This is a genomic window from Gemmatirosa kalamazoonensis (genome assembly GCF_000522985.1).
Lineage (GTDB): Bacteria > Gemmatimonadota > Gemmatimonadetes > Gemmatimonadales > Gemmatimonadaceae > Gemmatirosa > Gemmatirosa kalamazoonensis.
This window is the reverse complement of record NZ_CP007128.1, coordinates 4,132,228-4,246,889: the sequence shown is the minus strand read 5'-3', so window position 1 is coordinate 4,246,889 and position 114,662 is coordinate 4,132,228. Positions and strand designations below refer to the sequence as shown.

The window sequence follows — 114,662 nt, the reverse complement described above, 5'->3', positions numbered from 1 at the left end:
GCCGGCGCCGACGGCCGCCGTGGGCGTGAGCGCGGCATTCAGCGGCTTCACGGCATTCGACGCGGCGGCCCACAGGTCGGCCGGGAGCGTGATGCTCACGAGCAGCGTGCCGGTGGGCGCGGCCCCCGGCCCCGGCGGCGCGCCGGTGCGAATCTCCAGCGTGCCGCCGTTGAAGGCCGCGTCGATGCTGTCGAGCATCGTGTTCTTCGTGATCGTGTTGAATACCGTGGCCATGTCGGGAGCCTCGAAGCGGAAGGCGACAGCGAGGGGAGGCGTCGGCGCCGGATTCGCTCGGTGCGCGCTCGGTGCGCGCCGCGAGCCACGCCGCGTTGCAGAGCGGGAGCTTTTCAGCGACGGCTCGTCGACGTACCCGCGGCGCACGGCGTCGAAGATGCCCGGGGCGGTCGTCCAATGGTGCTCGGGCAGCCCTTTCGGCAGCGCCCACCACGCCTTCGTGCCCGTGTTCGGTATCGCATAGCCACGGAGGTAGCTTTCCTCGTCGGCCGCCGCAATGTCCCACCACGACGGATCGGCGGTACGCGCGGTCGGTCGGCAGCGCGGCCGGCACGTGCGCCGGCGCCGTCGTCCTGGACCGCCACGTCAACGGATGAGAGCGTCTCGTCGCAACAGGGCATCGGCCCCGTCGTCTGCCCCCGCCACGAGCCCACCGGATTGCCGTTAGGCACCCGGACGTTGTCGTGGGATTTGTCGTGGGAGTACCTTGGACAGAGACGGAGATGCGACGGGAGAGATACGGCAGTCGCCCCCAGGGACTGCACGCCGGGTGTCGGTGGGGTCTACCTTTCCCGTAGGACCGAACGAGGAGAGACGATGGACCGCATGACGATGCAGATCGACGGCATGAGCTGCGCGCACTGCGTGAAGGCGGTGCGCGACGCGCTCGCCGAGCTGCCGGGCGTCGAGGTGGAGCGCGTGGACGTGGGCTCGGCCACCGTCGCGTACGATCCGGCGCGGACGCCGAAGCGCGAGCTGCTCGACGCCGTGCGCGACGCGGGCTACGAGCCCGCCGGGGCCTAACGGGGATGACGGCACCCGCCGCCGCGCCCCAGCGCCCCGCCGCGCCCGCCGCCGCCGCCGAGCCGACGTACGTCGCTCCGGCGCTCACGCTCGAGGGTTGGTACTCGCATCACCAGCTCTTCACCGTCGATCGCGCCGCGCTGCGCGCGCTCTCGGTGGACTATCGCCGCGCCGCCGGCGAGGCGATGCGCGGAGCGATCGCGCGGCTCGTCTCGCCGGCCGACGGCGGATGGACGGCCGCGGTGCAGCTCGTCGGCGCTCCGGCCGACCTGATGCTGATCCACATGCGCCCCTCGCTCGACGGCCTCGGCGCCGCCGGCCGCGCCGTGCTGACGGAGCCGCTCGGCGACGTACTGCGCCGCACCTACGACTTCCTCAGCGTCACCGAGGCCGGGATGTACTCCGTCGCCGTGAAGGCCGCGAAGGAGACCGCGGCCCGTGGCGGCACCGTGGGCGACGCCGAGTACAACGCGCGGCTCGCCGAGCTGCTGGAGAGCGAGCGCGCATCGGCGCACGTGCAGAAGCGGCTCTTCCCGCCCGCGCCCGGCGAGGCGATGCCGTACGTCTGCTTCTACCCGATGTCCAAGAAGCGCGAGGCGGAGCAGAACTGGTACGCGCTGTCGCTCGAGGAGCGGAGCCGCCTGATGTGGGACCACGGCAAGACCGGTCGCCGGTACGCCGGGAAGGTGTTCCAGATCGTCACCGGGTCGGTGGGCTTCGCCGCGTGGGAGTGGGGCGTGACGCTGTTCGCGGCGGATCCGCTGGAGTTCAAGCGGATCGTGACGGAGATGCGGTTCGACGAGGTGAGCGCGAAGTACGCGTCGTTCGGCGATTTCTACGTCGGTCGCGTCGTGTCGCCGTCGGAGTGGGTCGCCTCGGTGCTCGGCCAGTAGCCGGCGAGGAGCCGAGGCGGGCTCGGCTCGGTTGTATCGGCCCCTGCCGACGGTTAGGTTGGGGAGTCCGCAGCGGCGCCGGGCTGTACCCGGTGAACGCGGGGACGGGACGTAGCGCAGCCCGGTAGCGCACCTGAATGGGGTTCAGGGGGTCGCGGGTTCGAATCCCGCCGTCCCGATGGGAAACGAGAAGCACCACGAGGCTCGATGCCCGTGGTGCTTCTCGTTTTTCGACGATCGCGCTTGCCGGCGCCTAACCGCGCCGTGCCCGGCGACGCCCGCCCACGCCGAGCATCACGAGCCCGACGCCGACGAGCGTCACCGTCGCCGGCTCGGGCACCACGGAACCCAGCGCGTACCGACCGAGGATCGCCTGCGCCCGCGTCGTCGGATGCAGCCCGTCCGCGAACAGCGAGACGTTGCAGCTGATCGGCGGGACCGACGTGGCGAAGCCCGGCAGGCAGGGATCCGTGAGGTTCGTGATCCCGAATCGCGTGCCGCCCGTGAGCGCGTCCGCCGCGATCGCCGCGTACAGCGTGTTCGGGTCGAACGTGCCGAGGTGCACCAGCGGGAACATCGACTGGAGGTTGCCCAGCGCGCCGAGCAGCAGGTTGTTGAAGACGTCGGTCAGGTTGCTGCGAATGCCGGCGAACGGCGTGCCGGCCACCTCCGGCGCCAGCCCGGAGTTGGCCGCGAGCGGCACGAGCAGCGTGTTCGCGCCGGCCGTGGCGAGCGCGTTCGTGATGAACGCGATATTCGTCACCGCGTTCTGGACCGCCGGCAGCTGCTGCGCGGCGGGAAGCGTCGCGGCATCGCGGATGTCGTTCACGCCGCCCCACACGACGTACAGGCCGGTCGGGTCGATCACGCGGGGGGCGAGCGGCGGCAGGCCCGGGATCGCCGCCACGCCGTCGAAGAGGCCGAGCTGCGAGAGCATGCCGATCGGGAAGCCGCCGGTGCCGAGCAACCCGGTGCGCGCGCCGCCGATCGCGAAGTTGTTCCCACCGGCGAGCGCCGGCGCCGCGTCCGCCGGGTGGCCGAGCAGCTGCGCGAAGTACCCGGCCCACGTCGGCCCGTTTGTGAACGTGCCGGGCGCGTAGGGCGGTGTCGGACTGGGGTCGGCGATGCCGCCGAGCGCCGCGAGGAGGTCCGCCATCCCCATGTCGGTGAAGCTGTCGCCGAAGAACGTGAGCGACGAGTACCGCTGTGCAGACGCGGTGGGGGGCGTGACTGCGAGGAGGGCGACGGCGCTGGCGATGGCCAGCGACCAGCGGCGGAGTGCGGCGCGGCTGGGCATGTGAGCCTCGGTCGGTGCGAGTCACGGCGCGACGGTGTCGTCGCCAGTTCTCGCGAACCTATGGCACCTGCCGCGCGTCGCAAGATCGTCGCGCGCTGAAAGACGTTCATCGGTCCCGAAATGAATGAGGCCCCGCCGGGCGGGGCCTCATTCACACCCTTAGGCGGTTCGCGTCACCAGCCCGGGTTCTGCTTCAGCGCCGGGTTCGTGAGCAGGTCCGACTCCGGGATCGGATACAGATACAGCTTCTGGTCCCACTTCCGCGGGATGTCGTTGCGCCACACGATCTCCCCCGACGTGCCGTTCGCGAGCTTGAAGTCGCTCCCCGTCACCGAGATGTACGTCACGCCGTTGACGCGGTTCGTGGGGTTCACCGTGAAGAAGTTGACGTCCGGCGTGCCGTTCTCGTCGAGGTCGAGGTTCGTGTTCGCCGCCGGCACGTAGATGCCGCGCCACTCCATCTCCATGAGCGGCCCGCGCGCCCACCGCACGATGTCGTAGAAGCGCAGCCCCTCCATCGCCAGCTCGATCCCGCGCTCGCGGCGGATCTCGAGGATCACCGGGTTCGAGATGTCCGGGAAGTACACGGACTTCAGGTACGGATCCACCGTCGTCGGCAGCGACGTCAGGCCGCCGGTGATGCCGGCGCGCGCGCGCGTCGCGCCCACCGTCGCCGCCCAGTCCGCGGCGGTGAGCTGCCCGAGCTCCGCCTTCGCCTCGGCGTAGTTCAGCAGCACCTCGGCGTAGCGGAAGATGTGCACGGCGTTCGTGTTGAGCTGGCCGCCGTCCTGCGACGCATCGTCGGTGCTGAACTTGATCGGGTGGTAGCCGGTGTACGTGTACGTGAACGCCGGCGGTGCGGCGACCTGCGTGCCCGACTGCACCCGCTTGTACCCGGGCGTGCGGATCGTCTGGCTCAGCCGCGCGTCGCGTCCCTTCGTCTCCTGCTGGAACGTCATCGTCTGGTAGCCCGCCCGGTCGGTGAAGGGCGTGCCGTCCGCGTTCAGGTAGGTGTTGATGAACTGCCGGATGAAGCTGAATCGCACGCCGGTCGTCGCGCTCGTGTAGATCCAGTTCGCCTGATGCCGGACGCCTAACGACGTGCTCTGCAGGTTCGTGAGGATGACTTCCTGCGCGATCGGCACGTCGCGGGTGAAGACCTGCCGGTACGAGTCGGTCACGCCGGAGCCGGTGTACAGGCTGTAGCGCTTGCCGTCGATCAGCACCTTCGCCGCGTTCGCCGACTCGTTCAGGAACTTGTCCGCGCTGCTCTGGAGGTTGAACTCCGGGTGGTACTTCCGGAACGTCCCCTCGAACAGCGCGACGCGCGACTTCAGCGCGAGCGCGACGTCCTTCGTGATGAGCGTGCGCGACGCCTCGTTCTGCGCGGTGATGTTCGCGATCGCGAAGTCGAGGTCCTCGAGCACGTGATCCATCACGACGGTGCGCGAGTCGCGCGGGCCGTACAGCGCCGGGTCGGAGACGTCGAGCGGCTTGTCGATCCACGGCACGTCGCCGTAGCGCTTCACCTTCTCGAAGTAGAACCATGCGCGGAAGAAGCGGGCGATCCCGTTGTAGTTGTTCCGCACCCGCTCCGGCACGCTCGCGTCGACGTTGTTCGCGAGGAAGTAGTTGATGCTGCGCAGCGTGTTCCAGCGCCAGTTCACGTCGCCGCCGAGCGCCACCACCTCGTACTGGCCGGAGCTCGTGAGGTCGGTGACGCGCGGGTTGTACACGCCCGGCCGCACGAACTGCGGCACGTCGCGGCGCGCCGCGTAGTCCGACATCGATTCGGCCTGGATGATGTTGTTCGCGTCCGGCATCCAGTTGTCCAGCGAGTTCGTATACAGCGCGAGCCCGTTCTCGGAGCCGAACACCGCGTCCTTGCTCGACGTCGCGACCGGGTTCTGCTCGAGCGAGTCGCAGCCGGTGGTCCCGACGGCCAGCGCGCTCGCGAGCAGGAGAGAGAGGAATCGTCTGGTCATGGTCCGCTCGAATCAGAAGGTGACGGTCGCGCCGATGCTGAAGCTGCGCAGCATGGGGTAGTTGTAGCCGTCACCCGAGTTGCCGCCCGGGCTCGCGAACTGGTCCGACGGTGCCGTCGCGTTCTCCACGTCGATGTTGTCCGAGTACTTGTACAGCGGCGAGTACGTCCAGAGGTTCTCGCCGGTGAGATAGACGCGGGTCGAGCGCGCGCCGATGCGCGACGCGAGCGACCGCGGGAGATCGTAGCCGAGCTGGATGTTCTTCAGCCGCACGTACGCCGCGTTCATCACGTACTTCGACTGCGGCGCGCGCAGGATGCCGGCGGCGTTGTTCGACAGACGCGACGCGTAGCGCGGGAGGAACGCGTCGGGGTTGTCCGGCGTCCAGATCATCCCGGGCTTCAGTTGCCACTTCGGCACGAAGCCGTACGGGCGATTGTACTGTCCCCAGAACGCGTTCGACTCGGGGCTCGGATACCAGTCCTGCTTCGCGACGCCCTGGAAGAAGCCGTTGAGGAAGACGTTGCGGTAGTTCGCGCCGAGGTTGATGCCGAAGCGGTAGCGCGGCGTGGTGTTGCCGATGATGATCCGGTCCCCCGCGTCGTCGGCCGTGTTCTTTCCCGGGGTGATCTTCCCATCGCCGTTCAGGTCCTTCAGCATGATGTCGCCGACCTGCCACTTCCCGGACGAGTGCGACCGGAACAGGCTCTGATCCGCGTGCGACGCGATCTGCTCGGCCGAGCTGAAGAAGCCCTCGTTCACGTAGCCCCAGATCTCACCGACCTGCTGACCGACGTAGTAGTCGGTGAGGAACTTGTCCGGATTGTTGTACTTCAGGATCCGCGAGCTGTAGTCGGAGAGCGACACGCGGACGTTGTAGCCGAACGGGCGCGACGCGAGGTCGAAGCGGTCCTGCCAGGAGAGCTGCGCCTCCCAGCCGTTCGTCTTCATGTCGGCGTAGTTCCCCTTCGGCGACGTGGCGCCGAACGTCGCGGGGAGCGTCATGCCGATCGTGTACATGTCCGTCGTCAGACGGGAGTACACGTCGCCGGTGAACTGCAGCCGGCCGGCGAGCATGTCGAGATCGAGGCCGGCGTTCTTCGTCGTCACCGTCTCCCACGTCAGCCCGTCCGGCAGCACCGCGGGCGCGCCGGTGTACTGCGGCTGGATGCCGTTCAGGATGCGCCCCGACTTCGTGATGTTGAACAGCTCGTTGAACGTGTACGCGGCGATGTTGCCGTTGCCCATCGAGCCGTAGGAGCCGCGGAACTTGAGGTCGGAGACGAGGTTCTTCGACACCTTCCAGAACGGCTCGCTCGACAGGTGCCAGCCGGCCGACACCGATGGGAAGAACGCGTAGCGCTGGTTGGACGGGAACTTCGACGAGCCGTCGTAGCGGCCGTCGAACTCGAGGAGGTAGCGCTCGTCGTAGTTGTAGTTCACGCGATAGAACCCGCCGAGGATCGCCCACTTCTCGTAGTTGCCGCCGGTGGTGATCGCCTGGCCGAGCGCGAGGTTGATGTTCTCGGCGTCCGGGAAGATCAATCCATTGCGCGTCACGTCCAGCCGCTCGGCCGTCGACTGCTCGTAGTTCGTGCCGAGCACCACGTTCACGTTGTGCTTGTCGCGGAACGTGCCGCGGTAGTCGCCATAGAGGTTGCTGGCGAGGTAGAGCCCGTTGTCGTTCAGGTTGCGGAGGTCGTTCGTCGACGTGCCGAGGTACTCGATGACGCCGGGCGAGCGCGAGTAGGGGATCTCCACGCGGCGACGCCGCTCGGCGTCGTCGGTGTTCTGGAACGAGAAGTCGCCGTTGATCCGGAACTTGCTGTCGAAGAGCGTCGCCGTTAGGCCCGTGGTGTTGCGCACCAGGTTCCGGTTGAAGTCGCTCCCGTTCTTGCCGTAGTAGTAGTCGCCGACGGTGTACGCGCCCGACCACGTCAGCGTGCCGTCCGGGTTCAGCATCGGCTCGCTCGGATGTCCCTCGTCCGCGAGGTTGCGCCAGATGCCGCCGCCCTCGCCGATGTTCAGCGGGTTGAAGTACTTCCGGTTCGACGCCATCAGGTTGTTGTTCATCTGCAGCCACGAGTAGAGCTGCAGCGTGCCGGTCGCGCGGATGTTCAGCAGCCGATAGTCGTCGGAGCTGTATCGGAAGAGACCCGGCTGGTTCAGGTAGCGCCCGGAGATCAGGAAGCTCGCCTTGTCCGTGCTGCGCGAGACCGAGAGGCTCTGCTCCGACGTCGGCGTCTGGTCCTTGTAGAGCAGGCCGTACCAGTCGGTGCTCGCGTAGTACACGTACTGTCCGTCGGGGCCCACCTCGACGGTCTTCGCGTTCGGGTCCTTCGAGCGCTTCTCGAACTCCGCGAGGTACTGCTGCGAGAAGCTCTGCGTCTTGTTGACGTTCTGCGGGTTCGTTCCCTCGAAGTTGAAGAACGACTCGTTGAACATCTTCGCGTACGTGTAGCCGTCGGTGACGTAGCCCGCGGGCACCGTCGGCTTGCGCATGCCGTAGTTCGTCTCGTAGGTGATCGCGAACCCGTCGCGCGCCGGCTTCTTCGTCGTGATGAGCAGCACGCCGAACGCGCCGCGCGCGCCGTACACCGCCGCGGCCGCGGCATCCTTCAGCACCGAGATCGACTCGACGTCGTTCGGGTTCAGCATGCTCGGGTCGCCCTCGACGCCGTCGATCAGCACGAGCGCGTTGCCGCCCTGGCCGATGGACGTGGTGCCGCGGACGTTGATGCGTGGCGCCTGCGTCGGGCGGCCGTCGAGCAGGCGAATGTTCACGTTCGGGATGACGCCCTGCAGTCCCTGCGTGAGGTTCGCCATCGGACGGTTCTCGAGCGCCTCGCTCCCGACCTGGTCCACCGCGCCGGTGACGTTCGCGCGCCGCTGCGTGCCGTAGCCGACGGTCACGATCTCGTGCAGCACCACCGCCGTGCGCGAGATCTGGAAGTTCACCGTCGCCACCTGGCCGTCGGCGACCGTGACGGTGCGCTCCAGCACCCCGAAGCCGATCATCCTCACCTGCACCGTGTGGGTCCCGACGGGCACGTTCGCGATGGTGAACCGCCCGGTCGTGCCGGTGGTGGTGCCGAGCGCGGTGCCGGTGATGCCGACCTGCGCGCCGCTCACCGGCGCGCCGGTCGCGGAGTCGGTGACGACCCCGCTCACTGTGCCCGTCTCGACCTGTCGTTTCAGCTCTGTGTGACGACCGCCGGTCGTGCGGTACGCGGCGGCGATCGTCGGCTCGCGTTGCTGCGCCTCACCGGGTGCGGCCGTGCACAGGATGAGGGCGGGCGAGAGCACGGACAGGGACGACCAGCGCATGGGGATGCTCCGGGTGGGGGGTGACGTCGGAGGCGGGACGAGAAGGGGGGTCCCCCCTTTCTTGATACGACGTTCGTACGAACGCGAGACGCGCCAAAATCCATGCGTGTGCGGCGTCGCGCCAGCCCGGGCGCGTGCGACTCGTGTCACGCCGGGTTGCCTAACGGCGAGCGTCCGCTAGAGCGAGCGCTTTGCTCACCCCGACGTGCCGCCGCGGTAGCAGGCGGATGCGGGGGTCACGCGAACGTCGCGCGCGAGCGATATTCGCCCGAGCCGCCCGGCTCCCGCACCCCGCCACGATGCCCGAGCCCGACCGAACCTCCACGATCCTCACCGCGGCGTGGCGCGAGGCCGCGCGGCACGAGCCGCTCGCCGTCACGCTCCCGCGCATCGCCGAGCTGCTCGCGTCGACCGTGAGGGCCGAGCAGCTCGTCGTCCGCCATCTCGATCGCGACCGCGGACGCCTCACGACCGTCGCCGCGGCCGCGCTGCGCCCTGCCGCCGCGCCGTGGCCGCTGGTCACGAGCGAGCTGTCGCCGGACGATCTCGTGACGCTCGGCGCGTGGGCGCGGCAGCCGACGCCCGCGGTGCTCGACGGAACGGCGGATCGTCGTGCGCGGCTGCTGGGTCCCGTCGGCGACGCGGCCGAGTGCCTCGCCGCCCCGTTGGGCGACGGCGACGGGCCGACCGGTGTGTTCGCGCTCGCGTCGCGCGCCCGCGGCCGGTTCGACGACGCCGCCGCGGCGCTCGCCGCCGCGATGGCGGCACCGTTAGGCACCGCGCTCGCCGGCGACCTGCGGCTGCAGGAGTTCGCGCGCCTGCGCGAGGCGCTCGAGGCCGACCGCGCGGCGCTGCTGCAGCGGCTCGACCGCGTCGCCGTCGTCGACAGCATCGTCGGCGCCGACTCGGGGCTGCGGCACGTCATCGCGCGCGTCGACCAGGTGGCGCCGACCGATGCGCCGGTGCTGCTGTTCGGCGAGACCGGGTCGGGCAAGGAAGTGGTCGCGCGCGCGATCCACCAGCGCTCGCGCCGCGCGAGCGGACCGATCGTGCGCGTGAACTGCGGCGCGCTGCCGGCGGGGCTGCTCGACTCGGAGCTGTTCGGCCACGAGCGCGGCTCGTTCACCGGCGCGGTGAGCGCGCGCAAGGGGTGGTTCGAGCGCGCCGACGGCGGCACGCTGTTCCTCGACGAGGTGGCCGAGCTGCCGCTCGATGCGCAGGTGCGGCTGCTGCGCATCCTGCAGGACGGCACGTTCGAGCGGGTCGGCGGCCAGCGCTCGCTGAACGTCGACGTGCGCATCGTCGCCGCGACGCACCGCGACCTCGCCGACATGGTCCGCCGCGGCTCGTTCCGCGAGGATCTCTGGTACCGCATCAGCGTCTTCCCGATCGACATCCCCCCGCTGCGCGCGCGCCCGCAGGACGTCGCGGCGCTCGCGTCGCACTTCGCGGCCCGCGCCGGCGTGCGACTCGGCGGAGCGCCGCTCGCGCTCGCGCCGGAGGACGTCGCGCTGCTCGCCCGCTACGACTGGCCGGGGAACGTGCGCGAGCTCGCGGCGGTCGTCGAGCGGGCCGCGATCCTCGGCGACGGCCGTCGTCTGCGCATCGATCTCGCGCTCGGCCGCGCGGACGGCACGGGCACGCGCGAGCGCGGGGCCGCCCTGCCGGTGCCTGAGGACATCGCGCCGCTCGACGAGGCGATCCGCCGCCACGTCGTCTCGGCGCTGCGCGCGACGGGCGGCCGCATCGAGGGGAAGGACGGTGCGGCGATGCTGCTCGGCATCAACCCGCATACGCTCCGCGCGCGGATGCGAAAGCTCGGCATCGACTGGTCGCGGTTCCGTGACGCCAGCACATATCACGGGGAGCGCCCGTGAAATTTGACGGATCGTCGCGGATGCGGCTCGGTGCTACTGGCGCAAGTCGAGCGCTCGCAGCGGCTTAGCACGACGAGCGCGTCCGGTACGCGGCGTGCCTTGGGGGTGGGTCGGCGCTGCACCCCATCCCCTCCGTCCCCGCCATGTCCCCTCGCCGCGTCCATCTCGCCGTCGCGTCCGTCGCCGTCGTCGTCCTCGCGGCTCCCGCCATGGCAGGCGCCCAGACGCCCGGCATGCTCGCCGGCACCGTGCGCGATGGCGCGGGGTCGCCCATCGGCGGCGCGACGATCTCGCTCCCCACGCTCGACCGCGACGTCGCGACCGATCGCGACGGCAGCTTCATGCTCCGCAACCTGCCGGCGTCGACGCTCGCCGTGCACGTGCGCGCGCTCGGCTACCGCTCGGTGACGCGGCGGATCGTCGTGCACGGCGGCGTGCCGGTGCGGCTCGACCTCACGCTCGCGCCGGCGACCGTGCAGCTGGCGTCGATGGTCGTCTCCGGCACGGCGACCACCGCCGATCGCGCCACGCCGCTCGACGTCGCCGCGCTCGCGCCGGAGAAGCTGAAGACGTTCGCCACGGCGTCGTTAGGCCGAACGCTGGAGCGCATCCCCGGCGTGTCGAGCATCTCCACGGGCGCGATGGCCGGGAACCCCGTGCTGCGCGGTATGTCGCAGGGACAGATCCGCCTCGTGCGCGACGGCGTCGGCGTCGAGTCGTTCGCGGGCACGAGTCGGTGGACGCCGCCCATCTCGCTCGGATCCGCCGACCGCGTCGAGGTCATCCGCGGGCCGGCGAGCGTGCTGTATGGCTCGAGCGCGATGGGCGGCGCCGTGAACATCCTCCCGAAGTCGCTGCCGCGCGCCGAGCGTGATGGCGCGACGGTGAGCGCGCTCGTCGAGACGCAGTACGGCTCGAACAACCACGAGCGCTACGCGAACGGCGAGCTCGCGAGCGCGCTGCGCAGCGGCGTGGGTCTGCGCGTCGGTGTCAACCGCCGTACCGCCGGCGACATGGCCACGCCCGATGCGACGCCGTTCGGCGTGAGCCGCCTGCCGCACGCGCCGGTGTTCGCTGGGCGCCTCGCCCACACGAACTACGACCAGGTCGCGTCCTACGGGCAGCTCGGCACCGCCGGCGCGTGGGGACAGGTGCAGGCGATGTACGACGGCTTCGTCGGCTACAACAACTTCCTGAACGCGAACGGCCGGCCGACCGGCGTGCGGAACCAGAACCACGAGCTGCGGATGCGGGGCACGCTCGTGCGCGGTCCATGGGTGCTGAAGCCGAACGTCACCTACCAGAGCTTACGCATTCAGCGCGCGGCCACCGCCGCGCTGCGCTACGAGGACGCGCGCGCGACCGACGGCTGGGACCAGGACCTCGGCAAGCAGGTCTACACGTCGCGCGTGGAGCTGGAGCACGCGCCGCTGCGCGCGTTCACCGGGAAGCTCGGCATCGAGTACCAGTATCAGCTCGGCACGACGCGCCGTTCTGCCATCGAGCCATCGTCCGACGTTCGCGACGCCGCGGCGTTCGTGCTCGAGGAGTACCGGCGCGGCCGGTTCACGCTCTCCGGCGGCGCGCGGTACGACCAGCGCGACCAGCGCGCCGACCTCGGCTCGCTCGTCGGCGAGCTCCCGGCGGATCAACGGGCGGCGGCGCTGCATCGCACGTTCGACGTCGCCACGGGCTCGTTCGGCCTCGGCGTGCGGCTCTCCGAGGCGCTCACGTGGACGAGCAGCGTCGGCAGCGGGTTCCGCGCGCCGTCGATCCAGGATCTCTACACCGACGAGAACCGCCCGGCGTTCGGCTGGCTGGAGGGGAACCCGATGCTGCGCCCGGAGCGCTCGCTCAGCACCGAGACGGCGCTGCGCTTCGACGCGCCGCGCGTGAGCGGCAGCGTTGCCGCGTACCGCAACCGCGTGCGCGATTACGTCTTCATGCTGAACACCGGACGCACGCGGCAGGTCGCCACGCAGACGCGCTCCGTGTTCGCGCTGTCGCAGACCGACGCCACGCTCCGCGGCGTGGAGATCGCCGCCGAGTCCGAGGTCGCGACGCATCTGTTCGTGGAGGGGAGCTACTCCGCTATCCGCACGCGCAACGAGACCACCGGCGAGCAGCTGCCGCTCATGCCCGCCGACAACCTGCGCGGCTCGGTGCGCTGGGCTCCGACGCGCCTCGGCCGGCTGCAGGCGCCGTACGTGAGGCTCGGCACCCGGTACGTGCGCCACAAGCGGGTCGCGGGCAGGACCGAGCCCTTCTCCGACGCCGACTTCGCGCCGACTGGCCCGGGGCTCGGCTCGACGCCGTCGTACGAGACGTTCGACGCCGGGCTGGGCGGCCGGCTCACGCTGCGCGCGCAGCCGCTCGATGTCTCCGTCGAGGCGCAGAACCTCACCGACCTTCCGTATCGCGACTTCCTCGACACGCAGAAGGGGTTCACGCTCGGCATGGGCCGCAACGTGAGCGTGCGCGTCGCGGCCCCGTTCGCGCTGCTCCGTTAGGCGGCGTGCGTCACGGCGAGCAGGCGATGAAGCCGTAGAAGTTCGTGCAGAACTTGCTCACCGGCAGACTGACCTGTTGCGTGCCGCCCCAGGTGTAGACGGTGAGGTCCACGTTGCCCTTCGTGATGCTCACCGGCGACTCGAGCACCACCCAGTGGTCGGGGAACGTGGAGCCGTTGTCGGGGTGCTGCAGCAGGTTCGCGTTGATGAACAGGCAGACGGTCTGGCTCAGGCTGAACTTCGAGCCCGCGGTCTTCAGATCCGACTCGTCCTTCGTCCACACGAGGTTGGTGACGTTCGAGTCCTTGCTGAACCCTGCGTATTTGAACCAGTCCAGCAGATCTCCCGGCATCGTGATGCCGCCGACCTCCGCGCTCGGGCTGTCGTACTTGAAGGTGTCGTTCTCCGAGTCGCGCAGGCTGGCCAGGGCCACCCAGTCCGCTGGGTGAATCCCGCTCGTCGTGGTCGCCGCGTACCGCTTGCAGTCGGGGCCCGGCTTCACGGAGTGCGTGCCGAGCTTGGCCTCCCCCGTCGTGTAGAGCTCCGTCACGTATTGCGCGTAGACCTCCGGCTTCAGCCGCGCCAACGTGTACATCAGCGACGCCGCGCCGCAGAGGCTCGTGTTGGACTGGTTGATCAGGCTCGGCTTCGCGAGGCGGTCGTTCAAGCCGTTCACGACGTCGGCGCGCTTGATGTTCGGGAACGCCTGGGCCTTGCTCGTGCCCAGGTCCGCCACCCACTGTTGTGCGGTCTTCATGCGGTCGCTCCGGAGCAGAGGACGTGGGCCTAACGATTCGCGAGGGCCGGGAGGCGGTCGATCGCCCACGCGACGAGCCCGGTGACGAGGATCGCGACGAGCCAGAAGCGCCGCGCCGGCGCGTCGCGCGCGGCCGGCTTCAGCGCGACGAAATACGTGAGCGCGAACAGCGCGAGCCCCACCGCCGCGCCGAGCAGCAGCGGCCCCACGGGCATGGCGCGGTGAGCCGTGGGAAAGAGCCAGCCGTCGGCGGCGGCCGCCAGCGTGGAGGCCGCGAACAGGTAGCCGCCCAGCGCGACGGCGGAGGTGGTGAGCACGAACGCCACGCGACGCGCGTCGCCGTCCGCCAGCCGGTCGATCGCCAGCGCGACGAGCGGCAGGACGAGCAGCACGCCCTGCGGCACGACCTTGAGCGCGGTGAGGCTCCACCCGAAGGCGAGGAGCGCCAGCCCGATGAGGGCGGGTCGACCGATCTTGACGGCGGCCATGGGCGCGCGGTGCGCGGGACGGTGACGTCCTCTCGTTGGACCGCGCCGTCCGGGGCGACGCGACGGAGATGCTGCACGTCCATATTTCGATCGCCGCGCGATCCTGGCAAGACCGGTCGACGCTTCACCGACCGCCGACCGTCCGCCCCGGGGATGCCGCGGGTCGCCGCCGCCTAACGCGCCGCGCGCCGCGCCGCCGCGCGCGACGGCACCGTGCGCCGGCGCGTGCGCCCGGCCCGCGCGCCGCGTCCCGTGCCCCAGTCGCGCAGGTACGCGAGCAGGTCGTCGAGCGAGTACACGCGTCGGCTCCCGTCGCCGCGCCGGCGGAAGACGACCTGCGTCCAGCCGCGCACGCCCGTCGGCTCCGCCCAGTCGTCGTCCACCCACAACGGCTGCCGCTGCACCGCGTACAGCAGCACCTGCTCGTACTCCGAGCGCGGCAGCATGTGCTCGGGGAACAGGTCGCCCCACGTGCACAGCCGCCCGACGTCGCAGTACGCGGCGGGGCGCTCCGCGAGCTCCAGCAGCGACGGCGCGCGGCCGCGCATCACGGATCCGATCAGTCGCAGCGACACGGGGTCCGCGAACTGCCGGATGCTGCGGGAGAAGTAGCGCGTCGTGCGTCCCGCGATCTCGCGCAGCGACAGTCGCTCGCCGCGGCGCGTGTCCCACAGCGGTACGTCGACGTCCGACTGGAACGGGTTCGCCGGGAAGCACGTGTACTTCGCCACCCAGCCTTTCCGTGAGCTGTGCGGGATCGGCGCGAACTGGCCCGGCACCGGAACGTCCCGCGCATCGAGCTCGCGCAGCTCGTAGCTCGGCCACGTCATCACCTCGCGCACCACGCCCACGATCAGCGTCGCGGCGGCGATCATGAGGGCGGGGTCGGGCGTGAAGTCGGCGGTGATCTCGATGCGGTTGCCGCGCGGTCGCACGCCGATGCCCGTGCTCTCGCGATTCGCCGCGAGCAGCATCACGGGGAAGGGAAGCAGGTACGTCAGCAGCACCGCGAGGTCGTGCACGGTGCGGCCCGCGCGCTGCTCCTCCGCGGGCACGTCGAACGACACGTTGTAGTGCGCGCTGAACCCGGCGAGCTGCACCGACCGGCCGTCGCGCCGCTCCCAGTCGTCGAGCTCCTCGCGCAGGAAGCGGATGCTCTCCCACAGCGAGCGGCCGGCGCGCGCGGCGCATCCCGGCGCGAGCTCGATCATCGGCGTCGCGATCTCCACCACGCCGGTGTCGAAGTACACGGCGCCACCCGTGGGCAGGTGATACGAGCGCCCGACGCGGTGCATCAACGGGCCGCGCACGATCGCGCGCGGGCTGCCGAACACGTCTTCCGGCTTGACCTGCTCGCCGTCCAGCATCACCGCGAACTCGGCCTCCAGTCCGATCGCGGCGCGCTGGCCGAGCTGCCGGCGCGCGGTGGCGCGCTCGCGGCGCTGCTGCTTCTTGGCTACGGCATCCATGGGCCTGCGGGGCTACAGAGGATCGTCGTCGAGCTTCGGGTTGTACGTATCGCCCGGCACGTCGCGCGGCACCGACACGACGTAGCCGAGGTCGAGATGCAGATGGTCGTCCGTCTCCTCCGTGCCGTGGCCGTAGGGGCGCGTGTACACGCCGGGAATGGTGTCGCGCGCCACGCTCGCGTACCGCTCGATCGCCTCGCGCGTGTCGAGCCACGTGTCGCCGATGCGATAGATGTTGACCGCCGTGCCCCACGCGTGCGTCGACGCGTTGCACGTCAGCCCGTGGCGCGGCGAGCGATAGCCGCCGTTCGCGGAGATGTGCACGTACGTGCCCACCGCGTCGCGGAACTGCTCGAGCGCCGCGGCGAGCAGCGGCAGCGCGCACGGCACGTAGCGCGGGAACGCGAGCAGTGCCGGCGCCTCGCGCACGTCGGTGTGAATGAACTCCCAGAGATAGAAGTGCGGCGACAGCGGCGTCTCGCGCGCCTCCGCCCACGACGTCACTTCATAGAAGTAGCGCGGCAGCCTCCGCGCGCGCCCCTCGCGGTCGCACAACAGTCCGCCGGGATGCAGCGCCTCGCGCATCGGCGCTTCCAGCCGCCGCCCGTCGACGACGCGCAGCGCGAACCGCGTCGACGTGTCAGGCACGCGCGGCCCCCCCGTCGGCGTGGAGGAACTCGTAGATCGCGCGCGAGACCTCGGCGATCGTCGCCGAGCGCCCCGTGCCGTCCGGCTCCCACTCCGTGAGCACGACGAGCACGTACGGCGGACAGTCGGGCGGATAGACGATCCCGGCGTCGTGCGCGACCGTCGAGATCTCTCCCGTCTTGTGGGCGACGCGCACGGCCTTCGGCAGCCGCGCCGGAATGCCGCTCTTGAACTCCTGCGCGTGCAGCACGTCCACCATCTGCCGCGAGATCTCCGGCGAGAATGCGCGCTCCTCCGCGATCGCGCGCAGCAGCGCGGCGAGGCCGTCGGCCGTGACGCGGTTGTTGACGTGATGCTCGAACGCGCGCTCGTCCTCCACGCCGCGCCGCACGTCGACGCCGTGGATGTGCAGCGACTCCAGGCAGCGCTGCACCGTGTCGAGCCCCACGAGGTCGAGCAGCAGGTTGGTCGCGAGATTGCTGCTCGTCGCGATCATGTGCAGCGCGAGCTCGCTCACGCGCATCGTCGACCCGATGTGCTGATGCACCTCCGAGTTCGCGTCGCGCTCGCTCGCCACGCGAAACGGGCTCCCGTCCCACGCGCTGCTGAAGCGATTGCGCACGTGTACGCGCGACTGCGCGACGAGCCGCCCCTCGTGGATCGCGCCGTACACGCCGAGCAGGATGCCGACCTTGATGGTGCTCGCGGCGTGGAACCACCGGTCCGCGTGGTGGTCGAACGTCAGCCCCGTGCCGAGGTCGCGCATCGCGACGGCGAGCGCCTTCGGCCGCGAGCGCGCCTCGATCGCCTCGATCTTCTGGCGCAGCGGCTCGGTGGAGCGCACGGCCTGAACGGACGCGGGGGGGAGCACGTGGGAGCCCATCGGGTCGATCGTCTCGCAAAGGTTGCGCCCGGCAGCGGGCGCGGCCGTGCCCGCCGTCGGACCGGGGCGACGGCGGGCGGGGTGGGGGAGGCGGAGCAAGAATGAGGCGCGCGCCACTACCTTGAGAGTCGCTCGCTCCAGGTCGCCGCCCGCAGCTCGTCGTCCCACGATCGCCCCACGGCCATGACCACGCCCCCGGACCTTCCCGGCGTCTCCCGCCGCGACTTCGTGCTGCGCGCCGGCCAGCTCGGTGCCGCGCTCTCGCTCCTCGGGCCGCGGGTCACCCGCGCGCTCGGCTCGCACTCGGCGCCCGACGCGCCCCCGACCGCGGCGGAGCTCGCGCGGCTCTACGGCGGGCTCCGGTGGCGGATGCTCGGGCCGTTCCGCGGCGGCCGCGTCGACGCCGTGAGCGGAGTGCCGGGGCGACCGCACGAGTTCTACTTCGGGCACGTCAACGGCGGCGTCTGGAAGACCGTCGACGGCGGCCGCACGTGGGACCCCGTGTTCGACGATCAGCCCGTCCCGTCGATCGGCGCGCTCGCCGTCGCGCCGTCGGCGCCCGACGTCGTCTACGTCGGCACCGGCGAGTCCACGCTCCGCGACTCGGCCGGCTACGGCAACGGCGTCTACAAGTCGACCGACGCGGGCCGCACGTGGACGCACCTCGGCCTCGACGACACGCAGCACATCGGCAAGATCGCGATCGACCCGCGCGACCCGAACGTCGCGTTCGTCGCCGCCATCGGGCACCTCTACGCGGCGAATCCCACGCGCGGTGTCTTCCGCACGCGCGACGGCGGCCGCACGTGGGAGAAGGTGCTCTACAAGGGCCCCGACGTCGGCGCGGTGGAGGTGGTGATCGACCCCACCGACTCCCGGGTCGTCTACGCGGGGCTGTGGAATACGCGCCGCCCGCCCTGGTACACGTACGCGCCGACGAACGGCCCGGGCGGCGGCATCTTCAAGTCGACCGATGGCGGCAGCACGTGGACGCAGCTCACGAACGGGCTGCCGGCGCAGGGCATCGGCCGCACCGGCATCGCCGTGTCGCCGACGAACCCGCGCCGCGTCTACGCGGTCGTCGACTGCCTCGTGCCCGACCCGAACGCGTCGGCGCCCGCCGCGCCTAACGCGCCGGGCGCCGCGCCGCAGCCGCCGGGCCAGGGCGGATTCTTCCGCTCCGACGACGCCGGCGCGACGTGGACGAAGCTCTCCGGCGACACCGCGCTGTGGGGACGCGGCTGGTACTTCGAGAAGGTGACGGTCGACCCGAAAGATCCGGACACCGTCTACGTGCCTAACGTCGCCGTCAACCGGTCGATGGACGGTGGGCACACGTGGCAGGTGCTCCGCGGCTCGCCGGGCGGCGACGACTATCACCAGTTCTGGGTGTCGCCGGACGATCCGAACACCGCGATCGTGGCGAGCGACCAGGGCGCCGTCATCACGCGTCAGGCGCGCGCCGCCGATCCGCGCGAGGTGACGTGGACGTCGTGGCTGAACCAGCCCACCGCGCAGCTCTACCACCTGTCGGTCGACTACCGCTTCCCGTACTGGGTCACCGGCGCGCAGCAGGACAGCGGCGCGGTCGCCGTGCGGTCGCGCGGCAAGTTCGCCGAGATCTCCACGCGCGACTGGGAGCCGATCGGCGCCGGCGGCGAGAGCGGCTACACCGCCGGCGACCCGCTGCACCCCGGCATCATCTTCGGCGGCATGGGCGGTCGCTACGATCTCGCGCAGAACGTGCCGATCAACGGCACCGTGCCGCCGCGCGCCGACGAGACCATGCGCGCCGACTGGACGCAGCCGCTCGTGTTCTCGAAGGCGGACCCGCACGCGCTGTACTACGGAAGCCAGTTCGTGTTCAAGACCACCGACGGCGCGAAGTCGTGGACGCGCATCAGCCCCGATCTCACCCGTCCCGAGGGTCCGCCGCCGCCGAACCTCGACGAGACCGCGGCGAAGCACGTGGACCGCAACGGCAAGCGCGGCGTCGTGTACACCATCGCGCCGTCCCCGCTGCGCGCGCCGCTCGTCTGGGCCGGCACCGACGACGGGCGGATCCACGTCACCTCCGACGACGGTGCGACGTGGCAGGACGTGACGCCGAAGGCCGTCAGCGCGTGGAGTCGCGTGACGATGATCGACGCGTCGCACTTCGACGCCGGCACCGCGTACGCGAGCGTCGACCGTCACCAGCTGCAGGACTTCGCGCCGTACGTCTACCGCACGCGCGACGGCGGCAAGACGTGGCAGCGCATCACGAACGGCCTCCCCGCCGAGGGCTGGGTGCACACCGTGAAGGAGGACCGGGTACGTCGCGGGCTGCTGTTCTGCGGCACCGAGCGCGCGCTGTTCGTGTCGTTCGACGACGGCGAGCAGTGGCTCCCGCTGCAGCTCAACCTTCCCACGACGTCGATGCGCGACCTCGAGATCTACGAGGACGACCTGATCGTCGCGACGCACGGGCGCGGCTTCTGGGTGATCGACGACATCGCGCCGCTGCGGCAGTTCGATCCGGCGCTGCTCTCCGCCGATGCGTTCCTGTTCAAGCCGAGCGACGCGATCAACTACGTCGCGACGAGCGACAACGGCACGCCGCTGCAGAAGGACGAGCCGCAGGCCGCGAACCCGCCTAACGGCGTCGCGATCGACTACTGGCTCCGCGCAGCGGCCGCCGCTCCGGTGACGCTCGAGATCGTGGACTCCACCGGATCCGTCGTGCGCGCGTACGGCACGAACGTGCCGCCGACGCCCGGCGCGGGCGGCCGCGGGGGCGCGGGCGGCATCCCGAACACGTCGCCGCTCTGGCGGCCGGCGCCGGAGCCGTTCGCCACGTCCGCGGGCATGCATCGCGTGGTGTGGAACCCCGTCGCCGCCGCGGTGGGCCGTGGCGGTGGTGGCGGTGGGGGCGGCGGCGGCTTCGGGCGGGGCGGCGCACCGCTGTTCGGCGCGTTCACGGCGCGGCTCACGGTCGGCGGGCGCTCGTACACCCAGACGTTCACGGTGAAGCCCGACCCGCGCTCCGTCGACGCGAAGTAGTGACCGGAGGCCCGGCGCCCGGGTACGGCGGCAGGTGCGAGCCATACCCGGGTCAGTGAGACGGATCGTTCTCCTCGCCGCGGTCGGCGCGGCCGCGTGCCGCGCCGCCGCGTCGGAGTTCGCGGCCGCGCCCGCGGACCTGCCGCTCGGCACGTGGGGTGGCGACAGCGCGGGGTTCATCGTGAGCGACACGGCGGCGCACCTGCACATCGCCTGTACGTTCGGCGACCTGTCGGGGCGCGTGCCGCTCGACGCGTCGGGGCGCTTCGACGTCGGTGGGAGCTACGTGCTCCGGGCCTATCCGATCGCGGTGGGCCCATCGCTGCCGGCGCGGTTCGCCGGGCGGCTCGAGGGTGCCGTGCTCACCGTCACGGTGACGGTCGACGACACCGTGCAGCACCAGCGGGTGGTGCGTGGCCCGGTGGTCGTCCGCCTCGGCGACGCGCCCCGACTGGGGCCGTGCCCGATCTGCCGACGTCCGATCTTCACGACGCGGCGCTAGCCCCCCGCACGGCTGCCGAACGTGGCACGGCCGCGACGGGGTGGGCTCACCCCGACGCGGCCGTGGGGGCCGCGGAGTGCCCCGGGGCATCCGCAGCCTCGAGTTCGGCTGCTGCTTCTACCGCTACATCTCACGGGAGAGGATCGGTCGATCCGCCCCGCGACTTGAGCCGTACCGCCGGAGGATACCCACACGCTCGGGCTCGTCGGCGTGACTCATCGCACACGGAATTGTCGAATGCTCCTGCGCACGCGCTCGCATGGCACGGGCGCTGCCTTTGGTCGGAGTGCCACAAACACACGACACAGGAGACGACCTGATGCATAGACTCGGTAGAACGGCTCTTCTCGCGGCAGCGCTCGCCTCGGCGGCGTGCAGTCGTGGCAACGATCGCTCGGCGCTCGTGGACAGCTCGCTGAGCCGCGATCTCACCACCGCGTCGCAGCTTCCGCCCGCCCCGTACGCAGACACGGTTTCCGCGCTCGAGCGCATGGGCTCGGCGACGGCACCGGCGGCGGCCGCTCCGGCCGCGGTCGCTGCGGCTCCGGCGCGCTCGACGTCCTCCTCCAGCACGCGCCGCAGCACCGTGCGACACCGCTCGTCGAGCGGCGGCGAGGTCGCGCGCTCGAGCAGCTCGTCGGGGAGCTCGTCGGGCAGCTCGTCCAGCGGCTCGTCCGAGTCGGCGCCGGTGTACAGCGCGCCGGCCCCGCATACCGAGACGGTGAAGCATACGAAGCGTGACGCGGCGATCGGCGCCGCGGCGGGCGCGATCATCGGCGCGACGACCAGTCGGGACAAGATCAAGGGTGGAGTCATCGGCGGCGCGGCGGGCGCGATCCTCGGCGGCATCATCGGGAACAACGTCGACAAGAAGAAGAAGACGGTGCCCTGACGGCCCGTCATGCACGGCACGGGGCGGGGGCGGTCGATCAGCCGCCCCCGCCCGTGTTCCCACATACGGTCGAGCGACCATTGTTTGCGATCCCAAGCAATTGGTCCCGAGCTTGCAAGGCTCATCGGGTGCCCTCCGGGGCGCTTCCAGTTTCGGGTGTGGGTGCACGTCGCGGGCGGTGGCCTGGCCACCGCTCACGACGGCCCGTGCCCATGCGCCCCCGCCGCCGCTGCCGACCGTCCGATCCGAATCCCGCGATGCGCGCTTCCTCCGCTGCCGCCGAGCTCTTGCCGACCGTGTCCACCGCCCGCCCGCTGTCGCGCGCCTATCACCCGAAGTACGACGTCGAGCATCGGCGCGACGTGCTGGAGTTCCTGCGCGCGAAGGGGTGCGAGCTGCGCCCGGCGTACGCCGCGCTCGGCATCGCGTACTTCCTGCAGCAGCGACTGCGGCGCGACGCGATCTGCGGCGCCGACATCCGCGCCCTGTTCCCGCGGCGCGAGGAGCGACTCGCCGGTACGCTGCGCAACGCGCACGACATCCTGCGGCGCGCCGCGGCGCGCGGCCTCGTGGAGTCGCTCGGGAGCGGCTGGTACACGATCACGCCGCTCGGCGTCGCGGTCGTCGAGGCGCTGCCGGACGACCAGCGCGTGGCGGAGCTTCGCGGCTGCCGCACCGTCTCGTGCGGCATGGGCCGGCGTCGCGTCGCGCACGCGGACGACCTCTGACGACGTCGCGCGCGGAGCTCGTCGAGGCCGTCGGTTTCGGCGGATCTTCTCCGTTGACGGTGAACGACTCGCATTGAATAATCGCGTCGGGCAACGGAGTCGCGGTCACTGCTTCGATGCCCGGCCGATCGACGGGACGCCGTCGCTAGGCGTCCTGGTGAGCGTTCGAACTCACCGGGGGGGCTGCGAGGTCGCTGGCCGCAGTCGCAGGGGCCGGAGCAATCCGGTACACTCGGTCGCCGTAACCGCACGGCGGACGGGAAGTCGGACGAACGGGTCGCAGCGGTCATGAGCGAGATCGCCTCGTACGTGAGGCGCGCACCTCCGGTGCAGCGCGGCAAAGAGCGGCGATGTCGAACGTGAGCGCGGCGGGTTCGAACCACCGCCGGACGTCAGACGCCAGCGCGAAGAAGCCCCCGACGCGAGCGATCGCGCCGGGGGCTTCCGTTTCGGGGATCGGTTAGGCCGATTGGGCTTCGTCCCGCGCTATCTTACCCCCATGAACCTACCCGATTCTCCGGCGGCGTTCGCCGATGCGACCTGGAGCGACATCGCGCCGTACTTCGAGGCCCTCGCCGCGGCCCCACTCGACGAGACGACGGTCGCCGAATGGCTCGCGACGTGGTCGCGTCTCGAGGAGCTGTTGAGCGAGGCGGGCACCGTCGCGATGATCGCGTACACCGGCGACACGGCCGATCCCGCGAAGGAAGCGGCGCACCTCCGCTTCTCGATGCAGATCTTCCCGCTCGTCGATGAGCAGCAGGTGCGGCTCGCGAAGCGGCTGCTGGACGTCGGCTACGCGCCGCCCGACCTCGCGACGACCGTGCGTCGCTTCCGCACCGACGCCGAGATCTTCCGCGAGGCGAACGTGCCGCTGTTCTCGGAGCTGGAGGAGCTGTCCGCCGCGTACCAGAAGATCACCGGCGGGCTCTCGGCCGAGTGGGACGGGCAGCGCAAGACCATCCCCCAGCTGCAGCCGTTCCTGAAGAGCCCCGACCGCGCGGTGCGCGAGCGCGCGTTCCGGCTGGGTGCCGGCGCGTACCTCGAGAAGCGCGACGAGCTGGCCGACCTGTTCGACCGCATGTACGCGCTGCGCACGCGCGTCGCGGAGAATGCCGGCTTCGGGAACTACGAGGATTTCTGCTTCGCGGCGAAGCACCGCTTCGACTACACGCCCGCCGACTGTCGGCGCTTCCACGACGCGGTCGAGCGGACGGTCGTGCCCGCGCTCGAGCGCCTGTCCGCGTACCGCAAGTCGCGGCTCGGCGTGGACGTGCTGCGTCCGTGGGATCTCCAGGTGGACGTCGAGCGTGGCGGCGCGCCGCTGAAGCCGTTCGACACCGTCGACGACTTCGTGGGCGGCGCGCGGCGCGTGTTCCATCAGGTCGATCCCGAGCTGGGCGCGCAGTTCGACATCCTCGCCGACGAGCGGCTGCTCGACCTCGAGAGCCGGCCGGGGAAGGCGCCGGGCGGCTACTGCACGAACCTGCACGTGCGCGGCCGGCCGTTCATCTTCATGAACGCCGTCGGCGTGCCGGACGACGTCTCGACGCTCGTGCACGAAGCCGGGCACTGCTTCCACGACTTCGCGATGACGCGGCTGCCGCTCGTGTGGCAGCGCACCACGGGGCACGAGGCGGCGGAGCTGGCCTCGATGTCGATGGAGCTGCTGGCCGCGCCGTCGCTCGCGCGCCCGGTGGGCTTCTACGACGACGACGACGCGCGCGCCGCGCGGATCGAGCACCTCGTCGACGTGCTGGAGAGCCTCGCCCACATCGCGAGCGTGGACGCGTTCCAGAGCTGGATCTACACGAGCGGCCGCGGGGGCGATGCCGCGGCGCGCGACGCGGCATGGCTCGAGATCCGGCAGCGGTTCGACCGCGAGGCCGACTGGACGGGGCTGGAGCCGGAGCGCATCGCGCGGTGGTACCGCCAGCTCCACATCTTCGAGATCCCGTTCTACTACATCGAGTACGGCATCGCGCAGCTCGGCGCGCTGCAGGTGTGGCGCCGCAGCCTAACGGACCACGCCGAGGCGGTGCGGCGCTACCGCGGGGCGCTGGCGCTCGGCGGCACGCGCTCGCTGCCAGAGATCTACGAGGCCGCCGGGGCGCGGCTCGTGTTCGACGCCGAGGGCATGGGCGAGCTGGTGGCGCTCGTGGAGGAGGAGATCGACCGGATGCGCGAGGCCGCGATCGCGCGCTGAACGAGGGTCGTCGGGGCCGGGTCTGCGCCGCTTGCCACGGACGCCCGGCCCCGCTTGTGTTCCCATGCGCCCCCGAGGATCGGGGCGCGCTTTCACATGGGATCACAGGAACACGCCAGATGGCAGAGATCGAATTCGAACGCCGGGGCACGCCCCTCTGGAAGGTGGTGCTCGCCCTGCTCGTCGTGGCCGCGATCGTGTGGGCGATTCTCGCTCGGCGCGGCGGCGGGACGCCCGCCCTCGCCGACTCGACGGCCGCCACGCCGGCCACCGACTCCGCGGCGGCCGCCGCGGCCAAGAACGTACCGCCCGCGCCCGTGACGGCACCGGCGGCCGCCGCCGGCCCGTCCGCGCAGTTCGCGACGTGGGCCGACACGTCGAAGATGCCGAGCGGCGGCGATCAGCAGGCGGCCTACGTCGGTGACGGACTGCAGTTGCTCGCCGGGGCTCTCCAGGAGCGCGTGCCGCTCGCCGGCGTGCAGGTGAACATGATCCGCGCGATGGCCGACACGCTGCGGATGCCGAACCTGAAGGCGAGCCAGTACACGAACGCCACGCAGGCTGCGTTCTTCGCCGTGGGCTACGCGCTCCGGCAGACGACCGCCGCGCAGCCGCTGAACGACAAGGCGACGGTCATCTCGCTCACGAAGCCGCTCGCGCAGCAGGGCCAGGAGGTGCGGAGCTTCTTCACGACCGCCGCCAAGGTGCTGCGCGCGCCGATCGCGAAGGACTCCGCGCCGCCGAAGCCGGTAGCGCCGGCGAACTCCGCGGTCGTCCACCCGCAGAAGACGACGACGCCCCCACCGGTGCCGGCGGCGAAGACGCCGTAGTCGCCACGCGGGCGGGCGGGACTCAGGGAAGGGCGGGCGAGCGGACGACGCGCCCGCCCTTCATCACGAACCGCACCTGCCGCACCGCGGCGATGTCGCGCGTGGGATCGCCGGCGACCGCCACGAGATCGGCGAGCAGTCCGGGCGCGACCCGGCCGATTCGGTCGTCCAGGCGCAGCACCTTCGCGTCGACGGACGTGGCGGCGCGTAGTGCCTGGATCGGCGTCATGCCGTAGTCGACCAGCATCTCGAGCTCGCGCGCGTTGTCGCCGTGGGAGAACACGCCCACGTCGCTGCCGCTCGCGATCGTGACGCCGGCGTCGAGGGCGGCCTTGAACGACGCCTTCTTCGCGCGGATGGACGGCGGGTCGGGATCGACGCCCTTCTTCCACCCGCGGTACTGCAGGATGGCGTCGCCCGCGGCGAGCGTGGGGCAGAGCGCGACGCCCTTCTGCGCCATGAGCCGGAAGACCTCCGGCGTGCCGCCGTCGCCGTGCTCGATGGTCTCCACACCGGCCACCACGGCGCGGCGCATCCCCTCCGGCGTGCTCGAATGCACGACGACCGCGCGCCCCGACGAGCGTGCCGTCTCGACCGCCGCGCGCAGCTCGTCCTCCGAGAACGTCGGGCGCGTCTCACCGTTAGGCCCCCAGCGGTAGTCGGCGTAGAGCTTGATCCACTCCGCGCCATGGCCGATCTGCTCGCGCACGACGTGCGTGACACCCTCGACGCCGTCCGCTTCCTGCGCGCCCTGCGGCACGTCCCAGCGCGGATCGAACCCCTTCGGCCCGTAGCTGCCCGTGGCGACGATCGCGCGCGTCGACGGAATGAGGCGCGGGCCAAGGATGATGCCGCGGTCGATCGCCTGCTTGAGCCCCACGTCGGCGTCGCCGGCGCCTTCGGTGCCGAGGTCGCGCAGCGTGGTGAAGCCGGCCATGAGCGTCGCTCGCAGATGGTTCGTGGCGCGCGCCACGCGGAGCGCGAGCGGCTCGTGCAGCACCTGGTCGTCCCACGGCGTCTCGTTGTACGGGTGCAGCAGCACGTGCGAGTGCGCGTCGATGAGCCCCGGCATGAGCGTGGTGCCCGCGAGATCCACCGTGCGCGCGCCCGCCGGCGCCGCGACCGACGACGCGGGGCCGGCGGCAACGATGCGATCGCCGCGCACGAGCACGACCCATCCGGCGTGCGCGGCGGCGTCGGTGCCGTCGTACACGCGGTCGGGGCGGAGCAGGACGGCGACGCTCGTGTCGGGTGCCGACGGCGCCGGCTGCGCGGGCGCGCGAGATGCGCCGACGATCGTGCACGGCATGCCGAGCGTGACCAGCGCGACGCGGCGAGAACGAGGAGAGAGCATGCGAATGACGGCGGGTGCGCGATGACGGATTGGCGCGCGATGCCGACGAGCGGCGCGGCGCTCGGCGGCGGCACGGACGGCTGGGTGAAGGGCGACGGCGTGCGGCTGCACTACGTGGTGCGCGGCAGCGGACCGCTCGTGGTGCTGCTGCACGGCTTTCCGGAGTTCTGGTTCGGCTGGCGACACCAGCTCGCCGTGCTCGCGGCAGCGGGCTACCGCGCCGTCGCGCTCGACCTCCGAGGATACAACTTGTCGGGGCGACCGCCGCGCGTCGAGGACTACACGCGCGCGCGCGTCGCCGCCGACGTCGCCGCAGCCATCGCGCGACTCGGCGGACCGGCGCGCGCCGTGGTCGGACACGACTGGGGCGGCGTGATCGCGTGGCGACTCTCCGTGCGCCACGCGGACGCGCTCGAGCGGCTCGTCGTGATGAACGCGCCGCATCCGGCACGCTATCGCGAGCTGGCGCGACACCCGGCGCAGCTCGCGCGGTCGTGGTACGTGGGCGCGGTGCAGATCCCGTGGCTGCCGGAGCTCCTGCTGCGGCGCGACGACTTCGCCGCGCTCGCGCGCGTGCTGCGCGTCGAGCACGGTCGAGATCGCGCGCCGAGCGACGCGGCGCTCGATGCGTACCGCGCGTCGTGGCGCATCCCGGGCGCCCTCAAGGCGGCGCTGTCGTACTATCGCGCGTTGAAGCGATCGCTCGTGCAGAGCGCGGCCGTCGAGCACGCGCCCACGACCCAGCCGACGCTCGTCGTGTGGGGGATGCGCGACGGCGCGCTCGTGCCGGCGAACGCCGAGGGGCTCGAGCGGTGGGTGCGCGATCTGCGCGTGGTGCGACTCGCCGACGCGCACCACTTCGTGCAGTCCGATGCGCCCGACGCCGTGAACGCAGCGCTGGTCGACTTCCTCAGGCGTTAGGCGGCTCGCCGGTCGGCTTCACGCCGATGTCGACGTCGGGCGGGAACTCGACGGTGAGCGTGAGGTCGGGGCCGAGCGACACCGTGAGGCGATTGCCTGTCGCGTCGCGCACCAGCGAGAGCGTCGGACGCGTGCCGAGGCGCTGCGAGATGTCCAGCGCGTGGTGAAGGCGGCGCCACGCGATCTCCTCGCGGTCGCGGTCGACGCTCTTCGCCGGCGACGGCGGTGCCGCAGGAGGAGGCTCGAGCGGCGGCGGCAGGGGCGGCAGCTGGATCGGCTGGGTGCCGGCGCCGACGAGTCGCAGCGTCTCCTGACGCGCGGCGGCGAGCGAGAGGCCGGCGTCGACGAGCACCTGCGCGCCGATGCCGCGCTCCTCGCGCAGGAGCCCGAGCAGCAGGTGCTCGCTGCCGACGTACGTGTGGTGCATCTCGCGCGCCTCGGTCATCGCGAGCTCGAGCACCTTCTTCGCCCGCGACGTGTAAGGCAGGTCCGGCCCCGGGCGTCCCTCCGGCTGACCCGCCTTCACGGTGGCGTCGATCGTCCGTCTGATGCGGTCGACGTCGATGCCGAGGTTGTGGAGCACGGTCACGGCGACGCCCTCGCGCAGTCGCACGAGGCCGAGCACGATGTGCTCCGTGCCGACGTACTCGTGATGCAGACGGATCGCCTCCTCGCGAGCCATCGCGAGCAGGCGGCGGACATGCTCGGTGAAGTTGTATCCCTGCATCTGTCGCGACCGTCCGAGCTGAACGAGGAATGCCATGGCGGTGCCTAACGGTCCGGGGTGGTCGACGCACTCGGAGAATCCAACTCGCGCGGCGGCGCGCCCGTCACTCGCGCGACCGCCCGATCAGAACGCGTAGCCGACCGTGAGGTTGAAGTGCTGGTTGGCCTTGGAGTAGATCGGCGGCGCGTACGTCGTCCACGTGCGGCGCGTCGTGAAGCCGAGCACGATCGGTCCGTCGGGGCGCGCGACGACGTGCCCCTCGCACACCGCGTTGCGCAGGCGCGTCGCGGCGACCGCTGCGGGGGTCGGCGTCGGGAGATCGGCGCGGTTCGGCGTGTCGGCGCCGCAGCCGCCGCCGAGCGTGACGAGCGACGCGACGCGGAGATTGATCTGCGCCCACGCGCCCTTCGTGCGCACCGGCTCGCCCCGCGCGTTCACGCTCTGCGCGATGCCGCCACCGCCGAGGCCGCGCAGCGCCTTGCCGGTGAACGCCTCGCCGCGCAGCTCGATGAAGTGGAACGGCAGGATCGCGCTCGCGACGAGCGCGTCGGTGCCGATGAGCGTGTCGTTGTTCGCCGCCGCGAGCCATCCGCGGTGCACGCCGAAGCCGATCTCGCCACCCGTGTCCTCCGGGCCCCAGCGCACGCGCGCCCTCGCCTCGAGATACGGTCGCCGCGAGCGCTCGGCCTGGTCGACACCGGTGTCGAAGAGGCCCGCCGCGTCGCCGTTCGTCGGCGCGAGCACCGCGAGCTGCAACCCGGCGCGGAGCCCGCTGTCGGCGTGCTCGATCGTCAGGCGCAGCTGCGGGAGCCACAGCCAGAGGTTGCCCGCGGTGCCGAACTCCGGCACGCCGACGGCCGCGACGCTCACCGGCTCGACCGGCGCGACGAGCGGATTGTCCTGGCCGATCATGACCTCGGCCCACGGCCAGCGCAGCGCGCCGCGCGCGGTGCGAATGCGCAGCAGCGGGAAGTTGCGTCCGCCTGGGCTCGCTTGCTGACCGCCGTAGAAGTCGACCTCGATATCTCCGTTGAAGTCGGCGCCGACTACTTGCGGCACGAACGCCGTGCCGCGCAGCGTAGACTGCCGCAGTCCCGCGCCGAGTCCGCCGTGCAACAACCGGCCGGCGACATTCGTGTCGGGGCGGGCGAACTGCGGGACGTCGGCGTTGTTCACGCGCCACGTGTTGTAGAACGTGTTCATCAGCACTCGACCGCCGATGTCGAACCTCGAGCGCGATTCCGTCTGCGTGGCGCTCGCCGCCTGCGCGGCGAGCTGCTGCTGCAGCAGCGCGATGGCCTCTTCGGCTCGTCGGAGTCGCACGAGCAGCGAATCGGTCGCCGTATCGGCGAGCGTTCGCGGAATGGTGGATTGTGGGGATTGATCGGGTGTCTGCGCGACGACGGGCGCGGCGCACAGGCACGTGAGCACGGCCGCCAGCATCACCGGCGGGCTCTGGCGTACGGCGACGAGTCGGATCATGGACCTCTTCCCGGACATGTGAGCCACCAATGGTCAAGCTCAGGGCAGTCGCCGCTCTCGGAGTGGGTGCGGGCGCGTCTATCATCTCGGCGAATGGCGCCGCACGCCAGCGCGAACCCGCACGACTCGTGGCGCCGACCACGGTGAGCGGCCACGTGACGCTGCTCGGCCCCGACGCGCGCCCGTCGCGCGAGGTGGGTGACGCGATCGTGTACCTCGAGCTGGTCGCGCCACCGCCGCGTCCCGTGGCCGTCGCGCCGGCACCGACGCCCGCGCCGACGCCGCCACCCCTCGCGGCGGCCGCGCCGCGCGACACCGTGTCCGCGCTGTGGGAGATGATGCGCGAGCTGCGACAGACGGTAGCCGAGCTGCGCGACGCGGTGCGGCAGCTGCGCGTGCAGCTCGCGGGCGGCCCGGCGGCGACGCTCCCGGCCGGCGTGCTGGTGGACAGCGCGCCCGCGGTGTCGGTGCCCGCCACGACGCCGCGACCGGCACCGATCGAGAGCGTCGCACCGGCAGCCCTGCCCGCGCCGCGCGCCATCCGCTCCACGGTGATGGCGATGCGGCAGAAGACGTTCGAGCCGCACGTGCGCGTCGTGGAGGTGGGCGGGCTCGTCGAGTTCCCGAACCGCGATCCGTTCAGCCACAACGTGTTCTCGACGACGTCGGGCGGCGCGTTCGACCTCGGGCTCTACTCGCGAGGTGAGAGCCGCGGCGTGACGTTCCGCCGCGCGGGGACGTACGCGATCTACTGCAACATCCACTCGAAGATGAGCGCGTTCGTCGTCGCGGTGCCGTCGGCGCTTCACGCGCAGGTGCGCCCGGACGGGGCGTTCTCCATCGACGGGGTGCCCGCGGGGCGGTATCGCGTGCACGCATGGCACGAGCGCGCGCCGGAGCAGGTGACGACCATCACCGTCGGCGAGCGTCCGTTGCCCGACGTTCAGGTCACGCTCGACGCCCGCAGCTTCCGGCCCACCGCGCACCTGAACAAGTTCGGGCAGCCGTACTCCATGGTCACGCGTGACGCCTACTGACGCCTCGCCGCGCGCGCGAGTGCGCTTCCCGCTCGCGTGGCGGATCTTCCTCGGCACCGCCCTGGTCGTCGCCGCCGTGTTAGGCGGGAGCCTGTACCTCACGGCGCGCGCCGCGCAGCGCGCGGCGGCGGCGGCGGCGGAGCGGGGCATCGCGGCGATCCGCGCCCAGGTGGCGACGCAGCTCGACGCGCGCGCACGCGTGCTGCTCGACGCGGCGCGGGTGTTCGTGCAGATCCCGGCGTTCCGCTCGCTGCTCGCCAACGGCTCGCCCGACGACGCGCTGGACCAGGCGCGCGAGGCTGCGGACCGACTCGGCGCCGAGTGGGTGCAGCTCACCGACGCGCGCGGCGTGCGGCTCGCGAAGAGCGACGAGCCGCACGCGCCGCCGGTGGCGCTCGGCTCGATGTCGCTGATCCAGCGCGCGCTCGCCGGCGAGGCAGTGGCGGCGTACGGGCGCGCGGGCGACTCGTCGCTGTTCCACGCCGTGGCGGTGCCGGTCGAGGGGCCCACGCCGGGACAGCTCGCCGGCGCGCTCATGGCGGCGCTGCCGCTCGACGCCGCGGCGGCGCGCGCGTTAGGCACCGCGGCCGGCGGCGACGTGGTGGTGTACCTGCAGCCCGACGGCTCCGAGGGCGCAACGCCGCGAGTCGTGGCGTCGACGCTGCCGGACGCGCCGACGCTGCAGCGCGCCGTGCAGGCCCTCGCCGCGCGTCCGGCCGATGCGCGCGCGTCGGAGGTGCGGCTCGGCGGCGAGGAGTTCTACGGGCTGGCGACGCCGCTGCGCGCGGCGGACGGGCGCGTGCTGGGCGGCCTCGCGGTGCTGCACTCGCAGGCGGCGGAGCTGCGGCCGTTCCGCGAGCTGGAGCGCACGATCCTGCTCGCCGGGATCGCGGGACTCGGGCTGGCGCTCGTCGTGAGCTTCGCGGTGGCGCGACAGACCACGCGGCCGCTCGCGCGGCTCGTGACGGCGGCGCGGCAGGCGGCCGCGGGCGACTACTCGGCCGATCCGCGCGCGCGCACGGGCGACGAGGTGGGCGTGCTGGCGGAGGCGTTCCGCAGCATGCTGGTCGACCTGCGCGAGAAGCAGGTGCTGGTGGAGTTCGCGCGCCTGACACCGGTGCGCCCGCCGCAGACCACGCCGTCGGGGGATCTGCGGCCGATCGGCGAGCCGGGGTCGGCGCGCGCGCACGACACCACCGTGCGCACGCCGAGCGGCCAGGTGGCGGTGTCGGCGGATCCCGCGGCCGCGCCGCCGAGCGCGGCGCCTAACGCGGCGCCTCACGCGGCGCCTCACGCGGCGCCTCACGCGGCTCCCGCCGCGGCGAAGGCCCCGGCGGCGCCGCTCGACGCGTTCGCCGCCGCCGCGGCGCTGCGCAGCGGCCAGCGATTCGCGGGGCGCTACCGAGTGCGTCGCATGATCGGCGCCGGCGGCGTCGGCGTCGTGTTCCTCACGACCGACGAATCGAACGGTCAGCCGGTCGCGCTGAAGGTGCTGCGCCCCGACGTGCTGCAGTCGGACCCCGTGTCGCAGAGCCGGCTCGAGCGCGAGGTGCACGTCGCGCAGCGGCTGTCGCACCCGAACATCGTGCAGACGTACGAGCTGGGCGAGGCCGACGGGCTGCACTTCCTCACGATGGAGTACGTCGAGGGACCGACGCTGCGTCAGATCCTGCTCGAGCGCGGGCGGCTGCCGGTGCCGGTGGTGCTTGGACTCGGCAAGCAGCTCTGTCGCGCGCTCGACCACGCGCACGCGCGCGGCGTGGTGCACCGCGACATCAAGCCGCACAACCTCGTCGTCACGCCGGCGGGCGTGCTGAAGGTGATGGACCTCGGCACGGCGCGGCTGCTGGAGTCGACGCGCGGCCTAACGGAATCGGGCGCCCTGTTCGGGACGCCGGCGTACATGGCGCCGGAGCTGCTGCGCGGCGGTCCGGTGGACCCGCGCGTCGACATCTACGCGGTGGGCGTCGTGCTGTACGAGACGCTCGTCGGGCGGCCGCCGTTCTCCGGCGGAGAGTCGCCGCTCACCGTGCTCACGCAAGCGCTGGAGTCGGCGCCCGTCGATCCCGTGGCGCTCAACCCGCAGGTGCCGCGCGCGCTCGCCGACATCGTGCTGCGCGCGCTGGCGAAGGATCCCGCCGACCGACCGCAGAGCGCCGCGGCGCTCTGCGAGCAGCTGTCCGCGCTGTGACGCGCTGAAGCGCGCGGTCAGACGCTCGTCGGTCCGGGCGCGGCGGGCGCCGCGATGCGCGTGACGCCGCCGGAGACGATGAACGCCATCACCTCGGCGCTGTCGGCGCGCAGCGGCTCCACGCGCGTGGCGGGAAACAGCACCATGTGCCCCGCGACGCTGTACGACAGCGGGAAGTACACCGCGACCTGACCCTCGAGGCCGAGGTGCTCGAGCGCGTCCTGGGTGACGAAGCCGATCGCGCGGCCGCCCGCCTCCGGGAGGATCGTGACCAGGACGGGCTTGTCGAAGCGCCGCTGCTCGCCGACGAACGCGTTCAGCAGATCCTTCGTCGACGTGTAGAGCAGTCGCACGAACGGGAGCCGCGTGAGCACCGACTCGACGATCGCGAACAGGCCGCGCGCGAGGAACGTGGAGGCGAGGAAGCCGACGAGCGTGAACAGCCCGATCGCGACGACGAAGCCCACGCCCGGCACGGCGAACGGCAGCCAGCTGTCGATCGCGACGAACAGCCGCCAGCATACGTAGGCGGTGAACGCGAGCGGCGCGACGACGACGAGGCCGCGCAGGAAGTAGTTGATCAGGGCACGCATGCCGGGAAGTTACTCGTTATCGTCCGCGCATGGACCCGACGCCCGAACGCACCCGCACGCTCGTGAGCTGGAGCGGGGGGAAGGACAGCTCGCTCGCGCTCCACCGCGTGCTCGCCGACCCGTCGGCACACGTGGACGGGCTGCTCACGACGGTCACCGACGAGTACGAGCGGATCAGCATGCATGGCGTGCGCGTGGCGCTGCTCGAGGCGCAGGCGCGCGCGCTCGCGCTGCCGCTCCGGGTGGCGCGCATCCCGCGCGGGTGCACGAACGACGTGTACGAGTCGGTGTCGCGCGACGCGCTCGCCGCGTACGCGGCCGAGGGCGGACGCCGCGTGGTGTTCGGCGACCTGTTCCTGGAGGACGTGCGCGCCTACCGCGAGCGGCTGCTCGCGCCGCTGCCGCTCGCGCCGGAGTTCCCGCTCTGGGGCGAGGACACGCATGCGCTCGCGCACCGCTTCGTGGCACTCGGCTTCCGCGCCGTGCTGGTGTGCGTCGATCCGCGCCAGATCGATGCGTCGCTCTGCGGGCGCGAGTACGACGAGACGCTGCTCGCCGATCTGCCGCCGAGCACCGACCCGTGCGGCGAGAACGGCGAGTTCCACACGTTCGTCCACGACGGCCCGATCTTCCGCGCGCCCGTGGAGGTCACGCGCGGCGAGGTGGTGGAGCGCGACGGCTTCGTGTTCTGCGACCTGCTGCCGACGACGTGAGCGGTGACGGCGGGACGCGTGGCGGGGTATGCTCGCGTATGATGCACACATGCCGCTCCATGCTCCTCGCCGTCGGATCGCTCGCGGTCGCCGCGTCGTGTGCCGACGATGCGCTCGCGCCGACCCGGATCGCCGGACAGGTCTACGTGCTCGAGCGCAGCGGCGAGCTGACGCCGCCGATCCTCCTCTCGGGCACCGTGGGCGACACGACGCAGCTCGTGCTCGAGTCGCTCGAGTTCGGCCCGCCGCCGCGCGTGACGCGCAGCGCGACGTACCGCTACCGGTTCGGGAGCGAGACGCCGCGCATCGAGACGTACCGCAGCGACATGGAGTACCGCGTGAGCGGCTCGCAGGTGGAGATCGGCTCGTTCACGCCGTGCCCGCCGAACGCGCTCATGAGCTGCGCACCGAACCTCGTGGGGACGATCACGGCCGACGCGCTCATTCTCGCACCCAAGTCCGTTCAAGGCGCCGCGCCGTCGGTCTATCGCCGGGCGTTCCTGGTCGACTGATCGGGGCGGCTCATCGCGACGGCAGCGTACACCACGCGGCGACGAGGTCCGGGGAGCGCGCGCTCGCGTCGGCCGCGGTCATCGCGGCGCGCAGCCGGGCAGCGAGGGTGTCGACGTCGATCTCGGCCGCGGTGCCGAGTCCCGCGCGCTCGATCGCGGGGAGCAGCGATCGCGTCACGTCGGCGATCATGTCGTACATCGTCGAGTCGGGTCCGCCCTGGATGTACGCCGACGCGGTGACGAGCGGCTCGGGAAGGCCGGCGCTCTCGAAGTAGCGGCGGAGCTTGCAGCCGATCGTCGTGTCGGCGCCGGACGCGTCGAGCGCGTGCACCATGCGGTCGAGCGCCGCGATGAACGACGGCACCGGCGGCCATACGGCGTCGGCGGCGATCGCGGCGGTGAAGTCGTACTCCTGAAACGCGACGACACCGCCCGGCCTCGCGAGCGACGCGATCTCGCGCAGCGCCGCCACCGGGTCGGCGATCCGATCGAGCACGAAGCGGCCGATGACCGCGTCGAACGCGCCAAGGTCGGGACGGAGCGTGTCGGCGAACGCCAGGAGGTCGGCCAGGCGGAGCTCGACGTGCGGCAGCCCCGCGCCGTCGACACGCCGGCGCGCGACGGCGAGCGCCGTAGGATCCCGGTCGATGCCGACGACGTACCCGGTGGGCCCGACGAGGCGCGCCGCGAGGATCGCCAGGTCGCCGACGCCGGTGCCGACGTCGAGGACGCGCATGCCGCGCCGGAGACCCGCGTGGCGGAGGAAGCGATCGGACAGATCCGACCAGAACGCGTTCGGCCGCGCGGGCGGCGCGGGCGCGGTGGTCGGCGGCGAGACCGCCTGGGTGGCCATCCGATCCTCCGGTGGGTCGTGAGCCACGGACACTGCCGCGCCGGGGGCCGACGAACAATGCCGCCGATGGTTGGGCGGCCGGCGCCGCTCAGCGGCCACTCCGGCGTCCGCGTATGCTAGGTGCGGCGCCGCCGAGCCTTGCGCGGCCGCGCAACCTCCCTTCCACGCAGGACATGCGAACGCTTCACCGAACCGTCTGCCGCGGCGCGCTCCTGGCGCTCGGCGCCGCGCTGAGCGCGGCCCAGTCCCATGCCCAGGGCGCGGGCCGGGTCATCACCCAGGCCGACTACGACATCTGGCGGTCGATCCAGGGGACCACCCTGTCGCGCGACGGCCGCTGGCTCGCCTACTCGCTCGTGCCCGCCGTCGGCGACGGCGACCTCGTCGTCCGCTCGACGAAGGGGAGCACCGAGTGGCGGGTGCCTCGCGGCTACGTCGGCCGGCCGCAGCTGCAGCCGAACGCCGACTCCGGCTTCACCGCGCCGCCGCCGCAGTTCTCGTACGACGGACGCGTCGTGGCCGCGCTGACGTACGCGTCGCGCGCGGAGTTCGAGCGCGCGCGCCGCGGCCGACGTGCGGCCGACCAGCCGGCGACGTCGCTGGCGATCGTGTCGCTGGCCGACGGGAAGGTGACGACGGTGCCGCGCGTGCGCTCGTTCGCGATGCCACGCGAGGCGGGCGGCTGGATCGCGTACCTGCTCGCGGGCGGCGACAGCGCGGGCGGCCGCGGAGCCGACTCCGCGCGAACGCCCGGCGTTGCGGCGGCGACGCCCGGCGGCACGCCGCGCCCGATCAGTGGCGACTCCACGGCGCGCCGCGGCGGCCGCCGCCAGGAGACCGGCGCCACGCTGGTGGTGCGCGAGCTCGCGAGCGGCAACGAGACGCGCATCGAGGACGTCACGACGTACGCGTTCGCCGACAGCGGCCGCTGGCTCGCGTACACGACGGCGTCGCGTGCCGAGTCGCACAACGGCGCGTTCGTGCGCGCGTTAGGCGCGTCCGGCATCGGCGCCGAGGTCGCGCTGCTGAGCGGGAAGGGAAGCTATCGCGCGCTCACGTTCGATCGCGCGCAGAAGCAGGTCGCGTTCGTGTCGGACCACGCCGACTCCGCCGCGGCGCGGCCACGCATGTCGCTGTACCAGGCGCGACTCGCCGCGACCCCGACGACGCGCGCGCTGGTGACGCCGGCCGGGCTCGCGGCGGACCGACTGCTGAGCGACCGCGGCGTGAGCTTCACCCGCGACGGCTCGGCCGTCGTGTTCTCGGTGACGCCTCCGCGGCTCGACTCGATCCCGGCCGACTCGCTCGCCGACAAGGCGGTGTTCGACCTGTGGAACTACAAGGACACGCGGCTCCAGCCGCAGCAGCGGCTCGAGGCGGCGCGCGACCGCGGCCGCAGCTACACCGCGGTGTACCAGTTAGGCACCGGCAAGTGGCTGCAGCTCACGAACGACTCCATCCCGCAGGTGTCGCTGAGCGAGGATGGGCGCGAGGCGCTCGCCGTGACGAACGTGCCGTACGCGCTCGAGGCGCTGTGGGGCGAGGGGGCGAACGACGTCTACCTGCTCGACACGCGCACCGGCGCGCGGAAGCCCGTGGCGAGGAACGTGCGCTTCCGCGCCGAGCTGTCGCCGGCCGGCCGCTACGTGGTGTGGTTCGCCGACCACGGCTGGCACGCGTACGACGCGCAGAGCGGCAAGACGACCGACCTCACGGCGAAGCTGACCGGCGTGCGGTTCGATCAGGAGACGTGGGACACGCCGAGCGACCCGCAGCCGTGGGGCGTCGCCGCGTGGACCGCCGACGACCGGTCGGTGCTCGTGTACTCGCACTACGACGTGTGGGAGCTCGACCCGTCGGGCGCTCGTCCGGCGAAGGTCGTCACCGACTCGGTGGGCACGAAGACCCACGTGCAGTTCCGCCTCGTGAGCACGGGCGGCGCGCGCGGACGCTTCCGCGGCGGCGACGCGACGGTCGTCGACCCGTCGCAGCCGCTGCTCCTCAGCGCGTTCGACGACAGGAGCAAGGAGTCCGGCTTCTACCGCGAGCGCCTCGACGCGGCGACGCCGCCCGAGCGCATCGTCATGGCGGCGTACAAGTTCGGCGCGCCGATCAAGGCGGCGGACGCGGACGTCTACGCGGTCACGCGTCAGAGCTTCACCGAGTTCCCCGACGTGTGGGTGGGCGAGCGGCTGGACCGGCTGACGAAGGTCACGGACGCGAACCCGCAGCAGAAGCAGTACGCGTGGGGCTCGGCCGAGCTGTTCGAGTGGGCGAACGGCGACGGCGTGCCGCTGCAGGGCGTGGTGTACAAGCCGGCGAACTTCGACCCGAGCAAGAAGTACCCGATGCTCGTCACGTACTACGAGCAGATGTCCGACAACCTGTACGCGTACGACGCGCCGGCGGGCCGCAACCGCATCAACCCAACCGTGTACGCGTCGAACGGCTACGTCGTGTTCACGCCGGACATCGCGTACACCACGGGCTATCCGGGCCAGAGCGCGCTGAAGTCGGTGGTGCCCGGCGTGCAGGCCATCGTCGCGCGCGGCTTCGTCGATCCGAAGCGCGTCGGCATCGGCGGGCAGAGCTGGGGCGGCTACCAGAGCGCGTACATCGTGACGCAGACGCCGATGTTCGCGGCGGCGTTCCTCGGCGCGCCGGTGGCGAACATGACGAGCGCGTACGGCGGCATCCGCTGGGAGTCGGGCAACTCGCGCGTGCAGCAGTACGAGCGCGGGCAGAGCCGCATCGGCGCCACGCTGTGGGACGCGCCGATGCGCTACATCGAGAACTCGCCGCTGTTCTACGTGCCGCGCATCACGACGCCGGTGCTCATCATGTCGAACGACGCGGACGGCGCGGTGCCGTGGTACCAGGGGATCGAGCTGTTCATCGCGCTGAAGCGCTTCGGCAAGGAAGCGTACCTGGTGGAGTACAACGGCGAGGGGCACAATCCCCGCAAGCGCGCGAACCAGCTCGACATCGACCGCCGCATGCAGCAGTTCTTCGCCGCGAAGCTGAAGGGGGAGCCGGCGCCGGAGTGGATGGAGAAGGGAATCCCGTTCGTGAACAAGGGGCGCGATCAGCTGGCACCCGTCAACGCGCAATCGACCGCGACGAGCGCCGGACAGGCCACGCTGCCGCGCTGAATGAGCGGGGAGCGTGGAGCGGGGAGCGTGGAGCGCCGTTCGCTGCCACGCTCCCCGCTCCACGCTCGACGCTCGGGTGGCGCTCGCAGGTGCACGCCTAACGGAGAGAACTGCTCATGGCCGACGAGATCGATTTCAGGATCCTGGGCGACGACCTGCAGGCGGTCGTCGTGACGCTCGACCCCGGCGAGGCCGTGGTGGCCGAAGCGGGCGCAATGCTGTACATGCGCGAGGGGATCCAGATGGCGACGACGCTGGATCCGAACAACCAGGGGGGCGGCCTGTTCTCCAAGCTGCTCTCCGGCGGCAAGCGGCTGCTCTCCGGCGACTCGTTCTTCGTCACGCTGTTCGCGAACGCGGGCTCGCGCCGCACGGACGTCGCGTTCGCGTCGCCGACGCCGGGGAAGATCCTCCCGGTCAACCTGCGCGAGTGGGGCGGCACGCTGATCTGTCAGAAGGACTCGTTCCTGTGCGCGGCGCGCGGCGTGAACGTGACGGTGGCGTTCACGCGGAAGTTCGGCGCGGGCTTCTTCGGCGGTGAAGGGTTCATCCTGCAGAAGATCGAGGGCGACGGCCTGGCGTTCGTGCACGCGTCGGGGACGCTGGTGTCGATGGATCTCGCGCCGGGCGAGGAGCTGCGCGTCGACACGGGCTGCCTCGTGGCGATGCAGCCGAGCGTGACGTACGACATCCGCACCGTGCCGGGGATCAAGACGGCGCTGTTCGGCGGCGAGGGGCTGTTCTTCGTGAGCCTCACGGGCCCCGGGCGCGTGGTGCTCCAGACGATGCCGTTCTCGCGCCTGGCGGACCGTATCATCGCGGCGTCGCCGCGGGCGGGCGGCAGCCGGCGGGAGGAGGGGTCGGTGCTCGGCGGGCTCGGCTCGCTGCTGGACGGAGATCGGTAGCTCCGCCGAGCGGCCCTCCGAGGCGGGGCGGGCTCCGGTGTGGTCGGAACGCGGATCACGCGGATCGCGCGGATTCGTTCGATCCGCGTGATCCGCGCGATCCGCGCGATCCGCGTCCAATACTCGCGGGGTTCCGGTCGTCCACGGAGGCAGCGCGGGGCACGCTGCAGCCGGCGCGCACGGCGAATCTTGCGCGATATATCGTACGTTATATCTTAGCGAAAGATATATCGCACGTTATATCGTGACCCGCGCCCGGAGGGATCGATGTTCACTGGATTCTCGCGCACGGCCGACGGCTGGCAGTGGTGCAACGCCCGGGAGGGCGACCCCGACTTCGGCAACTTCATCGGCATCTTTGCCGGCAAGCGGCCCGGCGGCGGCGGACGACGCGGCGGCTGGGGCCGGATGTTCGAGCAGGGGGATCTCAAGCTCGTCGTCCTCAAGCTGCTCGAGGAGAAGCCGCGCCACGGCTACGAGATCATCAAGGCGCTCGAGGAGAAGACGAGCGGCATGTACTCGCCGAGCCCCGGCGCCGTCTACCCGACGCTGACGCTGCTCGAGGAGCTCGGCTACGCGCGCGCCGTGGACGAGGGGGCGGGCCGCAAGATCTACGAGATCACCGACGAGGGGCGGAAGCATCTCGCCGAGCACCGCACGGCGGCGGACGACGTGTTCGAGCGCGTGAGCCACGTCGCCGGCGCGGGCGTGGAGCTGTTCGGCGAGCTGGCGAGCGCGTTCGGTGCGCTCGGCCGCGCCGCGTTCAAGACGGCGAGCAAATCGCGCGGCGACCGCGATCTGCTGAAGAAGGTGCGCGACATCATCGAGCGCGCGGAGCACGACATCGAGACGCTCGGCTGAGGGCGCGCGCGTGTCGGTCGCGATCGAGACTCGCGCGCTGCGCAAGGTGTACCGGGCGCCCGCGCGGAAAGCGCCGCGGGGGCCGACCACGTTCGCGCCGCCGGGCGCCGCCATGGGTCCGCCGCCCGCGGGCGACGTGGTGGCGCTCGACGCGCTCGACCTGACGATCGGTGCCGGAGAGTTCTTCGGGCTCCTCGGGCCTAACGGCGCGGGCAAGACGACGACGATCGGCATCCTCACCACGCGCGTGCTGCCGACGTCGGGCGAGGCGCGCGTGGGCAGTGCCGACGTCGCGCGTGATCCCGTCGGCGTGCGGCGGCGCATCGGCGTGGTGCCGCAGCGCCCGAACGCGGATCGCAGCCTGACCGTCGTCGAGAACCTGCTGTTCCACGCCGCGTACTACGGCGTGCCGCGCGCGGCCGCCGCGCAGCGCGCCGACGCGCTGCTCGCGCAGTTCGAGATCGCCGAGAAGCGCGACCGGAAGGTGGACGAGCTGTCGGGCGGTCAGCAGCAGCGCCTCATGATCGCGCGCGCGCTGATCCACGAGCCCGAGGTCGTGTTCCTCGACGAGCCGACGGTGGGACTCGATCCGCAGGCGCGTCACGCGTTGTGGGACGTGCTCCGCCGCCTGCACGCCGAAGGACGCACCATCGTCATGACGACCCATTACATGGAGGAGGCGGACCAGCTCTGCGGCCGCGTGGCGATCGTCGATCAGGGCAAGCTCCTCGCGCTCGACACGCCGGCGGCGCTGAAGGCGCGTGCGCCGGGCGGCACGCTCGTGGAGCTGACGCTCGACGACGACGCGGCGCCGGTGGTCGCGCAGGCGGAGTGCGTCGCGGGCGTCAGCCGCGCGGAGGCGCGGGGGCGCGTGCTGCGCGTGTACGCGGAGCGCGGCGGCGCGGCGATCCCGCCGCTGCTCCTCGCCGCCGAAGCGGCCGGCCGGCAGGTGCACGACATCCACCTCGTGCCGCCGAGCCTCGAGACGCTGTTCATCTCGCTCACCGGGAGGAAGCTCACGTGACCGGCGGCACTCTCTCGGCCGCGGTGCCCGCGGCGGCGGCGACGCGCGCGGCGCCGTCCGCGGCGTCGGCGTTCGCGGCGCTCATGCGGCGCGACTTACGCGTGGCGGTGCGCGAGCTGCCGTTCACGCTCGTGCGCACGCTGATGCAGCCGCTCCTGTTCGTGATCGTGTTCGGCTACCTGCTGCCGAAGATGGGCTTCGTGCAGGGCAGCTACGGCGCGGCGATGCTGCCGGGGATCCTCGCGGTGAGCCTCACGATGTCGTCGGTGCAGTCGGTGGCGCTGCCGATGGTGGCCGACTTCGGGTGGACGCGCGAGATCGAGGACCGGCTTCTGGCGCCGATCCCGAGCGGGCTGCTCGTCGCGCAGAAGATCGTCGCGGGCGCGCTGCAGGGCGTGCTCGGGGCGGCGGTGGTGCTGCCGATCGCGCGGCTGCTCATGGGCCCGATCCCCGGGCTCACGCTCTCGCACCTCGGCGCGGCGCTCGTGGTCACGGTGCTCGGCGCGCTCGCGTTCTCCGCGTTAGGCCTGTGGATGGGCACCGCGATCAGCCCGCAGCACGTGGGGCTGATGTTCAGCGCGATCATCGCGCCGATGATCTTCTTCGGCTGCGCGTACTACCCGTGGCGCGGGCTGGACGCGGTGCCGGTGATGAAGTACGCCGTGCTCGCGAACCCGCTCGTGTACGTCGCGGAGGGAATGCGCGGCACGCTCACGCCGAGCATGCCGCACATGCCGCTGGCCGTGGTGTCGCTGGCGCTGCTGGGTCTTCTCGCGCTGTTCTCGTGGCTCGGCACGCGCTCCTTCATGCGGCGTGCCTTTCAGTGATTGAACCGCGGAGGACGCAGGGGACGCAGAGGACAACCAAACCAACAAGGATTGGTTGTCCTCTGCGTCCTCTGCGTCCTCTGCGGTTCAATCGGTCCAGCCGTGCTGCCGCGCGTGGAGCGCCGCCGCCGCGGTGTCCGGCGTGAGCACGAGCGTGCCGCCCTCGGCGGCGAGCTCCGTCGCGAGGCGCGTGATGGCGTCGCGGCGTGAGGCCTCCGGATGGACGTCGCGGATGTACGCGGCGAGCACGCGGCGCGGATGGTCGCGCATGAGCGACGCGTAGATCTCGGGGTCCTCCTGGCCGCTGTCGCCGACGAGGATGAACGGCAGGGCGGGGAACGTCTCGAAGATGCGCGCGATGGCGGCGCGCTTGTGTCCCGCGTGCCGCGTCGGGAGCCCACCGCCCTCGGCGTCGAAGCCCCAGTCGCGCAGCAGCACCGGCCCGGGCGGGATGTCGCGCAGCGCGAACAGCTCGTCGAGCACGTCGTACAGGTTCCACGGGGAGCTGGAGACGTAGAACAGCGGGTTGTCGCACGCGCCGCCGGGACCGGCGCGCAGCGCGCGGTACAGCTCCGCGACGCCGGGGAACGGGAGCCGCGTGTGCGCGTTGCCGAGCAGCACGGCGCGGATCATCCGCACGATGTCGGTCGCGTCGGTGCGGATGACGGTGTCGTCGATGTCGCTCACGATGCCGAAGCGCGCCGTCGCCGCGGGGATGTGGACGCGGGCGATCGTCGTCACCGGCGCGTCGCCGCGCGGCTCGAGCAGTGTGACGCGCGCCTCGTGCACGCCCGGCGCGACCGGGTTAGGCAGGTCGATGTCGCGCTCGAAGTAGCCCTCGCGGTCGGCGCTCGCCTCCACGCGCACGCCGCCCACGTCGACGGCGACGCGCGCGCCGGGCACCTCGTCGGTCTCGAAGCGGCGGTACGTGTCGACGAGGTTGCGCCAGGAGCTCGCGCCCTCCACCGACGGCGCCACCGCCTCGTCGCGCAGCACGCGGCCCACGACGCGCACGCGACGCGGCGTGCCGTAGCTGCGGTAGGCGACGACGCGCAGCGAGCGCTTGCCGCCGAGTCGGTCGCGGATCTCGTGGCGCACGAGGTCCACGCCGTCCTCGACGGACTCCGCGATGCGGAGCAGCCGGTCGACCCACCGGCGCTGGTCGCTCACGCGACCTCCGCGGCGCGGAGCCTGCGCGACGGAGCCGCGGAGCCCGCCCCGGCCGAATCGGTACCGAAGGCGACCGTCACCGTCTAAGTTCTCCGCGCATGGCGACCACGACCGACCCCATCACGACGCCCGCTCCGGCGGAGCCGTGGACGATCGACTCCGCGCGCGCCCTCTACAACATCGAGGGATGGGGCGCGGGCTTCTTCGACATCAGCGAGCGCGGCACCGTCGTCGTGCGCCCCGACCGGGCTCACCCCGAGCGCGAGCTCGACCTGCTGGACCTCGCGCGCGACCTCGAGGAGCAGGGCGTCGCACTGCCGGTGCTGCTGCGCTTCTCGGACATCCTGCGCTCGCGCATCGAGCAGCTGAGCCAGCGCTTCCGCGCGGCGATCAAGGAGTTCGAGTACGGGGGCGGGTACACGACCGTGTATCCGATCAAGGTGAACCAGCAGCGGCACGTCGTCGAGGAGATCGTTGAATATGGCCAACCCTACGGGGTTGGCCTGGAGTGCGGCTCGAAGCCGGAGCTGCAGGCGGTGCTCGCGCTGTCCGAGAGCACGGAGCACATCATCGTGTGCAACGGCTACAAGGACCACGAGTTCATGCGCCTCGCGCTCATGGGGCAGAAGGTCGGCCACACGGTGTTCATCGTGATCGAGCAGCTGAGCGAGGTGGACGTGCTGCTGGAGGTGGCCGACGAGCTGGGGGTGACGCCGACGTGCGGCGTGCGCATCAAGCTCGCCACCGAGAGCGCGGGCCGGTGGGCGCAGAGCGCCGGTGAGAAGTCCAAGTTCGGGCTGAACGCCGTGCAGATCGTGAAGCTCATCGACCGGCTCCGCGACGCGGGCCGACTCGACATCATCAAGCTGCTGCACTTCCACCTCGGGAGCCAGATCCCCGACATCCGCTTCATCAAGGCGGGGCTCCAGGAGATCGCGCGCTTCTACGTCGAGATGCGGCACATCGGGGTGGACGTCACGCACGTCGACGTCGGCGGCGGTCTGGGCGTGGACTACGACGGCACCGCATCGTCGTCGTCGAACGCGAGCGTGAACTACACGCTGCAGGAGTACGCGAACGACATCGTGTACACGATGGCCGAGGCGTGCCGCGAGAACGAGGTGCCGATGCCGCACCTCATCTCGGAGAGCGGACGCGCGCTCACGGCGCACCACGCGCTGCTGCTCCTGCGCGTCATCGACGTCGAGAGCCAGGCGGAGCCGCCGCTCCCCACCATCACCGACGACGACCACGCGCTGCTGCACGAGATGGTGGAGGATTACGAGCTGCTGAAGCGCGGCCGCCTCACGCCGCGCAAGGTGCTCGAGGTCTACCACGACGCGAGCTTCGACAAGGACCGCGCGCGGCAGCTGTTCAACAGCGGCGTGCTGGACCTGCGCGGGCTCGCCGCCGCGGAGCAGATCTACTTCGCGCAGATGAACATGATCTCGCGCGTCGTGAACGGCGACCGCGACGAGTACGAGGAGATCCTGAAGGAGCTCGACGCCACGCTCGTCGACCGGTACTTCTGCAACTTCTCGCTGTTCCAGTCGCTCCCCGACAACTGGGCGATCGACCAGCTCTTCCCGATCATGCCCGTCCACCGGCTCGACGAGGAGCCGACGCGGCGCGGCACGCTGCAGGACGTGACGTGCGACTCGGACGGCAAGATCGATCGCTTCGTCGGCGACAAGACCGGCCGGCCGAGCCTCGAGCTGCACGAGTTCCGCGACGGCGAGGACTACGTGCTCGGCATCTTCCTGACCGGCGCGTACCAGGAGATCCTCGGCGACCTGCACAACCTGTTCGGCGACACGAACGCGGTGCACGTGAAGTTCACGGAGCGCGGCTACGACATCACGGACCTCGTGCACGGCGACACGGTGACCGAGGTGCTGAACTACGTGCAGTTCCACGCCGCGACGCTGCTCACGACGTGGCGCCGCAAGGTCGGTTCGGCGAAGGGGCTCTCGCGGCAGGAGGCGAACGCGTTCGTCGCCGACTACGTCGCGGGGCTCGAGGGCTACACGTACCTCGAGGGCGAGGCGGCGCGCTGACGCGTCGGCGCGCCGCGTTAGCATTTCGTAAGACGGCTTGCTCGGAGCGCGCGGAGGTCCGCATACTGAGCGGACCTCCGTAGTTTTCCCCCCCGTCGTCTCCCCGCCCTCATGACCGCTCCCGCCGCCACCGCGACCAAGAGCCCCTCGGTGCTCGAGGACATCGTCGACGTCTTCTACCAGCCGGCCGCGGTGTTCGAGCGCCGCCGGAACGCGGGCTTCGGGCTGGCGCTGCTCCTCTACGCGATCCTCAGCGCCGTGATGCTCTATGCGGCGCGTCCGGTGATGCGTCCCGTATTCGAGCGGCAGATGGACCAGGCGATCGAGAAGATCAACGCGAACCCGAACATCTCCGCCGACCAGAAGGAGAGCATCGGCAACCGGATGCGCGGCGCGATCGACTCGCCGTTCGCGCTCATCGTGCCGATCATCCTCATCCCGCTGACGCTGTTCATCACGGCGCTGGTGCTGTGGCTCGTCGGCAAGGCGTTCGGCAGCAGCGCCTCGTACTCCCAGGCGGCGATGGTGACGACGTTCGCGTCGTTCCCGCGGCTGCTGCTCGGCGCGATCGTCACCGGCTTCTCGCTCGCCACCGGACGCGAGGTCGGCACGCAGTTCGGCCTCACGCTGAGCCCCGCCGCCATGCTGGGCGCGGACGCGTCGCCCGTATATGCCGCGCTCCTCAGCCGCCTCGACGTCGGCACGCTGTGGACGACGGCGCTGCTCGGGATCGGCATCGCGATCGTCGGCCGCGTGTCGCGCACGCAGGGCTACATGACGGCCGCGGTGGTGTGGCTGCTCGGCGGCGCCTTCATCGTGCTCAGCGCGCTGCGGCAGATGGCGGGGTGACGCCTGCGTGGCTGCGTGGCTGCGTGGCTGCGTGAAATGCTCTCACACAGCCCCACGCAGCAGCCACGCAGCCACGCAGCCACGCAGCCACGCAGCCACGCAGCTACGCCGCTACGCCGCGTCTCAGAACTTGACCTGCGACCAGTTGACCACGTTCCACCACGCGTCGATGTAGTCCGGCCGGCGGTTCTGGTACTTCAGGTAGTACGCGTGCTCCCAGACGTCGAGGCCGAGCAGGACGTCCTCGGGACGCACGCCGTCCATGAGCGGGTTGTCCTGGTTCGGCGTGCTCGTGATCGCGAGGCCACCGCCCTTGCGGACGAGCCACGCCCACCCCGAGCCGAAGCGGCCCGTCGCGGCGGCCTTGAACTGGTCGCGGAACTTCGCGAAGTCGCCGAACGACGACGTGATCGCCTGACCGAGCGCGCCGCCGGGCTCACCGCCCGCGTTGGGGCCCATCCACCGCCAGAACTGCGAGTGGTTCCAGTGGCCGCCGCCGTTGTTGCGCACCGCGGTGCGCACGGCCTCCGGCACCGCGTTCAGGTCGGCGAGCAGCTGCTCCAGCGGACGGTCCGCGACGTCGGGCGCCTTCTCCAGCGCGGCGTTCAGGTTCGTGACGTACGCCTGATGATGCTTGTCGTGGTGGATCTGCATCGTCTGCGCGTCGATGTGCGGCTCGAGCGCGTCGGGGGCGTACGGCAGGGGCGGCAGCGAATGAGGCATGGCGTGCACTCCGTGTGCGAGGGTCGTTGACGGCCGCGAATCTAGCGGGGCCGGCCGCCGCTTCCAACGTCGCCGGCGCCCGCTCCCGCCGTCGCAGCGGCGCGCCGCGTGCGCAGCCAGCTCACGATGCCCGGGGAGATCGAGAGCAGCACGACGACGATGATCACGAGCTCGAGATGCTCGCTCACGCCGGGGAAGCGACTGCCGAGAAAGTAGCCGATCGCCAGCATGCTCCAGATCCACGCCAGCCCGCCGATGACGCTGAACGTGAGGAAGGTGCGGTACGGCATGCGCGCGGCACCCGCGACGAGCGGCGCGAACGTGCGGACGATCGGCATGAATCGCGCAAGCACCACGGTCTTGGCGCCGTGCTTCGCGTAGAAGTCGGCGGCGCGCTGCAGGTGCTTCGGCTTGAACAGCAGCGACTCCTCGCGCGTGAAGATGCGCTCTCCGGAGATGCGGCCGATCCAGTAGTTCGTGTTGTCGCCGAGGATCGCGGCGCCGGAGAGCAGGAAGCCGAGGGTGCGCACGTCGAGCGGCAGCCCCTGCGACGCGAGCAGCCCCGCCGTCACGAGCAGCGAGTCGCCGGGGAGGAAGAACCCGAAGAACAGTCCCGTTTCCGTGAAGACGATCGCGAACAGGCCCACGTAGCCGGCCCATTGCACGAGCGCGGGCAGGTCGCGCAGGCGATGCAGCAGCTCGCTGAAGAAGTTCATGACGTTGGGTAGAGGGAACGGACGAAGCGCGAAAGCTAGCGAGAGCGAACCGGAGAGGAGGCATGACTGAGCACGAGACGACACGGGGAGGAGAGCACGTCACGCGGCGTGGTGCGGCCGATCCGCTCATGCAGGTGCGCGCCTCCGACGTCGAGCCGTACACGGGACTCGGCTACCTGTCGAAGCTGTTCCGCCTGATCGCGATCTTCCTCGTCCTGCTGCTCGTGCTCGAGGTCGTCACGGGGCTGTATCAGCAGGGCCGCGACGCGCTCGCGACGCTGCTGACCGAGGCCAGTCGCCTCGTCGTCCTCGCCGGACTGCTGTGGGGGGTCGGCGACCTCGCGAACCTGCTCATCGACGTGGGACACGACGTCCGCGCCGCCCGCATCCTCCTCGGCCGCCTGGCGGCGCAGTCGAGCATGGAGCGCGAGTTCGTGCGCGGCGGGGAGCAGGAGGTCGCCGAGCGACCCGAGGAGCCGCGCGGGCACGCGTGATGCCCAACACACCTTCCGGCGCCCAACCGGAGCTCCGCCGAGTACGGCGGTATGGGGGTTGCCTTAGAGCACAGCGCTGGCCCACCGTCACACGAGGTCATCTATGATCTGGACACTTGCGGTAGTGCTGTTCGTCCTGTGGCTCCTCGGCTTCGGCGTGTTCCACGTCGCGGGCGGGTTGATCCACCTCCTGCTGGTGCTCGCGGTGATCGTCGTCCTGTACCGCCTCATCACGGGCCGTCGTCCCGTAGCGTAGGGCGCCGGAACGGACGTGAGCGTCGGGGAGCGCCGCCACCGCGGTCGCTCCCCGCGCTGCGTTCCGGGGGGTAGCTTGCGGCCGTGAGCGCCGCCGACCCCTCGACCACGCTCGACCGCCCGCTCGACGTCCTCGTTGTCCCGCACACCCACTGGGACCGCGAGTGGTACCACCCCGTCGGCCGCCTCCGACAGCGCCTCGTCGCGCTCGTCGACGAGCTGCTCGACGACCCGGTGCCGCCGCCGGGAAGCTTCCTCCTGGACGGCCAGGGCGCGGTGCTCGACGACTACCTCGCCGTGCGCCCCGAGCGGCGCGACGCCCTCGCCGCGGCGGTGCGCGACGGATGGCTGGAGGCGGGGCCGTGGTACGTGCTCGCCGACGAGCTGATCCCGTCGGGCGAGGCGCTCGTCCGCAACCTGCTCGCCGGACGACGCACGCTCGCCGCGCTCGGCGGGTCGCCGCCGCCGGTGCTGTACTCGCCCGACGCGTTCGGGCACGCCGCCGCGCTTCCGGTGCTCGCTCGGGGCTTCGGCTGCGGCGTCACGATCGCGTGGCGCGGCTACGGCGGCGCACGGTGGCCGGACGGCGATGCCGCCTGGTGGCGCGCCCCCGACGGCGAGGCGACGCTGCTGTTCCATCTGCCGCCCGACGGCTACGAGTACGGCTCATCGCTCCCCGCCGACCCGCGGCGCGCGGCCGATCGGTGGCGGGAGATGCGCGCCGTGCTCGCCCCGCGCGCGCGGCTCGGCCTCGTGCTCGTGCAGAACGGTGCCGACCATCACGCGCGGCAGCGACGGTGGCGCGAGGCGCTCGATGCGCTCCGCGAAGCCGCGGCGCCCGACCGCGTGTCGCACGCGTCGCTCCCCGCGTTCGCCGACGAGGCGGGCCGCCGCGCGCGCGAGACCGAGCTGCCGACGGTGCAGGGGGAGCTGCGCGACAGCTACGGCTATGCGTGGACGCTCCAGGGGACGTTCGCGACGCGCGCGGCGCAGAAGCGGCGCAACGCCCACGCGCAGCGATTGCTCGAGCGGGACGTCGAGCCGTGGCTGGCGCTGCTCGCGCTGCGCGACGGCGTCGTCGGCGACGGTGCCGACGACGGCCGGCGCGCGCTCCTGCAGGCGGCGTGGCGCACGCTGCTGCTCTGCCATCCGCACGACACGCTGTGCGGCTGCTCCACCGACGAGGTGGCGCGCGCCGCCGATGCGCGGTTCGACGACGCGATCGCGCAGGGACGCGGCCTCCGCTCCGACGCGCTCGCGTTGCTGCTCGGCCACGACGCGGACGCGGCGCGCGAGCAGCGCAGCGCGTGGCGGCCCACGCTCGTCGTGCGCAACCGCGCCGCGCGCGCTCGCGGCGGCGCAACCGAGGTCGAGCTGGCGACGTTCGTGCGCGACGTCGCGGTGGGGCCGGGGTCGGCGGGGACGTGGCGGCCGGTGAAACCGTTAGGCGCCACGCCGCACGTGCGCGCCGGCGACGACGACCTGCCGCTCCAGATCCTCGGCCGCGCGCTGCGCCACGACCGCGTCGAGGCGCCGCGGCACTATCCCGACGACGACATCGTCGAGGCGGCGCGGGCGGTGGTGTGGGTGCCACGGCTCGACGGCCACGAGGTGCGCGCGTTCGCCATCGCCGCGACGGCAGCGGAGTCCGGCGCTGCGGGGCCGTCGCATCCGGTGCGCGTCGGCGACGGCACGCTCGACAACGGGTTGCTCGGCGTGGCGGTCGACGCCCGCGGGCGGGTGTCGCTGCGCGCGCTCGGCGGCGCGGTGCACGTCGAGTCGCTCGTCGGCTTCGAGGATGTCGGCGACGCCGGCGACACGTACACCCACTCGCCGGTCGGCGCGCCGCTGCGGTCGGCGTGGTTCGCCGGGGCGAAGACGGTGGACCGCGGTCCGCTGCGCGGCACGCTGGAGCTCCGCTACCGGCTGCGGGTGCCGGCGGCGCTCCGCGTCGAGCCCGATGCCGACACGTTCTCGCGTCCCACCAAGCGCGCCGGCCGTCACGTGGAGATCCCGCTCACCGTCCGGCTCTCGCTCGATGCCGACGCGTCGTTCGTGCGCGTGCACGTGCGCGGCGACAACGTGGCGCGCGACCACCGGCTGCGGGTCGTGTTCGCGTCGGGCGTGCGCAGCGAGTCGGTGCTCGCCGACGCCGCGCTCGGCCCCGTGGTGCGGACGCCGATCGCCGTGCCCGCAGGCGATGCGGTGGCCGAGCGTCCGCCGGACACGGCCCCGCTACACCGTTGGGTCGCGCGCACCGACGGCCAGCGCACTTCCGCGCTGGTCTCCGACGGGTTGGGCGAGTACGAGGCGCGCCCCGATGGCGCGATCGCCGTCACGCTCGTACGCGCGGTGGGGGAGCTGTCGCGCCCCGATCTCCCCGAGCGCCCGGGCCACGCCGGCTGGCCGGTGGCGACGCCGGAGGCCCAGTGTCCTGGCCCGTTCGAGGCGCGCTTCGCCGTCGCGCTGCTCGACGGTCCGCTCGACCCGGCCGCGGTGGAACGACTCGCCGACGACGTGTTGCTCCCGCTGTGCGGCGAGACGCTGCGTCCGGCGCTCGTGCTCCCGCCGCCCGCCGGCGGCCTGACGCTCGACGGCGACGGGCTCGCGTTCTCCTGCGCGAAGCCGAGCGACGACGGCGAGTGGGTGGTGCTGCGGTGCGTGAACGCGACCGACCGCGAGGTGCGCGGCGTATGGCGGCTGCGCGTGCCGGTGCGCGACGCGGTGGCCGCGCGGCTCGACGAGACGCCCGGTGCGTCGCTCGCCGTGGAGGGCGCGGGCGACGAGAGTCGGTTGCCGATCGTCGTGCCCCCCCGGGGCGTGTCGACGGTACTCGTCCGGTGACCCGTCGTTAGGCACCGCCCGGCGTTCATGCAATCGTAACGAACGCCTCATCGCATCGTCATTCGGGGCTCACCGTCGCGCAACGCGCCGCGCGAGGCGCCGTGCTACGCTCCTGGCGCACCCTCACACAGGAGAGATCCGCGATGCTTCGCAGCGTCATGCTGGTTCCACTCGCCATCGCCGCGGCGACCGTGCCGACGACGGCCACGCCACCGCGCGCGACGCGCTGGGTCGTGGAGCGCCCCACCGAGCTGGCGGGGCTCTACCGCATCGACGTCCCCGAGCGGCTGCGGCCGAGCGCGCGGCTGCGCATGCCGGTGACCGAGGTGACGCTGCTCCGCCTGAGCGCGGACGGGGCCTCGCGACTCGAGAACGTGACGGTGCGCGACACCGCGGGCGTGGCGCGGGCGCGCGTGGAGGTCGGCCGCGCCCACCGCACGCCGTGGGAGGTGCGCACACCCGCCGTCGCCGGCGCGGCGGGGCGGCTCGGGCAGCTCTGCGTGGAGTGGGCCGGACGCGTCGACTGCAAGCGCTACGAGCGCGACGCCGAGACGGGCGACGTGAGGCTGTTCGCCGACGCGACCGCGGCGAGCGCCGTGCTGACGCTGGACCGCGTGCGTTAGGCGGACGTCTAGATCTCCGTCTCGCCGGCGAGCCGGTCGCGCAGCGCGTCGCCGAGCAGCGTACACGCGAGCACGGTGAGCACGAGGGCGAGGCCCGGCGTGACGGCGATCCACGGCGCCGTCACGATGAGGTCTCGCCCGCCCGCGATCATGTTCCCCCAGCTCGGCGCCGGCGGCTGGATGCCGAGGCCGAGGAACGACAGCCCGCTCTCGAGCAGGATCGCGTTGCCGACGCCGAGCGTGGTGGCGACGATCGCCGGTCCCACGGCGTTCGGCACGACGTGCCGCCACAGGATGCGCCCCGGCGGCGCGCCGACCGCGCGCGCCGCGTCCACCCAGTCGCGACGGCGCGCGCCGAGCACCTCCGCGCGCACGAGCCGCGCGACGCCCATCCATCCCGTGGCGACGAGCACGACGACCGTCGTCAGCGTGCCGGGGCCCCACAGCGCGGCGATCACGAGCAGCAGCACGAGCCGCGGCACGGAGAGCAGCGTGTCGGCGGCCGCCGTGACGAGCAGGTCGATCGTGCCGCCGCGCCAGCCCGCCCACGCGCCGAGCGCGGTCCCGAGCGCGCCGGCGAGCACCGACCCGACGACGCCGACGCCTAACGACAGCCGTCCGGCCACCAGCGCGCGCAGCAGCACGTCGCGCCCGAACCGGTCGGTGCCGAACGGGTGGAACGCGCCGAGGCGGTCGGTGGTGCCGGGCGGCATGAGCCGCGTCGCGAGCACGTCGCCGATGCCGAGCGGGTCACCGCGCGAGAGCAGGGGACCGAGCAGCACGATCAGGGCGAGCGCGCCGAGCATGACGGCGGGGACGACCAACGCGGTGCGTCGCCCCTTCATCGCCGTCGCGGGTCGAGCGCCGGCAGCAGCAGATCGGCCGCGAGGTTCGCGGCGATGACGAGCGCCGCGTAGAGCAGCGTCGCGCCGAGCACCACGGGGTAGTCGCGCTGGGCGATCGCCTGCACCATGGCGCGCCCCATCCCCGGCCACGCGAACACCGACTCCACGAACACCGATCCCGCCACGACGCCGGGGAACGCGAGCGCGAGCAGCACCACGAGCGGCGGCAGCGCGTTCGCCAGCGCGTGGCGCCCGTACACGCGCGCCGGCGGCGCGCCCTTCGCGCGTGCGGTGCGCACGAAGTCGCCCCCCAGCACGTCGAGCATCGCTGCGCGCGCGTACCGCGCGATGCCGGCCGCGCCGACGCCGCTCAGCACGAGCACCGGGAGCACCGCGTGCCGCACGAGATCCACCGTGGCCGCGACGCCCGTGAGCTGCCCGCTCGGATCGCGCACGCCGAACGCGGGGAGGCGCAGCGCCGGCGGGAAGTGCCACCGCGCGGCGCCGTACGTGAACAGCGCGATGGCGACGAGCGACAGCCAGTAGCTCGGCGCCGCATACACCGTCGTCGCAGCGACGGTGAGCGCGAGGTCGTCGCGGTGTCCCCGCCGCACCGCCTGCCAGGTGCCGACCGCGACGCCCACCACGAACGTGAGCGCGAGCGATGTCGCGCCCAGTCCGAGCGTGATCGGCAGCGCGTCGCCCAACACGCGCGACACGGGACGGTCGAGCGCCACGCTCGTGCCGAGGTCACCGCGCGCCACGCCGCCGATCCACCGTACATATTGCACGCCGAGCGGCGCGTCGAGGCCGAGCCGTGTCCGTAGCCGCGCGGCGTCGGCGGCGCTCGCCGACGGTGGCAGCAGCAACGCCGCGGGATCCCCGGGTGCGAGGTGCACGAGGAGGAACGTGAGCGAGACGACGAGCCAGAGCAGCACGACGCCGGTGAGCAGCCTGCGGGCGAGCACGGCGAGAGGCATCCGACGATGATGACGCGGGAACGCGGCGGCGCAAGCGCAGCGCTCGCGTGCGCGTTCGTGGTGCTCGCGAGCTGCGCGCCGCCGCCGCGTCCCGCCGATACCGTCGTGATCGCGTCGGGCGCGGACCTCGAGTCGGCGAACCCGTTGGTCACCGTGCACCCGCTGTCGCGGCAGGTGCAGCGATACCTGCTCTTCGTCACGCTCGCGCGCTACGACTCGGCGCTGCAGCCGCAGCCGTACTTCGCGCGGCGCTGGGAGTGGTCGGGCGACCGCACGACGCTCACGCTGCACCTCGATCCCGCGCTGCGCTGGCACGACGGCGCGCCGACCACGGCGCGCGACGTCGCGTTCACGCTGGCCCTCGCCCGCGATCCCGCGGTCGGCTACCCGCGCGCGTCGGACGCCGCGGCGATCGCGGGCGATTCCGTGGTCGACGACACGACGCTCGTACTGCGCTTCCGCAGCGCGCAGCCGGACCTTCCGGCGCTGCTGTGCGAGCTGCCGATCGTGCCGCGCCACCGCCTCGCGACGGTCGACCGCGCGGACCTGCGCCGCGCGCCGTTCTCCACCGCGCCGCTCGGCAACGGGCCGTTCCGGTTCGTCCATCGCGACGCGGGCGCGCGGTGGGTCTTCGAGCGGAACACGAGCTTCCCCGCATCGTTAGGCGGGCCGCCGCGGCTGCGACGTGTCGTCGTCGCCGTGGTCGACGAGGCGACGACGAAGTTCGCGGGGCTCGTGAGCGGGGAGCTCGACGCGGCCGGCATCGCGCCGACCATGGCGTCGCTCGCCGCCCGCGACCCGTCGCTCCGCGTGCTCTCGTACCCCGTGCTGCAATCGTACGCGCTCGTCTTCAACGCCGGTCGCGCGCCGTTCGACGACGTGCGCGTGCGCCGTGCGGTGAACGCGTCGATCGATCGCGCACGCCTCGTGGCGGCGGCGGTCGCCGGCTACGGTACGCCCGCCGCGGGCGCCGTGCCCCCGGACAACCCGCTCGCCCTCCCGCCACACGCGCCGCTCGACGTGCGGCTCGCCGACTCGCTCCTCGACGCCGCCGGATGGAGGCGGGGCGCCGACGGCATCCGCGCGCGTGGCGGCCGTCCGCTCGACGTCACGCTGTACACCGTCGCCACGGGCGACAATCCGGTCGAGCAGCTCGTGCAGGCGGACCTCGGCGCGCGCGGCATCCGCGTCGCGATCCGGCAGATGGAGCTCGGCGCGTTCCTCTCGGCGGCGCGCGCGAGGCAGCGGGCGTTCGACATGCTGCTGAGCGGCATCCCCGGCGACCTCTCGCTCGCGCACCTCGCCGGGATGTTTGCCTCGTCGCAGGCCGGTGGTGCGCTCGACTACGGTGGCTACCATTCGGCGCGCCTCGACGCGGGCTTCGCGCGCGCGGCGTCCGCGACGAGCGACTCGGCGCGGCGCGACGCGTGGGGCGAGGTGCAGCGCGCGCTCGCCGACGAGGTGCCGGTGGCGTGGCTGTACCACGCGCGCGGCGTGCAGGGGCTGAGCGCGCGGCTGCACGGCGTCACCATGGATCTGCGCGGCGAGCTGGTGACGCTCGCGCGATGGACCGTTCGCTCGCGATGAACGAACCGAGACTGCTGCTGTCGCCGGAGTCGGTGACGGAGCGTCGGGCCGCCGCCGCGGGGCCGCTCGCGCCGCTCGCCGCGTCGCTCGCCCGGGACCTCGCACGCGTGCGCGAACGCGAGCCGGACGTGCCGCGCGACAAGGCGCGCATGACGCGCATCGGCGGGCGCTGTCCCACGGACGGCGCGCTGCTCGGGTTCGACCCCTTCTCGCCGCTCGTGCACACGTGCCCGGTGTGCGGCCGCGTCTACGACGACGAGGCGCACCATCGCTGGTGGATCTTCTGGTACCAGCTGTGGCTCGCGGAGCGCGCGGTGCACGGCGCGGCGCTCGCGGTGCTCACCGACGACGACGCGGCCGGCGCGTTCGCGCGCGACGTGCTCGCGGCGTACGCGGAGCGCTACCTGCGTTATCCGAATCGCGACAACGTCCTCGGTCCGACCCGGCCGTTCTTCTCCACGTACCTGGAGTCGATCTGGCTGCTCCAGATCTGCATCGCGACCGACCTGCTCGAGGCGCGCGGCGAGACGTCGTTAGGCGGCACCGTCCGCGATCGCATCGTCGAGCCGAGTCGCGCGCTCATCGCCTCGTACGACGAGGGGCGGTCCAACCGCCAGGTGTGGAACGCCGCCGCCCTCGCCGCCGCCGCGCGGCTGCTCGGCGACGACGACGCGTTCACCGGGGCGGTGTGGGGACGTTCCGGCGTGGAGTCGCATCTCGCGGGTGGTCTCCTCGCCGACGGTACCTGGTACGAGGGCGAGAACTACCACCAGTTCGCGCACCGAGGCTTGTGGTACGGCGTGACGCTCGCCGAGCGGGCCGGGATCGCGCTGCCCGCCGAGCTGCTCGATCGCTTCGCGCAGGGGTTCGTCGCGCCGTTCCTCACCGCGCTCCCCGACCTCACGCTCCCGGCGCGCCGCGACTCGCAGTGGGCCATCTCGCTCCGGCAGTGGCGTTGGGCGGAGTCGTGCGAGCTGGGGCTCGCGCGCCGCGACGACACGCGCCTCGCCGGTGTGCTCGCGGCGCTCTATGCCCCCGACGCGCCGGCACCGTGGCGCGACACCGGCCGCTGGCGCACCGCCGCCGAGAGCGAGCGCAACGAGCCGCCCACGCGTCTCACGCGCGCGGACCTCGGCTGGCGCTCGCTGCTGCACGCGCGGCCGGAGCTGCCCGCGGCCGAGCCGTGGATGCCGGAGTCGGTGCTGCTGCCGGCGCAGGGAATCGCCGTCTTCCGCCGCGACGGCGGCGCGCGCTACGCCGCGCTCGATTACGGCACGTCCGGCGGCGGCCACGGACACCCCGACCGCCTCAACCTGCTGCTCGCCGATGGCCCGCGGCGCTGGCTCGACGACATGGGTACGGGGTCGTACGTGGAGCGAACGCTGCACTGGTATCGCAGCACGCTCGCGCACGATGCGCCGCTCGTCGACGGGAAGTCGCAGGAGCGGGTGGACGGAGTGCTCGACGCGTACGACGAGCGTGGCGACTGGGGCTGGGCGCTCGGCGCCGCGGAGATCTCGCCGGGCGTACGCGTCGCGCGCGCGCTGGTCGTCGGCCCTCGCTACGTCGTCGATCGACTCGTGTGGACGGCGGATCGCGAGGTCACGCTCGACCTGCCGCTCCACGTCGACGCGGACGTCGACGCGCCGCTCGCATGGGCCGCGTACGACGCGGGCGGTGCAGGGGGGCTCGAGGACGGCTTCGACTTCCTGCTGGATACGAGCGCCGCGCCGCTCCCGGTGGGCCAGGTCGTTAGGCTGCACGCGCCAGGCGAGCGCGCGATCCGCTCGTCCGTCGAGCCCTCGCCCGACGACGCCGGGGGCGACCGCGCATCGTGTCGTGCGTGGGTCGCCGCCTCGCACGCCGCGACGCTGGTGCGCGCGGTCGCGCCGTCGTCGCCCGGGCGGTCGCCGCGGCGATTCCACGCCGTGCGGCAGCGCGGCGCGTTCGGCGGCGTGACGACCGTCTGGGACACGCGCGGCTCCGTCGCCGACGTGCGCGTCGACGGCGACGCGGTGGTCGTCGAGCGCCTCGACGGTGGGCGCGACGAGCATCGCGCGGCGGCCGTCGCGTGGCGCGTGGTCCAGCGGCGCGGCGAGCAGGTGCGCGAGGTCACGCTCGCCGGCGCGACGCCGCGCGCCAAGGGGACCGCTGAACACGGGGTCGCGTTCGTCGAGATGCCCAGGCCGCCGATCTGGCTCCGCAAGCCGGTTCGGTTCTCGCTCGGCGCGTCGCACTACCGCCGATCGGAGGAGAGCTGGGAGGAGGCGGGGCGCCCCGCGTCCGAGGTCACCGTGACGCACGGCTCCGATGGGTTGACCGTCGACGTCGAGGTGACGACGCCGCACCCGACGTTCGTGAAGGAGGGCACGGTCAACCCACTCGACAACGAGCGCGCCGAGATCAACGGGCACGGCGTGCAGCTGTACGTGCAGCCCGCGCTCGGCGCGCGGCCGGCGAGCGAGATCTTCGCCTGGCTGCTCGTGCCCGACGACCGCGCGGGTGACGCCGTGCGCGTCGTCCCCGTCACGCCGGCCGCCGAGCGCGTGCGGCCGCGCGCGCGCTGGCGCCGCACCGCGAGCGGCTATGCGCTCACCGCGATCGTGCCGCCCGAGGCGCTCGGCCCGCCCAACGTGCCGTTCGGGTTCGACCTTATCGTGAACGAGACGGCGCCCGGCCGCGAGCGACGGCGCGGGCAGCTCGTCCTCTCCGGAGCGCGTGGGGAGTTCGTGTATCTTCAGGGCGATCGCCACGACCCGGAGCGGTTCGTCCACATGTGGTGGCAGCAGCCAGCATGAGATCCACGCGAGATGACTGAGACGTCCGTCCTCGACGCGGTGAGCGTCGTGCTGTTCGAGCCGCAGGACCCGATCAACATCGGCGCGGTGGTGCGCGCGATGAAGAACATGGGCGTGCGCGACCTGCGGCTCGTGAACCCCGTCGAGTACGAGTTGAACCGGATCGAGCAGGTGGCGCACAACACGCGCGACGTCGCGGAGCGCATCCGGCACTTCGCCTCGCTCGACGAGGCGCTCGCCGACTGCGTGTGGGTGGCCGGCTTCTCCGCGCGACGGCGCGCCGCGAAATGGGCCCGCGTCGAGCCGCGCGGCGCGGCCGAGCGAGCGATCGAGCACGCGGCCGACGGCACGGTCGCGTTCCTGTTCGGCCGCGAGGACCATGGCCTCCCGGCCGAGGCGCTCGATCGCACGCACGCCGTGGTGACCATCCCCACCACGGAGCACGCGTCGATCAACCTCGCGCAGTCGGTGCTCATCGGGCTCTACGAGCTGCACCTCGCCGCGGGCGACGCGACGCGCATCCGCCACGGCAGCAACAAGCCGCGCAAGGACGCGCCGCCGCCCACCGGCGAGGAATGGGAGCTGTTCTTCAAGGACGCCGAGCGCGCGCTGCACGCCATCGACTTCCTGAAGACGCGCAATCCCGAGCACGTCATGCGCTCGATGCGCTCCGTGTTCTTCCGCGCCGAGCCGAACTCGCGCGAGCTGACGCTGCAGCGCGCGGTGTTCATCGAGATCATGCGCACCGTCGAGCGGGTGGAGCGGCTCACCGCCGCGCGCGTGCGCGAGGAGCGGGAGCGCGCGTCGTGAGCGATCGCGAGTGGCGCGAGCGTGCCGAGCGGGTCGTCGCCGCCGGCGCGTCCACCGGGAGCAAGCGGCCGGCGACGATGTTCGGCGGCGAGCACCACGACGCGCCGTCGCACTTCGTCCGCGCGCTCGGCTGCCGCGTGGTGACCGTGGACGGCGCGACGCTCATCGACTGCACGATGGCGCTCGGCGCCGTCGCGCTCGGGTACGCGGACGACGAGGTCGTGCGGCGCGTCTGGCGCGTCGCCGCGAACGGCAGCGTCGCGGGGCTCAATCACATCCTCGAGGTCGAGATCGCCGAGCGCCTGTGCGCGGTCGTGCCGTGTGGTGAGCGCGCGCTGTTCACGAAGAGCGGTGCCGAGGGCGTCGCCGCCGCGGTGCGGCTCGCGCGCACCTACACCGGCCGTGACGTCGTCGTCGGCAGCGGCTACTTCGGGTGGCTGGACTGGTGCAGCGACTCGGCCGGTGTGCCGGACGGCGTCAAGCGCGACTTCGTCGCCGTGCCGTGGGGCGACTCCGGCGCGTTAGGCGCTGCCGTCGCCGCGGCCGGCGATCGTCTCGCCGCGATCGTCGTCGAGCCGGTGGTCGAGCGTGAGCCGCCGGACGGCTGGCTCGCACATGCACGCGCGCTCGCCGACCGCGCGCGCGCGGTCCTCGTGTTCGACGAGATCAAGACCGGATTCCGCCTCCACCCCGGTGGCTATCAGGCGATCGCCGGCGTCACGCCGGACGTCGCGGTGTTCGGCAAGGCGCTGGCGAATGGCTTCCCGCTCGCCGCGGTCGTCGGACACGCCGACGTCATGGAGGCGGCGCGGCACACGTGGATCTCCGGCACGCTCGCCGGCGAGGCGGTCGCGCTCGCGGCGGCGCAGGCGGTGCTCGACCGCCACGAGCGCGAGGACGTCTGTCCGCGGCTGCGCGGCGTCGGTGCGCGCATGCGCGGTGCCGTCGTCGACGCGCTCGACCACGCTGGTATCGCCGGCGTCGGCGTCGAGGGACTCGATCCCATGTGGTTCATTCGCTGGAGCGACGCGGCGCGGGAGACGCGCTTCCTCGCCGGCGCGCGTGAGGCGGGGGTGCTGTTCAAGCGCGGCGCGTACGACTACGCGGCGCTCGCGCACGACGACGAGGAAGCGATCTCCGCGATCGGCCAGGCCGCCGCGGCGGGCTTCGATGCCGTGCGGCGACTCGACACGGAGGGACAGTGACCGTCGTGGAGGAGGTGGATCTCGTCGCGCGCACGCTCGCCGACGGCGTCGCGGGGCTTCCGTCGGCATCGCCGCTCGCCGGCCCCGAGCCGCTCGTCGACGTGCATGCGCACTTCTATCACGTACGGAGCCCGCGCGGCGACTGGGCGGCGGTGAACCTCGCGCGGATGCGCGCGGGCGAGCGGATCGGCGTGTCGTGGCACGTGGCGTCGGTGCTCGGTACATGGGGGCACACCTCGCCGACGTACTTCCCGTCGCCGGACGACGTGACGTACGGCAACGACGTCATGCTCGCCATCGCGCGCGCCGCGCCGCGCCGCGTGCGCGCGTACGCCACGGTGAACCCCAACTTTCCGCGCCACGCGCTCGACGAGATCGCGCGCTGCGTGGACGGCGGCGCGATCGGCGTGAAGCTCGCCGCGAGCCGTCGCGCCGACGACCCGCTGCTCGACGACATCGCGGCGCTCGCCGGCGAGCGCGGGCTCCCGATCCTGCACCACATCTGGCAGTGGCGGCGGCGCGACTGGCCGATGCAGGAGGCGTCCGACGGCGAGGAGCTCGGCCGACTCGCGGCGCGCCACCCGCGCACGCGCTTCATCCTCGCGCACGTCGGCGGCGGCGGCGACTACATGCACACGTACCACGCGGTGGCGGAGCTGCCTAACGTCTTTCTCGATCTCTCCGGCTCCGGCGTCGACCGCGGCATGCTCGACGGGGCGCTCGCCGCCGTCGGGCCGCGTCGCCTACTGTGGGCGTGCGACGTCACCATGGAGACGGGGCTCGCGAAGCTGCGCGCGGTCGAGACGCTCGGACTCTCGGCGGACGACCTCGCGGCGGTCCGCTGGCGCAACGCGGCGTCGATCTTTCCGGCCGGCGCGTTCGAGGGCCTCACGCCATGATCGACGCGAACGCGTGGATCGGCGGCTTCCCGTTCCGCCACCTGCCGCGCACCGACGCCGCGTCGCTCGCGCGCACCCTCGCGCGCGAGGGACTCGCTGGCGCATGGGTCGGGCACCTGCCGTCGGCGTTCTGGCGCGACCCGACGCCGGGCAACGCGGAGCTGTACGAGGCGCTCGCGCCGTTCGCCGACGTGCTGCGGCCGGCGCCGAGCGTGCGGCCGGACTGGCCGGGATGGGAGCGCGCGCTGCGCGACGCGGTCGACCGCGGCGCGCCCGCCGTGCGCGCGTACCCGGTGCAGTGGGGCATGGGCGCGGGAGATGCGTCACTCGCGCGGCTGGCCGCGGCATGCGCCTCGGCCGGCCTCGTGCTCGTGCTCACCGTGCGGTTCGAGGACCTGCGCCAACGGCACCATCTCGACGTCGGCGCGGATCTCTCCGCTGCATACGTGCGCGCGCTCGCGAGACAGCGGAACGACGCGCGGCTCGTGCTCACGCACGCCGGCCGCGAACTCATCGAGGAGATCTTCTGGTCGCTCACCGAGCAGGAACGCAGCCGGCTGTGGTTCGACTTCTCCTGCGTGTGGGGGCCGCCGGAGGACCATCTCGCGACGCTGTTCCGGACCATCGGAGCCGAACGATTCGTCTTCGGCACGGGATGGCCGCTCCGTCTCGCGCAGGCGCCGGCCGCCAACCTCGCGCTGCTCCCCGAGGACCTGCGGCACACGCGCATCACGAGCGTCGACGAACTCGCGACGCGCGGCGCGTGACGCATACACATGTATGCGTCGCACTTGATTCACCCCAGGGGCCCGGTCATTTTTCGCCGCACTTTGCGGGTTTGTGAATGCATTCACAAACCGGAACGATCCGCTCGGATATCTCCCGCTCGGATATCTCCTCTGCCCAGGTCGTTGCGATGACGAAGAGACGGAAGTGGACGGTGATCCCGGGGTTCCTCGCCCTGGCGGCCGCCGCCACCGTGCTGTCGGCCTACAGCGGCGCATCGAGCTCCCAGGGGCGCGAGCCCGAACAGCCGATCGCGTTTCCGCACCCGACGCACGTCAAGACGTTGGGCATGAACTGCCTGTACTGCCACTACTCGGCGAACAAGTCGCCCGATCCCGGCATGCCGGCCGTCGGGACGTGCGTCGGGTGCCACTCCGTCATCGGGCCCGATCGCCCCGCCTCCGACCTCGGGCCGAAGCGCCGCAGCGCGGAGATCGAGAAGCTCTGGAAGTACGCCGACATCAAGGGCGTCATGATGCCGGCCGGCGCCGCGGCGCGGCCCATCCCGTGGGTGCGCATCCACAAGGTGCCCGACTACGTGCAGTTCCCGCACATGCGCCACGTCACCGCGGGCGTCACGTGCCAGAGCTGTCACGGGCAGATCCAGAACATGGCGCGTGTCTACCAGGCCAACTCGCTGAACATGGGCTGGTGCGTCAACTGCCACGTGAACGGCTACAGCCCGGCCGAGGGCGCGCGGCTCGCCCAGGCACCCGATTCCGTGATCCGCGCCGCCGCGTCGCAGCCCCTCAAGAAGGCGCGCTACGACTGCGCCGTCTGCCACTACTGATCGGCGCACCTCTCATCGAATGACCATGAGCACTGAGACGGGGTCCGGCGGCGTCAAGCGCCGCGACTTCCTCAAGATCGTCGGCGCGACCGGTGCCGCGACCGCGGTCGTCGGGTGCACTTCCGAGAAGGTCGGAAAGCTCATCCCGTACGTCGTGAGCCCGGACGAGACGGTGCCGGGCGTGTCGAACTACTTCGCCACCGTGTGCCGCGAATGCGGCGGCCCGTGTGGCGTGCTCGCCGAAGTGCGCGACGGGCGCGTCATCAAGCTCGAGGGGAATCCCAACCATCCGGGCAATCGCGGCGCGCTCACGGCGCGCTGCCAGTCCGCGGTGCAGGGGCTCTACAACCCCGATCGCTACCGCGCGCCGCTGAAGCGCGTCGGCGGCCGGCTGCAGGCGACGACATGGGCCGACGCGCTCGGCATCCTCGCGCAGCGACTCGGCCAGGTGCGGAGCCAGGGCACCGCCGGCACGGCGGTCTTCATCAATCAGCACGAGCTCGGAAGCTTCCCGGCGTTCCTCGATCAGTGGCTCGCCGGCTACGGCATGCCCGCGCATCTGAGCTGGAACGCCGAAGCGCCGCAGGCGGTCATCTCCGCCAACCGCGCCGCGTTCGGCGGCTCGGCGTGGCCACGGCTCGACTTCTCGCGCGCGCGGCTCGTGCTCAGCTTCGGCGCCGACTTCCTCGACGGGTGGGGAAGCTCCGCGGCGCACCAGCTCGACTGGGCCGACGCGCGCGCCAAGCTCGCCGACGCGCCGCGCATGATCTACATCGGGCCGCGCCGGTCGCTCACGGGGCTGAACGCCGACGAGTGGATCCCGGTGAAGCCGGGGAGCGAGCTCGCCGTCGCGAACATGCTGCGTGGCCAGATGCCCGCCGCGCAGGCCGCGCAGGCGACCGGCGTCGACCAGGCGGTGCTCACGCGCCTCGCGCAGGAGGTCACCGCGGCCGGCGGCGCGGTGCTCGCCATCGCCGGTGCGACCAGCGCGAACGCGGGCGAGCTCGCGACCGCGGTGAACGCGATGAACGCGGGCGGTCTCGCCGCCGCCGACCCGACGATGAACGGCGCCGCGCGCCTCGCGACGTTCGCCGACGTGCGCGGCGTCGCCGAGCGGTTGAACGCGGGGCAGGTGTCGATGTTCTTCGTGCGCGGCGCGAACCCGGCGTACGAGACGCCGAAGTCGCTCGGCTTCGCCGCCGCGCTCGCGAAGGCGTCGAACACGTTCAAGGTCAGCTTCACGAGCTACCCGGACGAGACGAGCGAGCTGTGCGACCTCGTGCTCCCGGACCACCATCCGCTCGAGTCGTGGGGCGACGCGGAGGCGGGCGCCGGCATGATCGCGCTGCAGCAGCCCGCGATGGAGCCGGTGTTCGACACGCGGCAGACGGCGGACGTGCTCATCGCGCTCGCGCGCGCCGACCAGGCGAGCGCCGCGCGCTACCCGCAGGCGACCTACCGCGAGTGGCTCATGGGCCGCTTCCCCGGTGGCGCCGCGGGATGGACCGCGGCGGCGCCGAAGGGCGTCGTCGCCGGCAGCGTGCTCGCGTCGACCGCGCCGGCGCGCCCGGCGCCGACCGCGGTGCGCGCGCTGCAGGGCGGCATCGAGGCGACGCAGGGCGACTTCTACCTCGTGCTCTATCCGTCGCCGCTGCTCGGCCACGGCGCGGGCGCGAACAAGCCGTGGCTGCAGGAGCTCTCGGACCCCGTGACGAAGCTGTCGTGGCAGAGCTGGGCCGAGATCCATCCGATGAAGGCGAAGCAGATGGGCGTCGAGAACGGCGACCATCTCACGATCCAGACGGCGGCCGGCAGCATCACCGTGCCGGCGTACATCTACCCCGGCGTGCGGCCCGACACGATCGCCGTGCCGTTAGGCCAGGGGCACACCGCCTACGGCCGCTACGCGCGCGCGGTCGGCGTGAACGCGCTCGACGCACTGCCGGTGAGCGAGGACGCGGCGGGCGGTCTCGTGCTCACGGCGACGAAGGCGCGCGTGTCGAAGGCGGCCGGGCACAGCGCGCTCGTCACCACCGAGGGCTCGGCGCGCCAGCACGGGCGGGGCATCGGGCAGGCGATCGCCGTCACGGAGCTCGGCGCCGTCGCGGCGCCGGGCGGCGAGCGCGCCGGCGCGATCGCGCCGCAGAGCGGCGGGCCTAACACGACGGTCCCCGGCGCCGGCCAGCAGGGCGCTGGCGAGGGCGCGGGCGAGGAGCACATCCCGGGCGAGGCGAAGTCGCACTTCCTGCCGGGGCTCCGCTCGCCGGTGGCGGCCGACGCGCAGGGCGACTACGCCGACCCGACGTCGAAGGACCACGGGATGTACGACCCGAACCATCCCACGGGGATGGCGAAGCGGCGTTGGGCGATGACGATCGACCTCGCCCGCTGCACCGGGTGCTCGGCGTGCGTCACGGCGTGCTACGCGGAGAACAACCTCCCGACCGTCGGCGCGCCGTGGCAGGGACGCGCGCTCGCGCCAGGCGTGTGGGACGAGACGCCGGGCGCGAACATCATCAAGGGGCGCGAGATGACGTGGATCCGTCTCGAGCGCTACTACGAGGGTGCGTGGAACGTCGAGAACGCGTTCGAGCCCGACTTCGACACGCGCTTCGTGCCGATGCTCTGCCAGCACTGCGGCAACGCGCCGTGCGAGCCGGTGTGCCCCGTGTTCGCGACGTACCACTCGCCGGACGGGCTGAACGTGCAGGTCTACAACCGGTGCGTCGGCACGCGCTACTGCTCGAACAACTGCCCGTACAAGGTCCGCTACTTCAACTGGTTCGGGTACGGTGAGCCGAGCCGGCGGCAGTACGCGTTCCCCGAGCCGCTGCACTGGCAGCTCAATCCCGACGTCACGGTGCGCGGCAAGGGCGTCATGGAGAAGTGCACGTTCTGCGTGCAGCGCATCCGCGAGGCGGAGAACCGCGCGAAGCTGGAGAACCGCTCGCTCGAGGCCGACGAGTTCACGACGGCGTGCGCGCAGGCGTGCCCATCGCGCGCGATCACGTTCGGCGACGCCGCGGATCCGAAGTGGACGGTGGCGCAGCTCGCCAACGACCGCCGCGCGTACCACGTGTTCGAGGAGCTCAACACCTACACGGCGGTGGTCTACTTGAAGAAGGTCACGCATCCGGCGCCCGGCGCGCCGGTGGCCTGAGGAGGCGACACCATGGCCTCTTACAGCCAGCCGCTGCCGCCCGCGGGCACGCCCGAGCGCCGCATCGTGCCGAACGTCGCGACCGCCGACGTGCAGCTCCCGGCGATTCGCGACTACGAGCAGGTCGACAACGAGATCATCCGCACGATGTCCCCGACCGCCGGCTGGTTCGGCGCGTTGGGCGTCGCGATCCTCTGCATGCTGATCGGCGCGTCCGCCTGGGCCTACCAGATCTACTGGGGGCTCGGTCAGGCCGGATACGAGCCGCCCAACATGTGGGGCGTCTACATCATCACGTTCGTCTTCTGGGTCGGCATCGGCCACGCGGGGACGCTGATCTCCGCCATTCTGTATCTCTTCCGCGCCGGCTTCCGCACGACGATCTACCGCGTGTCGGAGGCGATGACCGTGTTCGCGGTCATGACGGCCGGGCTCTTCCCGATCATCCACATCGGGCGCCCGTGGAAGTTCTACTGGCTGATCCCGTACCCGAACTGGCGCCTCATCTGGCCCAACTTCAAGTCGCCGCTCGTCTGGGACGTTTTCGCGATCTCGACCTACCTCACGATCTCGACGACGTTCCTGTACGTCGGGCTGATCCCCGACATCGCGGTGCTGCGCGACCGCGAGACGAACCCGGTGCGCAAGCGGATCTTCTCGGTCCTCTCGCTGGGCTGGCGCAACTCGGACCGCGAGTGGCGGCACTTCGCGCGCGCGTATCTCTTCCTCGCCGCGTTCAGCACGCCCCTCGTGCTCTCCGTGCACTCCGTCGTGTCGTTCGACTTCGCGATGGCGCTCACGCCCGGATGGCACGCGACGATCTTCCCGCCCTACTTCGTGGCCGGCGCCATCTTCTCCGGCTTCGCGATGGTGTGGACGATCGTCATCCCGATCCGGAAGTGGTTCAACCTCAAGCACGTCGTCACGCTGAACCAGCTCGACGCCACGGCGAAGGTCGTGCTGATGGTGTCGATGATCGTCGGCTGCGCGTACCTCACCGAGTTCTTCATCGCCTGGTACAGCGGCAACCGCGCGGAGCAGGAGTACTTCTACAACCGCGTGTTCGGGCAGTGGTGGTGGAGCGCGTGGATCCTGCTGCTGTGCAACATGGTGTTCCCCATGTCGCTGTGGTCGCAGAAGCTGCGGCGGAACACCACGTGGCTGTTCATCCTCAGCCTGTTCATCAACCTCGGGATGTGGTACGAGCGCTTCGTGATCGTGGTGCCGTCGCTCACTCACGAGTTCGAGCCCTGGCAGTGGAGCAACTACATGCCGAGCTGGGTCGACATGTGCTTCCTGCTCGGCTCGTTCGGATGGTTCTTCATGTGGTTCCTGCTGTTCTGCAAGCAGCTGCCGGTGTTCGCGCTGGCCGAGATCAAGGAGATCGTGCCGCCGAAGCTGCGCGAGCGGCACCCGCATGAGGACCACATCGACGTCACCGGGCACCACCAGCCCTACGAGCCGGACGTGCCGGGGGAGTTCGCCTGATGCAAGGGGTCATCGGAGCGTTCCGCGAGCTCGACGCCGCGGTGCACGCGGTGGAGGAGCTTAAGAAGTCCCGCCACGGCGACGTCACGGTGTTCATGCCGACGCCGCGCCACGAGCTCGAGGAGGCGCTGCACGCCGAGCCGAGCATCGTGCGCCGCTTCACGCTCGTCGGCGGTCTGCTCGGCGCGTCGTTCGGCTACTGGGTCGCGATCTGGACGTCGGAGTACTGGCCGCTCGTCACGGGCGGCAAGGCGGTCGGCTCGTGGATCCCGTACACCATCATCTGCTTCGAGCTGATGGTGCTCATCGGGGGCCTGTCGACGGTCTTCGGCATGTTCTACGTGTCGCGCATCCCGCGCCTCACGCTCACCGTCGGCTACGACCCGCGCTTCAGCCATGGCGACTTCGGCGTCTGGGTGGAGTGCGCGCCCGATCGCATCCAGCCCGTCGAGGACATCATGCGCCGCAACGGGGCCGTGGAGGTGCGCGGTGAGCGCTAATCGCCGACTCCTCCTCGCGCTGCCGCTCGTGCTCACGCTCGGTGCGTGCGACTGGTTCACCGAGTTCAAGAGCCAGCCGCGCATCGAGCCGTGGGAGCCCATGTCGCAGCGCGACGACGACACGACGCACGCGCCGCGCGGCCAGCCGCGCTTCGCCGTCCCGGTCACCGGCGCGTACGCGCCGAGCTACGCGATCAGCTACTCGCAGATGCCGGCGACGATGGACTCGCTCGGTGCGCTCGCGAACCCCACGCCGCCGTCGCCTGCATCGCTCGCGAACGGACGCAAGTACTACACGATCAACTGCGCCGTCTGCCACGGCTTCGAGGGGAAGGGGAACGGCACCGCCGTGAAGTACGGCATGGCCGGCATCGACCTCACGGGCGCGATGACGCAGGCGCGCACCGACGGCTACATCTTCGGCATGATCCGGAACGGACGCGGCCTCATGCCGACGTACAACCGGATCGAGGAGATGGAGCGGTGGGACGTCGTGAATTATGTCCGCGCGCTGCAGGGAAAGGTGCCTAACGCCACTGGCGGCACCGCGCCCTACGGCGTGCCCGGGCAGAACGGGACCACGGTCCCCGGCCCGAGTCACACCGCGCCGACGCGCCCCGCGCCGATGTGGCGCACGACCATGACGACGGCGCCCGCGGCCCCCGGTGCGGCGCCGGTGCAGGGTGCGCCGACCGACAGCACGCGGCCGGCCGCCCCCGCGCCCGCGACCACTCGGACGCCCGACAGCGCCCAGACGAAGAGAGGCACGCCGTGAGCCTGCACGCCGTTCACGTACCGACGCGCGAGGAGCTGATCCGCGCGACGGCGAACAAGCCCGTCCCGCGCGGGATCAAGCTCGCCTGCGCGGTGCTCGCGGCGATCGGCGCCATCGTGTTCATCTTCGGCGCCGTCACCGGCCAGGACCGCGCGTGGCTCGCGCTCCAGTTCAACTGGACGTTCTTCACGATCGTCTCCTCGGCCGGCGTCGCGTTCGCCGCCGTGCAGCGGCTCACCACCGCACGCTGGTCGCGCCCGGTCGTGCGCTTCGCCGAGGGCTACGTCGGGTTCCTCCCCGTCGCGTTCCTGCTGCTCCTGCTCATGCTGTTCGTCGGGCACCACCACATCTACGCGTGGGCGAAGGAGACGGTGCACGTCGACCAGAAGCGCGAGTACCTCGACCCCACGTTCTTCCGGCTGCGCGGGATCGTGATCTTCGGGCTGATCACGTTCTTCAGCTGGTGGTTCGTGCAGCGATCGGTGCGCCTCGACGTGGGCATCACGCCGGAGGACGGCACGGCGTCGGGCTGGGCGCGCGGCACGCGCGACAAGATGCGGCGCGCGTTCGGCGACGAGCGGCGCGAGCTCCACTCCACGCACTCGCTCCTCGGCAAGCTCGCCGCGGTGATCTGCCTGCTGTACGGCTACGGGTGGTCCGTGCTGATCTGGGACTACTCGATGACGATCTCGCTGCACTTCCAGAGCACGATGTACAGCTGGCAGGTGTTCATGGGCGCGTGGCTCGTGATGCTGTTCACGCTCGCGATCCTCGTCCGCTGGTGGCGCGCCCACCTGAACGCGCCGGACCTGATCACGGAGAGCCACTACCACGACATCGGGAAGCTCTGCTTCGCCTTCACCGCGTTCTGGGGCTACCTGACGTTCGCGCAGTACCTCGTGATCTGGTACGGCAACATGCCGGAGGAGACCCACTACTTCCGCCTGCGCCTGATCCAGCCGTGGATGGGAGTGACGACCGCCGTGGCCGTCCTCGTCTTCGTGATTCCGTTCTTCGGCCTCCTCGGCAAGTACCCGAAGCTGTACTCGCCGTGGATGCTCTTCGTCGCCTGCTGCGGGACGATCGGCATGTGGCTGCACCGCTACCTCGAGATCTACCCGTCGGTGTTCGGCGGCGTGGAGGAAGGGCTGACCGGGGTGCCGTTCGGTCTGTTCGAGATCTTCGTGAGCCTCGGCATGCTCGGGCTGTGGGGGCTCTGCTACGCGTCGTTCATGGACGCGTACCCGAAGATGCGCATCTTCATGATGACGTCGCCGTTCCGCGACGAGGTCCAGGTGCCCGTGGACCCGGAGACGATGGAGCCGCTCCCGGCACACGAGTAGGGGCGCACCCGGATCGAAACGAGAACGCCGGCGCTGGAGTCAGCGCCGGCGTTCGTGCATCCGCTCGAAGCGTCCGCCTAACGCGTCACGGCGCGGCGCCGGTCGCGACGCCCGCGCGCGCGAGCAGCGACTCCAGCTCCGGCAGCCGCACGGCGCCGGTGAGCTGCGCCACCGAGCGGCCATCCTTGAAGACGATGGTCGTCGGGATGCCGCGTATCTGGAACCGCTCGGCCGTGACCGGCGCGCGGTCGGTGTTGAGCTTCGCGACGAGCGCGCGCCCCTGGTAGCGCGACGCCAGCTCGTCGACGTGCGGGGCCATCACCTTACACGGGCCGCACCAGTCGGCGTAGAAGTCGACGAGCACCGGCACCCCGCTTGCCTCGACGGTGCGCGTGAACGTCTCGTCGTCGAGCGGCAGCGGGCGGTCGAGCAGGATCGGCTTCGCGCAGTTGCCGCACTTCGGGCGGTCGGCCGCGCGACGCGCGTCCACGCGATTCCACGTCTGGCAGAACGTGCAGCGCACCGTCAGCTTCGCCGCCGCCGGCTCCGCGGCCGGCTGCCCCGTCGAGGTCGTGCCCATGGGTGCTCCCTCCGACTACGTCCGGGTGGTATCTTGCTCTCAGAAGGAACGTAACCGGGGCGTTAGCTCAGTTGGGAGAGCACCTGCTTTGCAAGCAGGGGGTCATCGGTTCGAGCCCGATACGCTCCATCCGGTAGCACAGAACGCCCGCGCCACACCTCTGGCGCGGGCGTTCGCGTTCCGGCTGCCCGGCTGCCGCGCCCGCGGCTCGGACAATGCAGCACCCCGGTAGGTCGGGGACGTCGAGCTCACACGTCACGTGGGAGGTGGACGATGACTCCGTACCGGTGGACGGCCGCGCTCGCGCTCGCGTGCTCCTGTCTTTCCGCCGCTCCCCTCGTCGCGCAGCGGTCGCCCGCGGCCGGCGCCACGGCCCGGGCCGCGCCCCGCCCGCCGACCTGCCGGGTCGATGGCACCTGGGAGCTCGCGTCCGTGTCCGTGGACGGGAAGGAGCGCGCGCTCTCGGGCTACCAGCAGCGGAAGATCCTGACCGGCGGCCACTTCATGTGGCTCGGCCAGGCGGCGCGGCGCGACACCATCCTGCGGCGCACCGTCGCCGACTCGCTGCGTGCGACGACGGTGCTCGGCGGGAGCGGGAGCTACACGGTGAGCGGCAGCGCGTACACCGAGCGGCTCGACTACTTCTACGACCCGAACGGCATCGGGCAGACCGTCCCGGCCACCTGCCGGGTGAACGGCGAGTACTGGTACCACAGCTTCACGACGCCGTTCGACAGTCTGTCGGCGCCGGCCGACAAGCGTCAGCACATCGTGGAGGTCTGGCGCCGCGTGCCGTAGCCGCGTGCCGGAGTCCGCGCCGACCGGGCGGGCGACTAGATATCGGGCACGGTGACCGCTCACGCGTCGTCGGCCCCGGGCCGCGCGCGTGCCGATCTCTCCCCGATTCCCGCACTGTAATGGCGACCGCCGCCACTTCCACGCAGGCCGCCGTGCCCACGGTCGGCCAGCCCGCGCCCGACTTCACGCTCGCCAGCACGAGCGGCGAGAAGGTCACGCTGTCGTCGCTCCGCGGCCACAACGTGCTCGTCGCGTTCTTCCCGCTCGCGTTCACGAGCACGTGCACCGCGGAGATGTGCGCCATCACCGACGACTACGATGCGTTCGCGGCGCACGACGTCGTCGTGCTGCCGATCTCCGTCGACTCGACCGCGAGCCTCAAGGAGTACAAGACGAAGTACGCGCTGAAGACCGACTTCCTGAGCGACTTCCGGCGCGACGCGTCGCGCGCGTACGGCGTGTTGAACGAGGAGCGGTTCTACTCCAACCGCGCCTATTTCCTGGTCGACCGCGACGGCATCGTGCGGTGGGCGCACGTCGAGGAGATGAACGGCAACCGCCGCGAGAACGCGGAGATCCTCGCCGAGATCGCGAAGCTCCCCTGAGCGGGTTTTCCAAACCAGGGAGCACGGCATAGCTTCCGCGAAGCATCCACCCCGATCCGCTCCGCAGGCCATGCCGCTCTCGCCGCTCCAGGCGCTCACCGATCTCGCCGCCCGTCTCGCCGGCGCCGTCGACCTCGACGCCGCGATGCCCGACGTCCTGGAGTCCGCGCGTGCCGCGCTCGGCGCGCGACGGTGCGCGGTGTGGCTGACGGGGCCCGACGGCACGCTCGCGCCGCGCTGGGGCGATGCGCCGCCGGACGCGCCGAGCGCTCACGCGGTGCCGCTGCGCGCCGGCGGCGAGGTGTTGGGCACTTTCGTCGTCGACGCTGCTCCCGCGGCCGGCGACGGCGTGCTCTCGCCGGGCGTCGTCGCCGACGTGCTCGCGCCGTCGCTCGCGTACTTCCGCGGCGTGCGCGAGGTGGAGGAGCAGCGCCGCTTCGTCGCGCGTGTCGTCGACTCGCTGCCGGTCGGTCTGTACGTCATCGATCGCGACTACCGCGTGCAGCTGTGGAACCGCAAGCGTGAGACGGACACCACCGGCGTGGCACGCGAGGATGCGTTGGGCCGCAGCATCTTCGACGTGCTACCGCGACAGAACGCGGAAGTGCTGCGCCGCGAGTTCGACGAGGCGTTCGCGACCGGCCGGCTGCAGCAGTTCCAGATCGAGTCGCGGTCGACCGGCGAGCTGCGCACGTATCGCCTGACCAAGATCCCGATGGCGGTCGACGGCGGCGGGCCGTCGCACGTCATCACCCTCGGCGAGGACATCACCGAGTGGAAGGCGGCGCTCGAGCGCACCGCGCAGGCGGAGAAGCTCGCCGCGATCGGCCAGCTCGCTGCCGGCGTGATGCACGAGATCAACAACCCGCTCGCGACGATCGCCGCCTGTGCCGAGACGATGACGCTCGGCATCGCCGAGCTGCCGCCGTCGCGCCCCGCGCCGCCGGGGTTCGGCGAGTATCTGCGCATCATCGACCACGAGGTGCACCGCTGCCGCGGGATCACCGAGGGGCTGCTGAACTTCAGCCGCGCGAAGCCGCTGCAGCGGGTGTCGGTGGGGCTCAACTCGATCGTCGAGCAGACGCTGTTCCTGCTGAAGCACCACGCGCGCTTCAAGCGCTACCCGGTGCGCCTCGAGCTGGCGGAGGGCGCGGGGCCGCAGGTCACGGCGGACCCCGACCAGCTCACGCAGGTGCTCATGGCGCTGCTGCTGAACGCCGCCGACGCGATCGGCGAGCCCGCGGCCGATCACGAGGAGGCGCGCGGCATCATGCTGCGCACCGGCGTGGACGGCGCGGACGCGTTCGTCGACGTCGCCGATCAGGGGCACGGCATCGCGCGCGAGGAGCTCACGAAGATCTTCGAGCCGTTCTACACCACGAAGCCGCCGGGCGCCGGCACGGGGCTCGGGCTCTCGATCTGCTACGGCATCGTGCGCGACCACGGCGGCCGCATCGAGGTGGACAGCGCGCTCGGTGTCGGTACGACGTTCCGAGTCCTGCTCCCCGCCGCGTCGTGAGCGACGAGTCGACCGGCGCGCGCGTGCTCATCGCTGAAGACGAGAGGCAGCTCGCGCTGCTGCTCGAGCACTTTCTCGCCGGCCGCGGACACACGGTGTCCGTCGTGCACGACGGGCGCGCGGCGCTCGACGCGATCGAGCGCGAGCCGTTCGACGTCGCGCTGCTCGACGTGCAGATGCCCGGCCTCGACGGGATCGCCGTGCTGCGCGGCGCGCGCGAGCTGCCGATGCCCCCGCAGGTCGTCGTCATGACCGGGAACGGCACGATCGACACCGCGCTCGCCGCGATGCAGGAGGGCGCGTACGACTACGTCGCGAAGCCGTACCGCATGGCGGAGGTGGACCTGCTCGTGCGGCGCGCGACGGAGCGGCGCCGGCTCGAGCGCGAGTGTGCCGCCGTCGCCGCGGCGCCCGAGCCGACGATCGAGACGCGGTCCCCCGCGCTGCAGGACGCCGTCGCGACCGTGCTGCGCGTCGCACGATCCTTAGGCGGGCTGCTGCTGAGCGGCGAGCCGGGCACCGGCCGGACCACGCTCGCCCGTCTCGCGCACGGCGCGGCCGGCGGCGGGCCGTTCGTCGACCTCGACGGCGCCGCCGTCGCCACGCTCGGCGCGGCCGTCGTCGATCGCCGCGTCGGTGCGGCTCGCGGCGGGGGCACGTTGTACGCGCGCACGGTGGACGCGCTGCGGGCCGACGACCAGCGGCGCGTCGCCGCGGCGCTCGATACGCAGGCGCTGCGCGTGGTCGCGTCGACCGCGCGCGCGCCGCGATCGCTCGCCCTCGACCCCGCGCTGCGCGAGCGGCTCACGACGGTCGTCGAGCTGCCGCCGCTGCGCGAGCGCGCGGGCGACGTGCGCGCGCTGGCGGAGTCGTTCGTTAGGCGGTACGGCGGCGCGTCGCCGCCGGCGCTGTCCGATGCCGCGGCGCAGCGGCTCGAGCGTCACGCGTGGCCGGGCAACGTCGCCGAGCTGCGACTCGTCATCGAGGGCGCCGTGGCGCGCGCCACGGCGGGCGTCGTCGACCCATCCCACCTCGCGTTACCGTGAAGATCCTCGTCATCGAAGACGATCCGACCGTCGGGCAGTTCGTGAAGCGCGGCCTCGAGGAGCAGCGCTGGGTCGTCGACCTCGTGGCCGATGGCGAGAGCGGCGAGCGCGCCGCGGCGTCGGGCGCGTACGACGTCGTCATCCTCGACATGCGCCTGCCGGGCAAGAACGGCATCGACGTGCTGCACAGTCTGCGGTCGCGCGGGTTCGAGCGGCCGGTGCTCGTGCTCACCGCGCAGGACGCGGTCGACGCGAAGGTCACCACGCTGCGGACCGGCGCCGACGACTACGTCACGAAGCCGTTCGCGTTCGAGGAGCTGCTCGCGCGCGTCGAGGCGCTCGCGCGGCGCCCGCGCGCGCTCGCCTCGCCCCGGCTGCACGTGGCCGATCTCGTGCTCGACCAGAATACGCGCGAGGTGCAGCGCGATGGCGAGCGGATCGAGCTCACGCCGAAGGAGTACGCGGTGCTCGAATACCTCATGCGCCACGCCGGGCGCGTGATGAGTCGCACGCTCATCACCGAGTACGCGTGGGGCTACCACTTCGACCCCGGAACCAACATCGTCGACGTGGTGATCAATCATCTGCGCAAGAAGATCGACGCCGGGCAGCGGCAGAAGCTGATCCACACGGTGCGCGGCGTCGGCTACGTGGTGAAGGCCTGACGGAGCGCTCATGGCGTCCATCCGCGCTCGACTCACGACGACGTACGCGGCGGCGCTGGCGGGCACCATGCTCGTCTTCGGCGCCACGCTGTGGATCGGCCGCGGCGCCAGCGTGCAGCGCCAGCTCGAGCGCTACGCGAGCGCGCAGGCCGAGGTGGCGCTTCGCCTGACCGGGTTCGTGCGACGCAAGGCGAAGCCGGGCGAGCCGGTGCAGCTCACCGAGGTGCGCGACACGGTCGTCGGTCCGACGGTGGTGCCCGAGCTCTACACGCTGCTCGAGGCGCTGCCGGAGTTCATCCTCGTCGTCGACGCGAACGGACAGATCGTCTACGGCTCGCGCGAGGCGCGGCTGCTGAGCTCAGACGCGCTCGACGCGATCCGCAGCAGCGCGCCGCGGCTCTCGCCGTCCACCGTGGGCCACGCCGACATCGACCGCGACACGCTCGACCCGCGCCGCCGCCGAGCGTGGGAGGCGCGCGGGCTGCCGCGCACCGATCAGCTGCTCATCGTGCGCCGCAATGCGGACACGACGCTCGCCCCGATCGGCTACGTCATCGCTGGCACGTCGGTCGGGCCGAGCCACCGCGCGCAGACCGAGCTGCTCGGATCGATGCTCGCCGTCGCACCGTTCGTGCTGCTCGTGTCCATCGCCGTGGCGTACTACCTCGCCGGCAACACGCTGCGCCCGCTCGAGCAAATGCGCAGCGAGCTTGAGGCGATCACCGACGGTCGCAGCCTGCATCGCCGACTGCACCTCGAGTCCACCGGCGACGAGATGGCGCGGCTCGGCGCCACGCTGAACGCCATGATCGGCCGGCTCGAGACGTCGTTCGGCGGGCTGCGGCGATTCACCGCGGACGCGAGCCACGAGCTGAAGACGCCGCTCACCGTGCTGCGCGCGAACGTCGAGCGCGCCATGTCGTCGCCCCAGGGCTCCTCCGAGCAGCTCGTCGCGCTCGAGGAGGCGCTGCAGGAGATCACGCGCATGGCCGACCTCGTGGACAGCCTGCTGACGCTAGCGCGCTTCGACGAGGGACGCTTCGACCTGCACCGCGAGTCGATCGAGCTCGAGCCGATCGTGCGCGACGTCTACGAGACCGCGGTGATCCTCGGCGAGGCGGCCGGGCTCGAGATCGCGATGCCTGTCCTCGAGCCGGCGACCGTGCTCGGCGATGCGGCGCGGCTCCGGCAGCTGTTCCTGAACCTCGTCACGAACGCCATCAAGTACACGCCCACCGGCGGCACCGTCGAGCTGCGCCTGGACGCCGGCGAGGACACGGTCGCCTTCACCGTGCGCGACACGGGCATCGGGATCGCCGCCGCCGACCTGCCCTACATCTTCGACCGCTTCTGGCGCGCCGACCGCGCCCGGTCGCGCCGGGTCCTCGGCGAGCACGTGAGCGAGCGCGGGGGATTCGGCCTCGGGCTCGCCATCAGCCAGTGGATCGCCCAGGCCCACGGCGGCACGCTCACGGTCGCCTCGCGGCTCACCCGCGGGTCCACGTTCACCGTGACGCTTCCGTTAATCGGCGAGCAGGTTCTTCCGGTGCAAGCCGCGCCCGCGGCATACGCGGTGCACGACGGCGCGGACTGAACATCGGTTCGAAACGGCTCCCGCAGCCGGTGGCAGCGCAGACGATTCGATTAAGGAACGGTAACAGGCAGCTAATCGAACCTTAATCTTGAGTCCATTCCTTCCTCATTTGCCACGGCTAGACTCCGGCCTCACAGCCAGCGGGAATCCGCGTCCCTGACTCAGCCTGAGCGCCATGTTCAACAACCTGCTCGAGTCGAAGGCCAAGAAGCAGCGGAGCACCGGCGGCACCATCTTCAGCGTCATCCTCCATACGGGGATCATCGCGGGCGCCGTGTACGCCACGGCCCACGCGACGATCGAGGCCGAGAAGCCCAAGGAGGAGAAGGTCGAGTTCGTCGAGATGAAAAAAGACGAGCCGCCTCCGCCGAAGAATGAGCCGCCGCCGCCTCCGCCGCCGGATGTGGCCGTCGCCCCACCGCCCCCGAAGGGCTTCCAGGTCCTCACCGCGCCGGTCGAGATCCCGGACGTCATCCCGCAGGTCGACCTCTCGAAGAAGGTGACCGACGAGGCCGACTTCTCCGGTAAGGGCGTCGCGGGCGGCGTCGCCAAGGGTGCCGTCGGCGGCACCGGCCCGGTCGTCCAGGATCAGCCGTACTTCGAGTTCCAGGTGGAGAAGCCGGTCGTGCCCGCCCCGGGCAACACCGGCCCCCGGTACCCGGAGATGCTGAAGTCGGCGAACGTCGAGGGCACCGTGCTCGCCCAGTTCGTCGTCGACACGAGCGGCCACGTGGAGCCCGGGTCCTTCAAGGTCCTGAAGTCGGACCATGACCTGTTCAGCCAGGCCGTGAAGTCGGCCCTCGCGAACATGCGCTTCCTGCCCGCCGAGGTGGGCGGACGCAAGGTCAAGCAGCTCGTTCAGCAGCCCTTCCAGTTCCAGCTCACGAAGTGACGCCCCTTGTGGGCGTCACGCGGAGTGGCGCCTACGCCTAACGCTCAACGGAGACGGATATGAATCTCTCGCTGATGGAACTGTGGACGCAGATGGGTGCGTTCGCGAAGGGCATCGTGGTCGTGCTCGCGATCATGTCGATCTGGTCGCTCACGATCATGATCCAGAAGTGGTGGAACATCCGCCGCGCCCAGGCCGAGACGAAGCGGTTCGCGCCCGAGTTCTCTCAGTTCCTCGAGGAGGACAACCTCACCGAGGCGATCAAGCTCGCCGAGGGCTACAAGCGGTCGCACGTCGCTCGCGTGCTCGGCAATGCGCTCTCCGAGGTCAAGCCGCTGATCATGGACGGCTCGGTCACGGTCGCCGACATCAACTCGGCGGAGCGCGCGGTCGAGCGTGAGATGCTGATGACGATCGTCGACCTGAAGCGCGGCCTCGGCGTGCTCGCCACGGTCGGTGCCACGGCGCCGTTCGTCGGTCTGCTCGGCACGACGATGGGTATCGTGAACGCGTTCACGGGCATGGCCGCGTCGGGCTCGGGTGGTCTGTCCGCGATCTCGGCCGGTATCGCCGAGGCGCTGATCACGACGGCCTTCGGCCTCATGGTCGCCATCCCGGCCGTGTGGATGTTCAACTACTTCTCGACGAAGATCGATAACCTGACCGCCGAGATGACGTACACGTCCAAGGAGATGATCGACTATCTCATCAAGGGCGTCTCGGGCGAGTTCGGCCGCTCGCGCTTCACCCGCGAGTTCAGCGCGGGCACGGGCGCCGGCCCGATCTCGCAGTAAGCCGCGGGCCCCAACGGCCTACGGCCAGGAGGTAGCGCATGGGTATGTCGGTTTCGTCCGGAGGGAGCTCGGTGAAGGCCGAGCCGAACGTGACGCCGCTCGTGGACGTCATGCTCGTCCTCCTCATCATCTTCATGGTGATCATCCCGACGCTCACGTCGGGTCTGAACGCCGCCCCGCCGCAGGGCATCAACCTCAAGAAGCATCCCGAGGAAGACGGCGACGTGCTGCTCGGCATCGACCGTAAGGGCGTGTACTACCTGAACCGGCAGCCGATCCGCAACGAGACGCTCGAGGCGAACCTGAAGCGCATCTTCGACGCCCGCACCGAGGACAAGATCCTCTACGTGCGCGCCGACAAGAACCTCGAGTACTCGAAGGTGCAGGACGCGGTCGACATCGCCGCGAAGGCGGGCGTCCGCGTCACCGGCCTCATCTCCGAGCAGCTGCCCGGGACCGAGGGGCAGTCGGTCGAAGAGAAGAAGGGAGGGTCCTGAGCCATGGCCATGTCCACTGGGGGGCAGGGCGGACTGACGTCCGACCCGAACGTGACCCCGATGATCGACGTGCTCATGGTGCTGCTGATCATCTTCATGGTGATCGTGCCGTCGAGCCGGAAGGCGATCGACGTGCAGCTTCCGGATCCCAACCCGCAGCCGTCGAGCGCGCCGAACACGTCGCAGATCGTGCTGTCCGTCCACAAGGGCGGCCAGTTCGAGATCAACAAGGAGCCGCAGACGCTGGCCGGCCTCGCGCCGCGGCTCAAGCAGATCTACGACCCGCGCCCGGACAAGATCATCTTCATCAAGGGTGATCCGGACGCGACGTATCAGGACATCATCAAGGCGATGGACATCGCCCGCGGCGCCGGCGTGAAGGTCATCGGCTTCACGCCCAAGGGCGCGTCGTAACCCGACCGCTCGGCGAGCGTCCCTGCTACGGCGGGCGAACCCTTCGGGGCTCGTCCGCCGTAGTCGCGTGTATGATGCGTGCAGTGGCCAACCATCCCCTCCGAACCCGTCCCGTGACGTCGTCCTGGTCGCCCGACTCCGACGGCGAGCCCGCAGGCAACGAGCCCTGGCGCGGCGAGCCCGCGGGCGGCGCGCCGCAATCCCCGGCGCGGCCGCCCTATCGACCCCCGATCGGCATTCCGGTCCCGTCCGAGCGTCGGCTCGGGAGCACGCTCGTGGCCGTCGCGCTGCACGTGCTGGTCATCGCGCTCTTGCTCGCGCCGGTCGTCGGGCCGGCGGTGCTGCAGGAGGTGCAGGGTGCCGGCGGCGCCGGCCCCGCCGGCGGCGGCGGGGGCGGTACCATGGGCACCGGCGGCCGACAGGCCGAGTTCGTGACCGAGCGGCTGCACTTCGTGCCGGTGACGCCCGCGCCGCCGACCCCGGCCGCCGTCATCCCGCCGCCCACGAAGCCGCTCCCGACGCCGGTCACGCCGCCCGTGACGCCGCCGGAGCCGAAGCCCGTCCCGCCGGCGCCCACGCCGACGCCCGAGCCCACCGCATCGGTCGCGGCCACGGCGCCGATGCCGGGCACGGGTGGCGGCACCGGCGCCGACGGCACCGCCGGCTCCGGCCCCGGCACGGGGGGTGGCATCGGGTCCGGCGTCGGAACAGGGCGCGGGTCGGGCGTGGGCCCGGGGACCGGGGGCGGCAGCGCCGCGAACTACCCGCCGCAGGCGATCGAGATCTTTCTCGCGCCGTGGCCCGTGCCCGACAAGGTGCGCGGCACCCAGCTCGTCGCGAACTTCGACGTCGACTCGACGGGGAAGGTCCTGTCGTTCGAGTTCACGCCGACGCGCGACGGCGGCTACAACCGCAAGCTCAAGGACGTGCTCTCGGGCGTGAAGTTCCGCCCCGGGACCGGCCCCGACGGGCGCCCCATCCGGTCGAAGGGATCGCTCACCTACGTGTTCTGATTCCGTCCCTGCCGACAGCTGGTACGAAGCCGCGAGCGCATCGCGGCCTTTTTTTCGTCCAGCCCCGCCCGGATGAGCGTAAGGTCCGACTTTCCAAGAACTTGTCGGCCCCATAAGTTCCCCGCTTTGCGCCGCCCGGGGCCGTCCATTTCTGGCGACGGTCCAGTCCCTCCGCTCCTCCTTTCCGGACCGATACGTCTATGGCTCCATCGCAGTCCGCGCTCCTCTGGCTCATTCTCGGTGCGAGCGGCGTAGCGCTCGTCGTGGCGGTGCTCATCTCGCGCGGGGTCCTCGCGCGCGACCGCGGAACGGCCGCGATGCAGCGCATCTCGAACGCCATTCAGGAAGGGGCCGAGGCGTATCTCGCGCGGCAGTACAAGACGATCGGTCTGCTGGCGGTCGTGGTCGCGGCGCTGATCTACGTCGGCTACGCGTTCGCGCACCGTGCCGAGTCGGCCGACTCGGTGGGTGGGCTGAGCGCGGGCACCTACGCGCTGTACACGACGGTCGCATTCCTGCTCGGCGCCATCTGCTCGGGCATCGCCGGGTTCATGGGGATGTGGGTCTCCATCCGCACGAACATTCGGACGGCGGCGGCGGCCACCACCTCGCTGAACGCGGCGCTCCAGACGGCGCTGCGGGGCGGGGCGGTGTCCGGGCTGTTCACCGTCGCGATGTCGATCATAGGCGTGGCGGGGCTGTTCGGCATCCTGCAGCTGCTCGCGCCGGCGGGCGTGGACCCGGCCGCGTGGGCGCAGCGGATCCCGTTCCTCATCGTCGGCTTCGGCTTCGGCGCGTCGTTCGTCGCGCTGTTCGCGCAGCTCGGCGGCGGCATCTATACGAAGGCGGCCGACGTCGGCGCTGACCTGGTCGGCAAGGTCGAGGCGGGGATTCCCGAGGACGACCCGCGCAACCCCGCGGTGATCGCGGACCTCGTCGGCGACAACGTCGGCGACTGCGCCGGCCGCGGCGCCGACCTGTTCGAGTCCACCGCGGCCGAGAACATCGGCGCAATGGTGCTCGGCGTGCTGCTGTACCGCTTCTTCGGGCTGGGCGGCGTGCTGTTCCCGCTCGTCGTCGGCGCGGTGGGGCTGCTCGCGTCCATCGTCGGCGTGATGATCGTGCGCACGAGCGGCGACGAAGACCCGATGTCCGCGCTGAACCGCGGGTTCTACGCCACCTCGGCGCTCGTCGCGGTCGGCTTCTTCGGCCTGTCGAAGTGGCTGCTGCAGACGCCCGACGCGCCGGACGCGTGGTGGCACTACTTCCTGTGCGGGATGATCGGCCTCGCGACGGCGTTCGCGTTCGTCTACATCACGCAGTACTACACGGAGTACCGCTACCGCCCGGTGAAGTCGATCGCCGAGGCGAGCCAGACCGGCGCGGCGACGAACATCATCGCCGGCATCGCGGTGGGCATGGAATCGACGGTGCTGCCGGTGATCACGGTCGCCGTCGCGATCATCTCGAGCTACTACCTCGGCCGCACGAGCGGCCTGCTCGATCCGACGACCGGGCAGCCGGTGGGGGGGCTGTTCGGCACCGCCGTGGCGACGATGGGGATGCTCGGCACCGCGGGCTACATCCTCGCGATGGACGTGTTCGGACCGATCACGGACAATGCGGGCGGCATCGTCGAGATGTCGGAGCAGCCGGACTCGATCCGCGAGAAGACCGACCGCCTCGACGCCGTCGGCAACACGACGAAGGCGCTCACGAAGGGCTACGCGATCGGCTCCGCGGCGCTCGCCGCGTTCCTGCTGTTCTCCGCGTACCTGGACGAGGTGCGCACGCTGACCGGCAACGAGCTGTCGGTGAACCTCGCGAAGCCGCAGATCTTCGTCGCCGGGCTGCTCGGCGCGATGCTCGTGTTCTGGTTCTCGTCGCTCGCCATGAGCGCCGTGCGGAAGGCCGCGCAGAGCGTGATCGAGGAGGTGCGGCGTCAGTTCCGCGAGAAGCCCGGCATCATGCAGGGCACCGACCAGCCCGACTACGGCCGCTGCGTCGACATCGTGACGATCGGGGCGCTGAAGGCGATGGTGTTCCCGGGCGCGCTCGTCGTGGTGTTCCCGATCGCCGTCGGTCTCGTGTTCAAGCAGTTCGGGCTCGGCGCCGAGGCGGTGGCGGCGTTCCTCATGATCGGCACGATCGCGGGCATCCTCATGGCCGGCTTCCTGAACAACGGCGGCGGCGCGTGGGACAACGCGAAGAAGTACATCGAGACGGGCATGTACGGCGGCAAGCGCTCCGATGCGCACAAGGCGGCCGTGGTGGGTGACACGGTCGGCGACCCGTTCAAGGACACGGCGGGTCCGTCGCTGCACGTGTTCGTGAAGCTCCTGTCGACGATCACGCTGGTTCTCGCGCCGCTGTTCATCTAATGCGAGCGTGGAGCGTGGGGCGTGGAGCGTAGAGGGGTCGACTCTACGCTCCGCGCTCCACGCTCCACGCTTTCTTTCCCCCCCCATGCCTTCGATCTTCTCCCGCAAAGCGATCGGCGATCTGCTGGCCGAGGGCGAATCACCGTCGGGGCTGAGGCGGACGCTCGGCGTCGGCGATCTGGTGATGCTGTCGATCGGCGCGGTGATCGGCGCCGGCATCTTCTCCACGCTCGGCACCGCGGCCGCGGGCGAGGTGAACGCGGCGGGGCAGGTCGTCCGCTACGGCGCGGGTCCGGCGCTCATCCTCTCGTTCGTGCTGCTCGGCGTGGTGTGCGGCTTCGCGGCGCTGTGCTACGCGGAGCTCGCGGCGATGATCCCGCAGGCCGGCAGCGCGTACGCATACTCGTACGCCACGCTGGGCGAGATCATCGCGTGGATCATCGGGTGGGACCTGATCCTCGAGTACGCGGTCGGGAACGTGGCCGTGGCCATCGCGTGGGCCGGCTACTTCAACTCGCTCGTCTCGCCCTGGTTCACGATCCCGCCGTGGCTCACCCACGGCTACTGGAACGCGAAGGCGCTCGCCGCCGGCGGCGACGCCGCGATGCAGTCGCTGCTCACCACCGCGCCGCACGTCGCCGGGATCCCGATCCTCGTGAACCTGCCCGCGTTCCTCATAGTGATGGCGATCACGTGGCTGCTCGTGATCGGCGTCAAGGAGAGCACGCGCGCGAACAACATCATGGTCGGGGTGAAGCTGCTCGTGCTCGCCGTGTTCATCGTGGTGGGCGCGATCCACATCGACCCGGCGAACTACCGCCCGTTCGCGCCGAACGGCTGGCGCGGCATCCACCAGGGCGCGGCGATCGTGTTCTTCGCGTTCATCGGATTCGACGCGATATCGACGGCGGCGGAGGAGACGCGCAACCCGCAGCGCAACATGCCGCGCGGCATCATGCTGGGCCTCGGCATCTGTACGCTGATCTATGTCGTCGTCGGGGCGGTGGCGACCGGGCTCGTGCCGTACATGCAGCTGAAGTCGTCCGATCCGCTCGCGCGCGCGCTGCAGGTGGCGGGCTTCCCGGCCGCGGGATGGTTCGTCTCCGCGGGCGCGGTCGTGTCGATGGCGGCGGTGCTGCTCGTCTTCCAGTACGGCCAGCCGCGCATCTTCTTCGCGATGGCGCGCGACGGGCTGCTGCCGTCGTGGGCGGCGAAGATCCACCCGAAGTACCGCACGCCGCACGTCACGACGATCATCACCGGCGTCCTCGTCGCGCTCGGCGCGCTGCTCGCCGACGACGCCGCGACGTACGACCTCACGAACATCGGCACGCTGTCGGCGTTCGCGCTCGTCTGCGTCGGCGTGCTCGTGCTGCGCTACGCCGACCCCGCGCGCCCGCGCCCGTTCCGCGTCCCGTTCGTCTGGCCGGTGACGATCCTCGGCGCCGTCCTGTGCCTCTACACGATGTACGGGCTGCCGACGTCGGCCTGGATTCGCTTCGGGATCTGGCTCGTCATCGGTCTCGTGTTCTACTTCCTGTACGGCTACCGCAACTCCACGCTGCGCCGCGGCACCGCCCCGGTCCCGGCGGCGCCGCCGCCTCCCATCGAGAAGAAGTGAGCTGATGGCCGCGTCCTCCCCGCCACACTACACGCCCCTCGCGCCCCCGCCGGCGGTGAAGCCGCGCGGGTTGCGCCGCGTCACGCTCACGCAGTGGATCATGCTGTCGCTCGTCGTCGGCGTGATCGTCGGCGCGCTGTTCCCCGATGCACAGCGTGCGCAGCACGGCGGCTGGTCGGCGAGCGACCTGCGCGTGCTCGCGACGGTGTTCATCCGGATGATCAAGTCGCTGATCGTGCCGCTCATCGCGAGCACGCTGATCGTCGGCATCGCGGGGCACGGCGACGACATGAAGAAGGTGGGGCGGCTGGCGTTCCGCTCGATCGTGTACTTCGAGATCGTCACGACGCTCGCGCTGGTGGTGGGGCTCACGGCGGTGAACCTCGTGCGGCCGGGCGAGGGCGTCACGCTGCCGACCGAGGCGGGCTCCGACATCACGTCGCTCGCCACGAAGACGCCGACGTTCTCGGGGGTCATCGAGCACACGGTGCCGCAGAGCTTCTTCGAGGCGGCGTCGGCGAACGAGGTGCTGCAGATCGTCTTCTTCACGATCCTGTTCGCCGTCGCGCTCGCGAAGCTGCCGGCGGGTCGCCCGAAGACGTTCATGCTCGAGCTCTGCGAGTCGGTGTCGCAGATCATGTTCAAGTTCGTCGGACTCGTGATGGCGTACGCGCCGATCGGCATCGGCGCCGCCATCGCGGTGACCGTCGCGAAGAGTGGGCTCGGCGTGCTGCTCAACCTCGCGCAGCTCGTCGGCACGCTGTACGGCGCGTTGATCGTGTTCCTGCTCGGCGTGCTGCTTCCCGTCGCACTGGTGTTCCGCATCCCGCTGTCGCGCTTCGTGCGGGCGGTGCGCGAGCCGTTCCTGATCGCGTTCTCCACGGCGTCGAGCGAGGCCGCGCTGCCGCGCGCGATGCAGGCGATGGAGGCCTTCGGCGTCCCGAAGCGCATCGTCGCGTTCGTGATGCCGACCGGCTACTCGTTCAACCTCGACGGCAGCACGCTCTATCTCGCGCTCGCGTCGGTGTTCGTCGCCCAGGCGGCGCACATCGACATGCCGCTCGGCACGCAGATCCTCATGATGCTGACGCTGATGCTCACGAGCAAAGGCGTCGCCGCGGTGCCGCGCGCGTCGCTCGTGATCCTCTCCGGCGCGCTCACGCAGTTCAACCTGCCGCTCGCCGGCATCGCCGTGATCCTCGGCGTCGACGCGCTGATGGACATGGCGCGCACGTCGGTGAACCTCGTCGGCAACTGCCTCGCGACGGCGGTCATGGCGCGGTGGGAAGGGGAGCTCGGCACCGATCCGGCGCACGCGGTGGAGCGCGCGGCGGAGATCGAGCGCCAGGAGCACATGGCTCCCACGATGTGATGAGTGGACGCGTCGAGCCGCGTATCGTGCCGAAGCCGTGGGGGCACGAGATCATCTGGGCGCACACCGAGCGATACTGCGGCAAGATCCTGCACATCACGGCGGGCCACTCGCTGTCGGTGCAGTACCACGAGCGCAAGGACGAGACGGTGTACCTGCTCTCGGGCGAGATGCGCTACTGGGTGGGCGAGCGGGCCGACGCGCTCACCGACCAGCGGCTGAAGCCCGGCGACGCGTTCCGCATCACGCCGGGCACGGTGCACTACATGGAGGCGGTGACCGACTGCGACGTGCTGGAGGCGAGCACGCCGGAGCTCGACGACGTCGTGCGCATCAAGGACCGCTACGGCCGCGAGGGCACCTCGAACCCCTAGGGCAGGAGGGCAGGAGGGCACGAGGGCAGGAGAGAACCGGACTCTCTCCTGCCCTCGTGCCCTCCTGCCCTCCTGCCCTACGCAGTAGCCACCTCGATGCCTAACGACCGCAGCGCCGCGCGCACGGCGCCGCGCGCCGGCTCGATGTCCTGGCTGCGCACCTGCGCGCCGGGAACGGCACTCTTCAACCGATGCTCGACGCGCTTGCGGAGCGGCGAGCCGCGCGTGAGCAACCCCCCCGACAGCGCCACCGGCGCCGCCGCGCGCTCGTCGACGAACAGCTTGCGGGCGAGCGTGCGCACGTGGATCACGAGCTCCTCGACGGCCATGCTGAGGAGCGAGTTCGCGCGCAGGTCGCCGGTCGCCGCGACCTGAAGCACGACCGGCGCGAGCCGCGCGAACTGCGCCGGCGTCGCCTCGGCCGCCCAGCGAACCATCGCCGCCGGGTCGTCGGCCTCGATCGCGGTGAGCAACGCGTTCACGAGCGCCGTCTCCGGCTCGCGGCCGTCCGCGGACGCGGACGCGACGTTGAGCGCGCGACGGCCGATCCATGCGCCGCTTCCCTCGTCGCCGATGACCGGGCCCCACCCGCCGCAGCGGGCGAACGTGCCGTCCGGCCCGCGGCCGAACGCGATGGAGCCGGTGCCCGACACGAGCAGGATGCCGGCGCCGTCACCGAACGCGTCGTCGAGCGCGACCGCCGCGTCGGTGTGGACCACCACCTCGTCGGCGAGCTCGCGCTCGGCCAGCGCCTGCCACAGGCCATCGCGCTCCGGCTCGCGCCCGACGCCGGCGACGCCCACGCACAGGATGCGCGGCAGCACGTGCGTCATGTTCGCGGCGCCGAGCGCGTCGCGCACGCACGCCGCCACGACGTCGGCCGAGTGCTCCACCTGTCCGGGGCGCACCGCGGACGCGGGCCCCTCGACCGCGATGATCTCGCGGCCCTGCTCGTCGGCGACGACGACGCGCGTCTTCGACCCGCCGCCGTCGACACCCACCACGATCACGCTCATCGTCCGAGCCCCCGTTCGTCAGCGCTCCGTGCCCGCGGCATCCCATGCGACAGCGACGACAGCATCCCCACGCCGACGGTGATCGCGGTGCCGATCAGCACGTACCACGGCCACGCGATCCTGCCGAACGGCGCGAGCACCGGCGCGAGCGCCGGGAACCACCTGCTGAACTGGCCGGCGAACACGATGAACGCCATCACGATCAGCGCGACGACCTGGCCGGTCAGCGCGTCGCGCTGGATCGCGCGCCGCCAGAAGTTGCCGAGAAAGAACACGCCTAACAGCGCTCCGTACGTGAACGACGCGATGCTGAGGGCGACCACCACCACCGGCGTCTTGGGATCTTCGGGAAAGAGCAGCGCACCGAGCGTGAGCACGACGCCCCACATCAGCGCGAACAGCTTGCCCGCCTTCAGCGTCTGCGGGTCGTCGGCCCGCCGCCCGGTGAGCGGCAGGTAGATGTCGTGCGTCGCCGCCGCCGCCAGCGAGTTGATCGCCCCCGAGTGCGTGCTCATCGTCGCCGCGACGATCGCCGCGACGAGCAGGCCGATGAGGCCGTGCGGCATCTGCTGCACGATGAACGTGGGGAAGATGTAGTCGGGCGTCGGGAACTCGCGGCCGGCGAAGAAGACCCACAGCCCGATGCCGATCATCAGGAACAGCGTGAACTGCGCGATGACCGCCACGCCGCTCCCGATGATCGCCTTCTGCGAGTCGCGGAGCGAGCGCGCGGACAGCAGCCGCTGCACGATGAGCTGGTCGGTGCCGTGCGACGCCATGGACAGGAACGCGCCGCCGAGCAGTCCGGCGAGCAGCGTGTTCGCCTGGTCGAGCCCCCAGTACCACTGCACCACCTGGAGCTTGTTCGCCGCCCCCGCGCGGTCGAGGATCGCGCTCCACCCACCGGGCACGAGGCGCCCGACGAGCACGAGCGCGATCAATCCGCCGAGGAGATAAATCGACGCCTGCAGGATCTCGGTCCACACGACGGCCTTCATGCCCCCGCGGTACGTGTAGATGATCGTGAGGATGCCGAGGATGAGCACCGCCGCCGGCATCACGAGGCGCTGGTCGGTCACCACCGGCCCGATGACGATCGCGATCGGCACCGCGGTCGCGAACACGCGCACCGAGTCGGCGAGCGCGCGCGTCACCATGAACACGATCGACGTGAACCGCCGCGTCGCGAGCCCGAACCGCTTCTCGAGCAGCGCGTAGGCGGTGACGATCTCGCCCTCGAAGTAGCGCGGCAGCAGCACGGACGCGACGACGATGCGTCCGAGCAGATAGCCGACGACGATCTGCAGGAAGCCGAGGTTCGTGCGGTACGCGAGCCCCGGCGTGGAGATGAACGTGAGCGCGCTCGTCTCGGTGGCGACGATGGAGAAGAGCACCGCCCACCACGGGATCGCGCGGTCGGCGACGAAGTAGTCCCGCGCGTCCTTCTGTCGGCGCCCCACCCAGATGCCGAGGAGCGTGACGCCGACGAGGTACGCGACGAGAACGAGGCCGTCGAGGAGGTTGAACGTCTTCACCAACCGCCCTCGCTAGCCGGCAATGACGTACGCCTCCATCGCGAAGTACTCGGCCAGCCCCAGTCGATTGAGCGTCGCCGCCGTGTCCTTGTTGCGCTGGTCGACGCGCTGCCAGAACTCGCGCTCGTCCTGGCCCGGGAAGGGCGCGGAGTCCTTCTGCGACTGATGCTTGAAGATCGCCTGGATCTTCACTTCCAGCTCTTCCTGCGACATCGGCACGAGCACCGTCGCCTCGGTCACCGGCCACTCCTGCCACGCGCCGCGATACAGCCACACCTCGGGGAGCTTGGCACCCGCGTTGCGCAGCTCGCCTAACGCGAGGTCGATCGCCTCCTTGCACATGCGGTGCGTGCCGTGCGGGTCCGACAGATCACCGGCGACGAAGATCAGGTCCGGCTCGCTCTCCTCGAGGAGCTCGCGGACGATCTTCACGTCGGCCGGCCCGATCGGATCCTTGCGCACCTTGCCCGTCTGGTAGAACGGCAGGTTGAGGAAGCGCGCGTTCGCCTTCGACAGGCCCATCACCTCGATGCCGCTCACCGCCTCGGCCTCGCGGATGACGCGCTTGGTGTCCTGCACCTCGGGGATGTCCACGTCGCCCGGCTTCTTCTTCGCGAGGCACTCGTACACGCGGTCAGCGAAGCTGCGCAGCTCCGGGCTGCCGACGTGCCGCTCGCGGTCGAGCCGCAGCAGGAAGTCGACGTAGCGACGGACCTCGTGGTCGAAGACCGCGATGTTGCCGCTCGTCATGTACGCGACCGTCATGTCGTTGCCGTTCTGGGCGAGCTTGTACAGGATGCCGCCCATCGAGATGACGTCGTCGTCCGGGTGCGGGGAGAAGCAGACGATCTTCTTCCCGCGCGGGAGCTTGCTCTTCCCGCGGATCTTCGCGCCGAGGAGGTTGAACACCGCGCCGTTCACCTCGCCCGGCGAGCCGTAGCGGGCGACCAGCGAGGACAGCGCGTTGTCGCTGTAGTCGCGCTGCGTGAGCTTGAGGATCCCGTTGCCGACGGTGAGCGACAGCCACGTCACCGCGCGCACCATGAGTGCCTCGGTCCACTCCACCTCGTCGAGCAGCCACGGGGTGGCCACGCGCGTGAGGTCCGCCGCGGCCGGCTCGTCGACGAAGAACGTCGTCGCCGGATGGCGCTGCAGGAACGTCGCGGCGACGGCGTGGTCGATCTCGCCTTCCACCGCGCGCCGCACGATCGCCGCCTTGTGCTCGCCGGTGGCGAGGATGGCGATCTCCTTCGCGTCGAGGATGGTCGCGACACCCATCGTGACCGCCTCGCGCGGAACGTTCTCCTCGCCGAAGAAGTCCGCCGCCGCGTCCTTGCGCGTGATGTTGTCGAGGTGCACGAGCCGCGTGCGGCTGTCGGCGCCGGAGCCCGGCTCGTTGAAGCCGATGTGCCCCGTCTTGCCGATGCCGAGGAGCTGGAAGTCGATGCCGCCCATGCGGCGGATCTCGGCCTCGTACTCGGCGCATGCCTCGCTCACCTCCTCGCGCGGGATGTCGCCCGGCGGGATGTGCACGTTCTTCGGATCGATGTCGATGTGCGCGAACAGGTTCTCCCACATGTACCGGTGGTACGAGTGGATGCTGTCCTTCGCCATCGGGTAGTACTCGTCGAGATTGAACGTCACGACGTCGCGGAAGCTCAGCCCCTCGTCGCGGTGGCGGCGAATCAGCTCGCGATAGACGCCGATCGGCGTCGAGCCCGTGGCGAGGCCGAGGACCGTGCGCTGGCCGGCGGCCTGCCGCTCGCGAATGAGCGCGTCGATGCGGTTGGCGACCTCGCGCGCGATCGCGTCGTGGTCGGCGAGGACGAGCGTCGGGATGCGCTCGCGCGACGTGTTGTTGACGCCGCCACCGAGACGCGAAGGCCCGCGACCTCTGTCGGGGTCGCGGGCCTCGGTCGCGGTGCCGGCGGCCCGCCGGGGGGCGGCGCTCGGAACCGTGTGTGTCATGAGTCGGGATCGATCAGATCAGGCGGAGAAGGAGCTGCCGCAGCCGCAGCCGCCGGTCGCGTTCGGGTTCTTGAACGTGAAGCCCGAGCCCTGCATCGACGAGACGTAGTCGATGGTCACGCCGTTGATGTACTGCGCCGAGAAGGGATCGACGAAGACGTTGAAGCCGTCCTGGGCGAGCACGAGATCGTCCTCGGCCGGCTGATCCTCGATGAGAAGGCCGTACTTGAAGCCGCTGCACCCGCCGGGCTGCACGCTCACGCGGAGCCCGCCCTGATCGTACGACACCCCCTCGGCGTCCATGAACTTCTTCACCTCGGCCGTGGCGACCGACGTGACCGTCAGGACGAGATCGGACTGAGTGGTGGTGCTCATCCATTGCCTCCAGAAAGTGGGCGCGGAGATGCGCCGCAGAATGGGAGAAATCTAGCGCCCCAGACCGCCCCTCTCAACCGGTCACTGCATGGTGAGGGCGGCGACCACGGCGTCCGAGAGCTGCCGCCGGACCGCCGTGATCTTGTTGTTCTCGCGCGTCGGGTTCACGCGATTCGACAGCAGGATGACGAACAGGTTGCGCGCCGGATCGATGTAGTACGACGTGCCGGTGAAGCCGGTGTGCCCGAACGCGCTCGGCGTCGCGACGTGCCCGGCCCACGCGCTGCTCGGCCCCGTGAAGCGCATGCCCGGCAGCTCCGGCTTCTGCCACCCGAGGCCCCGGTTCGAGTACGTGGAGTCGACGTAGCCCGTGAAGCGCGTCACCGTCGATTCGGCGAACACGCGCACGCCGTCGAGCTGCCCCTTGTTGAGGTACATGCGGGCGAACCGGGCGAGGTCGTGGCCGGTGGAGAACAATCCGGCGTGACCGGCGACGCCGTTCATGCGCCACGCGCGCTCGTCGTGCACGATGCCGCGCACCTGGCCGCCCCGGAACGCCTGCGTCTCCGTCGGCGCGATGCGCGCCATGAGCGACGGATCCGGGCGGAAGAACGTCTCGTTCATGCCGAGCGGGCGGTACACGTGGTTCACGACGTACTGGTCGAGCGTCTCGCCGCTGACCTTCTCGACGATGAAGCCGAGGAACACGAACCCGATGTCGCTGTACGTCATGTGCTGCCCCGGCAGCGAGTCGAGCGGAACGGCGAGGAACAGCTTCCGCGTGCTGTCGGCGTCGATGTCCATCGGGAAGGCCTTGAACGGCGGCAGCCCCGAGGAGTGGGTGATGAGGTGCCGCAGCGTGACGCGGTCCCTGTTCGGCCCACCGCTCCACTCCGGCAGATACTTCGTCACCGGGTCGTCGAGCGAGATGCGCCCCTGCTCGACGAGCTGCATGATGGCGCTCGTCGTCGCCGTCACCTTCGTGAGCGACGCCAGGTCCCACAGCGTGCGCTCGTCGGGGCGCGGCGCGTCGGCCTTCCAGTCGATGCGTCCGGCGCCGTACTCGAACAGCACGCCGCCCGCGTTGCCGATGACGGCAAACGCGCCCGGGAACGCGCTGTCGGCGACCGCCGCGTCGAGCACGCGCCGCACCGTGTCGGCGAGCCGGCGGAGCGCCGCCGCCGGCGGCGCGGGCACGGCGCTCGTCGACGTGACCGTGGTGGTCGTGACCGTCGTCGTCGACGCGGCCGCAGGCGGCGAGGGGACGTCGCGCGGGATCTCGCGGGGGCTGCGGGCACACGCCGCGCCTAACGGCGCGATCGCGCAGGCCGCGCGCAGCACGCAGCCACGCAGCGTCATCATGGTGTCGCCCCCCGCTGGATGCCGTCGCCGCGCGCGAAGAAGCCCGGCAGCGTGATCGGCGCGCGGCCGGTGATTGGGGCACGGCCGACGATGGCGCGCGCCGAGGCCCGCTCGAGCGCGTCGCCGCGCCCGTAGTTCACGAGGTACGTGCCGACGTGCGGGAACTGGCGGATCACGTACGGGTTGCCGCCGGCGACGACGATCAGCTTTCCGGTCGACGCGAGGCCGTCGATCCAGCTCGCGACGTGCGCGGGGATCGCCAGGCGACCGTTCCCCTCGAACGTGCGCGTGTAGGTCATCACGACGATGCGGTCGGCCTGGCGCGCCAGGGCACCGATGGAGTCGAGCGACGCCGGCGCGTTGCGCGCGGTGACGTGGAAGTCGCGCACCTGTCGTCCCGTGGCGCGCAGCTCGGCGACGAGCGAGGTGCCGGTGACCGGCTCGTTCTCGGGCGCGTACACGATGGCCGCGATCGATCCGGTGCCTGCGGCCGGCACGAGGTTGGCCGAGTCGCGCAGCAGCGTGATCGCGCGGCGCGCGATGTCGTACGACGTGGCCCAGTGCTGCGGCGCGCCGACGACCTGGCGCAGCGAGTCGAGCGACACGATCGGCCGCGCCACCGCGCCGGTGCGCACCTTCAGCGCGAGCAGCCGCCGCAGCGACGCGTCGATCCGCTCGCGCGGGATCTCGCCGCGCTCCACACGCCCCACGATCGCGTCGAGCATCTTCGGCACGTTCGTCGGCATCAGCAGCACGTCGTCGCCTGCCTCCACGGCGAGCGGTCCGCTGCGGTCGATCGTGTAGCCCTTGCCGATCCCCTCCATCGTCATCGCGTCGGTGAACGTGATGCCGCGGAAGTTCAGCGTGTCGCGCAGGAGCCCCGTCATGACGTGCGGCGAGAGCGTCGCCGGCGTGCTGTCGCGCTCCACGGCGGGCAGCGCGATGTGCGCGGTCATGATGCCGGCGATGCCCGCCTGGATCGCCGCGCGGAACGGCACCAGCTCCACCGCGTCGAGGCGCGCGCGGTCGGAGCGCACGACGGGAAGCGCCGTGTGCGAGTCGGTGTCGGTGTCGCCGTGTCCGGGGAAGTGCTTCGCGACGGCGGCCACGCCCTCGCCCTGCACGCCGCGGATGAACGCCACCGACAGCTTCGCGACGCGGTCGGGATCCTCGCCGAACGAGCGGACGTTGATGACCGGGTTCCCGGGGTTGTTGTTCACGTCCACGACGGGCGCGAACGCGACGTGGATGCCGACGGCGCGCGACTCGCGCCCGGTGATGCGGCCCGCCGCCTCCGCGTCGGCCTCCGCGCCCCCGGCGCCGATCGCCATGTTCGTCGGCAGCACGGTCGCGCTGCCGGCGCTCCACAGCTGCGGCGTGAACACGCCGCCCTCGAGCCGGCCAAGCCCGGGCTCGACGTCGGAGGAGACGAGCAGCGGGATGTGCGCGGGCAGCCGCAGCGCCATCGCCTGCATCGCGTTCACCTTCGCCGCGACCTCGAGCGGGGAGCCGAGCGACATCACGACGCCGCCGACGTGGTCCTCCTCGATCCACCGCCGGACCTGCACGAAGCTGGAGTCGCTCGCGTTCGTGTAGTCGCCGAGCACCCACACCGTGACCAGCTGCGCGACGCGGTCGCGGAGCGACAGCGAGGCGAGCGTGCCGTCCACCCACGCCTGCTCGCGCGCCGTGAGCGGGCGGTTGACGTCGAGCGGTCCGGCGGGAAGGGCGCCCACGGTGGGCGACGGAGCGGGTGCGGGAGAGGCAGTCGCGCAGGCGCCGGCCAGCACGGCACCGCCGACGATCGTGGCGCGGCGGGCGAGCGAGCGGGATCGAGAGTGTGGAGCGCGCATGTCGGTCCAAGTTACCCGGCGGTCCAGCGCGCTGGAATTCCCTCTGAAATTCGCTGCGTACCGAACCGTGCATGGCTCTTGCACCTCCGAAAGAGCCGAACGCTCGACCACGATCACTCCTGAGGACGGGATGCGACTGCTGCTTCGACTGGCGACCATCGCAGTGACTCTGACGGCCCCCGCCGCGTGTGCGCGGCAGGTGGAGGTGCGCACCGGCGAGTCGCCGGCTCCCGCGACGTCGATCCAGTTCACGAACGGGCTCGCCCAGGCGGTGAACGTGTACGTGCGGCCGAACAGCGGCGGCGGCGAGATCTTCGTGCGCCAGGTGGCCGCGAACACGACCGAGACGGTGCCGGTGCGGGGCGTGAATCCCGGGTCGACCGTGACGCTCCGCGCGGCGCCGGTGGACGGCACGGTGAGCTACACGCGGGAGAACATCGTCCTCGGCGCGGGCTACGTGTGGCGGGTGCCGTGAGCGCGACGCGGGGCCCGTCCATTGCGGTTGATCCCCCCCAGCGCCCCGCATAGCTTTCCGGGCCGGAGCGGCTTCGCTCCGGCCCTTCGAACATCGCTCCCGAGCCCATCCCGAGGCGGAGGGCGGGGACGGGGCCGCCGCATCATCCCCCCGACTCCCCGACATGCAGCGACTGTGGCTCGCGATTCAACGAGGGTACCTCAGAATCATTGAGCCCTTCGCCGGGTGGCTGGTGAAGGTCGGCGTCGGCCCGAACACCATCACCACCGTCGGCACGCTGACCTACATCGTGGGCGGCGGGCTGTACGCGTCCGGGCACATCATGACGGCGGGCTGGTGGCTCGGCCTGACGGCGATGTTCGACGTGCTGGACGGCAAGGTCGCCCGCGCCTCGGGGCGCACGACCGTCTTCGGGGCGTTCTACGACTCGACGCTCGACCGCGTGGCCGACGGCGCGGTGCTCGGAGGGCTGGCCGTCTTCTTCGCCCGGAACGACGTGCTGCACGGCGTGCCGCACTGGGCGGGGACCCCGATGGTCGCCCTCACCATCCTCGGCATCATCGGCACGTTCCTCACCTCCTACACCCGGGCCCGCGCCGAAGCGCTCGGCATCGACGCCAAGGTCGGCATGATGCAGCGCCCCGAGCGGGTGACGCTGCTGTCCGCACCGCAGGCGTTCTTCGGCCTCGCGCTCGGCGGCTGGGTGCTCATGCTCATCGTGGCCGTCCTGTCGGTCACGGCCTGGATCACCGCCGTACAGCGGATCGTCTACGTGCACCGCGTGACGCAGCCGATCGACCATCCGGAAGGACCGGTCGACGGCGCCGAGGTGCCGCCGGCGCTCGCGGAGGCGCGGCGGGGACCCGGGCTGCCTTCCTGACTTGGAGAGTTCTTTCGTGACGGGTTCCCCCGACAAGAAGTCCGAGGTCCGCCCGGCGACGGGCAAGCTCGGCATCCTGACGCCCGGCCTCGGTGCCGTGGCGACGACGTTCATGGCCGGCGTGGAGAGCGTCCGCCGCGGCCTCTCGAAGCCCATCGGCTCGCTGACGCAGATGGCGACGATCCGCCTCGGGAAGCGCACCGAGAATCGGTCGCCGCTCATCAAGGACTTCGTCCCGCTCGCGGACCTGCAGGACATCGTGTTCGGCGCGTGGGACCCGATCCCCGACGACGCGTACACCGCGGCGAAGAAGGCCGGCGTGCTCGAGGACCGCGACCTGGAGCCGATCAAGGACTTCCTCTCGGCCATCAAGCCGATGCCGGCGGCGTTCGAGAACCACTTCGTCACGCGCATCCACGGCACGAACGTCAAGAAGGGCAAGAACAAGCGCGACATCGCCGAGCAGATCCGCGCCGACATCCGCCGCTTCAAGGAGGAGAACGGCCTCGATCGCGTCGTGATCGTGTGGTGTGCGTCGACCGAGATCTACATCAAGCCCGGTCCGCAGCACGCGACCATCGAGGCGTTCGAGAAGGCGATGGAGGCGAACGACGACCAGATCGCGCCGTCGATGCTGTACGCGTATGCGGCGATCATGGAGAACGTGCCGTTCTGCAACGGCGCGCCGAACCTCTCCGTCGACATCCCGGCGCTCGTGCAGTGCGCGATCGACCGCGGCGTGCCGATCTCGGGCAAGGACTTCAAGACGGGCCAGACGTGGATGAAGACCGTCATCGCGCCGGGCCTCAAGGCGCGCATGCTCGGCCTCGAGGGGTGGTACTCGACGAACATCCTCGGCAACCGCGACGGCGAGGTGCTCGACGACCCCGCGTCGTTCAAGACGAAGGAGGAGTCGAAGCTGTCGGTGCTGCACACCATCCTGCAGCCGGACAAGTACCCGGACCTGTACGACGGCTTCAGCCACGTGGTGCGGATCAACTACTATCCGCCGCGCGGCGACAACAAGGAAGGCTGGGACAACATCGACATCGTCGGGTGGATGGGCTACCCGATGCAGATCAAGGTCAACTTCCTGTGTCGCGACTCGATCCTCGCGGCGCCCATCGTGCTCGACCTCGCGCTGTTCAGCGACTTCGCGCACCGCGCGGGCATGAAGGGGATCCAGGAGTGGCTGTCGTTCTACTACAAGAGCCCCATGACGGCGCCGGGGCTGCAGCCGGAGCACGACCTGTTCATCCAGCAGACGAAGCTGAAGAACACGCTCCGCCACCTCATGGGCGAGGAGCAGATCACGCACCTCGGTCTGGAGTACTACGCGTCATGACGAACCGGCTCCCGCGCGGCGGGCGGACGCTCGCCGCCACGATCCTGGGCGGTGCGCTGCTCGCCGCGTGCGGGGCCGCGCCGCGGGCGGACATCACGCTCCGCTCCGACCACTTCGAGTTCCGCGTCAGCAGCGATCCGTCGCCGCCGCGCGCGCGCGAGCCGATCATCTACACGGTGACGGTGCTCGACCGGAACACGCGCCAGCTCGTCGACAACGGCGAGGGGCAGATCTACGCCACGAGCATCGACCGCGTGAACAAGTACGACTCGTTCACGCCGGGGCGCGAGGCGGGCACGTACACCGCGCGGTTGAGCTACACCACCGCGGGCGACTGGGCGCTCGGCATGCGCTTCCGCCCCGACTCCACGAAGCCGCTGGAGAAGGTGGAGTGGACGCAGACGGTGCGCGCCGAGCGGCCCATCAGCGAGCGCCCCGCGCACTGACCGCACTGACCACCCGCGAGCCGGCAGCGACCGGCTCGCGGTTTCGCACGCAGGCACCCATGCGCCTCTTTCATCGTACGTCCGTCGCCCCCGCGACCGTCATCGCGGAAGCCGACCGGTTCTTTCCCGCGTTAGGCCTCACGGCCCAGGCCCGCGACGACCGCGCGCGCACGTTCACCGGGCAGCTCGGCACCATGACGCTCCGCGTGCGCATGGAGGGCGGGCACTACACGTTCGTCGAGGTCGACACCGACCAGATCGGCGAGAGCCGTCTGGACAAGAACGTGAAGAAGTTCTTCGTCGCGCTGCATCGCATGGCCGACCCCACGCACGCGCCGACGGCCGGATACTGATGCCACGCACGCAGAGACGGGACTCGGGACTCGGGACTCGGGACTCAGGAGTCCGCAGCCCCGAGTCCCGAGTCCCGGGTCCCGAGTCCCGGCCGTCGGATGCGCTCACCCGCGACCAGAAGCTCGACCTGTACTACTGGATGCGCCTCACGCGCACGCTCGAGGAGCGGCTCGTCGCGTTGTACCGGCAGACGAAGGTGGTGGGCGGCCTGTTCCGATCGCTCGGCCAGGAGGCCGACGCCGTCGGCAGCACGTTCGCGCTCGAGCGCCGCGACATCATGTCGCCGCTCATCCGCAACCTCGGCTCCATGCTCGTGAAGGGCGCCACGCCGGTCGAGGTGCTGAAGCAGTACATGGCGAAGGGCGACTCGCCGACGCGCGGCCGTGAGCTGAACATCCACTTCGGCGACCTCGATCGCGGCTTCATCGGCCAGATCTCGCCGTTGGGCGACATGGTCCCCGTGATGGCCGGCGTCACGCTGACGTTCAAGCAGCGCGGCGAGGATCGCGTGGGGCTCGTCTACGTCGGCGACGGCGCGACCAGCACGGGCGCGTTTCACGAGGGCATCAACTTCGCCGCCGTGCAGCGCTGCCCGCTCGTCGTCGTCGTCGAGAACAACGGCTACGCGTACTCCACGCCGACGGCGAAGCAGACGCTCGCGCGGCAGTTCGTCGACAAGGCGCCGGGCTACGGCATCGCCGCCGAGCAGGCGGACGGCAACGACGTGCTCGCGGTGTACGACGTCACGAAGCGCGCCGTCGATCGCGCGCGTCGCGGCGAGGGCGTGACGCTCGTCGAGCTGATGACGTACCGCCGCAAGGGACACGCGGAGCACGACAACCAGAGCTACGTGCCCGCCGGCGAGATCGAGCGGTGGGCCGCCGAGAACGATCCCGTCGACCGCTACCTGAACGTGCTCACGTCGGAGCTCGGCTTCGCGAGCGACGAGCTCACCGCCGTCGACGAGCGCGTGCGCCGCGAGGTGGACGAGGCGACCGAGATCGCGGAGACCTCCGGCTTCCCCGAGCCGCTCGACGCGCTCGTCGGCATCTACGCCGAGCCGCCGGCGGAGCGGCCGCTCTGGTTCCGCGAGGGCGTGCGGAGCGCCGTCGAGACGAACGAGCGCGCGGAAGGGTGGGGCACCTACGCCTCGCAGATCTCGCAGGAGGACGCGTGACGACGGAGATCACGTACCTCGACGCGATCCGCGAGGCGCTCGTCGAGGAGATGGAGCGCGACCCGAACGTGTTCCTCATGGGCGAGGACATCGGCGCGTACGGCGGCGCGTTCAAGGTCACCGACGGCCTGCTCGCGCGCTTCGGCGAGCAGCGCGTGATCGACACGCCGATCTCGGAGATCGGCATCGTCGGCGCGGCGGCCGGCGCGGCGCACATGGGTATGCGTCCCGTCGTCGAGATGCAGTTCATCGACTTCGTCGCGAACGCGTACGACATCCTCACGAACTACGTCGCGACGGCGCGCTATCGCGCGTTCCTGCCGTGCCCGATGGTCGTGCGCGGCCCGAGCGGCGGCTACGTGCGCGGCGGCCCGTTCCACTCGCAGAACCCCGAGGCCGGCTTCGTCCACACGCCGGGGCTCAGGGTCGTGTATCCGTCGACGGCCGCCGACGCGAAGGGGCTGATGAAGGCGGCGATTCGCGACGAGGACTGCGTGCTGTTCTTCGAGCACAAGTACCTGTACCGCCGCATCAAGGGCACGATGCCCGAGGGTGACCACGTCGTCCCGATCGGCAAGGCCCGCGTCGCGCGCGAGGGCACCGATCTGTCCATCGTCACGTACGCCGCGACCGTGTACAAGGCGCTCGAGGCGGCCGAGCAGCTCCAGAAGGAGGACGGGCTGTCGGTGGAGGTGCTCGACCTGCGCACGCTCGCGCCGCTCGACGACGAGGCGATCTTCGCCACGGTGCGCAAGACGAACCGCGTGCTCGTGCTGCACGAGGACACGCGCACCGGCGGCATCGCGGGCGAGATCACGGCCCGCATCAACGAGTCGTGCTTCGAGTGGCTCGACGCGCCGGTGCTGCGCGTGACGGCGCACGACGTGCCACTGCCGTACGCGCCCGCGCTCGAGGACTTCGTGCTGCCGCAGACGGCCGACGTCGTGTTCGCCGCGCGTCGGCTCGCGGCGTACTGATGGGCGCTTCCCCGCAGCCGGAGCGGCAGGGCGGTCCGCCGAAGACCGCGATCGGGTGCTTCATGGTGCCGATCGGCGCCGTCAGCGGCTCGATGATCGCCGTGCTGCTGTCGAAGATCGTGGCGTACTTCACGAAGGCGCCCACGTGCCCGGACATCCCGACGTGCGACTGGCACGTCTACGCGGGAATCGGCGCGCTGCTCGGCGCCCTCACGCTTCCGATGCTCGTCCTGCGGCGCCTGAGCCAGCCGGCGCCCGACATCAACAACGACCGAGGTTAGTCCCGTGGCGCGTGTAGACGTCATCATGCCGCAGATGGGCGAGTCCATCGCCGAGGGCACGCTCTCGCGCTGGCTCAAGAAGATCGGCGACGAGGTGAAGCGCGACGAGCCGATCTTCGAGATCTCGACCGACAAGGTCGATGCGGAGATCCCCGCGCCGTCGGCCGGCGTGCTCGCCGAGATCACCGTCACCGAGGGGCAGACCGTCGCCGTCGGCACCGTCGTGGCGCGGCTGGAGACGGAGAAGGGCGCGCTGGTGGCGGGCGGTGCTCCGGCAGCGGCACCCGCTCCGCCGCCGCCCGCACCGGTGGCGTCCGCGTCGTCTCCCGCCGCGGCCTCGGCCGATGCGGGTGCCGGTGGGCCGTCCGCGTGGAGCGGCGCGTCGTCCGCGCCGGGCGGCAACGGCGCGTCGTTCGAGGAGCGGGTGAAGACGAAGAGCTCCCCGCTCGTGCGCAAGATCGCCGCGGAGCACGGCATCGAGCTCACCGGCCTGCACGGCTCCGGCGTCGCCGGCCGCGTCACGAAGCGTGACATCCTCGAGATCATCGAGGGCGGCGTCACCGTCGCGCGGCCGACCGGGCCGGCGCCTAACGTTCCGGCCGGCGCCGGCGCCAGCCTCGGTGGCGGCGTCCAGGCGCCGACCGTCGAGTCGATGCCCGGCGACATCGTCGAGCCGATGAGCCGCATCCGCCAGCTCACGGCGGAGCACATGACGCTCTCCCGCCGCTGGAACGCGCACGTCACGAGCTTCTTCGAGATCGACCTCACGCGCATCGCGCGCATCCGCGCCGCGAAGCGCGCGGAGTTCGAGCGCGCGACCGGCGAGAAGCTCACGTACCTGCCGTTCATCATCAAGGCGGTCGTCGACGGGCTGAAGGCGTTCCCCGTGCTGAACGCGGCGGTGAGCGGCAACAACGTCGTCTACCGCAAGCAGTACAACGTCGGCATCGCCGTCGCGCTCGACTGGGGGCTCATCGTCCCCGTCATCAAGAACGCCGACGACCTCTCGCTCACCGGCCTCACGCGGCAGCTGAACGATCTCGCGGGGCGCGCGCGGTCGAAGAAGCTGCAGCCGCAGGACGTGCAGGGCGCGACGTTCACCATCACGAACCCGGGCGTGTTCGGCTCGCTCATGGGTACGCCGATCATCCCGGTGCCGACGTCCGGCATCCTCGGCGTCGGCGCGATCGAGAAGCGGCCGAAGGTGATCACTGGGCCGGACGGCGAGGACACGATCGCCATTCGCACGTGCTCGTACTTCTCGATCTCGTTCGACCACCGCATCGTCGACGGCGCCGACGCGGATCGGTTCATGGCGTTCGTGAAGAAGGAGCTCGAGAGCTTCCCGGACACGGGCCTCTGATCGGCGCATGGCACACGCGCTCGCCGTCCGCCGGCTCACCGTGTCGTCCGACGAGCGCGACGCCTACCTCGCGCGCCTTGCCGAGCGGCGCGCGAGCGCGACGGCGTGCGGCGTACATTTCTGGGCGTTCGAGCGCGACGACGTGACCGGAGAGTTCCTCGAGTTCGTCGAGACGCGCGACCGGGCGTCGCTCACGACCGCGCTCGACCAGGACGCGCTGTTCACCGAGACGCTCGACTTTCGCCTCGCCCCGACGCGCGCGGAGACCGCCGCGTTCGACACGTACCTCGAGATCGTGACGCCTCCACCATCGCACACCTGAGATGCCGACCCGCACCCTCACCCTCGACGGCACGACCTGGCGCGTGTTCCCGTCGGGCTTCACGACGATCATGAACATGGACGAGTTCGGGCTCATCTTCGTCGCCGGCGAGGGCGAGGACCGCGTCGTGCGCGTCACCCGCTACTCGCCCGTCGGCACGCGGTCGCGCGAGCAGTCGCTGTTCGAGCTGAGCGACGCGCAACTCATGGAGCTGCTGCGCTACTCGCAGCCGAGCGACACGTCGCCCGAGGCAGGGTACCGCGGCTCCGTGCTGCCTGGCGGCGGCGCCGGCACGCGCCCGTGAGCGACGGCCAGCACGTCGACCTGCACCTGCACTCGACGGCCTCCGACGGCGCGCTCGCGCCCGAAGCCGTCGTGGACGCGGCGCGCGCGGCAGGGCTCGCGGCGATCGCGCTCACCGACCACGACACGGTCGGCGGCGTCGACGCCGCGATCCGCGCCGGCCAGTCGCTCGGCGTGCGCGTCATCGCGGGAGTCGAGCTGAGTGCGCACGACGGGGCGATGGAGGTCCACCTGCTCGGCCTCCACATCGCGCGCGTCGATCTCATGGCGAGCGCGCTCGCGCGGTTCCGCGACGACCGCGTCACGCGCGCCGAGCAGATCGTCGCGAAGCTGAACGCGATCGGCGTCCCGCTCACGGTGGACGCCGTGCTCGCCGAGTCGGGCGGCGGCGCCGTGGGGCGGCCGCACGTCGCGCGCGCACTCGTGAAGGGCGGCTTCGTCGCCGACGAGCGCGAGGCGTTCTACCGCTATCTCGCGACGGGCAAGAAGGCGTACGTCGACAAGCCGCGCCTCGAGGTCGCCGATGCCGTGCGCCTGGTCCACGAAGCGGGGGGCATCGTGGTGTGGGCGCACCCGGGCAGCGAGGGACGACGCGAGCGCGTCGAGCGGTTCGTCGCCGCGGGCATCGATGGGCTCGAGGTTCGCCACCCGAGCCACAACGCCGACGACATCGATCGACTCACCGCGCTCGCCGACTTCTTCCGCCTCGTGCCGAGCGGCGGCTCCGACTGGCACGGCCAGCCCGGCGCGCGCGCGATCGGCATGATGAACGTGCCGGCCGAGTGGCTGGCCGTGCAGGAGCGGCGCGCCGAGTCGCGCCGGGCTGCCTAACGATGGATCTCCGCGGCCGCGTCGCGATCGTCACCGGCGCCGGTCGGCGCGTGGGGCGCGCGCTCGCCCTCGCGCTCGGCGCGCGCGGGATGCGCGTCGCCGTGCACTACAACGGCTCGCGCGGCGGCGCCGACGAGACGTGCCGCATGATCCGCGAGAGCGGCTCGGAGGCCGAGCCGTTCCAGGCGGACCTCTCCGATGGCGCGGCGCCGGCGCGGCTCGTCGACGACGTCGTGCACCGCTTCGGCGCGCTCGACGTGCTCGTGAACTCGGCCGCGGTCATGGAGCGCACGCCGTTCGGCGAGGTGACGCCGGAGCAGTGGGACGCGATGTTCGCGTTGAACCTGCGCGCCCCGTTCTTCGTCGCGCAGGCCGCCGCGCGCGCGATGGCGGAGCGCGGCGGGGCGATCGTGAACATCGCCGATCTCGCGGCGTTCGAGACGTGGCCCGCGTACGTGCCGCACGGCATCACGAAGTCCGGGATCGTGCACATGACGCGCTCGCTCGCCCGCGTGCTGGCGCCGCGCATCCGCGTGAACGGCATCGCGCCCGGCACCGTGCTGCTCCCCGACGATTGGGACGGCGACTCGGCCGAGCACCTGCGCGCCACGACACCGCTGCAGCGTCAGGGCAGTCCCGCCGACGTCGCCGGCGCGATGCTCTATCTGCTCGACGCGGACTACGTGACCGGCGAGACGATCATCGTCGACGGCGGCCGACACGTCCGGCGCTGAGCCCGATATCTTCCAGGTCGTACCCTTGCCGCCAACGGATATGGCCGCTTCCAACGTCGAGAAAGTCGTCATCATCGGCTCCGGCCCCGCCGCGTGGACTGCGGCGGTGTACGCGGCCCGCGCGAGCCTCAATCCCGTCGTGTACGAGGGCGAGGTCATGGGCATCGAGGTGCCCGGCGGGCAGCTCATGCTGACGACCGAGATCGAGAACTTCCCGGGGTTCCCCGAGCCGATCAGCGGCCAGGAGCTCATGCAGCGCATGAAAGAGCAGGCGGAGCGCTACGGCACCCGTGTCGTCGGCGAGCGCATCGTCGAGGTTGACCTCGTCTCCGAGCCGAAGCGGCTGACGTCGAGCGGCGGAACGCAGCTGCTCGCGCACACCGTGATCGTCGCGACGGGCGCGTCGGCGAACTGGCTCGGCCTGCCGAACGAGCTGCGCCTCGCGCAGAGCGGCGGCGGCGTGTCGGCGTGCGCGGTGTGCGACGGTGCGCTGCCGTTCTTCCGCAACCGCGTCCTCGCCGTCGTCGGCGGTGGCGACACGGCCATGGAGGAGGCGATGTACCTCACGAAGTTCGCGAGCGAGGTGCTCATCGTCCATCGGCGCGACGCGTTCCGCGCGTCGAAGGCGATGCAGCAGCGCGTGCTCGGCCACGCGAAGACTCGGGTGCTGTGGAACACGCGCGTCGTCGACGTCATCGGCGACGACGCGATCACCGGGCTGCGCGTGGAGGATACCGCGAGCGGCGCGCAGCGCGACATCGAGGTGGGCGGTCTGTTCGTCGCCATCGGGCACACGCCGAACACGGCGTTCCTGAAGGGACAGGTGGAGACCACGCCGCACGGCTACGTCGTCACCGCGCCGGGGCGCACGGCGACGTCGGTGCCCGGCGTGTTCGCGGCCGGCGACGTGGCCGACGACTACTACCGCCAGGCGATCACGTCGGCCGGCACCGGGTGCATGGCGGCGCTGGAGGCGGAGCGCTACCTCGCGCACCATGGCATCGGTGAGTCGCCGGTGCTCGAGACCGCGGAGACCGCGCCGCCGGAAACGGTGGAGGCATGAGCGCGCCGGGTGACAATCAGCTCGACGCGGTGGCGGCCGCGCCGCGCGTCTCGCACACCACCGTCGGCGTGTTCGAGGAGAACTGCTATCTCGTCGTCGATCCGGCGACCGACGCCGCGATCGTCGTCGATCCGGGTGCGGAAGGCGGGCGCATCGTGCGCATGGTGCGCGACTCGGGCGCGCGCCTCGAGGCGATATGGCTCACCCACGCGCATCTCGACCACATCGGCGCCATTGCCGACGTGAAGCGCGAGTGGGACGTGCCGGTGTATCTGCACCCGGACGACCTGCCCGTGTTCGACTACGCGCCGCGCGCCGCGCAGATGTACTGGCTGCCGTGGACCGAGCAGCCGCGCCCGGAGCGCGAGCTCGCGGACGGCATGGAGCTCACGCTCGGCACGCTGCGCTTCACGGTCATGCACACGCCCGGACACGCGCCGGGCCACGTCGTCTTCCACGGCCACGGTGTGGTGCTCGGCGGCGATCTGCTGTTCGCCGGCTCCATCGGCCGCACCGATTTGCCGCTCAGCGATCCGCGCGCGATGTCCCGGTCGCTCGCGCGCATCGCCACGCTGCCCGAGGACGCGGTGGTGTACCCGGGACACGGCCCCGCGACGACGATCGGCGACGAGGTCGCGACGAACCCGTTCCTCAACGGCGGCGCGCGGGTGCTCGGCGGATGATCGCGGTGCCTAACATCCGGCTCGTCTCCGCGGCGTCGCTGCTCGCGCTGTGGGTCGGCGCGGCGGCGCTCGTCGCGGCGGTCGTCGCGCCCGCGGCGTTCGCCGTGCTGCCCACCCGAGCGCTTGCCGGTGCGCTCGTCGGCCGTGTGCTGCCGACCGTGTTCGTCGCCGGCATCGTCGTCGGTCTCGGGGCGGCGCTGCTCGCGTGGGGCGGCGGCCCGTTCGCCCGCGCACGGATCGCCCTGCCGCTCGTCGCGGCCGGTGCGTGCCTGGTCGCGCAGTTCGTCATCACACCGCGCATCCACCGCCTGCGCGCGGAGATCGGACCGAGCATCGAGGCGCTCGCCGCCACCGACCCGCGCCGCGTGCAGTTCGGTCGCCTGCACGGGATCAGCGTGGCATGGATGGGCGCCGGCATGCTCGCCGCCGGCGTCGCCCTCGTGCTCACCGTGCTCGCCGCCCGCAAGGTGTCGTCGTGAGCGCAGCGAACGATCTGTTCTTGGAAGAGCAACGGCAAGCCTAACGCCTAACGCCCATGTCCGCCCAATTCCGCACCGAAAAGGACCCCCTCGGCGAGCTCCAGGTCCCCGCCGACGCGCTCTACGGCGTGCAGACGCTTCGCGCCCGCCAGAACTTCCCGATCAGCGGGCTCAAGCCGCTGTGGCCCTTCGTGCAGGCGCAGGTGTGGATCAAGAAGGCCGCGGCGATGACGCACAAGGAGACCGGCCGCCTCGAGGCGAGGGTCGCCGACGCCATCGTGAGTGCCGCCGACGAGGTGCTCGCGCGCCGGCACGACGAGCACTTCGTCGTCGACCCGTACCAGGCCGGTGCCGGCACGTCGCACAACATGAACGTGAACGAGGTGCTGGCGAACCGCGCGAACGAGCTGCTGGGCGGCAAGCGCGGCGAGTACAAGCCGGTGCATCCGAACGACCACGTCAACATGGCGCAGTCGACGAACGACACGATCCCCACGAACATCCGGCTCGCCGCGCTGTCGCAGCTGCCGGCGCTGCAGCGTGCGTTCGAGGGGCTGCGCGACGCGCTCGCCGAGAAGGGACGCCAGTTCGACCACATCGTGAAGGCCGGTCGCACGCACCTGCAGGACGCGATGCCGATTCGGTTGGGCCAGGAGTTCACCGCGTACGCGGGCTCCATCGACCGCGCGCTCCGCCGCGCCACGCAGGCCGCCGACTATCTGCGCGACCTCGGGATCGGCGGCAGCGCCGTCGGGACCGGCGTGACGGTGGAGGCGGAGTATCCCGCGCTCATGAACCGGTACCTGAAGGAGATCACGGGGCTCGACGTGCGCGTCGGCGAGGACCGCATCCAGCTCATGCAGAGCATGGGTGACGCCGCGGCGTTCAGCGCCACGCTGCGCGGGCTCGCGATCGATCTGAGCAAGATCGTGAGCGACCTGCGGCTCATGGTGATGGGGCCGCGCACCGGCATCGACGAGATCAAGCTCCCGGCCGTGCAGCCGGGCAGCTCCATCATGCCGGGGAAGATCAATCCGTCGATCCCCGAGATGGTGAATCAGGTCTGCTTCCAGGTCATGGGGTGCGACACGACGGTCGCCATCGCGAGCGAGCACGGGCAGCTCGAGCTGAACGTCATGATGCCCGTCATCGCGCACAACATCCTGCTGTCGATGCAGATCCTCACAAGCGCGGCGACCGTGCTCACCGACAAGACGGTGAAGGGGATCGAGGCGAACGAGCCGATGCTCGCGTACTGGGTGGAGCGTTCGGCGGCACTCGCGACCGCGCTCATGCCGCACATCGGCTATGCGAAGGCGGCCGAGATCAGCAAGCAGTCGGTGAAGGAGGGAATCCTGATCCGCGACATGGTGAAGCGCGACAAGGTCCTCCCCGACGAGCAGATCGACGAGGTGCTCGACCTCCGGAAGATGACCGAGATCGGCGTGCCCGGCGGCGCGCACGGTATGGTCGCCGGCGGCTGAAGCCGATAGCTTCCACGCGTGCGAATCACGACCTGGGCCGAGTACGGCCTCATCTGCGCGTTGCACCTCGCGAAGCGGGTCGCCGAGGGGCCGGTCACCGGCCGCGACGTGGCGGAGAAGGAGCGGCTGCCGACCGACTACGTCGAGCAGATCCTGCTCCGGCTCCGCCGCGCTGGGATCGTGCGGAGCACGCGCGGCGCGCGTGGCGGCTACGTGCTCGATCGGCCGGCGGAGCAGATCACCGTCCGACAGATCATCCACGCCTCGGAGCTCGCGACGTTCGAGCTCCACTGCGTGACGCATCCGGTGAACGAGGAGCGCTGCTCCACGTCGCACAGCTGCAGCATCCGCCCCGTGTGGCAGATGCTGCAGCGCCGGATCGACGATGTGCTCGACAGCGTCTGCCTGTCCGACCTGCTGCACGAGGAGGGCGCCGTGCGTGAGCGTGTCGGGCTCGGCCGGCGGAGCGCGATCCCGCCGCTGGTGCCGGACGCCGAGCCCCGCCGCGGTCTTCCGGTCCTTCAGGCGTAGCCCGCGCCCGTGCGACTCTTCGGCGACTGGCAGGCGGAGCGCGACCGTCGCCGCCGCGCCGCGGGGTACGTCCGCGCGCTGCACGCCGAGCCGCTCGACGACGAGGTGGCCTGGCTCGCGGGCGCTGCCGCCGGCGGCGACGCCGACCACGCGCGATGGGAGTGGCGCTACGCGCGCCGCGCGCTCGGCCTGCTCGTCGCGCAGCGCAACGCGCTCGATGACCGCACGCCGTCGCTCATCGCGCAGGAGCTGAGCGAGGCGTTCACCCGCGACCCGTACATCGCCGTCGGAGCGCTCACGCTCGCCGAGCGGCAGTTCAACGAGCGGCTCGCCGCGTACCGGGATGCGCTCGCGTCGCGCTCCGGCGAGCCGACCGGCACCCGCGTCGCGCGGATCCTGCTCGCGTTCACCGGACAGGTGCGCCCGAAGCCCGAGGTGCTCGCGCACGCCGCGACGGTGCTCACGCGGTACTTGGCCGAGGTCGGCTCCGCGCTCGAGCACGCATTCGGCACGCCGTCGCTCCCCGAGGACGTGCCGCCGTCGGCCGTCGGCGGCGCACCCTGACGGGACCGGCGAGCGCGAAAACGGGGCGGCTGCGATGGCAGCCGCCCCGTGTGTTTTCACAGTGCTCGGGGGGGGACTTGAACCCCCACGTCGTCGCCGACACAGGCTTCTGAGACCTGCGTGTCTACCAGTTCCACCACCCGAGCTCCAGCGCCTAACTGACGGCGCGAGAACGAGAAAGCTAGAGGACGGGTGTGGTGAAGTCAACGCCGCGGCAGACGTCGCCTCACGCTGCCGCACGTCGCCGGGCGCGAGTAAGTTGCGCGCATGATGGCCAGGTCCGGAGCGTCCGGCGACAAGTCCGACAACGACGGCGTGATCGCCCGGAACAAGCGGGCCCGCCACGACTACCACATCCTCGACACCTTCGAGGCGGGGCTCGTGCTGACCGGCACCGAGGTCAAGGCGCTGCGCCAGGGCAAGGCGACGCTCACCGACGCCTACGGGCACGTCCGTGAGGGCGAGGCGTTCCTCCTCAACCTGCACATCGGGCAGTACGAGCAGGGCAACGTCTTCAACCACGAGCCGACGCGCACCCGCAAGCTGCTGCTCCACCGGCGCGAGATTCGACGCCTCATCGGCTCGGTCGAGCGGGAGGGGCTGACGCTCGTGCCACTCGACCTGCACTTCAAGGATGGACGCGTGAAGGTCTCGATCGCCCTCGCGAAGGGAAAGAAGCTGCACGACAAGCGCGAGGACATCCGCCGCCGCGACGACGAGCGCGAGATGGCGCGGGCGGTGCGGGCGCGGTGATCGCGCCACTCCTCGCGCTCCTGCTGGCCGGCGCGGCGCAGCCGACGACGCCGCCGCGCCCGATCGTCGTCCGGCCCGCGCCGGGAGTCGAGCGCTCCCTGCCGGTGGAGGCGCGCGGTCCGTCCGCCGACCGCTTCGTCCGCGCCGACCGCCTCGCCCAGGCGCTCGGCGGCACCGTCGGGCCGGCGGAGGACGCCCCCGAGCTCGTCCGGCTGCGCGTCGCTGGGCTCACGGTCGATCTGGCACCCGAAGCGCCGTTCGCCCGCGTCGAGGGCGAGGTCGTGCCCCTGTCGACGGCGCCCGTGCGCGACGGCGAGCGGGTCTGGATCCCGCTGCAGCTCGTCACCGACGTGCTGCCGCGGGCCGGCCACGGCCTGCTGTACGACGAGGAGCATCGAGAGCTGCGCACGTTCACCGCCGTGGCGACCGCGCCGGAGCCGACGCCGAAGCCGCAGCGGCAGGCCCCGACGCCGGTGACGAAGGCGCCGGAGAGTGCACCCGTCCCGGCGCCCGCCGCCGCGAAGCCGATGCCGGAGCCGGCCCCGACGACGCGCACCGCGCCGCCGCGCCGCGCCCGCGGCACGCACGTCGTCGTCGTCGACGCGGGGCACGGCGGGCCGGACTCCGGCATGCACGGTTCCGGCGTCGACGAGAAGGACGTGACCCTCGGGATCGCCCGGCAGCTCGACGCGGCGCTCCGATCGCGCGGGGTCGGCGTCGTCATGACGCGCGCGCGCGACACGCTCATCGCCCTCGCCGACCGCGGTCGGATCGCGAACCAGCAGCACGGGGAGCTGTTCCTCTCCATCCACGTCAACGCGGCGAACCCGTCGTGGAAGAACGCGGCCGCGTATCGCGGGTTCGAGACCTACTTCCTCGCCGACGCGAAGAGCGAGGACGCCCGCCAGGTCGCCTCGCGCGAGAACGAGTCGGTGCGCTTCGAGACGGCCGCCTCGTCGACCGGCCAGGACCCGCTCGGCTTCATCCTCAGCGACATGGCGCAGAACGAGCACCAGCGCGAGTCGAGCCGGCTGGCGACGCTCGTGCAGCGCTACCTGACGAAGGTGCACCCCGGACCGAGCCACGGGGTGAAGCAGGCCGGCTTCAAGGTGCTCATCTGGGCGTCGATGCCCGCCGTGCTCGTGGAGGTCGGCTTCGGCACGAACGCCGACGACGCCGCGTTCATCGCGAGCGCCCGGGGGCAGCGCGCTCTCGCGAGCGCGATCGCCGACGCGACGGTCGAGTACCTGTCGCGCGCGGAGCGCACCGGCGCCGGCGACGGCGGCACTCGATGACGACTGTCGCCGCCCCGCCGTCGAACACGGCCGTCGAGCCGGTCGGGCCGCTCGGCGTTGTGGCCGCAGGGCTGGCGTTCCGCAACCCGCTGCTGCTCGCCTCCGGCACCGCCGGCTACGGGCACGAGCTGCACCGCGTGATGAACCTCGACGCGCTCGGCGGGCTCGTGACGAAGGCGGTGAGCGTGGAGCCGCGGGGCGGGGCGCCGGCGCCGCGCGTCGGCGAGTTCCCCGGCGGGATGATCAACGCCGTCGGGCTCGCGAACCCGGGGATGGAGGCCGTCGCCCGCGACCACCTGCCGTGGCTCGCCCGGCACCTGGCGGCGCGGGGCACTCGCGTGCTCGTGAACGTCGTCGGCTTCGCGGTCGACGAGTTCCCGCGCGTCGTCGAGCGGCTGGACGGCGAGGCGGGCGTGGACGGATTCGAGCTGAACGTGAGCTGCCCGAACACCAAGTGCGGCGGGATGGAGTTCGGCGCCGACCCCGCGTCGCTCCGTGCGGTGGTGGAGGGCGCGCGTGCGGCGACGCGTCGCCCGCTGTTCGTGAAGCTGTCGCCGACGCTCCCCGACATCGTCGGCAGCGCGCGCATCGCGGCCGACGCCGGCGCCGACGGGCTCACGCTCGTGAACACGCTTCCCGGGCTCGTGATCGACGTCGAGCGGCGGCGCCCGGTGCTCGGCTTCGGCTCCGGCGGCATGAGCGGCGCCGGATTGCTGCCGGCCGGGGTGCTCGCGGCTTGGAAGGTCTCCCGCGCCGTCGACCTTCCGATCGTCGGCCTGGGCGGCGTGCGGAGCGCGACGGACGCGCTGCAGTATCTCCTGGCCGGTGCGACGCTGGTGGGGGTGGGTACGGCGGCGATGCAGAATCCGCGGCTGCCGGAGCAGGTCGCGCGCGATCTCGCGCGCTGGTGCGGGCGGCACGGCGTGACGCGACTCTCGGACATCATCGGCTCCCTGGAATGGCCAAGCTGAGCACCCCGATCCCGATCGTCGCGCTGGACGTGCCGACCGCCGCCGACGCCCTCTCGCTCGTGGACCGGCTCGGCGATGGATGCCGTTTCTACAAGGTGGGGCTCGAGCTGTTCGTCGCGGCGGGCCCGGAAGTCGTTCGCACGTTGCGACTTGCTGGGGTCGATGTCTTCCTCGATCTGAAGCTGCACGACATCCCGAACACGGTCGCCGGCGCGGTGCGGAGCGCCGCCCGGCTCGACGTGCGTCTGCTCACCGTGCACACGGCCGGAGGCGCGGCGATGCTCTCCGCCGCCGCGCAGGCCGCGGCGGGAACGGGCTGCGACGTGCTCGGGGTCACCGTGCTCACCTCCATGGAAGCGCCGGAGGGCGAGGTGCTCCGGCTCGCGGCGCTCGCCGCGGAGGCGGGGCTGCACGGCGTCGTGTGCAGCGGACGCGAGGCCGCGGCGGTGCGGTCGCGGTACGGGACCGGACTCGCGACGCTGGTGCCGGGGATCCGACCGGGCGGCGTCGGCTCGCACGATCAGGCGCGGGTCGTCACGCCGGCACAGGCGGCGGAGGCCGGGGCCACGTACGTCGTGCTCGGCCGTGCCGTGACGCAGGCGGCGGACCCGGTGCGGGCGCTGGCGGGCATCGCGGCGGAGCTGCGGGACGCGAAAGCGCCGGGGCTGGCGGACTTGCGTGCAGGGCGTAAACCCGCTTAATTCCGAGTCTTGGCCGGAATTCCCCTCGCCAGACTGGAGCGCACTGTGAAAGTCCGCAGCAGCGTGAAGCCGATCTGCGAGCACTGCAAGGTCGTCAAGCGCGACGGCGTGACTCGCATCATCTGCAAGCGCAACCCCAAGCACAAGCAGCGTCAGGGCTGATATGGCTCGCATCGCAGGCGTCGATCTCCCGCGCGACAAAAAGGTCGAGATCGGGCTCACCTACATCTTCGGGATCGGGCGCTCCACGGCGCAGAAGATCCTTGGCGCGTCGGGCGTGAAGCCCGAGCAGCGTGTGCGCGACCTGAGCGACGCCGACGTCGCTCGTCTTCGCGCCGAAATCGAGCGCACCTACAAGGTCGAAGGTGCGCTGCGGACCGAGGTCGCCATGAACATCAAGCGGCTCATGGACATCGGTTCGTACCGTGGCATCCGCCACCGCCGTGGCCTTCCCGTGCGCGGGCAGCGGACGCACACGAACGCGCGCACGAAGAAGGGGCCGCGCCGCGCGATCGCGGGCAAGAAGAAGGTGACCAAGTAACATGGCTACTGCGAAGAAGACCAAGAAGATCGTCGAGGCGGAGGGCGTCGCGCACATCAGCGCGACGTTCAACAACACGACGATCACCATCACCGACAGCCGCGGGAACGCGCTGTCGTGGGGTTCGGCCGGCAAGGCGGGGTTCAAGGGCTCCAAGAAGTCCACGCCCTTCGCTGCGACGGTCGCCTCCGAGCAGTGCGCCAAGGAGGCCATGACGCTCGGCGTGCGCCGCGTGCACGTGCGCGTGCAGGGTCCCGGCTCGGGTCGTGAGAGCGCGATCCAGGCGCTCGCCGCCGCCGGTCTCACCGTGAAGTCGATCAAGGACGTGACGCCGATCCCGCACAATGGTTGCCGGCCGCCGAAGCGGCGGAGGGTCTGACGATGGCTCGCTACACGGGTCCGAGCTGCCGCCAGTGCCGCCGCGAGGGGACCAAGCTGTTTCTCAAGGGCACCAAGTGCTTCACGGAGAAGTGCCCCGTCGAGCGTCGTCCGTACGCGCCGGGTCAGCACGGCCAGAACACCGCGCGCCGTCGTAAGACGAGCGAGTACGCCAAGCAGCTGCGCGAGAAGCAGAAGATCAAGCGCATCTACGGCGTCAGCGAGCGGCAGTTCCGCAACACGTTCGAGAAGGTCAGCACGCTGCCCGGCATCACGGGCCACAACCTGCTGGCCGCGCTCGAGAGCCGCCTCGACAACATGGTGTACCGCATGGGCTTCGCCGCCAGCCGCAAGGCCGCGCGTCAGCTCATCCGCCATCGCCACGTCGAGGTGAAGGGCAAGACGGTCGACGTCCCGAGCTACCAGGTGAAGCCGGGCGAGGAGCTCCGCGTCCGCATGAAGTCGCGCGAGATGGTCGCCGTGCAGGCCGCGATGGATCAGTCGGCCCGCGGCGCGCCGCTCGCCTGGATCGCGGTCGACAAGGAGTCGTTCTCCGGCCGCATGCTCGAGCGCCCGCAGCGGCCGAGCATCCCGATCGCCGCGCAGGAGCAGCTGGTCGTCGAGCTCTACTCGAAGTAACAAGCCGAGCGTGGAGCGTGGAGCGGAGAGCGTTGAGGAACTCACTCGGCGCTCAACGCTCCACGCTCCACGCTGGGGATACGGGTCGGGACCTTCACTCCCGTACGGGCCTGCCGCGCGTGAAGGGCGGGGCAGGGCGTCGCCCGAAAGGGCGTGACCAATGAGGACTGACTAACGCAATGGCTACCACGATCGATCTCCGCGGGCTCGTCCGGCCGCAGCTCGTCGAAGCGACGAAGCGCGAGGACAACCTGAACGTCGCCGAGTTCCGCCTGCAGCCGCTCGAGCGCGGCTTCGGGCACACGCTCGGCAACTCCATGCGCCGCCTGCTGCTGTCGTCGCTCCGCGGCGCGGCGGTGTGGGGCTTCCGCATCGACGGCGTCGTCCACGAGCACCAGACGATTCCGGGCGTCGTGGAGGACGTGCACCAGATCATCGGCAATCTGAAGACGCTCACGCTGACGCTCGACGACGACGTCGAGACGGCGGTGCTGCGCATCCAGAAGACCGAGGCGGGTCCGATCACCGCCGGCGACATCCAGGGCGCCAGCGGCGTGCGCATCGTCGACGCCGCGCACCACCTCCTCACGCTCCAGG

107 protein-coding genes and 3 tRNA genes (2 of these 110 only partly in view) are annotated in these 114,662 nt (G+C 71.4%); 83 read left to right on the top strand and 27 right to left on the bottom strand.

Translation table 11 applies throughout. The annotated features are described in order from the left end of the window. Positions 1-234, bottom strand: the 5' portion of a protein-coding gene (locus tag J421_RS32875) for a hypothetical protein (protein WP_025412673.1). 174 nt of this gene lie to the left of the window's left edge; only the first 234 of its 408 coding nucleotides appear in the window; it begins with the start codon at positions 232-234; its stop codon lies off the left edge, out of view. A 597-nt stretch (positions 235-831) separates the two neighbouring features. Here J421_RS32875 and J421_RS32870 point away from each other — a divergent pair. From J421_RS32870 to J421_RS18540, 3 genes are all read left to right on the top strand, one after another. Further along, the gene (locus J421_RS32870) at positions 832-1,038 is read left to right on the top strand and encodes a heavy-metal-associated domain-containing protein (protein WP_025412672.1); all 207 of its coding nucleotides are present in this window, start codon (positions 832-834) and stop codon (positions 1,036-1,038) included. A 5-nt stretch (positions 1,039-1,043) separates the two neighbouring features. Continuing rightward, complete coding sequence (gene hemQ, locus J421_RS18545) at positions 1,044-1,931, top strand: hydrogen peroxide-dependent heme synthase (RefSeq protein WP_025412671.1); 888 nt, start codon at positions 1,044-1,046, stop codon at positions 1,929-1,931. Between the two features lie 105 nt (positions 1,932-2,036). Further along, positions 2,037-2,110: transfer RNA gene (locus J421_RS18540), tRNA-Pro, on the top strand. Between the two features lie 74 nt (positions 2,111-2,184). On the opposite strand, the gene J421_RS18535 is transcribed toward J421_RS18540, so the two are convergent. The 3 genes from J421_RS18535 to J421_RS18525 form a co-directional block, all read right to left on the bottom strand. Continuing rightward, positions 2,185-3,228 carry an SGNH/GDSL hydrolase family protein gene (locus tag J421_RS18535; RefSeq protein WP_148306388.1) on the bottom strand — a complete coding sequence of 348 codons (1,044 nt, stop codon included), beginning with the start codon at positions 3,226-3,228 and terminating at the stop codon, positions 2,185-2,187. A 173-nt stretch (positions 3,229-3,401) separates the two neighbouring features. After that, entirely contained in the window at positions 3,402-5,213 is a 1,812-nt protein-coding gene (locus J421_RS18530) for a RagB/SusD family nutrient uptake outer membrane protein (RefSeq protein WP_025412669.1), read from the bottom strand. Between the two features lie 12 nt (positions 5,214-5,225). Further along, positions 5,226-8,540, bottom strand: a complete 3,315-nt coding sequence (locus tag J421_RS18525) for a SusC/RagA family TonB-linked outer membrane protein (protein WP_025412668.1) — start codon at positions 8,538-8,540, stop codon at positions 5,226-5,228. A gap of 299 nt (positions 8,541-8,839) precedes the next feature. Here J421_RS18525 and J421_RS18520 point away from each other — a divergent pair, with 299 nt between their 5' ends. Further along, complete coding sequence (locus J421_RS18520) at positions 8,840-10,417, top strand: sigma-54 interaction domain-containing protein (protein WP_025412667.1); 1,578 nt, start codon at positions 8,840-8,842, stop codon at positions 10,415-10,417. 143 nt (positions 10,418-10,560) lie between these two features. Continuing rightward, on the top strand, positions 10,561-12,927 hold the full coding sequence (locus tag J421_RS18515; RefSeq protein ID WP_025412666.1) for a TonB-dependent receptor: 2,367 nt from the start codon (positions 10,561-10,563) through the stop codon (positions 12,925-12,927). Positions 12,928-12,937: 10 nt separating this feature from the next. On the opposite strand, the gene J421_RS18510 is transcribed toward J421_RS18515, so the two are convergent. The 5 genes from J421_RS18510 to J421_RS18490 all read right to left on the bottom strand — a co-directional run bounded on the left by J421_RS18510 (position 12,938) and on the right by J421_RS18490 (position 17,133). Beyond that, the gene (locus J421_RS18510; protein WP_025412665.1) at positions 12,938-13,684 is read right to left on the bottom strand and encodes a hypothetical protein; all 747 of its coding nucleotides are present in this window, start codon (positions 13,682-13,684) and stop codon (positions 12,938-12,940) included. A gap of 29 nt (positions 13,685-13,713) precedes the next feature. Then, the gene (locus J421_RS18505; protein ID WP_025412664.1) at positions 13,714-14,172 is read right to left on the bottom strand and encodes a hypothetical protein; all 459 of its coding nucleotides are present in this window, start codon (positions 14,170-14,172) and stop codon (positions 13,714-13,716) included. 173 nt (positions 14,173-14,345) lie between these two features. Continuing rightward, positions 14,346-15,641 (bottom strand): hypothetical protein, encoded by a 1,296-nt coding sequence (locus tag J421_RS18500; protein WP_025412663.1) that lies wholly within the window; start codon positions 15,639-15,641, stop codon positions 14,346-14,348. 12 nt (positions 15,642-15,653) lie between these two features. Next, the gene (locus J421_RS18495) at positions 15,654-16,289 is read right to left on the bottom strand and encodes a hypothetical protein (RefSeq protein WP_025412662.1); all 636 of its coding nucleotides are present in this window, start codon (positions 16,287-16,289) and stop codon (positions 15,654-15,656) included. After that, the gene (locus tag J421_RS18490; protein WP_158508835.1) at positions 16,282-17,133 is read right to left on the bottom strand and encodes a serine hydrolase; all 852 of its coding nucleotides are present in this window, start codon (positions 17,131-17,133) and stop codon (positions 16,282-16,284) included. The genes J421_RS18495 and J421_RS18490 overlap by 8 nt, the downstream gene beginning before the upstream one ends. 222 nt (positions 17,134-17,355) lie before the next feature. On the opposite strand from J421_RS18490, the gene J421_RS18485 reads away from it, so the two are divergent. From J421_RS18485 to J421_RS18460, 6 genes are all read left to right on the top strand, one after another. Beyond that, the gene (locus J421_RS18485) at positions 17,356-20,214 is read left to right on the top strand and encodes a WD40/YVTN/BNR-like repeat-containing protein (protein ID WP_025412660.1); all 2,859 of its coding nucleotides are present in this window, start codon (positions 17,356-17,358) and stop codon (positions 20,212-20,214) included. 55 nt (positions 20,215-20,269) lie between these two features. Further along, the gene (locus tag J421_RS18480; protein ID WP_025412659.1) at positions 20,270-20,716 is read left to right on the top strand and encodes a hypothetical protein; all 447 of its coding nucleotides are present in this window, start codon (positions 20,270-20,272) and stop codon (positions 20,714-20,716) included. Positions 20,717-21,119: 403 nt separating this feature from the next. Then, on the top strand, positions 21,120-21,608 hold the full coding sequence (locus J421_RS18475) for a YMGG-like glycine zipper-containing protein (RefSeq protein WP_025412658.1): 489 nt from the start codon (positions 21,120-21,122) through the stop codon (positions 21,606-21,608). A gap of 296 nt (positions 21,609-21,904) precedes the next feature. Next, a complete protein-coding gene (locus J421_RS18470; protein ID WP_148306387.1) occupies positions 21,905-22,336 on the top strand; it encodes a hypothetical protein in 432 nt (143 codons plus the stop codon). A 499-nt stretch (positions 22,337-22,835) separates the two neighbouring features. Further along, positions 22,836-24,542 (top strand): M3 family oligoendopeptidase, encoded by a 1,707-nt coding sequence (locus J421_RS18465; protein WP_025412656.1) that lies wholly within the window; start codon positions 22,836-22,838, stop codon positions 24,540-24,542. A 119-nt stretch (positions 24,543-24,661) separates the two neighbouring features. Further along, positions 24,662-25,372, top strand: coding sequence for a hypothetical protein (locus J421_RS18460; RefSeq protein ID WP_148306386.1), 711 nt, complete (start codon positions 24,662-24,664; stop codon positions 25,370-25,372). A 22-nt stretch (positions 25,373-25,394) separates the two neighbouring features. Here the strand turns inward: J421_RS18460 and J421_RS18455 are convergent, their stop codons facing one another. Beyond that, the gene (locus tag J421_RS18455) at positions 25,395-26,726 is read right to left on the bottom strand and encodes a metal-dependent hydrolase family protein (RefSeq protein WP_236646271.1); all 1,332 of its coding nucleotides are present in this window, start codon (positions 26,724-26,726) and stop codon (positions 25,395-25,397) included. Positions 26,727-26,747: 21 nt separating this feature from the next. Here J421_RS18455 and J421_RS18450 point away from each other — a divergent pair, with 21 nt between their 5' ends. Next, positions 26,748-27,647: an alpha/beta fold hydrolase gene (locus tag J421_RS18450; RefSeq protein ID WP_025412653.1), complete on the top strand. Its 900-nt coding sequence runs from the start codon at positions 26,748-26,750 to the stop codon at positions 27,645-27,647. On the opposite strand, the gene J421_RS18445 is transcribed toward J421_RS18450, so the two are convergent. After that, positions 27,637-28,410, bottom strand: coding sequence for a Clp protease N-terminal domain-containing protein (locus tag J421_RS18445; protein ID WP_025412652.1), 774 nt, complete (start codon positions 28,408-28,410; stop codon positions 27,637-27,639). The two genes, J421_RS18450 and J421_RS18445, sit on opposite strands and share 11 nt — an antisense overlap. Before the next feature lie 87 nt (positions 28,411-28,497). After that, a complete protein-coding gene (locus J421_RS18440; protein WP_148306385.1) occupies positions 28,498-29,856 on the bottom strand; it encodes a hypothetical protein in 1,359 nt (452 codons plus the stop codon). 128 nt (positions 29,857-29,984) lie between these two features. On the opposite strand from J421_RS18440, the gene J421_RS18435 reads away from it, so the two are divergent. Beyond that, a complete protein-coding gene (locus tag J421_RS18435; protein WP_025412650.1) occupies positions 29,985-30,893 on the top strand; it encodes a hypothetical protein in 909 nt (302 codons plus the stop codon). Positions 30,894-30,912: 19 nt separating this feature from the next. Further along, positions 30,913-33,084 carry a serine/threonine-protein kinase gene (locus tag J421_RS18430; RefSeq protein WP_025412649.1) on the top strand — a complete coding sequence of 724 codons (2,172 nt, stop codon included), beginning with the start codon at positions 30,913-30,915 and terminating at the stop codon, positions 33,082-33,084. Positions 33,085-33,101: 17 nt separating this feature from the next. On the opposite strand, the gene J421_RS18425 is transcribed toward J421_RS18430, so the two are convergent. Next, complete coding sequence (locus J421_RS18425; RefSeq protein WP_025412648.1) at positions 33,102-33,677, bottom strand: DUF502 domain-containing protein; 576 nt, start codon at positions 33,675-33,677, stop codon at positions 33,102-33,104. 29 nt (positions 33,678-33,706) lie between these two features. On the opposite strand from J421_RS18425, the gene J421_RS18420 reads away from it, so the two are divergent. Beyond that, a complete protein-coding gene (locus J421_RS18420) occupies positions 33,707-34,390 on the top strand; it encodes a Dph6-related ATP pyrophosphatase (RefSeq protein ID WP_025412647.1) in 684 nt (227 codons plus the stop codon). Between the two features lie 59 nt (positions 34,391-34,449). After that, positions 34,450-34,902, top strand: a complete 453-nt coding sequence (locus J421_RS18415) for a hypothetical protein (protein WP_025412646.1) — start codon at positions 34,450-34,452, stop codon at positions 34,900-34,902. A gap of 10 nt (positions 34,903-34,912) precedes the next feature. Here J421_RS18415 and J421_RS18410 read toward each other — a convergent pair whose 3' ends face one another. Continuing rightward, complete coding sequence (locus J421_RS18410) at positions 34,913-35,755, bottom strand: class I SAM-dependent methyltransferase (protein WP_025412645.1); 843 nt, start codon at positions 35,753-35,755, stop codon at positions 34,913-34,915. Between the two features lie 173 nt (positions 35,756-35,928). Between J421_RS18410 and J421_RS18405 the strand changes: the two genes are divergently transcribed. From J421_RS18405 to J421_RS18385, 5 genes are all read left to right on the top strand, one after another. Next, entirely contained in the window at positions 35,929-38,907 is a 2,979-nt protein-coding gene (locus tag J421_RS18405) for a S9 family peptidase (RefSeq protein WP_025412644.1), read from the top strand. Positions 38,908-39,023: 116 nt separating this feature from the next. Further along, on the top strand, positions 39,024-39,812 hold the full coding sequence (locus tag J421_RS18400; protein ID WP_104022788.1) for a TIGR00266 family protein: 789 nt from the start codon (positions 39,024-39,026) through the stop codon (positions 39,810-39,812). A gap of 267 nt (positions 39,813-40,079) precedes the next feature. After that, positions 40,080-40,673 (top strand): PadR family transcriptional regulator, encoded by a 594-nt coding sequence (locus tag J421_RS18395; protein WP_025412642.1) that lies wholly within the window; start codon positions 40,080-40,082, stop codon positions 40,671-40,673. A gap of 10 nt (positions 40,674-40,683) precedes the next feature. Then, entirely contained in the window at positions 40,684-41,697 is a 1,014-nt protein-coding gene (locus J421_RS18390; RefSeq protein WP_025412641.1) for an ABC transporter ATP-binding protein, read from the top strand. Further along, on the top strand, positions 41,694-42,524 hold the full coding sequence (locus tag J421_RS18385) for an ABC transporter permease (protein WP_025412640.1): 831 nt from the start codon (positions 41,694-41,696) through the stop codon (positions 42,522-42,524). Before J421_RS18390 ends, J421_RS18385 begins: the two co-directional genes overlap by 4 nt. An 87-nt stretch (positions 42,525-42,611) precedes the next feature. Here J421_RS18385 and J421_RS18380 read toward each other — a convergent pair whose 3' ends face one another. Beyond that, positions 42,612-43,694, bottom strand: coding sequence for an App1 family protein phosphatidate phosphatase (locus J421_RS18380; protein WP_104022787.1), 1,083 nt, complete (start codon positions 43,692-43,694; stop codon positions 42,612-42,614). Between the two features lie 98 nt (positions 43,695-43,792). On the opposite strand from J421_RS18380, the gene speA reads away from it, so the two are divergent. Beyond that, positions 43,793-45,751, top strand: coding sequence for a biosynthetic arginine decarboxylase (gene speA / locus J421_RS18375; protein WP_025412639.1), 1,959 nt, complete (start codon positions 43,793-43,795; stop codon positions 45,749-45,751). A gap of 111 nt (positions 45,752-45,862) precedes the next feature. Beyond that, positions 45,863-46,600 (top strand): YIP1 family protein, encoded by a 738-nt coding sequence (locus J421_RS18370; protein WP_025412638.1) that lies wholly within the window; start codon positions 45,863-45,865, stop codon positions 46,598-46,600. A 123-nt stretch (positions 46,601-46,723) separates the two neighbouring features. Here J421_RS18370 and J421_RS18365 read toward each other — a convergent pair whose 3' ends face one another. Continuing rightward, positions 46,724-47,323: a superoxide dismutase gene (locus J421_RS18365; RefSeq protein WP_104022786.1), complete on the bottom strand. Its 600-nt coding sequence runs from the start codon at positions 47,321-47,323 to the stop codon at positions 46,724-46,726. 41 nt (positions 47,324-47,364) lie between these two features. Next, complete coding sequence (locus tag J421_RS18360) at positions 47,365-48,039, bottom strand: VTT domain-containing protein (RefSeq protein WP_025412637.1); 675 nt, start codon at positions 48,037-48,039, stop codon at positions 47,365-47,367. Between the two features lie 62 nt (positions 48,040-48,101). Between J421_RS18360 and J421_RS18355 the strand changes: the two genes are divergently transcribed. From J421_RS18355 to J421_RS18340, 4 genes are all read left to right on the top strand, one after another. After that, positions 48,102-48,533: a hypothetical protein gene (locus J421_RS18355; protein WP_148306384.1), complete on the top strand. Its 432-nt coding sequence runs from the start codon at positions 48,102-48,104 to the stop codon at positions 48,531-48,533. Between the two features lie 103 nt (positions 48,534-48,636). Continuing rightward, complete coding sequence (locus J421_RS18350) at positions 48,637-48,789, top strand: lmo0937 family membrane protein (RefSeq protein ID WP_104022785.1); 153 nt, start codon at positions 48,637-48,639, stop codon at positions 48,787-48,789. An 83-nt stretch (positions 48,790-48,872) separates the two neighbouring features. Further along, on the top strand, positions 48,873-51,632 hold the full coding sequence (locus J421_RS18345) for a glycoside hydrolase family 38 N-terminal domain-containing protein (RefSeq protein ID WP_025412635.1): 2,760 nt from the start codon (positions 48,873-48,875) through the stop codon (positions 51,630-51,632). A gap of 143 nt (positions 51,633-51,775) precedes the next feature. Beyond that, on the top strand, positions 51,776-52,255 hold the full coding sequence (locus J421_RS18340; protein ID WP_025412634.1) for a hypothetical protein: 480 nt from the start codon (positions 51,776-51,778) through the stop codon (positions 52,253-52,255). A gap of 8 nt (positions 52,256-52,263) precedes the next feature. Here J421_RS18340 and J421_RS18335 read toward each other — a convergent pair whose 3' ends face one another. Together J421_RS18335 and J421_RS18330 are read right to left on the bottom strand one after the other, a co-directional pair. Next, complete coding sequence (locus J421_RS18335) at positions 52,264-53,100, bottom strand: ABC transporter permease (protein WP_025412633.1); 837 nt, start codon at positions 53,098-53,100, stop codon at positions 52,264-52,266. Next, on the bottom strand, positions 53,097-54,080 hold the full coding sequence (locus J421_RS18330) for an ABC transporter permease (RefSeq protein WP_025412632.1): 984 nt from the start codon (positions 54,078-54,080) through the stop codon (positions 53,097-53,099). Before J421_RS18330 ends, J421_RS18335 begins: the two co-directional genes overlap by 4 nt. A 6-nt stretch (positions 54,081-54,086) precedes the next feature. Here J421_RS18330 and J421_RS18325 point away from each other — a divergent pair, with 6 nt between their 5' ends. From J421_RS18325 to J421_RS18270, 12 genes are all read left to right on the top strand, one after another. Next, on the top strand, positions 54,087-55,667 hold the full coding sequence (locus J421_RS18325) for a peptide ABC transporter substrate-binding protein (RefSeq protein ID WP_104022784.1): 1,581 nt from the start codon (positions 54,087-54,089) through the stop codon (positions 55,665-55,667). Beyond that, positions 55,664-58,465, top strand: coding sequence for a heparinase II/III domain-containing protein (locus J421_RS18320; RefSeq protein ID WP_158508834.1), 2,802 nt, complete (start codon positions 55,664-55,666; stop codon positions 58,463-58,465). The genes J421_RS18325 and J421_RS18320 overlap by 4 nt, the downstream gene beginning before the upstream one ends. 12 nt (positions 58,466-58,477) lie before the next feature. Continuing rightward, positions 58,478-59,275 (top strand): RNA methyltransferase, encoded by a 798-nt coding sequence (locus J421_RS18315; RefSeq protein ID WP_025412629.1) that lies wholly within the window; start codon positions 58,478-58,480, stop codon positions 59,273-59,275. After that, the gene (locus J421_RS18310) at positions 59,272-60,480 is read left to right on the top strand and encodes an aminotransferase class III-fold pyridoxal phosphate-dependent enzyme (protein WP_025412628.1); all 1,209 of its coding nucleotides are present in this window, start codon (positions 59,272-59,274) and stop codon (positions 60,478-60,480) included. The genes J421_RS18315 and J421_RS18310 overlap by 4 nt, the downstream gene beginning before the upstream one ends. Continuing rightward, on the top strand, positions 60,477-61,379 hold the full coding sequence (locus tag J421_RS18305; protein WP_025412627.1) for an amidohydrolase family protein: 903 nt from the start codon (positions 60,477-60,479) through the stop codon (positions 61,377-61,379). Before J421_RS18310 ends, J421_RS18305 begins: the two co-directional genes overlap by 4 nt. Continuing rightward, a complete protein-coding gene (locus J421_RS18300) occupies positions 61,376-62,146 on the top strand; it encodes an amidohydrolase family protein (protein WP_025412626.1) in 771 nt (256 codons plus the stop codon). The genes J421_RS18305 and J421_RS18300 overlap by 4 nt, the downstream gene beginning before the upstream one ends. 149 nt (positions 62,147-62,295) lie before the next feature. Beyond that, complete coding sequence (locus J421_RS18295) at positions 62,296-62,955, top strand: cytochrome c3 family protein (RefSeq protein WP_025412625.1); 660 nt, start codon at positions 62,296-62,298, stop codon at positions 62,953-62,955. 25 nt (positions 62,956-62,980) lie between these two features. Then, entirely contained in the window at positions 62,981-66,115 is a 3,135-nt protein-coding gene (locus tag J421_RS18290) for a molybdopterin-dependent oxidoreductase (protein ID WP_025412624.1), read from the top strand. Positions 66,116-66,127: 12 nt separating this feature from the next. Then, positions 66,128-67,603, top strand: a complete 1,476-nt coding sequence (gene nrfD / locus J421_RS18285; RefSeq protein WP_025412623.1) for an NrfD/PsrC family molybdoenzyme membrane anchor subunit — start codon at positions 66,128-66,130, stop codon at positions 67,601-67,603. Then, positions 67,603-68,103 carry a DUF3341 domain-containing protein gene (locus J421_RS18280; protein WP_025412622.1) on the top strand — a complete coding sequence of 167 codons (501 nt, stop codon included), beginning with the start codon at positions 67,603-67,605 and terminating at the stop codon, positions 68,101-68,103. The genes nrfD and J421_RS18280 overlap by 1 nt, the downstream gene beginning before the upstream one ends. Continuing rightward, positions 68,093-68,878 (top strand): c-type cytochrome, encoded by a 786-nt coding sequence (locus tag J421_RS18275; protein WP_025412621.1) that lies wholly within the window; start codon positions 68,093-68,095, stop codon positions 68,876-68,878. Before J421_RS18280 ends, J421_RS18275 begins: the two co-directional genes overlap by 11 nt. Further along, positions 68,875-70,221 (top strand): hypothetical protein, encoded by a 1,347-nt coding sequence (locus J421_RS18270; RefSeq protein WP_025412620.1) that lies wholly within the window; start codon positions 68,875-68,877, stop codon positions 70,219-70,221. The genes J421_RS18275 and J421_RS18270 overlap by 4 nt, the downstream gene beginning before the upstream one ends. An 85-nt stretch (positions 70,222-70,306) precedes the next feature. On the opposite strand, the gene trxA is transcribed toward J421_RS18270, so the two are convergent. Beyond that, positions 70,307-70,801, bottom strand: coding sequence for a thioredoxin (gene trxA / locus J421_RS18265; RefSeq protein WP_104022779.1), 495 nt, complete (start codon positions 70,799-70,801; stop codon positions 70,307-70,309). Between the two features lie 56 nt (positions 70,802-70,857). Here trxA and J421_RS18260 point away from each other — a divergent pair. The 16 genes from J421_RS18260 to J421_RS18185 all read left to right on the top strand — a co-directional run bounded on the left by J421_RS18260 (position 70,858) and on the right by J421_RS18185 (position 86,386). Further along, positions 70,858-70,930, top strand: a tRNA-Ala gene (locus J421_RS18260). Between the two features lie 303 nt (positions 70,931-71,233). Next, on the top strand, positions 71,234-71,599 hold the full coding sequence (locus tag J421_RS32865; protein ID WP_025412618.1) for a hypothetical protein: 366 nt from the start codon (positions 71,234-71,236) through the stop codon (positions 71,597-71,599). 119 nt (positions 71,600-71,718) lie between these two features. Further along, the gene (locus J421_RS32860) at positions 71,719-72,204 is read left to right on the top strand and encodes a redoxin domain-containing protein (protein ID WP_025412617.1); all 486 of its coding nucleotides are present in this window, start codon (positions 71,719-71,721) and stop codon (positions 72,202-72,204) included. Positions 72,205-72,274: 70 nt separating this feature from the next. Next, positions 72,275-73,723 carry an ATP-binding protein gene (locus J421_RS18245; protein WP_025412616.1) on the top strand — a complete coding sequence of 483 codons (1,449 nt, stop codon included), beginning with the start codon at positions 72,275-72,277 and terminating at the stop codon, positions 73,721-73,723. Further along, on the top strand, positions 73,720-74,769 hold the full coding sequence (locus J421_RS32855; RefSeq protein WP_025412615.1) for a sigma-54-dependent transcriptional regulator: 1,050 nt from the start codon (positions 73,720-73,722) through the stop codon (positions 74,767-74,769). The genes J421_RS18245 and J421_RS32855 overlap by 4 nt, the downstream gene beginning before the upstream one ends. Then, complete coding sequence (locus J421_RS18235; RefSeq protein WP_025412614.1) at positions 74,766-75,434, top strand: winged helix-turn-helix domain-containing protein; 669 nt, start codon at positions 74,766-74,768, stop codon at positions 75,432-75,434. Before J421_RS32855 ends, J421_RS18235 begins: the two co-directional genes overlap by 4 nt. 10 nt (positions 75,435-75,444) lie before the next feature. After that, positions 75,445-77,028 (top strand): sensor histidine kinase, encoded by a 1,584-nt coding sequence (locus tag J421_RS18230; protein ID WP_025412613.1) that lies wholly within the window; start codon positions 75,445-75,447, stop codon positions 77,026-77,028. A gap of 175 nt (positions 77,029-77,203) precedes the next feature. Next, on the top strand, positions 77,204-77,920 hold the full coding sequence (locus J421_RS18225) for an energy transducer TonB (RefSeq protein WP_025412612.1): 717 nt from the start codon (positions 77,204-77,206) through the stop codon (positions 77,918-77,920). A 59-nt stretch (positions 77,921-77,979) separates the two neighbouring features. Then, positions 77,980-78,714, top strand: coding sequence for a MotA/TolQ/ExbB proton channel family protein (locus tag J421_RS18220; RefSeq protein ID WP_025412611.1), 735 nt, complete (start codon positions 77,980-77,982; stop codon positions 78,712-78,714). Between the two features lie 71 nt (positions 78,715-78,785). Continuing rightward, positions 78,786-79,211 carry an ExbD/TolR family protein gene (locus J421_RS18215; RefSeq protein ID WP_158508833.1) on the top strand — a complete coding sequence of 142 codons (426 nt, stop codon included), beginning with the start codon at positions 78,786-78,788 and terminating at the stop codon, positions 79,209-79,211. 3 nt (positions 79,212-79,214) lie between these two features. Continuing rightward, positions 79,215-79,625: an ExbD/TolR family protein gene (locus J421_RS18210; protein WP_025412609.1), complete on the top strand. Its 411-nt coding sequence runs from the start codon at positions 79,215-79,217 to the stop codon at positions 79,623-79,625. 113 nt (positions 79,626-79,738) lie between these two features. Next, on the top strand, positions 79,739-80,638 hold the full coding sequence (locus J421_RS18205; protein ID WP_025412608.1) for a hypothetical protein: 900 nt from the start codon (positions 79,739-79,741) through the stop codon (positions 80,636-80,638). A gap of 200 nt (positions 80,639-80,838) precedes the next feature. Then, entirely contained in the window at positions 80,839-83,019 is a 2,181-nt protein-coding gene (locus tag J421_RS18200; protein WP_025412607.1) for a sodium-translocating pyrophosphatase, read from the top strand. Between the two features lie 85 nt (positions 83,020-83,104). Then, positions 83,105-84,640: an amino acid permease gene (locus J421_RS18195; RefSeq protein ID WP_025412606.1), complete on the top strand. Its 1,536-nt coding sequence runs from the start codon at positions 83,105-83,107 to the stop codon at positions 84,638-84,640. 4 nt (positions 84,641-84,644) lie between these two features. Further along, the gene (locus J421_RS18190) at positions 84,645-86,012 is read left to right on the top strand and encodes a dicarboxylate/amino acid:cation symporter (protein WP_025412605.1); all 1,368 of its coding nucleotides are present in this window, start codon (positions 84,645-84,647) and stop codon (positions 86,010-86,012) included. Continuing rightward, positions 86,012-86,386, top strand: coding sequence for a cupin domain-containing protein (locus J421_RS18185; RefSeq protein WP_025412604.1), 375 nt, complete (start codon positions 86,012-86,014; stop codon positions 86,384-86,386). Before J421_RS18190 ends, J421_RS18185 begins: the two co-directional genes overlap by 1 nt. 77 nt (positions 86,387-86,463) lie before the next feature. Here the strand turns inward: J421_RS18185 and J421_RS18180 are convergent, their stop codons facing one another. The 6 genes from J421_RS18180 to J421_RS18155 form a co-directional block, all read right to left on the bottom strand. After that, positions 86,464-87,402, bottom strand: a complete 939-nt coding sequence (locus J421_RS18180) for an N-acetylglucosamine kinase (RefSeq protein WP_025412603.1) — start codon at positions 87,400-87,402, stop codon at positions 86,464-86,466. Further along, positions 87,399-88,937, bottom strand: a complete 1,539-nt coding sequence (locus J421_RS18175; RefSeq protein ID WP_201773039.1) for a sodium:solute symporter — start codon at positions 88,935-88,937, stop codon at positions 87,399-87,401. The genes J421_RS18180 and J421_RS18175 overlap by 4 nt, the downstream gene beginning before the upstream one ends. A 12-nt stretch (positions 88,938-88,949) precedes the next feature. Further along, on the bottom strand, positions 88,950-90,905 hold the full coding sequence (nagB, locus tag J421_RS18170; protein WP_025412601.1) for a glucosamine-6-phosphate deaminase: 1,956 nt from the start codon (positions 90,903-90,905) through the stop codon (positions 88,950-88,952). Between the two features lie 18 nt (positions 90,906-90,923). Beyond that, positions 90,924-91,280 (bottom strand): HesB/IscA family protein, encoded by a 357-nt coding sequence (locus J421_RS18165; RefSeq protein WP_025412600.1) that lies wholly within the window; start codon positions 91,278-91,280, stop codon positions 90,924-90,926. An 81-nt stretch (positions 91,281-91,361) separates the two neighbouring features. After that, positions 91,362-92,642: a serine hydrolase domain-containing protein gene (locus J421_RS18160; RefSeq protein ID WP_148306381.1), complete on the bottom strand. Its 1,281-nt coding sequence runs from the start codon at positions 92,640-92,642 to the stop codon at positions 91,362-91,364. Next, entirely contained in the window at positions 92,639-94,378 is a 1,740-nt protein-coding gene (locus J421_RS18155) for a glycoside hydrolase family 3 protein (RefSeq protein WP_025412598.1), read from the bottom strand. Before J421_RS18155 ends, J421_RS18160 begins: the two co-directional genes overlap by 4 nt. A gap of 280 nt (positions 94,379-94,658) precedes the next feature. Between J421_RS18155 and J421_RS18150 the strand changes: the two genes are divergently transcribed. The 19 genes from J421_RS18150 to J421_RS18065 all read left to right on the top strand — a co-directional run bounded on the left by J421_RS18150 (position 94,659) and on the right by J421_RS18065 (position 108,787). Then, on the top strand, positions 94,659-94,970 hold the full coding sequence (locus J421_RS18150) for a hypothetical protein (protein WP_148306380.1): 312 nt from the start codon (positions 94,659-94,661) through the stop codon (positions 94,968-94,970). A gap of 163 nt (positions 94,971-95,133) precedes the next feature. Further along, on the top strand, positions 95,134-95,850 hold the full coding sequence (locus J421_RS18145) for a CDP-alcohol phosphatidyltransferase family protein (RefSeq protein ID WP_025412596.1): 717 nt from the start codon (positions 95,134-95,136) through the stop codon (positions 95,848-95,850). A 16-nt stretch (positions 95,851-95,866) separates the two neighbouring features. Continuing rightward, on the top strand, positions 95,867-97,195 hold the full coding sequence (locus tag J421_RS18140; RefSeq protein ID WP_025412595.1) for an inositol-3-phosphate synthase: 1,329 nt from the start codon (positions 95,867-95,869) through the stop codon (positions 97,193-97,195). Further along, positions 97,192-97,641 (top strand): hypothetical protein, encoded by a 450-nt coding sequence (locus J421_RS18135; RefSeq protein ID WP_025412594.1) that lies wholly within the window; start codon positions 97,192-97,194, stop codon positions 97,639-97,641. Before J421_RS18140 ends, J421_RS18135 begins: the two co-directional genes overlap by 4 nt. Before the next feature lie 59 nt (positions 97,642-97,700). Continuing rightward, positions 97,701-97,994, top strand: a complete 294-nt coding sequence (locus J421_RS18130; protein WP_025412593.1) for a hypothetical protein — start codon at positions 97,701-97,703, stop codon at positions 97,992-97,994. Then, positions 97,994-99,172 (top strand): thiamine pyrophosphate-dependent dehydrogenase E1 component subunit alpha, encoded by a 1,179-nt coding sequence (locus J421_RS18125; protein WP_025412592.1) that lies wholly within the window; start codon positions 97,994-97,996, stop codon positions 99,170-99,172. The genes J421_RS18130 and J421_RS18125 overlap by 1 nt, the downstream gene beginning before the upstream one ends. Beyond that, complete coding sequence (locus J421_RS18120) at positions 99,169-100,149, top strand: alpha-ketoacid dehydrogenase subunit beta (protein WP_025412591.1); 981 nt, start codon at positions 99,169-99,171, stop codon at positions 100,147-100,149. Before J421_RS18125 ends, J421_RS18120 begins: the two co-directional genes overlap by 4 nt. After that, positions 100,149-100,430, top strand: coding sequence for a hypothetical protein (locus J421_RS18115; protein WP_025412590.1), 282 nt, complete (start codon positions 100,149-100,151; stop codon positions 100,428-100,430). Before J421_RS18120 ends, J421_RS18115 begins: the two co-directional genes overlap by 1 nt. A gap of 4 nt (positions 100,431-100,434) precedes the next feature. After that, on the top strand, positions 100,435-101,793 hold the full coding sequence (sucB, locus tag J421_RS18110; RefSeq protein ID WP_025412589.1) for a 2-oxoglutarate dehydrogenase, E2 component, dihydrolipoamide succinyltransferase: 1,359 nt from the start codon (positions 100,435-100,437) through the stop codon (positions 101,791-101,793). Between the two features lie 7 nt (positions 101,794-101,800). Next, positions 101,801-102,115 carry a hypothetical protein gene (locus J421_RS18105; protein ID WP_025412588.1) on the top strand — a complete coding sequence of 105 codons (315 nt, stop codon included), beginning with the start codon at positions 101,801-101,803 and terminating at the stop codon, positions 102,113-102,115. 1 nt (position 102,116) lies between these two features. Next, positions 102,117-102,419, top strand: coding sequence for a hypothetical protein (locus tag J421_RS32850; RefSeq protein ID WP_025412587.1), 303 nt, complete (start codon positions 102,117-102,119; stop codon positions 102,417-102,419). Continuing rightward, positions 102,416-103,249 (top strand): PHP domain-containing protein, encoded by an 834-nt coding sequence (locus J421_RS18100; RefSeq protein WP_025412586.1) that lies wholly within the window; start codon positions 102,416-102,418, stop codon positions 103,247-103,249. Before J421_RS32850 ends, J421_RS18100 begins: the two co-directional genes overlap by 4 nt. Continuing rightward, the gene (locus J421_RS18095) at positions 103,201-103,983 is read left to right on the top strand and encodes an SDR family oxidoreductase (RefSeq protein WP_148306379.1); all 783 of its coding nucleotides are present in this window, start codon (positions 103,201-103,203) and stop codon (positions 103,981-103,983) included. The genes J421_RS18100 and J421_RS18095 overlap by 49 nt, the downstream gene beginning before the upstream one ends. Positions 103,984-104,023: 40 nt before the next feature. Beyond that, positions 104,024-105,046 (top strand): thioredoxin-disulfide reductase, encoded by a 1,023-nt coding sequence (trxB, locus tag J421_RS18090; protein ID WP_025412584.1) that lies wholly within the window; start codon positions 104,024-104,026, stop codon positions 105,044-105,046. Beyond that, a complete protein-coding gene (locus J421_RS18085) occupies positions 105,043-105,729 on the top strand; it encodes an MBL fold metallo-hydrolase (protein ID WP_025412583.1) in 687 nt (228 codons plus the stop codon). Before trxB ends, J421_RS18085 begins: the two co-directional genes overlap by 4 nt. Positions 105,730-105,734: 5 nt before the next feature. Continuing rightward, positions 105,735-106,208: a DUF4149 domain-containing protein gene (locus J421_RS18080; protein WP_158508832.1), complete on the top strand. Its 474-nt coding sequence runs from the start codon at positions 105,735-105,737 to the stop codon at positions 106,206-106,208. 56 nt (positions 106,209-106,264) lie between these two features. Then, entirely contained in the window at positions 106,265-107,692 is a 1,428-nt protein-coding gene (locus tag J421_RS18075; RefSeq protein WP_025412581.1) for an aspartate ammonia-lyase, read from the top strand. Positions 107,693-107,710: 18 nt separating this feature from the next. Continuing rightward, complete coding sequence (locus tag J421_RS18070) at positions 107,711-108,223, top strand: RrF2 family transcriptional regulator (protein WP_025412580.1); 513 nt, start codon at positions 107,711-107,713, stop codon at positions 108,221-108,223. A 9-nt stretch (positions 108,224-108,232) separates the two neighbouring features. Then, the gene (locus tag J421_RS18065; protein ID WP_025412579.1) at positions 108,233-108,787 is read left to right on the top strand and encodes a hypothetical protein; all 555 of its coding nucleotides are present in this window, start codon (positions 108,233-108,235) and stop codon (positions 108,785-108,787) included. Between the two features lie 62 nt (positions 108,788-108,849). Here J421_RS18065 and J421_RS18060 read toward each other — a convergent pair. Next, positions 108,850-108,933: transfer RNA gene (locus tag J421_RS18060), tRNA-Leu, on the bottom strand. A 124-nt stretch (positions 108,934-109,057) separates the two neighbouring features. Here J421_RS18060 and smpB point away from each other — a divergent pair. The 9 genes from smpB to J421_RS18015 form a co-directional block, all read left to right on the top strand. After that, positions 109,058-109,540, top strand: coding sequence for an SsrA-binding protein SmpB (gene smpB / locus J421_RS18055; RefSeq protein WP_104023162.1), 483 nt, complete (start codon positions 109,058-109,060; stop codon positions 109,538-109,540). Continuing rightward, the gene (locus tag J421_RS18050) at positions 109,537-110,835 is read left to right on the top strand and encodes an N-acetylmuramoyl-L-alanine amidase family protein (RefSeq protein ID WP_025412577.1); all 1,299 of its coding nucleotides are present in this window, start codon (positions 109,537-109,539) and stop codon (positions 110,833-110,835) included. The genes smpB and J421_RS18050 overlap by 4 nt, the downstream gene beginning before the upstream one ends. After that, a complete protein-coding gene (locus J421_RS18045; RefSeq protein WP_025412576.1) occupies positions 110,832-111,806 on the top strand; it encodes a dihydroorotate dehydrogenase in 975 nt (324 codons plus the stop codon). Before J421_RS18050 ends, J421_RS18045 begins: the two co-directional genes overlap by 4 nt. Next, the gene (gene pyrF / locus J421_RS18040; protein ID WP_025412575.1) at positions 111,794-112,507 is read left to right on the top strand and encodes an orotidine-5'-phosphate decarboxylase; all 714 of its coding nucleotides are present in this window, start codon (positions 111,794-111,796) and stop codon (positions 112,505-112,507) included. The genes J421_RS18045 and pyrF overlap by 13 nt, the downstream gene beginning before the upstream one ends. A 45-nt stretch (positions 112,508-112,552) precedes the next feature. Beyond that, positions 112,553-112,669 carry a 50S ribosomal protein L36 gene (gene rpmJ, locus J421_RS18035; RefSeq protein ID WP_025412574.1) on the top strand — a complete coding sequence of 39 codons (117 nt, stop codon included), beginning with the start codon at positions 112,553-112,555 and terminating at the stop codon, positions 112,667-112,669. Position 112,670: 1 nt separating this feature from the next. Then, complete coding sequence (gene rpsM / locus J421_RS18030) at positions 112,671-113,048, top strand: 30S ribosomal protein S13 (protein ID WP_025412573.1); 378 nt, start codon at positions 112,671-112,673, stop codon at positions 113,046-113,048. 1 nt (position 113,049) lies between these two features. After that, the gene (rpsK, locus tag J421_RS18025) at positions 113,050-113,427 is read left to right on the top strand and encodes a 30S ribosomal protein S11 (protein WP_025412572.1); all 378 of its coding nucleotides are present in this window, start codon (positions 113,050-113,052) and stop codon (positions 113,425-113,427) included. 2 nt (positions 113,428-113,429) lie between these two features. Beyond that, positions 113,430-114,065 carry a 30S ribosomal protein S4 gene (rpsD, locus tag J421_RS18020; protein WP_025412571.1) on the top strand — a complete coding sequence of 212 codons (636 nt, stop codon included), beginning with the start codon at positions 113,430-113,432 and terminating at the stop codon, positions 114,063-114,065. 179 nt (positions 114,066-114,244) lie between these two features. Further along, a protein-coding gene (locus tag J421_RS18015) for a DNA-directed RNA polymerase subunit alpha (RefSeq protein WP_025412570.1) crosses the window boundary here: on the top strand, positions 114,245-114,662 show its start. 659 nt of this gene lie beyond the right edge of the window; only the first 418 of its 1,077 coding nucleotides appear in the window; its start codon is at positions 114,245-114,247; the stop codon falls past the right edge of the window.

Excerpts from the sequence above, each read along its gene's own strand:
- J421_RS18135 (WP_025412594.1), top strand. The coding sequence starts at position 97,192 with ATGACGAACCGGCTCCCGCGCGGCGGGCGGACGCTCGCCGCCACGATC.
- J421_RS18075 (WP_025412581.1), top strand. The coding sequence starts at position 106,265 with ATGTCCGCCCAATTCCGCACCGAAAAGGACCCCCTCGGCGAGCTCCAG.
- J421_RS18370 (WP_025412638.1), top strand. The coding sequence starts at position 45,863 with ATGACCGCTCCCGCCGCCACCGCGACCAAGAGCCCCTCGGTGCTCGAG.
- J421_RS18510 (WP_025412665.1), bottom strand. The coding sequence starts at position 13,684 with ATGAAGACCGCACAACAGTGGGTGGCGGACCTGGGCACGAGCAAGGCC.
- J421_RS18410 (WP_025412645.1), bottom strand. The coding sequence starts at position 35,755 with ATGGCCACCCAGGCGGTCTCGCCGCCGACCACCGCGCCCGCGCCGCCC.
- J421_RS18515 (WP_025412666.1), top strand. The coding sequence starts at position 10,561 with ATGTCCCCTCGCCGCGTCCATCTCGCCGTCGCGTCCGTCGCCGTCGTC.
- J421_RS18195 (WP_025412606.1), top strand. The coding sequence starts at position 83,105 with ATGCCTTCGATCTTCTCCCGCAAAGCGATCGGCGATCTGCTGGCCGAG.
- J421_RS18335 (WP_025412633.1), bottom strand. The coding sequence starts at position 53,100 with ATGAAGGGGCGACGCACCGCGTTGGTCGTCCCCGCCGTCATGCTCGGC.
- speA (WP_025412639.1), top strand. The coding sequence starts at position 43,793 with ATGGCGACCACGACCGACCCCATCACGACGCCCGCTCCGGCGGAGCCG.
- J421_RS18350 (WP_104022785.1), top strand. The coding sequence starts at position 48,637 with ATGATCTGGACACTTGCGGTAGTGCTGTTCGTCCTGTGGCTCCTCGGC.
- hemQ (WP_025412671.1), top strand. The coding sequence starts at position 1,044 with ATGACGGCACCCGCCGCCGCGCCCCAGCGCCCCGCCGCGCCCGCCGCC.
- J421_RS18405 (WP_025412644.1), top strand. The coding sequence starts at position 35,929 with ATGCGAACGCTTCACCGAACCGTCTGCCGCGGCGCGCTCCTGGCGCTC.
- nrfD (WP_025412623.1), top strand. The coding sequence starts at position 66,128 with ATGGCCTCTTACAGCCAGCCGCTGCCGCCCGCGGGCACGCCCGAGCGC.
- trxA (WP_104022779.1), bottom strand. The coding sequence starts at position 70,801 with ATGGGCACGACCTCGACGGGGCAGCCGGCCGCGGAGCCGGCGGCGGCG.
- J421_RS18320 (WP_158508834.1), top strand. The coding sequence starts at position 55,664 with ATGAACGAACCGAGACTGCTGCTGTCGCCGGAGTCGGTGACGGAGCGT.
- J421_RS18530 (WP_025412669.1), bottom strand. The coding sequence starts at position 5,213 with ATGACCAGACGATTCCTCTCTCTCCTGCTCGCGAGCGCGCTGGCCGTC.
- J421_RS18185 (WP_025412604.1), top strand. The coding sequence starts at position 86,012 with ATGAGTGGACGCGTCGAGCCGCGTATCGTGCCGAAGCCGTGGGGGCAC.
- J421_RS18415 (WP_025412646.1), top strand. The coding sequence starts at position 34,450 with ATGCTCCTCGCCGTCGGATCGCTCGCGGTCGCCGCGTCGTGTGCCGAC.
- J421_RS18450 (WP_025412653.1), top strand. The coding sequence starts at position 26,748 with ATGACGGATTGGCGCGCGATGCCGACGAGCGGCGCGGCGCTCGGCGGC.
- J421_RS18465 (WP_025412656.1), top strand. The coding sequence starts at position 22,836 with ATGAACCTACCCGATTCTCCGGCGGCGTTCGCCGATGCGACCTGGAGC.
- pyrF (WP_025412575.1), top strand. The coding sequence starts at position 111,794 with ATGGCCAAGCTGAGCACCCCGATCCCGATCGTCGCGCTGGACGTGCCG.
- J421_RS18210 (WP_025412609.1), top strand. The coding sequence starts at position 79,215 with ATGGCCATGTCCACTGGGGGGCAGGGCGGACTGACGTCCGACCCGAAC.
- J421_RS18290 (WP_025412624.1), top strand. The coding sequence starts at position 62,981 with ATGAGCACTGAGACGGGGTCCGGCGGCGTCAAGCGCCGCGACTTCCTC.
- J421_RS18325 (WP_104022784.1), top strand. The coding sequence starts at position 54,087 with ATGATGACGCGGGAACGCGGCGGCGCAAGCGCAGCGCTCGCGTGCGCG.
- J421_RS18315 (WP_025412629.1), top strand. The coding sequence starts at position 58,478 with ATGACTGAGACGTCCGTCCTCGACGCGGTGAGCGTCGTGCTGTTCGAG.
- J421_RS18500 (WP_025412663.1), bottom strand. The coding sequence starts at position 15,641 with ATGGATGCCGTAGCCAAGAAGCAGCAGCGCCGCGAGCGCGCCACCGCG.
- J421_RS18525 (WP_025412668.1), bottom strand. The coding sequence starts at position 8,540 with ATGCGCTGGTCGTCCCTGTCCGTGCTCTCGCCCGCCCTCATCCTGTGC.
- J421_RS18190 (WP_025412605.1), top strand. The coding sequence starts at position 84,645 with ATGGCCGCGTCCTCCCCGCCACACTACACGCCCCTCGCGCCCCCGCCG.
- J421_RS18220 (WP_025412611.1), top strand. The coding sequence starts at position 77,980 with ATGAATCTCTCGCTGATGGAACTGTGGACGCAGATGGGTGCGTTCGCG.
- J421_RS18400 (WP_104022788.1), top strand. The coding sequence starts at position 39,024 with ATGGCCGACGAGATCGATTTCAGGATCCTGGGCGACGACCTGCAGGCG.
- J421_RS18425 (WP_025412648.1), bottom strand. The coding sequence starts at position 33,677 with ATGCGTGCCCTGATCAACTACTTCCTGCGCGGCCTCGTCGTCGTCGCG.
- J421_RS18395 (WP_025412642.1), top strand. The coding sequence starts at position 40,080 with ATGTTCACTGGATTCTCGCGCACGGCCGACGGCTGGCAGTGGTGCAAC.
- J421_RS18085 (WP_025412583.1), top strand. The coding sequence starts at position 105,043 with ATGAGCGCGCCGGGTGACAATCAGCTCGACGCGGTGGCGGCCGCGCCG.
- J421_RS18505 (WP_025412664.1), bottom strand. The coding sequence starts at position 14,172 with ATGGCCGCCGTCAAGATCGGTCGACCCGCCCTCATCGGGCTGGCGCTC.
- J421_RS18225 (WP_025412612.1), top strand. The coding sequence starts at position 77,204 with ATGTTCAACAACCTGCTCGAGTCGAAGGCCAAGAAGCAGCGGAGCACC.
- rpsM (WP_025412573.1), top strand. The coding sequence starts at position 112,671 with ATGGCTCGCATCGCAGGCGTCGATCTCCCGCGCGACAAAAAGGTCGAG.
- J421_RS18295 (WP_025412625.1), top strand. The coding sequence starts at position 62,296 with ATGACGAAGAGACGGAAGTGGACGGTGATCCCGGGGTTCCTCGCCCTG.
- J421_RS18420 (WP_025412647.1), top strand. The coding sequence starts at position 33,707 with ATGGACCCGACGCCCGAACGCACCCGCACGCTCGTGAGCTGGAGCGGG.
- J421_RS18105 (WP_025412588.1), top strand. The coding sequence starts at position 101,801 with ATGGCACACGCGCTCGCCGTCCGCCGGCTCACCGTGTCGTCCGACGAG.
- J421_RS18520 (WP_025412667.1), top strand. The coding sequence starts at position 8,840 with ATGCCCGAGCCCGACCGAACCTCCACGATCCTCACCGCGGCGTGGCGC.
- J421_RS18340 (WP_025412634.1), top strand. The coding sequence starts at position 51,776 with ATGCTTCGCAGCGTCATGCTGGTTCCACTCGCCATCGCCGCGGCGACC.
- J421_RS32870 (WP_025412672.1), top strand. The coding sequence starts at position 832 with ATGGACCGCATGACGATGCAGATCGACGGCATGAGCTGCGCGCACTGC.
- J421_RS18245 (WP_025412616.1), top strand. The coding sequence starts at position 72,275 with ATGCCGCTCTCGCCGCTCCAGGCGCTCACCGATCTCGCCGCCCGTCTC.
- J421_RS18115 (WP_025412590.1), top strand. The coding sequence starts at position 100,149 with ATGGGCGCTTCCCCGCAGCCGGAGCGGCAGGGCGGTCCGCCGAAGACC.
- J421_RS18330 (WP_025412632.1), bottom strand. The coding sequence starts at position 54,080 with ATGCCTCTCGCCGTGCTCGCCCGCAGGCTGCTCACCGGCGTCGTGCTG.
- J421_RS18280 (WP_025412622.1), top strand. The coding sequence starts at position 67,603 with ATGCAAGGGGTCATCGGAGCGTTCCGCGAGCTCGACGCCGCGGTGCAC.
- smpB (WP_104023162.1), top strand. The coding sequence starts at position 109,058 with ATGGCCAGGTCCGGAGCGTCCGGCGACAAGTCCGACAACGACGGCGTG.
- J421_RS18300 (WP_025412626.1), top strand. The coding sequence starts at position 61,376 with ATGATCGACGCGAACGCGTGGATCGGCGGCTTCCCGTTCCGCCACCTG.
- J421_RS18535 (WP_148306388.1), bottom strand. The coding sequence starts at position 3,228 with ATGCCCAGCCGCGCCGCACTCCGCCGCTGGTCGCTGGCCATCGCCAGC.
- J421_RS18045 (WP_025412576.1), top strand. The coding sequence starts at position 110,832 with ATGACGACTGTCGCCGCCCCGCCGTCGAACACGGCCGTCGAGCCGGTC.
- J421_RS18460 (WP_148306386.1), top strand. The coding sequence starts at position 24,662 with ATGGCAGAGATCGAATTCGAACGCCGGGGCACGCCCCTCTGGAAGGTG.
- J421_RS18440 (WP_148306385.1), bottom strand. The coding sequence starts at position 29,856 with ATGATCCGACTCGTCGCCGTACGCCAGAGCCCGCCGGTGATGCTGGCG.
- J421_RS18130 (WP_025412593.1), top strand. The coding sequence starts at position 97,701 with ATGCGCCTCTTTCATCGTACGTCCGTCGCCCCCGCGACCGTCATCGCG.
- J421_RS18125 (WP_025412592.1), top strand. The coding sequence starts at position 97,994 with ATGCCACGCACGCAGAGACGGGACTCGGGACTCGGGACTCGGGACTCA.
- J421_RS18200 (WP_025412607.1), top strand. The coding sequence starts at position 80,839 with ATGGCTCCATCGCAGTCCGCGCTCCTCTGGCTCATTCTCGGTGCGAGC.
- rpsK (WP_025412572.1), top strand. The coding sequence starts at position 113,050 with ATGGCTACTGCGAAGAAGACCAAGAAGATCGTCGAGGCGGAGGGCGTC.
- trxB (WP_025412584.1), top strand. The coding sequence starts at position 104,024 with ATGGCCGCTTCCAACGTCGAGAAAGTCGTCATCATCGGCTCCGGCCCC.
- J421_RS18180 (WP_025412603.1), bottom strand. The coding sequence starts at position 87,402 with ATGAGCGTGATCGTGGTGGGTGTCGACGGCGGCGGGTCGAAGACGCGC.
- J421_RS18445 (WP_025412652.1), bottom strand. The coding sequence starts at position 28,410 with ATGGCATTCCTCGTTCAGCTCGGACGGTCGCGACAGATGCAGGGATAC.
- J421_RS18365 (WP_104022786.1), bottom strand. The coding sequence starts at position 47,323 with ATGCCTCATTCGCTGCCGCCCCTGCCGTACGCCCCCGACGCGCTCGAG.
- J421_RS32860 (WP_025412617.1), top strand. The coding sequence starts at position 71,719 with ATGGCGACCGCCGCCACTTCCACGCAGGCCGCCGTGCCCACGGTCGGC.
- J421_RS18145 (WP_025412596.1), top strand. The coding sequence starts at position 95,134 with ATGCAGCGACTGTGGCTCGCGATTCAACGAGGGTACCTCAGAATCATT.
- nagB (WP_025412601.1), bottom strand. The coding sequence starts at position 90,905 with ATGACACACACGGTTCCGAGCGCCGCCCCCCGGCGGGCCGCCGGCACC.
- J421_RS18230 (WP_025412613.1), top strand. The coding sequence starts at position 75,445 with ATGGCGTCCATCCGCGCTCGACTCACGACGACGTACGCGGCGGCGCTG.
- J421_RS18455 (WP_236646271.1), bottom strand. The coding sequence starts at position 26,726 with ATGCTCTCTCCTCGTTCTCGCCGCGTCGCGCTGGTCACGCTCGGCATG.
- J421_RS18160 (WP_148306381.1), bottom strand. The coding sequence starts at position 92,642 with ATGATGACGCTGCGTGGCTGCGTGCTGCGCGCGGCCTGCGCGATCGCG.
- J421_RS18355 (WP_148306384.1), top strand. The coding sequence starts at position 48,102 with ATGACTGAGCACGAGACGACACGGGGAGGAGAGCACGTCACGCGGCGT.
- J421_RS32850 (WP_025412587.1), top strand. The coding sequence starts at position 102,117 with ATGCCGACCCGCACCCTCACCCTCGACGGCACGACCTGGCGCGTGTTC.
- J421_RS18360 (WP_025412637.1), bottom strand. The coding sequence starts at position 48,039 with ATGAACTTCTTCAGCGAGCTGCTGCATCGCCTGCGCGACCTGCCCGCG.
- rpsD (WP_025412571.1), top strand. The coding sequence starts at position 113,430 with ATGGCTCGCTACACGGGTCCGAGCTGCCGCCAGTGCCGCCGCGAGGGG.
- J421_RS18485 (WP_025412660.1), top strand. The coding sequence starts at position 17,356 with ATGACCACGCCCCCGGACCTTCCCGGCGTCTCCCGCCGCGACTTCGTG.
- J421_RS18165 (WP_025412600.1), bottom strand. The coding sequence starts at position 91,280 with ATGAGCACCACCACTCAGTCCGATCTCGTCCTGACGGTCACGTCGGTC.